This window comes from Streptomyces pallidus (ex Mingjun et al. 2026), from assembly GCF_051550185.1.
Classification (GTDB): Bacteria; Actinomycetota; Actinomycetes; order Streptomycetales; family Streptomycetaceae; genus Streptomyces.
This window is the reverse complement of record NZ_CP196181.1, coordinates 1,919,473-2,034,815: the sequence shown is the minus strand read 5'-3', so window position 1 is coordinate 2,034,815 and position 115,343 is coordinate 1,919,473. Positions and strand designations below refer to the sequence as shown.

The window sequence follows — 115,343 nt, the reverse complement described above, 5'->3', positions numbered from 1 at the left end:
CTCGCCGGAGACCCCAACAGCACGCTGAACATCGTGCTGTACGCCTCCCGCGCCGACTACGTGAACTACCACCCGATCCTGACCGGCTACAGCACCAACAACGGCGGCATCTACATCGAGAACGGCGCCACCTTCTACACCTACCAGCGGCGCGTCCCGCAGGACTCCTCGCTCACCCTGGAGGAGCTCTTCCGGCATGAGTACACGCACTACCTCAACGGCCGGTACGCCGTCCCCGGCTTCTTCGGAGAGGGCCCCTGGTACGAGGGCGACCGCACGACCGCCATGGACGAGGGGACCGCCGAGTTCTTCGACGGCGCGACCCGCGACAACGGCATCGCCGTGCGCAAGTCCCTGGTCAAGAGCATCATCAGCGACACCGCCGGCGGCGGCCCCCGCATGTCGGTGGAGCAGCTGCTGAACGCCACGTACGACGGCGACGGCTTCCGCTTCTACAGTTACGCCGGGACCTTCTTCGAGTTCCTGTGGACGGAGAAGCCCTCGCTGCTGCGCGAGATGTACACGCACCTGCGCAACAACGACGTCGCGGCGTACGACGCCTGGCGCCACCGCGCGGGCGCGGACACCTACCTCCAGCGCGACTACGACCGCTTCCTGGACGCGCAGATCGCCAAGGTGGACCAGCTGTTCGTGCCCAACACCAGCTACACGCCCAACGGGCAGCTGCGCGACTCCGCGCTCGCGAACGTGAAGTCGTCCTTCGCGGCGGCCACGTACAACACGCCGGACTGCGTGGAGAACGGGGACCCCGGAAAGCGCCGGTTCACCTGTACCGGGCGGATCACCGCGAACCTGAAGGACTGGCGCAGTGACGACCAGAACTTCAAGGACATGTCGGAGACGGTCGACTACTTCATCCTCGACCGGGCGGGCGCGGCCTCCAACAACCTCGCCGACATGAACTGCTCCTTCGGCCCGGTGGAGATCTGGGACAACCGGAAGGCCGGCACGTCGAGCTACAGCTGCGAGGGCCCGCTCCGCAGCTGACCCGGCACCGGCGGCCGGTCCCGGTTCCGACACCGTCGGGCGGGGGGCGGGACCGGCCGCCGGGCACCCGTGACCGGCCTCGGCGAGCCCTAGGCACTCCTTAAAGAATGTGACATATTACTGTCGTGCCCAAGAGACACCCCCTGGACGTCGTGATCATCGGCGCCGGCGTCGTCGGAGCCGCCTGCGCCTACTACGCGACCCGCTCCGGACTGCGCGTCGCTGTCGTCGACCGCGGCCCCGTCGCCGGCGGCACCACCGGCGCCGGTGAAGGCAACCTGCTCGTCTCCGACAAGGAGGCCGGCCCGGAACTCGACCTCGCCCTCCTGTCGGCGGGCCTGTGGCGCGAACTCGCCGGCGTGCTCCCGCAGGAGGTCGAGTACGAGCCCAAGGGCGGCCTCGTCGTCGCCCCCGACGCGGCCACGCTGGAGGCCCTGCGCGCCTTCGCCAAGGGCCAGCGCGCGGCAGGGGTCGACGTCGCGGAGGCCGGCCCGGACGACCTGCGGGAACTGGAGCCCCATCTGGCCCCCGGCCAGGCGGGCGGCTTCCACTACCCGCAGGACGCCCAGGTCCAACCCGCCCAGGCCGCGGCCCGGCTGCTCGTGGCCTCCGGGGCCGAGGTCCACCTCGGCGAGGAGGTCACCGCGATCCTGCGCGCGGCCGACGGCGCGGTCCGCGGGGTCCGCACGCCGGCCCGGGAACTGGCCGCACCCGCCGTGGTGAACGCCGCCGGCACCTGGGCCGGCCGCATCGCCGAACTCGCCGGAGTCACCCTGCCGGTGCTCCCGCGCCGCGGCTTCGTCCTGGTCACCGAGCCGCTGCCGCGGGTCGTCCGGCACAAGGTCTACGCCGCCGACTACATCGCCGACGTCGCCAGCGGCTCCGCGGCCCTCCAGTCCTCGGCCGTGGTCGAGGGCACCCCGGCGGGCCCGGTGCTGATCGGGGCCACCCGGGAGAGGGTGGGCTTCGACCGCTCCCTGTCGACCGAGGCCCTGCGCCGCCTCGCCACCCAGGCGGCCGCGCTCTTCCCGGTCCTGGCCGACGTCCGGATCCTGCGCACCTACCACGGCTTCCGGCCCTACCTCCCGGACCACCTCCCGGCGATCGGCCCGGACCCGAGGGTTCCCGGCCTGCTGCACGCCTGCGGCCACGAGGGTGCGGGCATCGGCCTGGCCCCGGCCACGGGCGCCCTGATCACCGCCGCCCTGACCGCCACCCCGCCACCCCTGGACCCGACCCCGTTCCACCCCGACCGCTTCCCGCCGGGGTGACTCCGGCCGCGGGCCGGCGGGGTCCGGCACATCCAGCCCGTCCGGCGTTCGAGGACCGGGGGTCCGGGGGCGGAGCCCCCGGGATACGGAGAAAGGGCGGGGCGGGGGGACGGCTCCGCGCAGCGGAGCGCACCACCACCCCGACACCCGGCCCCGGCACCACCCCCGACCGGACGTCAGCGACACCGAACGACCCACCCCCGAGGGAGAACCGACGATGAGCCACCCCACCGGCGCCCCGCGGCCCACGCGCCCGGACCGGAGGTCACCCCGCGGACTCGTCGGCGGCTCCCCCCGGGCCACGTACGTGCTCCGCTTCGACGGCCGCGACCTCACCGCCCAGGCGGGCCAGAGCATCGCCGCCGTCCTGTGGACCGCCGGCGTCCTCGCCTGGCGGACGACCCGTCACGGCGGCGCCCCCCGCGGGGCGTTCTGCGGAATCGGCAGCTGCTACGACTGCCTCGTCACCGTCAACGGCCGCCCGAACCAGCGCGCCTGCCTGGTCCCCGCCCGTCCGGGGGACGTCGTCACCACCCAGGAAGGGACCGGCCGTGCCGACCTCGCCGTCTGACAACGCGGCTTCGCCCGCCGCTGACCCGGCCCCCGTCGACCTGGCCGTCGTCGGCGCCGGCCCGGCCGGTCTCGCCGCGGCCGTCGCCGCAGCAGACCTCGGCCTCCGCGTCACCCTGCTCGACGCGGGAGAGCGCACCGGCGGCCAGTTCTACCGCCACCCCGCCCCCGGCCTCGGCGCCGCCCGCCCCGAGGCGCTCCACCACGGCTGGGCCGCGTTCGCCGCCCGCGACGCCGCCCTGCGCGCCCATGCGGCAGCGGGCCGCATCACCCACCTGGCCGCCCACCACGTCTGGACCGTGGTCCCGCACGACCCGGCCACTCCACCTCCCACCCCCACTCCCGCCGTCTGGATCCTGCACGCCGTGGCCGGTCCCGAGGAGCTCCCCGCCACGGTCCACGCCCGCGCGGTCCTGCTCGCCACGGGTGCGTACGAGCGCCAGCTCCCCTTCCCCGGATGGACCCTGCCCGGGGTCGTCGGGGCCGGCGGCGCCCAGGCCATGCTGAAGTCCGGGCTGGTCCTGCCGGGCCGGCGGGTCGTCGTCGCCGGGAGCGGCCCGCTGCTGCTGGCGGTGGCCGGCTCCCTCGCGGCCGCCGGGGCCCGGGTCCCGGCCGTGGTGGAGGCCGCCGCCTACACCGCGTACGCACCCCACCTCCCGGCCCTGCTGCGCAACCCCGGCAAGCTCGCCGAAGGCGCCACGTACGGCAGCGCCCTGCTGCACCGGCACATCCGGCTGCTCACCCGGCACGCGGTGACCGAGGCGCACGGCACCGACCGGGTCGAGGCCGTCACCGTGGCCCGGCTGGACCGGGACTGGCGGCCCCTGCCGGGCACCGCCCGCCGGATCCCCTGCGACGCGGTCGCGGTGGGCCACGGGCTCGTGCCCCAGCTGGAGCTTGCCACCGGCCTCGGCTGCGCCACGCGCCGTTCCGCCGACGGCACCGTCGCCCTGGAACTGGACGCGCTGCAGCGCACCTCCGTCCCCGGTATCTGGGCCGCCGGCGAGACCGGTGGCATCGGCGGCGCCCAACTCGCCCTGGCCGAGGGGGAGATCGCAGCCCACGCGGTCGCGGGCCGGCCCGTCCCCGCCGCGCTGGCCCGCCGCCGCGCCCGGCTGCGCGCGTTCGCCGACGCGATGGGCCGTGCCCACCGCCCGGGCGCCGACTGGACCGGCTGGCTGCGCGACGACACCGACGTGTGCCGGTGCGAGGAGGTGCCGGCGGGCCGGATCCGGGAGGCGGTCGCCGGCCTCGGAGCCCGGGACGCCCGTACCGCCAAGCTGCTCACCCGGGCCGGGATGGGCTGGTGCCAGGGCCGCATGTGCGGTCCGGCGGTCGCGGCCCTGGCCGGTTCGGCGGTGCCTCGGCCTCACGGGGCCGGCGCCGCAGGGGCGCCGTGCACCGGCGGCGAACCGGAGGCGGACCGGCGCCCGCTGTCCTGCCCGGTGCCACTGCGCCACCTGGCGGACCTGCCGCCCGCCGAACCCGCGCCCACGGAACCACCGCTCACCGGCCGCTGATCCGCGGCCCGTCCGCCGTCCCGCCCCGAACGGGGTGTCCGGGCCCTTGTGGCCACATTGCACCCCCTAGTAAAATGTCACACACCACACGAGGGAGCTCTCACATGACCGACGCGCAGAACCCCGCGCAGTCCCCCGCACCCGGCCCGTCCCGCCCCGACACCCGCACCCGCCCCTGGCACGGCATCATGGTCGCCACCGCGCTGCCGCTGCGCGAGGACCTCTCCGTCGACCACGACGCGTACGCCGAGCACGTCGCCTGGCTCATCGCCAACGGCTGCGACGGCGTGGTCCCCAACGGCTCCCTCGGCGAGTACCAGACCCTCACCGACGAGGAGCGGGCCCGCGTCGTGCGCACCGCCGTCGAGGCGGCCGGCGACGGCGCCCGCGTCATGCCCGGTGTCGCCGCCTACGGCAGCGCCGAGTCCCGACGCTGGGCCGACCAGGCCGCCGAGGCCGGCGCCGGCTCCGTCCTGCTCCTGCCGCCCAACGCCTTCCGGGCCGACGAGGCGGCCGTCCGCGCCCACTACGCCGAGGTCGCCGCGGTCGGCCTGCCCGTGGTCGCGTACAACAACCCGATCGACACCAAGGTCGACCTGACCCCGGCCCTCCTCGCCCGGCTGCACGCGGACGGCAGCATCGTCGCCGTCAAGGAGTTCAGCGGCGACGTCCGCCGCGCCTACGAGATCGCCGAGCTCGCCCCGGGCCTGGACCTGCTCATCGGCGCCGACGACGTCCTGCTCGAACTGGCCCTCGCCGGCGCCGTCGGATGGATCGCCGGCTACCCGAACGCCCTGCCGCGCTCCTGCGCCACCCTGTACCGGGCCGCCGTATCCGGCGACCTGGCCACCGCCCTGCCGCTGTACAAGTCCCTGCACTCGCTCCTGCGCTGGGACTCCAAGACCGAGTTCGTCCAGGCCATCAAGCTCTCCATGGACCTGGCCGGACGCCCCGGCGGCCCCACCCGCCCGCCCCGCCTCCCGCTCGCCGGCGAGACCGAGGCGGCCGTCCGCGCCGCCACCGAGAAGGCCCTCGCCGAGGGACTCAACTAGCCGATCGGGGGGACCCCATGCGCACGCGCCACATCTACCACGCGGTGGACTCGCACACCGAAGGCATGCCGACCCGGGTCATCACCGGGGGCGTCGGGGTGGTCCCCGGCGCCACGATGGCCGAGAAGCGGCTCCACTTCATCGAGCACCTGGACCACGTCCGCACCCTGCTCATGTACGAGCCGCGCGGGCACTCCGCGATGAGCGGCGCGATCCTGCAGCCCCCCACCCGCCCCGACGCCGACTTCGGCGTGCTGTACGTCGAGGTGTCGGGCCTGCTGCCGATGTGCGGGCACGGCACCATCGGGGTCGCCACCGTCCTCGTCGAGACGGGCATGGTGGCGGCCGTCGAGCCGGTCACCACCGTCCGCCTCGACACCCCGGCGGGGCTCGTCAGCGTCGACGTCCGCGTCGAGGACGGGGCGGCCACCGCCGTCACCCTCACCAACGTCCCCTCCTTCTGCGTCGGACTCGACCTGAAGGCGGAGGTCCCCGGCCACGGCACGGTCACCTACGACCTCGCCTACGGCGGCAACTTCTACGCCTTCGTCGAACTCGACTCCCTCGGGCTCCCCTTCGACCGGGCCCGCAAGGACGACCTGCTCGCCGCCGGGCTCGCCGTCATGGACGCGATCAACGCCTCCGGCGACCGGCCCGTCCACCCCGAGAACCCGTCCATCGCCGGCGTCAAGCACGTCTACCTCGCCGCCCCAGGCTCCGACGCCCGCCGCTCCCGGCACGCCATGGCCATCCACCCGGGCTGGTTCGACCGCTCGCCCTGCGGTACGGGCACCAGCGCGCGCATGGCCCAGCTGCACGCCCGCGGCCTCCTCGACCTCGACACCGACTTCGTCAACGAGTCCTTCATCGGCACCGAGTTCACCGGCCGGCTCGTCGGCCGGACCACCGTCGGCGGCCACGAGGCGGTCGTCCCCACCGTCACCGGGCGGGCCTGGATCACCGGCACCGCCCAGTACTTCCTCGACCCCACCGACCCCTTCCCCGGAGGGTTCCTCCTGTGACTCCCGCACCCTCCGCCCCCCGGCCCCCGCGGCCCCCGTCGGCCCCGCAGCCCCGGCGGGCCGTCCGCACGGTCGACTACCACACCGCCGGGGAGCCGTTCCGGATCGTCGACACCACCGAGCCGGGGTTCCCGGCCGCGCTGCCCGGGGACACCGTCGCCGAGCGGTGCGCCACGGCGATCGGGCCCGGCGGCTCCGGGACGGCCCCGCGTCCGGGCGAGCTGGACGACGTACGGCGCCTGCTGGTGCAGGAGCCGCGCGGGCACGCCGGGATGTACGGCGGCTTCGTCGTGCCCCCGGACGACGACGGGGCCCACTTCGGGGTGCTGTTCTGGCACAAGGACGGCTACTCCACCGCCTGCGGCCACGGCACCATGGCGCTCGGGGCCTGGGCCGTGGACAGCGGCCGGGTCCCCGCCCCCGAGCAGGGCGACGTGGAGGTGCGGATCGACGTCCCGTCGGGGCGGGTCACCGCCACCGTGCACCGGGACGGGGGCCGCACCACCGGGGTCACCTTCCGCAACGTCCCCGCCCGGGTCACGGCCCGCAAGGTGCCCGTCGCCACCACCCTCGGCCTCGCCGAGGCGGACCTCGCGCACGCCGGCGCCTGCTACGCCTCCGTCCGCGCCCGCGACCTCGGCCTGGACGTCACCCGGGCCTCCCTGCCCGACCTGGTGCGCGCCGGGCGGGAGATCCGGGCCGCCCTCGCCACCCACCCCGGGACCTGGCACCCCGGCGGGCCGCTGCTCTCCGGCGTCTACGGGGTGGTCCTCCACGAGGAGCTGCCCGACACCCCGTTCGGCCCGCACCAGCGCAACGCGACCGTCTTCGCCGACGGGCAGGTCGACCGCTCGCCCTGCGGCTCCGGCACCTCGGCGCGGCTCGCGCTGCTGGCGCAGGACGGTCGGCTCGGGCCGGGCGAGGACCTGCTCCACGAGTCGGTCGTCGGCACGGTGTTCACGGGCCGCGCCGTCCCGGACGCGGGCCCGGGGCCGGGCGCGGGCCCGGCCGGTGCCGGAGACGGCCTGGTCACGGAGGTCACCGGAACCGCGTACCGCACCGGCGAGCACACCTTCACCCTCGACCCGTACGACGCCCTCGGCCCGGGGTTCCTCCTGTGATCCGCCAGTTCGGGGCCGCCGACATGGCCGGGCTGCTCACGCCGGCCGCGGCCGCCGACGCCCTGGCCGAGACGCTGCGCCGCGGCCTGGACCCGGAGACCTGCCCGCAGCGCGGCTCGCTGCGGGCACCGGGCGGCGAACTGCTGCTGATGCCGGCCGCGGCGGGGGCGTACGCGGGGGTGAAGATAGCCGGGGTGGCGCCCGGCAACCCGGCGCTCGGCCTGCCCCGCATCACCGGCTCGTACCTGCTGCTGGACGGTGCCACCCTGCACCCGGTCGCCCTCCTCGACGGCGCCGCCCTCACGGCCCTGCGCACCCCCGCGGTCTCGGCGCTGGCGCTGCGGTACCTGGCCCCGGAGGGGCGGCCGCTGCGGCTGGTGCTCTTCGGCAGCGGGCCGCAGGCGTACGGGCACCTCGAAGCGGTGGCCGGAGTACGTGAGCTGGCGGGGGCGGTGGTCGTCGCCCGCGATCCGGCCGGGGCCCGGAGGCTGGCGTCGCACGCGCAGGCCCTGGGCGTCCCGGCCCGTACGGGGACGGCGGCGGACGTGGCCGAGGCCGACCTGGTGGTCTGCTGCACGACGGCCCGCACCCCGCTGTTCGACGGGCGGCTGGTGCCGGCGGACGCGGTGGTCGTCGCGGTCGGCTCGCACGAGCCGGACGCCCGCGAGACGGACACGGCGCTGGTGCGGCGGTCGGCCGTGTACGTCGAGGCGCGGACGGCGGCCCTGCGCGAGGCCGGGGACCTGCTGGTGCCGGAGGCGGAGGGGGCCATCGGTCCCGGTCATATCAACGGCACCCTGGCCGACCTGGTCGCGGGCCGTATAACGCCCGGCGGGCGGCCGGGTTGTCCACAGCTCTTCAAGAGCGTGGGCATGGCCTGGGAGGATCTTGCCGTGGCGGTGGCGCTGTACGCCGCCGCCGGGGAGAACAGCGAAACGTGACATTGTACGCTGTTCCCCTGCACGTCGGTCGTGTGCGGCGCCTCGGAGGAAAAGCAATGGGTGACCTGAAGCAGCACAGTCTCATCAAGGCCCAGGAGCGGCTCCGCGACCAGGTCGGCCATGCCCTCCGAGCAGCCCTGATAGCGGGCGAACTGCGCCCCGGCAGCGTCTACTCGGCCCCCGGCCTGGCCGCCGAGCTCGGCGTCTCGGCCACCCCGGTCCGCGAGGCCATGCTCGACCTGGCCCGCGAGGGCCTGGTCGAACCCGTCCGCAACAAGGGCTTCCGCATCACCGAGGTCAGCGAGCGCGACCTGGACCAGTACACCGAACTGCGCACGATGATCGAGGTCCCGACCGTCGCCAAGGTCACCCGGATGGCGACGAAGGAGCAACTGGAGGAGCTCCGCCCCATCGCCGAGGAGATCGTCACCAGCGCCCGCGAGCACAACCTCATCGGCTACCTGGAGGCGGACCGCCGCTTCCACCTCACCCTGCTGGGCCTCGCGGGCAACGAACGCCTCGTCGAGACGGTCGGCGACCTCCGCAAGCGCTCCCGCCTCTACGGCCTGACGGGCCTGGACGAGGCCGGCAAGCTGGTCTCCTCCGCCGAGGAACACCTCGAACTCCTGGACCTGATGCTGGCGGGCGACGCGGAAGGCGCAGCGGAATGCATGCGCCGCCACCTGGGCCACGTCCGCTCCCTCTGGGCCGAAGCCCGCAACGAACCGGTGGGCCGCCCGCCCACGACGGGCCTCGGCTCCGGCCTGTAGCCGGGTCCGGCAGCCGGGGGGACTACGGGCGTCGTCGCTTGAGTTCGGGGTGGTGCCGCAGGATCAGCACGTTCATGTCCGTGACGCGCGACCTGTCCCGGGCGACCCGGGCGTCGAAGCGATCGGCGACATGTCGGGCGCACTCGACGCATGAGTCCGGCGGGACGGGCCAGCGCGGGAACAGGTCCGTCGCCGTCATCGGACGGCTCCCGCGTCGAGGACGCGGTGCATGGTTCGCACCGTGCGGGCCAAGGCCCGTGCGCGGCTCCACCCGCCGATCGGATCGTCCTCCGGCACGTCGGAGTCCGACGGGCCGCAGGCGCGCGAGCGGGCCGCGGTGATGCGGCAGACACCGAGCAGCAGGCCGCTGTTCTGCTCGGTGTGAGCGTTCTCGTTCATTCCCTACGCTTTCCTGATCTCGATGGACCCACCGGGGTTCCGGCGGGAGCTGTTCATCCGTCCCGGAACGACGCCCCCGGCTCGACAGTCGCCGGTCGCAGGGAGCGCTCCGATAGCGGCGTGCCGCCGCAGCGGGGACACTCGCACGGGGGGTAGCGGCCGGGGTCGGAGAGGATGTCGAACCGGTCTCCTTCCAGGACTCGGGTGCCCGGCAACCACGTCCGGCCCGAATCCCGAGAGACCCGCATGCTCATCAGGACGCGGGGTTCGCCGCCCAGGGCCGTCCGCTCTGTATCAGGAGTGCCCGCCAAGTCGTTCAAGGCGGTCATCCTCGGTCGCTTCGCCATGTGCAGAAGGGTTGCGGTCAGGGCCCAGGGCCGGAAAGGTCCAGCGGATTACCCAACTTGGGTAACATCACGCACGGTTGAGACCCTGAAGCGGTCCGTAGTTCTCCCCCCGGAGCGTGCCCGATGTCCGAGCCACGTCGCATGAAGGAACTACCGGCGAGTCTGCTTACCGATCCCGAGATGATCGGTGCGTGCCGCGTGCGTGACTTCGCGAAGGTCTTCCGCCTGGTCAAGGCCCGGGCGGGTATCTATCCGTCGATGATCGCGCGGCAATGCGAGCTGACACCGAGCCGTGTGGGCGAGGTCATCGCGGGCCGGCGGCAGCTTCTCCACATGGACGTGATCGAGCGGATCGCCGACGGCTTGCGCATCCCAGGACACATGCTCGGGCTTGTCCGACGGGAGTGGGAGACCCCGGCCGCGCTTGCCGTGGCCGAGCGGGATCCGGCGGTATCCGCTCACCCGTCTGCCGAGTCCAGGCCGCTTGCTGCGTTACCCGGGGTGGAGGTGGACAGCATCCTCGCTCTGGCTGCTGGGACCAATCCGAGCCCGTCCACGCTCCAGGCGCTCCGGTCCTCGATCGAAGACTACTGGCGACGCGACGACGAGCACGGAGGCGAGACCCTGCGTCCCGCAGTGGTCGGCCAGTTGCGATACGTCGAGGGGCTGCTGAAGGACCAGCGGCCGACGCCGATACAGCAAGGCCTGTACGGCATCGCCGCAGAACTGGCACGGCTCACCGGATGGACGTACTTCGACGCCCGCCAGTACCACCAGGCGCGTGCCTACTTCTCGGAGGCCCTGCAACTGGCCCGGGAAATCGACGACCACCCGTTCATGGCCAACGTCCTCGCCTGCATGAGCTTGCAAGCGACCTACCAGGAGAAGCCGGCGGATGCCCTGGCGCTGGTGTCCGCCGCCCAGGACCAGGCCCGTGCCGCGAGCGGGACGACAGCCAGGGTGCGGTCCATGCTGGCGATGCGGGAAGCGTTCGCCCACGCCGCCTTGGGCGACAAGAGAGCGACGCACACGGCGATCTCCGAAGCACACAGCCAGTTCGAGCGCATCAGACCCGAAGACCCCGACCCGGCATGGGTGACGTATTTCGATGAGGCGAAGCTCATCGTGGACACCGGCATCGCGCATGGTCGTCTTGGTGAGGCCGCCATCGCCGAACCGTTGATCGCGGATGCGCTGGAGCGGGAGGACCAGGCGCATCAGCGGGGCCGTGCCTTTCACGCCTTCTGGCTCGCCCGTACGCAGCTCCAGCAGGGCAAGGTAGACCAGGCGTGCCACACGGCGACGGAGGCGCTGGTGCCCGCCGCCGCGGTGACCTCGGAGCGGGTGGCCGGGCACCTTCGCGAGTTCTACGAGCAGCTTGCGCCGCATCGCGAGGTGCCGACCGCGGTTGCCTTCGAGGCCCGTCTGCGCGAGGTGCTACCGGTCCCGGTCAGTGAATGCCTTCATCCATGAGGACGTAGAGGAGGCCGACGAGGGAGCCGCTGCTGACGATCTCGCGGCGGTCGATCATGCCGCGGATGTTCGCCAGCGGGATCCACTCGATCCGGTCCGACTCGTTCTTCTCGGTCGGCGGCCCCTCGTACGTCGCACCGTCGGCACGGAACAGGTGGTGCTGGGAGTCCGTGATGCCGTTCGCCGGTTCGGCGTAGACGAGCGGTTTCATCGGACCCGGCCGCCAGCCGGTCTCTTCGAGCACCTCGCGGGCGGCAGCCTCGCCGGGAGTCTCGTCCGCTTCGACCAGGCCCATCGGGAGCTCCCACGCCCAAGCGTCCGTGATGAAGCGGTGGCGCCACATCATCAGAACCTCTTGGCGGTCGTTGATCACGGCGGCCACGGCCAAGTGGCGGAGCTTGACGACGTGGTGTTCCCAGCGATGGCCGTCCGGCGTCTCGACGTCGGTGAGCCACAGGTCCACCCACTTGTTCTCGTAGATCGGACGTTCCCCGTGGATCTTCCACTGCATTGCTGCGGCCCCTCTCGATCGGCCTCCAGCATCGCAGAGTTGGGATCGGGGCGCGGGTGAGGGAGTCGCAGGGGTGTGCCCGAGGGGCGCGCGCCGATCGTCTGCGTTGGGTGGGGCGGCCTCGACTCCCCATCGCCGGACCGGATTTGGACACGGCTGGATAACGGCGGGGCTGATCTCTTGTCAGTGCAATTTCACATTACTATGTTACCGGTCACATCATAGAGCGGCCCTGCACTGGAGTGACCATGACCAAGCGCACCCAACTCGCCCTCGCCACCGCCCTCGTGGCGGCCCTCGCAGTCGGCGCCTCGGGCTGCTCCGACCCCAAGAAGGGCTCCGCCGCCCCCGGCGGCGCCAACCCCGCCGCCGCCAACGACGGCAAGGTCCTCGGCGGCACCCCGGTCAAGGGCGGCACGCTCACCGTCCTGTCCAACCAGGACTTCTCCCACCTCGACCCGGCCCGCAACTGGACCATGCCGGCCATGGACTTCGGCACCCGCCTGCTCTACCGCACCCTCGTCACCTTCAGGTCCGAGCCCGGCAAGGCCGGCAGCGAGCTCGTCCCCGACCTCGCCACGGACCTCGGCACCCCCTCCAACGGCGGCCGCACCTGGACCTTCACCCTCAAGGAGGGCCTGAAGTACGAGGACGGCACCCCCATCAAGGCCCAGGACGTCAAGTACAACGTCGAGCGCTCCTTCGCCCCCGACCTCACCGGCGGCCCCGACTACGCCGCCCAGTACCTCGCCGGCGCCGAGGGCTACAAGGGCCCGCTCCAGGGGCAGCACCTGGACTCCGTCAAGGCCCCCGACGACCGGACCGTCGTCTTCGAACTCAAGCGCCCGGTCGCCGAGTTCTCCGCGACGGCCACCCTCCCCACCTTCGCGCCCGTCCCGCAGTCCCAGGAGAAGGGCACCCAGTACGACGCCCGCCCGTTCTCCTCCGGCCCGTACAAGATCGAGTCGTACGACCGCGACAAGAAGCTCGTCCTCGTCCGCAACGAGCACTGGGACCCCGGGACCGACACCGTCCGCAAGGCCTACCCGGACCGGTTCGTCGTCGTCATGGGCCTCAAGGGCGGCCAGATCGACGACCGGATCATCGCCTCCGAGGGCGCCGACGCCTCCGCCGTGGAGTACTCCAACATGCGCCCGGAGAGCGCCCCCAAGGTGCTGCCCAAGCCGGAGGTCAAGTCCCGCCTGCTCGCCGAGTCCCAGGGCTGCACCACGATGCTGCACCTCAACAACTCCCGGGCCCCCTTCAACGACCCCAAGGTCCGCGAGGCCATGCACTACGCCCTCGACAAGGAGGCCGTCATCACCGCGGCCGGCGGCCCGGCCCTCAACGAGGTCGCCACCGCCTACCTGCCGCCCGCCCTCACCGGCGGCAAGCAGGCCGACACCCTGAAGACCGCCCCGGCCGGCGACCCCGCCAAGGCCAAGGAACTCCTCAAGGCCGCCGGCAAGGAGACCCTCAAGGTCTCCCTCGCCGTCTCCACCGGCGACAAGGGCCGCGCCGAAGCCATCCAGCAGGGGCTGGCCCGCGCCGGCGTCGAGGTCGTCATCGACACCGTCGACCCGGGCGCCTACTACGACGTCATCGGCGACCTGTCCACCACCCCGGACATGACCTTCACCGGCTGGTGCCCCGACTACCCGTCCGGCTCCACCTGGATCCCGTTCGTCTTCGACGGACGGACCATCAAGGAGAAGGGCAACCAGGGCAACTACAGCCAGTTCCGCGACGAGGCCGTGCAGAAGCGGATCGACGAGATCAACGCCATGTCCGACGCCAAGCAGGCCAACCAGGCCTGGATCGACCTCGACGCCGAGATCATGAAGAAGGCCCCCTCCATCCCGGTCCTGCTGGAGCGCAAGCCCCTCCTCGTCGGTACCAACATCGCCGGCGCCTACGGCCACCCCGTGTGGACCGGCACCATCGACTACGCGACCGTCGGCCTCAAGGACCCCTCGAAGGGCCAGGGCTGAGCGGGCCCCGGCCCCCGGCTCCCGGAACCGGCCAGGACCCAACGCCATGACCGCCCCCGCCCCCGCCCCCGGCACCGCCGTGCCGCCGCCCGCCCCCGCGACGGCCTCCGACCTTCCCCCGGGCAGCAGCCCCTGGCAGCTCGCCCGACGGGAACTGCGCCGCCGACCCGCCGTCCGCGTCAGCCTCTGCGTCGTCCTCCTCTTCGTCCTGATGGCCGCCACCGCGCCCTGGCTCAGCGCCCTGGGCGGCTGGTCCCCGGAGGAGTTCGACAAGTCCGCCGTCGACCCCTACCTGGGCGGTCAGCCGCTCGGCTCCCTCGGCGGGATCAGCCCCGAGCACTGGCTCGGCGTCGAACCCGTCACCGGCCGCGACCTGTTCGCCCGCGTCGTCACCGGCGCCCAGGTCTCCCTGCTCATCGCCTTCGCCGCGACCGCCATCGTCGTCGTCACCGGCACCGCCGCCGGGATCGCCGCCGGCTACTTCGGCGGCCGCACCGACACCGTCCTGTCCCGCCTGATGGACCTCACGATGTCCTTCCCGTCCCTCATCTTCATGATCGCGATGCTGTCGGTGGCCAAGGACGTCAACCGCATCGCCCTCATGACCGCCGTCATCGGCGTCTTCGGCTGGCCCGGCGTCGCCCGCGTCGTCCGCGGCCAGACCCTCTCCCTCAAACACCGCGAGTACGTCGACGCCGCCCGCGTCGGCGGCTCCGGCTCCTGGCGGATCCTCACCCGCGACGTCCTGCCCGGGGTCTCGGGTCCGGTCATCGCCTACACCACCCTGCTCATCCCCGGCATGATCAGCACCGAGGCCGCGCTCAGCTACCTCGGCGTGGGCGTCCGCCCGCCCACCCCGTCCTGGGGCCAGATGATCGCCGAGTCCGTCGCCTTCTACGAGACCGACCCGATGTACTTCATCATCCCGAGCGTCTTCCTCTTCCTCGCCGTCCTGGCGTTCACCCTGCTCGGGGACGCCCTGCGCGACATCCTCGACCCGCGGGGAGGCCGCAGTTGATCCTCTACCTCGCGCGCCGGCTGCTCGCCCTCGCGGGCGTGCTGCTCGCCATCGCCGCCGTCACGTTCCTCATCTTCTACGTGCTGCCCTCCGACCCGGCCGCGGCCGCCTGCGGCAAGACCTGCAGCCCGGAGCGCCTCGCCGACGTCCGCGCCTACCTGGGCCTGGACCAGCCGCTGTGGCGCCAGTTCGGTGACTTCCTCACCGGCATCTTCACCGGCCGCACCCTCGGCACCGGCCAGTACGCCGTCCGCTGCGACTTCCCCTGCCTGGGCTACTCGTACGAGAACTCCCTGCCCGTCTGGGACCTGCTGATGGACCGCCTCCCGGTCTCCGCCTCCCTCGCCCTCGGCGCCGCCGTGCTGTGGCTCCTGCTCGGCCTCGGCGCCGGCGTCACCGCCGCTCTGCGCAAGGACACCGCCACCGACAAGGCCCTCATGGTCGGCGCCGTCGCCGCCGCCTCCCTCCCCGTCTACTTCACCTCCGTGATGCTCATCTACGGGGTGATCCGCATCGCCGGGCTGCTGCCGTACCCCAGCTACCAGGCCCTCACCGACGACCCGCTCGGCTGGGCAGCCAACCTGCTGCTCCCCTGGACCGCCCTCGCCCTGCTGTACGCCGCCATGTACGCCCGCCAGAGCCGCGGATCCATGATCGAGGCGATGGCCGAGCCGTACATCCGCACCGCCCGCGCCAAGGGCATGCCCGAGCGCACCGTCGTCGTCAAGCACGGCCTGCGCTCCGGGATGACGCCCATCCTGACCATCTTCGGCATGGACCTCGGCGGCCTCCTCGCCGGCGCCGTCATCACCGAGTCCATCTTCGGACTCCCCGGAATCGGGCGGCTGTTCTACGGGGCCCTCGTCAGCTCCGACCAGCCCGTCGTCCTCGGAGTCACCCTGCTCGCCGCCTTCTTCATCGTCGTCGCCAATCTCGTCGTCGACCTCCTGTACGCCGTCGTCGACCCGAGGGTGAGGTACTGATGACCGCCCCCGCGGCCCCCGCCGCCCCCCAGGACCCCGCAGCCCCCGGCGCGCCGCTGCTGGAGGTCCGCGACCTGACCGTCACGTTCACCACCGCGCGCGGCCCCGTACGCGCCGTCGACTCGCTCGGCTTCACGGTCGCGGCCGGCCGGACCCTCGGCATCGTCGGCGAGTCCGGCTCCGGCAAGTCGGTCACCTCGCTCGCCGTCATGGGCCTGCACCGCGGCGCCGAGGTCACCGGCTCCGTCCGGCTCGCCGGCCGGGAGCTCACCGCGATGTCGGAGAAGGAGCTCTCCCGGCTGCGCGGCCGGAAGATGGCCATGATCTTCCAGGACCCGCTGTCCAGCCTCCATCCCTACTACACGGTCGGCGAGCAGATCTCCGAGCACGTCCGCGTCCACTTCGGGGCGGGCCGGGCCGCCGCCCGCCGGCGGGCCGTGGAGATGCTCGGCGAGGTCGGCATCCCGGAGCCGGCCCGCCGGGCCCGCGAGTACCCGCACCAGTTCTCCGGCGGCATGCGCCAGCGCGCGATGATCGCCATGGCGCTGGCCTGCGAGCCCGACCTGCTCATCGCGGACGAACCCACCACCGCCCTGGACGTCACCGTCCAGGCGCAGATCCTCGAACTCCTCGCCCGCCTCCAGCAGGAACGCGGCCTCGGCATCATCATGATCACCCACGACCTGGGCGTCGTCGCCCGCGTCGCCCACGAGGTGCTCGTCATGTACGGCGGCCGGGCCGCCGAACGGGCGGGCGTCGACGAGCTGTTCGCCGATCCCGCCCACCCCTACACCCGGGGCCTGCTCGACTCCATGCCGCGCCTCGGCGACAACGCGGACGGCGCCGACGACCAGCCGCTGCGGGCCATCCCGGGCTCCCCGCCCTCACTCCTCACGCCCGCCCCCGGCTGCGCCTTCGCCCCGCGCTGCTCGCAGGCCGCCGCGCCCTGCACCGGCGAGCGCCCGGCCCTCCGCGCGTACGGGGACCGGCCCGGCCGCTCGGTGGCCTGCCACTTCGCCGGATCCCCCACCCCCGAGGAGGCGGCCCGATGACCACTCCCACCCACACCCCCGCCGAGACCCCCGGGGCGCCGCGCACCCCCGTGGACACCGGGCCCGCGGCCCTGCTGTCCGTACGCGACCTGACCATGGCCTTCCCCGGCCGGCGGTCCGCGAGCGGGCGCCGGGGCGCACCCGTCCGGGCCGTCGACGGGGTCTCCTTCGACCTGGCTGCGGGCGAGACCCTCGGCCTGGTCGGCGAGTCGGGCTGCGGCAAGTCCACCACCGGCCGGATGCTGGTCCGGCTGCTGGAGCCCACCTCGGGCAGCGTCACCTTCGACGGCCGCGACATCACCCGGCTCTCGCAGCGGGCCCTGCGGCCGCTGCGCCGGCACGTCCAGATGGTCTTCCAGGACCCGCACTCCTCCCTCAACCCCCGCCAGACGGTGGCCCGGATCATCTCCGACCCGCTGCTGGTGCAGGGCTGGACGGCGGCCGACGCCCGGCGCCGGGCGGCCGAGCTGATGGACCTGGTCGGGCTGATCCCGGAGCACATCGACCGCTACCCGCACGAGTTCTCCGGCGGCCAGGCCCAGCGCATCGGGATCGCCCGGTCCCTGGCCACCAGCCCCCGGCTGGTCGTCGCCGACGAGCCCGTCTCGGCGCTCGACGTCTCCGTCCAGGCCCAGATCGTCAACCTGATGGAGCGGCTGCGGGCGGAGCTGGGGCTGGCGTACGTGTTCATCGCGCACGACCTGTCCGTGGTGAAGCGGGTCAGCGACCGGGTCGCCGTCATGTACCTGGGCCGGATCGTCGAGATCGGCGAGAAGCGCGCCCTGTACGAGAACCCCCAGCACCCGTACACGCGGGCGCTGCTGTCCGCCGTACCGCTGCCGGACCCGGCGGCCGAGCGGCGGCGGGAACGGATCGTGCTGCTCGGGGACCCGCCGAGCCCGGCCGCGCCGCCGCCGGGCTGCACCTTCCATCCGCGCTGTCCGAAGGCGCAGGAGGTGTGCCGCACCGAGCGGCCGCTGCTGCGGATCGCCGCCTCCCGCGAGGTGGCCTGCCACTTCCCGGGGGACTGACGGGGATCCCGGGAAGGGGAGGGCCCCGCGGCCGACACGATCGGCTGCGGGGCCCTTCGCCGTGCCCGGCGTCCGCGCCCGGCGCCGTGGTCCGGCGCCGGGCGCGGGGCTCAGCCGGCGAGTTCCCGGCGGAAGAACTCCAGCTCCAGCGCCATGAGCTTCTCCCGGGTGCCGTCCGGGGTCATGTGCGTGACCCCGGGCAGGGCCAGCAGTTGGTGGGGGCGGCCCGCGTCCGTCAGCGCCCGGGACAGGCGCAGGGTGTGCGAGGGGTGGACGTTGTCGTCGGCCAGGCCCGTCATCAGCAGCAGCGGCCGGGTCAGCTTGGGGGCGTCGGGGATCAGCGAGTCCCGCTCGTAGACTTCAGGGTGCTCCTGGGGCAGGCCGAGGTAGCGCTCGGTGTACGCGGTGTCGTAGTGGCGGAAGTCGGTGGGGGCGGCGCCGGCGGCGGCCGCGTGGAAGACGTCCGGGCGGCGGAGCACGGCGAGCGCGGCCAGGTAGCCGCCGTACGACCAGCCGCGCACCCCGACCCGGCCGAGGTCGAGGTCGCGGTGGCGGGCGCCGAGCGCCTGCAGGGCGGCGACCTGGTCCTCCAGGGTGACCTCGGAGAACCCGCGGTACATGGCGTGGGTGAACGCGGGGGAGACGTACGGGGTCCCGCGGTTGTCGACGGTCACCACCGCGAAGCCCTGGTCGGCCCACCACTGGCGGTGCTGCCAGCGGCGCGGCTCGGCGCTGACGTCCTGGAAGCCGGGGCCGCCGTACCCGTCCACGAGCACCGGAAGCCGCTGCCCGGGGACGTGGCCGCGGGGCAGCACCAGCGCGGTGGGCACCCCGTGCTCGGTGACCCGCTCCAGTACGGGGGCCACCCGCCAGGGCAGCGGCGCCGCGTGGTCGGCCGGGGTGAACTCGCGCCCGTCGGGGGTGCGCACGGTGCGGCGTACGCCCTCGCGGCCGGCGGCGGTCAGCAGCAGCGTCCCGGCGGAGGCGAGGACGGAGTGCACGGTGGGGACGTCGGGGTCGTCGGCGAGCACGTCGAAGCCGCCGGTGTCCGGGTCGATCAGCAGCACCTGCTGCTCGGCGGGGTCGCGCAGCCCGGCCTCGACCAGCAGCCGGCCTTGGTGGACGCCGGCGAAGCAGCGGACCTGGACCCCGTCGCCGGTGAGCCGGCGGCCGTCGAGGGCCAGGGTCCGGGCGGCCCCGTCGGCGGTGTCGGCGGCGGTGAGCATGCGCCCGTCGGGGAGCCGGGCCGGGGTGCCGGGCAGCAGCGGGTCGACCCACTGGGGGTGGGTGGTGCGCGACAGCTCCCGCGTGCGGCCGGTGGCGGGGTCGGCGCGGAGCAGCAGGACGCACCTCTGGAGCCGGTCCTGGACGGTCAGCAGGACCTCCTCGGACGACTCCCAGGAGGCGTCGGAGACGTACGGGAAGCGCTCGGCGTCCCAGTCGAGCCGGACCCGGTGGCCGCCCGGCCCGAGGACCCACAGTTGGACGTCCGCGTTGGGCCCGCCCGCCTCGGGGTACGCGAAGTCCTCGGGCGGCAGCTCGGGGTGCGCGGGGTCGGCGAAGTGGCGCCGCTGGAGGGCGGTCTCGTCGACGCGGGCGGCCAGCAGGGTGACCCCGTCGGGGGACCACCAGTGGCCCCGGGAGCGGCCGAGCTCCTCGGCGGCGGCGAACTCGGCGACGCCCCAGCGGGCCCCGTCGTCGGGGCTGACCCGCCCGCCGGGGGCGGTGTACAGGGCGTCGTCGGTGACGTAGGCGACGCGGGAGCCGTCGGTGTTGGGGCGGGGGTCGAAGACGGGCCCGGCGGCGGGCACCTCTCGGGGCTGCCGGGCGGCTCCGGCTGCGGCTCCGGCGGCTCCGGCGGCGGCCGGCTGCGCCTCGGCCTCGTAGGCGACGGTGAACAGCCGCCCGTGGAGGGCGAAGACGGCGCACCGCCCGTCGCCGGAGAGCGCGTACGAGCCGATCCCGGCGGCGGTGAGCCGGGTCCGCTCGCGCAGCCGCCGCTCGGCGACGGGGAGCGGTCCGGGTCCGGGGGCGAGTTCGCGCGGGTCGGCGAGCAGCGTTTCGGCGCCGGTGGCGGTGTCCAGGATCCAGAGTGAGTCGTGGGCGTCGGCGGGGCCGGAGGAGCGCAGGAACCAGAGGAGCCGGCCGTCGTCGCCGAAGGAGAAAGCGCGCGGGGCGCCGTACGTGAAGCGGGCCGTACGGGCGGAGAGCCTGAGGAAGTCGTCCATGGCCGGCAGTGTGCCATGTGAAATGGCACACTGCACACACCGTACGAGACGTACTCCATTGGAGTGGTGCGCCGGTGCCAGCAGGTTTAGCGTCGGGAGCGTGGACGCGAACGCTTCGCCGACCGGCAAGGGGACCGACGGCGCGGTCCGCGGGAACGGGAGCGGGCTCGCACTCTTCGTCATCGGCTCGTGCCAGCTCATGGTCGTTCTCGACATCACCATCGTGAACATCGCGCTGCCGCACATCCAGACCTCGCTCGGCTTCTCCACCGAGAGCCTGTCGTGGGTCGTGAGCGCCTACACCCTCGCCTTCGGCGGGCTGCTGCTCCTCGGCGGCCGCACGGGCGACATCCTCGGCCGCAAACGGGTCTTCGTCTTCGGCGTCCTGCTCTTCGGGCTGGCCTCGCTGCTCGGCGGACTCGCCCAGAACGAGGCCCAGTTGCTGGGCGCCCGGGCGCTCCAGGGGGTCGGCGGGGCCGTCGCCTCCCCGACCGCGCTCGCCCTGATCACCACCACCTTCCGCGAAGGCCCCTCCCGCAACCGGGCGTTCGGCGTGTTCGCCGGGGTCTCCGCGGCCGGCGGCGCGATCGGGCTGCTGGCCGGCGGCGTCCTCGTCGAATGGCTCGACTGGCGCTGGGTGTTCTTCGTCAACGTCCCCATCGCCCTGGTCGTCGGCACCCTCGCCACCAGGGTCCTGCACGAGTCCGCGCGCCATCCAGGGCACTTCGACCTGGCCGGCGCCCTGCTGTCCACCGTCGGCATGGTCTCGCTCGTCTACGGGTTCATCCGCGCGGCCCAGGACGGCTGGCGCGACCCGTTCACCCTGGCCTCCTTCGGCACGGCCGTGGTCCTGCTGACCCTGTTCGTCGTCAACGAACGCCGCTCGGTCCAGCCGATCACCCCGCTGCACATGTTCGCCGACCGCAACCGGGCCGGCACCTACGGGACCATGCTCTTCCTCGCCTGCGCGATCTTCGGCATGTTCTTCTTCCTGACCCTGTTCGTGCAGAACGTGCTGGGCTTCAGCCCGCTCCGGGCCGGGCTCGCCTTCCTGCCGGTGAGCGTGATCATCGCCATCGCCGCGGGCGTCACCTCGCGGCTGCTGCCCGCGTTCGGGCCGAAGCCCTTCATGGTGGGCGGCGCCCTGTCCTGCTCGGTCGGCCTGGGCTGGCTGACGCAGATCGACGTCCACTCCGGCTACTTCGGCAGCATCTTCGGCCCGATGCTGTTCTTCGGCCTCGGCATGGGCCTGCAGTTCGTGTCCCTGACCCTGATGGCGCTGTCGGACGTCGCCGAGCGCGAGTCCGGTGCGGCGTCCGGCCTGCTCAACACCACCCAGCAGGTCGGAGGGTCGCTCGGCCTGTCCGTCCTCGTCACCGTCTTCGGCACGGCCAGCCGCAACGACGCCCCCGCCCAGGTCGCGGACTTCATGGCCACCGCCACCCCGGCGCAGCAGGTCGCCTTCCGGCGCACCGGCCGGCTCCCGGACCCGTGGGGCGACGTGGTCCTCACCGCGGGAGTCAGCGCCGCCTTCGTGGTCGCGACCGCGTTCACCCTGGTGGGAGCGGCCATCGCGCTGTTCGCGATCCGGGTCCGCCCGGCCGACCTCGCACGTCTGAAGGGCCACCAGACGACGACGGCCGCCTGAACGCCCCGAGCGCGTCCGCATGCGGCCGCGGGCGGGGTTCGCCACACTGGCCCTGACGTGAACGCTGACCCCGCACCGGCCGCCCCCGACCGGCCGGCGCGCCGCGACCGGCGGCCCGCCCAGCTGCTCCGGCCCTCGGCATGGCTGCCCCCGCTCGCCGCATGGCTGCTCTCCAACGTCGTCACCTGGCTGGTCGCGGCGGCCTCCGTGGCCGGCGACGGGTCCGCCGTCTCCTACTGGTCCACGGGAAGCCGCCGCCGCTGGGACTCCGAGCACTACCTGTCCATCGCCAGGACCGGCTACGAGCTGTTCCGGTGCCGGGAACGCCACCCGGACTTCCCCGACGTCCTGTGCGGGAACGCCGCCTGGTTCCCCGGCTACCCCATGGCGGTCCGGGTGCTGTCCGCCACCGGGCTCTCCTACGAGACCGCCGCCGTGGTCGTCACCGAGGCGGCGCTGCTCGGGATCTTCGCCGTGCTGTGGTGGCTGATGGGCGCCCGCCCCACCTGGGCCACCGGCCTCACCCTCGCCGTCGGCGCGGTCTTCCCGGGCGGCGTCTACTTCCACGCGATGTTCCCGATCGCCCTCGGCACACTGGCGCTGCTCGTCTGCACCGCCGGGGTGAAGCGCGGCTCCTGGCCGCTGGCCGCCGCCGGCGGCTTCGTGGCCGCGGCCTGCCACCTGGTCGGCGCGGCCGCCGTCGTCGCCATGCTGCTGCTGAGCGCGTTCTTCGCCTGGCCCGGGGACACCCGGCCGGTGCGGTGCGCCAAGGCCGGGCTGGCGGCGGCCGTCGCCGCCTGCGGCGTGCTCTGGGCCAAGTGGCTGATGTGGCGGGCCACGGGCCGCTGGGACGCGTACGAGGCCATCCAGGCCTCCAGTTACGGGCAGGGCGGCCTGCGCCAGCCCTTCACCGAGATGCGGAAGTCCTACGACTTCCCGTTCGGCCGCTGGTACACCCCCGAGGGGCGGCTGCCGTGGCTGGTCGACCACGCCCTCGCCGCCCACCGGCCCCAGTTCTGGCTGAACGCGGCCCTCGTCCTGCTCGTGGCCGCCGCGGCCGTGCTCCGGCTCGTCCGGGACCGCCGGCTCGCGGTCGAGGAGTGGGCCGCCCTGGTCCTGACCGTGGTGATCTTCCTGGTTCCGTTCTTCGCGGGCGCCGAGATGTCCTGGTACCGCAACCACGCGCAGATGTTCGTCGGGCTGGTGCTCGTCAAGGAGCTGCCCCGGTGGCTCCAGGCGCTCCTGCTGGTGTGCTGCCTCGTCCAGTACGCCCTGCTGGGGGCGATGTTCTTCGCGGGGGTGCTGGTGTAGCCGGGCGGCGCCCCCGACGCTCAGCCGGCGCCCCCGACGCTCAGCCGGTGAGGTCCGCACGCAGGCGGGCCGCGTCCCCAGGGCGGCCGGCGCGCCGGCGAGGTCGTCCGGCAGGGCGATCAGGAACCGGATCAGGCAGAACTCCGCGAGCCGCCGCAGCAGGTGCGGCCCGGCCGGGGAGCCGGGCAGTATCGCGCGGGGCGGCCTGCGCGCGTACGGGGACAGGCTCCCCAGGGTCCTCGCTCACTCGGCCCATGAGCGCCGCGGACCGCGGCTACGCGGCCGTACTCCGGATCCGGCAGCGCGTCGGCCCGTGGGTGCGCAGGGTGATCCCGGCGCTGACCGGGACCTCGGTGTCCACGGCCTCGAACTCGTACGCCCGCAGCAGCATCGCCAGCGCGATCACCGACTCCAGCATCGAGAAGTGCTGCCCGATGCAGGCGCGGGGGCCGCCGCCGAACGGGAACCAGGCGTAGCGGGGCCGCTCGGCCTCCGCCTCCGGGCTGAACCGGTCCGGGTCGAAGCGCTCCGGGTCCGGCCAGTACCGCGGGTTGCGGTGGGTCACCCACGGGGCCAGGATCACGTTCGAACCCGCCGGGACGGCGTGTCCCCCGATCTCGGTGGCGTCGACGGCGCTGCGGCCGATGACCGGGGCCGCCGGGTAGAGCCGCATCGCCTCCTTCAGGACCTGGGTGAGGTACGGCAGCCGCTCCAGGTCGGCGGCCTCGGGCGTACGGTCGCCCAGGACGCGCAGGACCTCCTCGCGGGCCCGCGCCTGGTGCTCGGGGTGCCGGCCCAGCAGGTGCAGGGAGAAGGCGAGGGAGGTCGCGGTCGTCTCGTGCCCCGCCAGCAGGAAGATCAGCACCTGGTCGCGCAGCTCGGCGGCGTCGAACTCGCCGTCCTGCGTGCTGCCGGCGGCGGACAGCAGGCTCAGCAGGTCCTCGCCCGCCCCGGAACCCGTGCCCGTGCCGGAGCCGGTGCCGGTGCCCGCGGTGCGCCGCTCGGCGATGATCCGGTCGCAGACGGCGTACAGCTCGTCCATCGCGGCGGCGGCCCGCCGGTTGCCGGGCGTGGGCCAGTTCCGCGGGACGTTGGCGGGGGAGTAGCCGCGACGCAGCACGTACTCGGTGATGACCGGAAAACACCGGTCGACGACGTCGACGGTGGCGTCCACGTCGGTGCCGAAGAGGATGCGGGCGACCGCGCGCAGGGCGAGTTCCATCATCTCGTCGGAGACGTCGACGATCCCGCCGGGGGCCTGCTCCCACGCCGTGAGCGTGGCCTGCGTCTCCTCGGCGACGGCGCCGGCGTAGCCGTCCACGCGCCGCTTGGTGAACAGCGGCTGCACCAGCCGCCGCTGGCGCAGGTAGTCCTCGTCCTGGCTGGTCAGCAGGCCGTTGCCGAAGGACTCCCGGAGCTCCTGGTAGAAGGTGTTGTCCTTGCGGAAGTTGGCCGACTGCGAGGCCAGGACCTGCTGGGCGCCCTCGGCGGAGAACACGCAGTACAGCTCCGCCCGCAGCCCGGGCGGGCCCGCGGTGATGCGGACGACGTCGCCGTGCTGCGCCTGGGCGCGCAGGTAGGTGCCGAGCGAGTCCGATTTCAGGTCCAGCAGGGAGCCCAGCAGCGGGATCCCCTCCAGCGAGGGCACCTCCGCGCCGGGACCCCGGCCCGCCCGCGCCTGCGATTCCACTGCTGCCATAGCCGCCGCCCCTCGACACCGTCACCGACAGGCCGATTCTGCACGCTCCCGCCCGGGCAGGCGAGATCCGCCGGACCGTCGGGCCGAAACCGGCCAATCCCCAGTTCACCAGTTCGGGCCGGGTGCCGCAGGCGATGCCGTCGTCGTCGCGGTCGAGGTTGCGGCCGTAGCCCGGCCGCCCGCGCCGGACGGGGGTCGCGCCCGCGCCCTCGCCTCCGCGCAGCCCTCGTACACGACGACACCGCCGCCCGAGGAGCCGCCGGACCCGCCGGACCCGCCGGACCCGCCGGACCCGCCGCCGGAGGCGGGCTGCGAGGCCGTCGGCTTCGGGGCCGACGGGGGCGGGGTGGCGTCGTCCGGCCGGGCTCAGTCCCCCCAGTCCCAGGTGTCGAAGTACGTGGCGGTCCCGGTCCGGCGGGCCTCCATGGCGGCCTCCAGCCGTGCGAAGTCCCGGGGCGGCATCAGGGCCCGCCACCGGTCGGGCGGCAGCGCCCGTACGTCGTCGTGCTCGGCCGGGTCCAGGGTGATGCGCCCGATCTGCTCGGCGGTGAGCCGGCCCCCGTCGAAGACGAAGCCGATCGAGCTGAGCGGCCACCGCCTGCCCGGCAGGCCGAAGACCGTGGCCAGGAGCCGCGGCGGGCCGCCGTGGACGATGCCGGTCTCCTCCCGGCACTCGCGCAGCGCGGTCTCCCAGGGCCGTTCGCCCTCCTCCATGCAGCCGCCGGGCCACTGCCACGGGTGGTTGCGCGAGTACACCGCCCGCAGCTGCACCGGCCGCTCCTGTTCGTCGGTGAAGAACAGGCAGGCGAACGCGGACGCCTTGGGCAGGGTGGCGGCGAACTCCTCGGGCGGCAGCCAGCCGGAGGTCACGCGCGGGGTCACGCGCCGGGAAGGGTGATCGCCTGGACGGGACAGGCCCGGGCGGCCTCCTTCAGCATGGGGTCGCCGCCGCCGTCCTCGCGCCCGGGAATCACCATCCCGAAGCCGTCGTCGTCGCTGGTGAACACCGTGGGCGCACGCAGAGCGCACTGGCTGCTGCCGATGCACACGTCGGTGTCGATCGTGATCCTGTCGGACATGGCCGGCCCTTCTGAGATCCCGTTGCACGCGGTCGCATGCGTGCTGCCCATGATCGCCGCCACGGCCCCCGGGACCGGCGAGTCGCCCCGACAACCACCCCTTCGGACCAGCCCGGGAGACCCGCTCGGCGCCACAATGCGCGGGCGTCCGGAGGCGGCCGGAGCATACGATCGGCCGCGGGGGGTGGTGCGCGATGTGGCCGAGGCGCAGGCGGGGGAACAGGGCGGGGGCGGGCGCGGGGCCCGACACCGTGCGGTCGCCGGGACCGCCGGATCCGGAAGTCGACCCGTGGCAGGACCGGCTGAGCCGTTCGCCCGGAGTGCGCGCGGTCCGGCAGTGGTGGGCGCAGGCGGCCGAGCAGACCGACCGGATCGGCGAGGAGGCGTACTGCGAGCGCCTGGGCGAGCTGCTCTCCCGGCTGTCCCCCCGCGACTTCGCGGCGCTCGGCCTCGGCTGCAGCCGCCGGATCGACCGCTCCTGCCGGGAGCCGCAGACCTGCTCGCAGGACCCCGTGCCGCCGCCCGCGGGCGAGCGGCCGTCACTGCGCCAGGGCCCGGTGGCCGGGGCCTGCAGCGACTTCTGGGACTGCTACAGCCGGTTCGGGATCCGGGCCGCGTTCACCGCTGACGACCGACACCGCGCGGTGACGGTCCAGGGCCCGTGGTCCCGGGTGATGCTCTGGGTGGACGGGGTCCGGGTGGAGGCTCCGGGCTTCCTGGACCAGACCGGCTACTGGGTGGACGGCCGCTTCTACGTCACGGAGACGTCCGGCCCGGACGACCACCCCTTGCAGGGGCACGTCGGCATGGGCACGATCGCGATCCTCTCGCTGGTGATCCGCGACGTCACCACCGCCACCACGCACGTCGTGGACCCCGAACCGCACCAGGACTGGTCCGACCCGGTCGCCGAGCTCCGCGACGGCGAGTGGCGTTTCTACCCGACCCTCGGGGCCCGTGACGCCGGCCGGCCCGACCGCATCCTCACCGCCCTGCCGAAGGCCGGCTGACCCGTGGCGGAGGACGAGGACGTGATATCCCGGGAACGCGCCGTCGAGCTCGTCGGTTCCTTCCTGGAGGGGGAGCTGCCGACATGGCCGTGGAGCGGGCCGCCCCCGACTCCGGACCTCTACCACGTGGAGGAGCACGGCGTCGGCTGGCTCGTCTTCTGGCGCTCGGCGGAGCAGGCCCGCCGCGCCGCCGGGACCGGCAGGACCGGCAGCTTCGTCGGCGGCCACTACCTGGTGGACCGGTACGACGGGAGCATCCACCACGTCCCCGCCGTCTGGTGGGACGGCGGGGGCTGGGAGGACCAGTACCTCCGCCACCGGGGCACCCCGCGGCCCGATCCACTGGCCGCCGCGGTGCGCGCGCTCGTGCACTCCGCCGGGGCCGTGGCCGCGATGGGCCATCTGCGCAGGGAGGCCCCGCGGCTGGGCCTCCTGGAGGCGAAGGCCTATGTGGCGGCCGTCCGGGACGGCGCCGAACCGCCGGAGGAACTCGCGGACCTGACCCGCCGGGAGGATCCGTCGCCGCCCCCGCCCATCGAGACGGTGGCCGGCCCGGTCCGATAGCGGCCCCGGCTCCGTCAGCCGACCGTGCAGACGTACGACACGAGCCCCGCGGCCAGCAGCACTCCGAGGCCGGCGACTCCGCCGCGGCGCCATCCGGGCACCGTGCACATGGCGACGAGCGCCGGTCCGATGCCCAGCAGCGCCAGGACCACCGCGGACAGCTCCACGTACTCCTCCCGGGAGAACACGGCGAGCACCGCCAGGGAGAACGTCTGCAGGAACACGCTGGCGGGGACGGTCGCCGCCCGGGTCCCGACGCCCGGCGGCCGCAGCGCGAAGAAGGACACGGCCAGGGCCAGGACCAGCCAACTGGCGAAGCCGGCGAACGGATAGGGCGTCAGGCACAGCGCGGTGCTGTCCGCGCAGGACCGCTCGTGCGACTCGACGGCCCACTGCCACAGGCCCGTCGCCCACCATCCGGTGAAGGCGCCGGCGACCGCCGCACCCGCCACCGGGAGGCGCCGGCTCACGGCGAGACGTCCTCGGCCCGGAGCCGGCCGCCGGCGCTGGCGGGCTCGGGCGCGCGGCCGCCGCTCCGATCCTGCGGGGGCGGGACGGTCAGTGCGCGCAGGAACACCTGGCGCAGCATCTCCGAGGTGTCGAAGTCGTCTGCGGGGTCGGTGTGCATGTCACTTGCCCTTCGCGTCGTGGGTTCCCGGGCGGTCGGGGCCCAGGTGGGCGTCCAGTGCCGCCGTGATGATCCGGTCGAGCGGGTCGCCGCCCGGCGGGGCGTCCGGTGCCGGGGCGCCGAGGACGAGCTGCAGGCTGCCCCACGACCAGAGTTGGGCGATACCGTGCAGGTTCGACCACAGGGCCGCGGCCGTGACGGCGGGGGGCGGGGGCGCGGCCACCGCGCCGGGGAGGCTCGCGGTGCCCTGATCCGCGCCGCACCGGGCGACGAGGGCGACGATGCCCTCGAACATCGGGACCGTCGACTCCCGCAGCTGCCGCTCGCCCGACGCGTGCCGCTCGCTGTCGAGGAGGTCGTGCCGGAACATCAGCTCGAACATGCCGCGGCGCTCCAGCGCGTAGCCGATGTACACCCGCGCGGCAGCCCGCAGCTGGGCCCGCGCAGAGGGCGCCCCGGCGACCGCGGCGCCGACCCGGGCCGCGAGGTCCTCGAAGCCGCGCCGGGCGATCGCGGACAGCAGGGCGTGGTGCGTGGGGAAGTACCGGCGCGGCGCTCCGTGCGACACCCCCGCCCGGCGGGCGATCTCGCGCAGCCCCAGCGATGCGGAGCCCTCGGTCAGCACGAGTTCCACGCCGACGTCGATCAGTCGCTCCCGCAGGGAGCCCTCACGGTCCATAGACACTGTCTACCAGGGTGAGTAGACAGTGTCTACCCCATGGGTGCGGCGAGGTGGGCGACGTCCCCGGTGCCGGCCCTGGTATCCGCGTCAGGCGTTCTGGAGGGCGGTGACCAGGCCGGCCACCAGCTGCGCGCGCTCGGCCATCGCCCCGACCACCACGTACTCGTGGTCGGCGTGGGCTCCGCCGCCCACCGCGCCGAGCCCGTCGAGGGTGGGCACGCCCAGGGCGGCGGTGAAGTTGCCGTCGCTGCCGCCGCCGACCGCCCGGCCTTCGAGGCCCGGCAGCAACTCACGTGCCAGCGCGAAGAGTTCGGTCGAAGCCGACTCGGGCATCGGGGGCCGGCCGATGGACCCCTCCACGGTGATCTCCGCCCCGTCGAGGTGCGGGGTCAGCGCGGCGAAGGCCGATTCGAGGCGCTCCTTCTCGTCGTCCGACTCCACCCGCACGTCGACGGTGACGGTGGCCTCCGCGGGGACGACGTTGTCCAGGGTGCCCGCGGCGGCGACGGTCGGCGTGACCGTGGTGCCGATGCCGGGCCGGCCGAGCGCCGTGATGTCCAGCACCTGGTGCGCCGCCTCGACCAGGGCGTTGACCCCGGCGGCGGGTTCGAGGCCGGCGTGCGAGGCCCGGCCCGTGATGGAGACGTGGAAGGAGCCGCAGCCCTTGCGGCCCGTCTTCAGGCCGCCGCCGTCCGCGGCGCCCTCGACCACGAGCACCGCCCCGCAGGCCAGGGCCCGTTCCTCGATGAGCGCCCGCGAGGACCGGGAGCCGACCTCCTCGTCGGCGGTCACCAGGATCTCCACGCCCGACCGGTCGTCGAGGGCGGCCAGCCCGTGCACGGCCTGCACCAGGCCGCCGAGCATGTCGAAGACCCCGGGGCCGGTCGCGTGCCCGTCCTCGACGGCGAACGGGCGCCGCTCCAGGGTGCCGAGCGGGAACACCGTGTCGTGGTGGCCGAGGATCAGGACCTTGGGCTCGCCGCCGCCCGACCAGTGCACGTGCGGTCCGGCCTCGCTGTCGACGAGGACGGCGTGCCCGCCGAGGCGGTGCTCGATGACGCCGGCGACGGCCTTCGCCGAAGCGGTCAGGGCATCGGGGTCGCGCGACGGCGACTCGGTTTCGACGAGCGTCCTGAGGTCCTCGAGCATCGCTTCCACACTCACACGGCCTGTCTTCTGCATCGTCATGTGCGAAGCCTAATCCGCGCGCCCGTAGCGCGGCTCGAGCGCCGCAGCGGGCCGCAAAGGGCCGCACGGCCGTGCGACGGAGGGGCGGACCCGGTGGGAAGGGCCCGCCCCCGGTTTCCCCGGTCGAGCGCCGCCCGGCCCTCCGCCGCGAACTGCGCACCGTCGTCGGCGGGTTGGACCTGACGCATTCCCGGACCGCGACTCCCGCGACCCGTGCAGTATCCATAAAGATACGTGAGGAATACACCTGGGCAGCCGCGGTGAATACCCGTAACGTTTTTCCCGTCACCGACAGCTAAACGGGAGGTATTCCGATGATCTCGACCGTCAAGGCCAACGTCGTCACCGCCGTCGTGCACAACCGTGCCGTCGTCCACAACCGTGCGGTCGTCCACAACCGCGCCGTCGTGCACAACCGCTCGGTCGCCAAGTGACGGTGACCTTCTGAGGTCCTTCGACCACGGTCCCGGGTTCCACCCGGGACCGTGGCCCTTTGTATAAGGAGTCATTTCCATGGGGGCTGAAATGCCGGCGGACGACACCGCCTTGGAACTCGTGGACGCCGAGATATACGACCTCGAACCGGATCTGTGCTTCCTCGCCACCCCGAACGGCGGGCAGTTCTACATTTCCGCCCCGCCGGCCGAGTTCCGCGCGTGGTTGGCGCGCTGCGACGGAACCAGGACCCGCAGCGAACTCCTGGCGGGAATGGCCCCCGAATACGCCGAAGTGCTCGACGTCCTGCGGCACGACGGCTGTCTGCGCCCCGCCGAGGCCGCCCTGGACGCCGAGCGGGCGGCGCGCGTGGCGCGCACCACGGTCCTCGTCACCGGCGCTCCGGACCTCACCGCCCCCCTCGCCCACGCGTTGGGCGCCACCGGCTACGCACGCGTCGGGCCGGCCCCGGACGACCTGTCCGCCGTCGACGTCCGCGACACCGTGCTCGTCGCCGCCTTCTCGCACCCCGCCCACCGCGAACTGAGCCGCATCGACGAGCTGTGCGCCCGGCTCGGCCTGCGCTGGCTGCCGCTGCGCCACGAACGCGGCCGGGCCGTCCTCGGCCCCGCCGTCATCCCCGGTGTGACGGCGGACTTCGCCGACGTGCTGGACCGCCGCCTCTCCGCGGCGCACGACCCGAGGATCGTCGAGGCCGTGCGGGCCGCGCCGCAGCCGACCGGCCGCCGGCTTCGCGCCGGCGACGTCCGCTGGACCGCGGCGCAGCTGGCCACCTGCCTGGAGCGCTGGATCACCGGCGAGGCCACCGTCGGCGAGGTCGAGCTCGACCCCCGCCGGTTCGGCCGCGTCGAGCGCACCGTCCTGCCGGTCCCGACGCGCCCGCGGCCCGTGGTGCGCGGCGACGCCGAGGCCGACCTCCTCGTCGACGACCAGGTCGGCGTGGTGACCGGCGTCCAGGAGCTGGCGCCCCGCCCCGGCATGCCCGCGCAGCTGCGGGTGTGCGCCGTGGACGTCGCCGACATGCGGCGCGTCGCGGACTGGCCCAACGACCGGCAGGCGTTCGGCACGTCCTGGTCCGATTTCGACGCCGCCCGCCGCAGCGCCGTCGGCGAGGCGGTCGAACGCTACTGCGGCAGCCGACTGCCCGAGGACCGCCTCCGGTTCGGCAGCCACGCCCAGCTGCGCCGGGCCGGGGTGCCCGCACTCGACCCGCGACGGCTGCACCTGTACTCGCAGCGGCAGTACCGCAGCGAGGGCTTCCCCTTCGCGCCGCTGACCGTGGACGCGGAGTGCGCCTGGGTCGAGGGCCGCTCGTGGACGACCGGCGAGCCGGTGTGGGTGCCCGCCTTCCTGGTCGCCCACGGAGAACACGACCCGGTCGCCTACTCCGACCCTCTGGTGGCCGGCGTGGCCTGCGGGGTGACCGAGGAGCACGCCGTCACCTCGGGGCTCGAAGAGGTGATCGAGCGCGACACCACCATGCTCTGGTGGGCCAACGCCGCCCGCCTCCCCCGGCTGCCGGTCCCCGACCGCATCCGCGGGCTGGTCGCCGACAGCGCGGACGCCTACGACGTCACCCTCATCCACCTGGACAACGAGTTCGACGTCCCGGTGCTCGCCGCGGTCGTGCGCGACCGCGCGCACGGCTGGCTGGCCATCGGCTTCGCCACCCGTCCCGACCCGCAGGAAGCGGCGGAGAAGGCCCTCGCCGAAGGCTTCACCCTGCACCACACCTGCCACTTCCTCGACGACGACAAGGCACTGGCGGGCGGCCTGGCGGAGCTGCCCCACCTGGGCAACCTCAAGCCGTACCGCGCCGACCGGCGCTACCTCGACTCGTACCGCCCGGACTTCGCCGACGTCCGCGACCTGCTGTGCCAGCAGCAGCTCCACCTCGACCCGCGGGCCCAGGAGCGGGTCGCACCCTGGGTCCGGGACCTCCCCACCCGCGCCTGGGACGGACTGCCCGCCCTCCCGCAGCGGAGCCTCTCGGCGTACCGCGAACGGGTCGAGGCCCGCGGATTCGAAGTGATCAGCGTCGACCTGACGACCTGTGACGCCGAAGCGGCCGGGTTCAGCGCCGCCCACACGATCGTGCCCGGCCTCGTGTCGAACTTCCCCGCCGGGATGCCCATGTGGGGCGACGGCAGGATCGGCAGCGCCGGCGTCCGGCTCGGCTGGCGGTCGCACCCGCTGGCCGAGGAGGAGTTCAACGTCTTCCCACTGCCCCACGCGTGAGGGATAACCGATGGCTGTCACCGACACACTCGGCCTGCCGAACACCAAGGGCCGCAGGCCCCTGATCGTCGCCCAGGTCGTCGACGCCCTGGGCACCGGGCTCTTCCTCCCGTTCGCCGTCGTGTACTTCCACGCGGCCAAGGGCATCCCCCTGACCACGGTCGGCCTGATGCTGTCCACCGGCGCGCTGCTCTCGCTGCCCGCGGGACCGCTCGGGGGCCGGCTGATCGACCGGTTCGGGCCGCGGGGCGTGCTCGTCGCGAGCAACCTGATCCGCGTCCTGACCTTCACCGCCTACGTGTTCACCGACACCCCCTGGCAGCTGGTGCTGCTGGTCACGGCCACCCTGTGGGGCGACAGCCTGTTCCGGCCCGCGGTCTTCGCGCTGGTGGCGCAGGTGGCCGACGACGGGCACCGGGCGCGCTGGTACGCGATGGACCGCTCCCTGCGCAACGCCGGGATCGGCGCCGGCGGACTGGTGGGCAGCACCCTCGTCGGCTGGGGCGGCACCTCGGGCTACACCGCCGTGGTCGCGCTGAACGCCGTCTCGTTCCTCCTCGCGGCCGGGCTGGTCGCGACCTGGCGCCGGACCGCTGCGCCCCGCCCTGCCGGGGACGGAGCCGACCAGGCCCAGCCCCAGCCCCAGCCCCCGGCCCCGGCCGGGGAGGCTCCGCAGGAGCGCCGCGGCGGGTACCGGGAGGTGCTCGCCGACCGGGCGTTCCTCGGAGTCCTGGCCACCGTCGGGGTGTTCGCGCTGTGCGACCTCGCGCTGACCCTGCTGCTGAGCGCGTACGTGATCGAGGCGCGCGGGCTGCCGGCGTGGCAGCCCGGCATGCTGTTCGCGATCAACACCGTCATGGTGGTGCTGGCGCAGACCGCACTGGCCAAGGCGGTCGAACGGTACCGGCGGCCCGCGGTGCTCCAGGTGGCGGCCGTCCTGTGGATGGTGTCCTTCGGCCTGTTCGCCGCGGTGCCCGGCGACCACACCGGGCTGGCCTTCGGCGGGCTCGTGCTGGGCATGGTCGTCTTCACGGTCGCGGAGCTGCTCCAGGCCCCGACCAGCAGCGCACTGATCGTGGGGATGGCCGCGGAACACCTCCGCGGCCGGTACCTGGGGTCGGAGGAGCTGATGTGGAGCCTGGCCCGGGTGCTGGCGCCCACCGTGTTCACCTGGCTGCTGGCACGCGGGGCGGGCCTGCCCTGGCTCGCGCTGTGCCTGTGCTGCCTCGCCGCGATCGTGGTGCTCCGGCGACTGCACCGGGTGCTGCCCGCGCACGTCCAGCGCGAGACCGTCGATGCCTGAGCGCGGGTCCGAGGTCCGCAGCCCCGAAGCGTTCCGCGACGTCTACCACCGGGTCTACCGCGAGCCGCCGTACCACGAGGACGCGGCGGCCGCGGACGGCTTCGCCCGCCAGCTGGCCGGCCACGCGGCGCTGCCCGGCTTCTCCGTGACCACCGTCGCCGACGGCGGCGCGCTCACCGGGTTCGCCTACGGAGTCCACCGCGAGGAGGGGTGGTGGCACCCGCGCGCCACCGCGCCCGCGCCGCCGTGGCTGCGCCGTCCGCTGTTCTACGTCTACGAGCTCGCGGTCGTCCGGGAGTCGCGGGGCCGCGGGCACGGCCGCGAACTGCTGGACCTGCTGCTGGCCGACCGCACCGAGCCGTTCGCCGTCCTCGCCGCGTCGAGCAGGGCGTCGGCGCGCGACCTGTACCGGCGGTGGGGCTGGACGAAGGTCGGCGAACTGGGCGGTCCACCGGACGGTGTGGACCTCCTGGCCCTCCCTTTGGGACCGCTGCCGTAGCGAACGCCTCCGTTCGGCCCCGGCACCCCGCCGGGGCCGACGCCGTTCCCCCGGTGCCGCCCCCGCCGGCGCACGCCCGGCGCGAGCTGACAGAGGCGGCGGTCGTTTCGGCGGCGGGAGCGCCTCCCCGTGCAAGGGTGTCCGGTATGCCCGCGACTCCCGGGTCGTGCTCGTTCAGCGGCCCCACGGCCACGCTGTCGCCGCATCGTCTCAATTCACAGGGGGAATCGAATGAGTGTCGATGTGCTGGTCCACGATGACCTCACCCTGTCCCGATATGCGCTCACGGCATTACTGGAACGGTGTCCGGACATCCGGATCGTGGGTTCGGCGGACAACGTCTACGCCGCACTCGAGTTCGCCGAACTCAACCGGCCCGACGTCGTGCTCGTCAGTTTCGACGGCCGGGACGAGGAAACCGTCGACATCGCGGAGAAGATCGCCATCCTTCCGGGCGTCCGTACGCTGCTGGTCGCCACCGCCTGCGTCCGGCCGGTCGTCCGCAGGGCCTTCACCGGGGAGATCGACGGAATGGTGCGGCGCAGTGCCCCGCCCGAGCGCCTTTTCGAGGCCGTGCACCTGGTGCACCGGGGCGAGCGGGCCTTCGACACCGAGCTGGCGGTCGCGGCCGTGTCCAACGGGGACTGCCCGCTGACCCCCCGGCAGTTGTCCGTGCTGGAACACCTCGACCGCGGCGACACGGTGGAGGAGATCGCCGCACGGCTCTCCCTGTCCGAAGGGACGGTCCGCAACTACATTTCGACCATCGTCGTCAACACGGGTGCACGCACCCGCATCGATGCGCTGCGCATCGCCCGCAACCGGGAATGGATCTGATCCCCCGTGCGGAACGCCACCCTGACGGACGCACGGCGACGGATGCACGACACGTCCGTCGCGGCGCAGGCATCGACTTCCCCTGTCCGGCTGATATCGCAGAAGAACGGGTACAAGGACGGCTCGCATGTCCCTTTCCAGTAATCCCACGGGTGGTCGGCTGCCCCGCCAGGTGGCCGACGCCCACGTCGACGCCCTCGTCGCACTCGACCCGGTCGTCGGCACCTTCCTCGGCGTCGCCGGAAGCTCCGACCGGCTCCCCGACTTCTCCCCGCAGGGCCGGGAGGCGGTCGCCGGGCTGGCCCGTACGACCCTGCGGCAGCTCGCCGAGGCCGAGGCCGCTCCCGGCGCGGACGACACGGCCGAGCGCCGCTGCGCCCGGCTGCTGCGCGAGCGGCTCACCGCCGAACTCGCCGTGGACGAGGCGGGCGAGGGCCTGCGGGCGGTCGCCAACCTCGGGTCACCGCTGCACCAGGTCCGTGACGCCTTCACCCTCACGCCCATGGAGACGGACGAGGACTGGGCGGCGATCGCTCGACGGCTGCGCGCCGTGCCGGACGCCCTGGCGGGCTACCGGGCCTCGCTGGAGGCCGGCCTCGCCCGCGCGCTGCCCGCAGGGCCGCGGCAGGTCGCGGCCGTCGTCGGTCAGTTGACCGAATGGGTCGGCACGGACCGGAGCTTCTTCGCTGACCTCACCGATCCAGGTCCCGAACGGCTGCGGGGCGAGCTCACCAAGGCCGCCGCAGTGGCCACCGGCGCCCTCGCGGACCTGCGCGACTGGCTCCGTGACGGCTACGCCCCGGCCGTCGAGGGCGCACCGGACGTCGTCGGCCGGGAGCGCTACGTCCGTCTCGCCCGCCATCACAACGGCGCCGACCTCGACCTCGACGAGGCGTACGCGTACGGCTGGTCGGAGTTCCACCGGCTGCTCGCCGAGATGCGCACCGAGGCCGAAAGGGTCCTGCCGGGCGCCGGCACCCCCTGGGAGGCGCTGGCGTGGTGCGACCGGCACGGGGAGGCCGTCGAGGGGGTGGAGGAGACCCGGCAGTGGCTCCAGGCGCTGATGGACGACACCATCGACAGGCTGGACGGCACCCACTTCGAACTCGCCGAGCGGGTACGCCGGGTCGAGTCGCACATCGCCCCGCGGGGCAGTGCCGCCGCCCCCTACTACACGGAGCCGTCGCTGGACTTCTCCCGGCCCGGACGCACCTGGCTGCCCACGATGGGGCAGACCCGCTTCCCGGTCTACGACCTGGTCACCACCTGGTACCACGAGGGCGTGCCGGGCCACCACCTGCAACTGGCCCAGTGGGCGCACGTCGCCGACCGCCTCTCCCGCTACCAGACCACCGTGGCCTGCGTCGGCGCCAACGCCGAGGGCTGGGCGCTGTACGCCGAGCGCCTGATGGACGAGCTGGGCTTCCTGACCGACCCCGAGCGGCGGCTGGGCTACCTGGACGCGCAGATGATGCGGGCCGTCCGCGTCGTCGTCGACATCGGCGTGCACCTGGAGCTGGAGATCCCCGGGGACTCCCCGTTCCACCCGGGCGAGCGCTGGACGCCGGGGCTGGCCCAGGAGTTCCTGGGCCGGCACACCAGCCGTCCGGCCGACTACGTGGAGAGCGAGATCACCCGCTACCTGGGCATGCCGGGCCAGGCCATCGGCTACAAGCTCGGGGAGCGGGTCTGGCTCGCGGGCCGCGAGGCGGCCCGGGCCCGGCACGGCGCGGACTTCGACCTCAAGGCCTGGCACATGGCCGCGCTGTCGCAGGGCTCACTGGGCCTCGACGACCTGCTCGCCGAACTCTCGGCGCTCTGACGGAAAACACCCGCCGGCGCCGCCGCCCCCCGCACACAGGGGGACGGTGGCGCCGTTCGGCGTCAGATGTCGCGGAAGGTCTCGATCTGGGCGCCGACCGAGTTGAGGCGCTCGGCGAGGTCCTCGTAGCCGCGGTTGATGACGTACACGTTGCGCAGGACCGAGGTGCCCTCCGCGGCCATCATCGCGAGCAGGACGACCACCGCCGGGCGCAGGGCCGGCGGGCACATCATCTCGGCGGCACGCCAGCGGGTGGGGCCCTCGACCAGGACGCGGTGCGGGTCCAGCAGCTGGAGGCGGCCGCCGAGGCGGTTGAGGTCCGTGAGGTAGATCGCCCGGTTGTCGTACACCCAGTCGTGGATCAGGGTCTTGCCCTGGGCGGTGGCCGCGATGGCCGCGAAGAACGGGACGTTGTCGATGTTCAGCCCGGGGAACGGCATCGGGTGGATCTTGTCGATGGGCGCTTCCAGCTTCGACGGGCGGACCGTCAGGTCGACCAGGCGGGTACGGCCGTTGTCGGCGGTGTACTCCGGCGAGCGGTCGTGGTCGAGGCCCATCTCCTCCAGGACCGCGAGCTCGATCTCCATGAACTCGATCGGGACCCGGCGGATCGTCAGCTCCGACTCCGTGACGACGGCGGCGGCGACGAGGCTCATCGCCTCGACCGGGTCCTCGGACGGGGAGTAGTCGACGTCGACGTCGATGTTGGGGACGCCGTGGACCGTCAGGGTCGTGGTGCCGACGCCGTCGACCCGGACGCCGAGCGCCTCCAGGAAGAAGCACAGGTCCTGGACCATGTAGTTGGAGGAGGCGTTGCGGATGACCGTGACGCCGTCGTGCCGGGCGGCGGCGAGCAGCGCGTTCTCGGTGACGGTGTCCCCGCGCTCGGTCAGCACGATCGGGCGGTCGGGGCTGACGCCGGGCTCGACCTTGGCGTGGTAGATGCCCTCGGTCGCGGTGATGTCCAGGCCGAAGCGGCGCAGGGCGATCATGTGCGGCTCGATGGTGCGGGTGCCGAGGTCGCAGCCGCCGGCGTAGGGCAGGCGGAACTGGTCCATGCGGTGGAGCAGGGGGCCCAGGAACATGATGATGCTCCGGGTCCGGACGGCCGCCTCCGCGTCGATGGCGTCCATGTCGAGCTCGGCCGGCGGGACGAGTTCCAGGTCGACGCCGTCGTTGATCCAGCGGGCGCGGACACCGATGGAGCTCAGGACCTCCAGCAGGCGGTAGACCTCTTCGATGCGGGCGACCCGGCGCAGGACCGTGCGGCCCTTGTTGAGCAGGGAGGCGCACAGCAGGGCCACGCACGCGTTCTTGCTCGTCTTGACGTCGATGGCGCCGGACAGGCGGCGGCCGCCGACGACCCTCAGGTGCATCGGGCCGGAGTAACCCAGGGAGACGATCTCGCTGTCGAGCGCCTCGCCGATGCGGGCGATCATTTCAAGGCTGATGTTCTGGTTGCCGCGCTCGATGCGGTTCACGGCGCTCTGGCTGGTGCCCAGGGCCTCCGCGAGCTGACTCTGTGTCCAGCCCCGGTGCTGCCGGGCGTCACGGATGAGCTTGCCGATGCGTACGAGGTAGTCGTCTGCCATGGGTGCACCGTATCTCAGATATGAGATGAGCTATGCGTCGGGTGGGGTGTTCGGGTGTCACCGACCGTCAATTCCCCCGGATGCCGCGGCCGGACGGGTGGCGGCCCGTGCCGGCCGACGAACCCGACTGGCGGGGCGCAAAAGGCGTTATGTCTCTGATGCGGGCAAAGAGTGACATACGTGGCCGTTCAAGTTGTCGACGCGGGCCGAACCGGCGCCCGTGGGGCGGGAGTTGTCGCGACCGCCGGGACGGCCCGCGCCGGCTCACCCCGCGAGGAAGTCCGCCACCGTCGAGGCGAACGCGGCGGGTTCGTCGCGCCAGGGGAAGTGGCCTGCCCCGGGCCGGACGGCGAGCCGGGCGTCCTTGAAGAGGCCGGCGTACTCCGTCATCACCGGGACCGGACCCTGGAGGTCGAGCTCCCCGGCGAGGACGAGCACCGGAGCCTCGAACCGGGAGAGTGCGGCGCGCAGCGCGGCCGGGTCGTACGCGCCGTCGCCGCCGAACGCGGCGGCCGCCTCCTGGTTCTTCCGGCCCTCGCCGTCGGCGGCGAACCGCCGGGTCGCCTCGTCCCAGCGGCCGTGGAAGAAGGGCTCGACCTCCGTCCAGTCGCCGGCGGCGGCCCGGCCCGCGACGATGCGCTCCAGCGCCGCGAAGGCGGCCGGGAACCACGGCTCGTCCCGGCGGAGCCGCGCCGCGGCCAGCCGCTGCTCGCCGTCGACCGTGATGCCGGTGGCGGCGACGCTCGGGGTGATCAGGGCCAGTCGGCCGGTGTGCTGCGGGTACCGGGTCGCGTACAGCACGGCCAGGTTGGCGCCGGCGCTGTGTGCGAGCAGGTCCATCCGCTCCAGGCCCAGGTGGCGGCGCAGCGCCTCGACGTCCTCGACCTGCCGGTCGCAGCGGTAGCCGGCGGGGTCCTCGGGCGCGGCGGAGGTGCCGGTGCCGCGGGGGTCGAGCAGGACCAGGCGGCGGTGGGCGGACAGGCCGCCGAGGTCGCCGAGGTAGGCGGAGTCCTGCATCGGCCCGCCGGGCAGGCAGACCAGGTCGGGACCGTCGTCCGGGCCGGGCCCGGAGAGGACGCGGTAGCCGAGCAGGGTGTCGTCGTACGAGCTGAAGGCGGGCATGCGGGCGACGCTCGCAGCCCGCCCGGCCCCGGGCAACCGGATTTCCCTCCGGCCCGGCTCGGCGCTGCGGTCCGCGGTCGCCAGGGCCGGAGCCGGAGCCGGAGCCGGCGGCCGCGGTACCGGTCCCGGCCGGCATAACCGCGACGGCGAGGGCGACGGTTTCGCGCGCCGTCCATGGTGCCGGAGCGGGCCTGGAGCTGCCCGTCCGTCGGGCAGGGGTGAGGGGAGGGTGCCGCCGGCGCGAACTCCGACGGTGGCGGCCGCCCCACGGCTGCGGGCCGTGGGGCCGGCTGCGGCCGCGGCGGTTCCGGCCGCCTCTACGGCCCTCGCCCCGGCCCTGGTCCTGACGGGCTGCACGGGCGCCGACGCGGCCGGCGGCGCGAAGCCTTCGTCCACGTAGACCCGGAAGGCCGCGAGCGACGACCGGGGCACCGCGGGGGTCGAGGTCCGGGCGTTGGTGCGCGCGGCCGGCCTGGACCCGGCGCAGGGGAGGACGGCCGGCGCCCCGAACGGGGTGGAGAACCCGAGCCGGGTCGACCGGACGGCCGTCCCGGACACCCCGCGCGCCGAGCGGTCGGTGCAGGCGGTGCGGGCCGAAGCGGAACGCCGCGGCTGGCACCCGGAACCCTTGGGGGAGGGGAAGGTCGTCTACGAGAAGTCCGGCTGGATGCTGATGGCGGGAGCTCTGCCGCGGCGGACGTCGTCGTCCTCCGGGACGGGGGGAGCCTGCTGGCGGTGCTCGCCGACGACTGGGGGTGAGACCGGCCGGGGGCGGGGCCGGGCGGGCCCCTGCGCGCGCCGGCGGGGGCGGTCGGGCGCGTCCGGGTGCGGCATGCGCCACGCCGTGCATGACCAGGACGCGGCGATGCACTAGAGTTATCTCGACATCGAGATATCTGCCGAAGGCGTACCGCAGCCGCCCCTGCTGGTAAGGGCTACCTAACTTAGCCTTACCTTAGCGGATTGGCCACAGGGCGTGGCGGCAGGATTGCGGTTACACGCGCGAATCATGCATGAAGGAGACTGTCGTGTCGGCGAACAGCTTCGACGCCCGCAGCACGCTGCAGGTGGGCGACGAGTCGTACGAGATCTTCCGGCTGGACAAGGTCGAGGGCTCCGCCCGCCTCCCGTACAGCCTGAAGGTGCTGCTGGAGAACCTGCTCCGCACCGAGGACGGCGCGAACATCACCGCCGACCACATCCGTGCGCTCGGCAACTGGGACTCGCAGGCCCAGCCGAGCCAGGAGATCCAGTTCACGCCGGCGCGCGTGATCATGCAGGACTTCACCGGCGTTCCCTGTGTCGTGGACCTCGCCACCATGCGCGAGGCCGTGAAGGAGCTCGGCGGCGACCCGTCCAAGATCAACCCGCTGGCCCCGGCCGAGCTGGTCATCGACCACTCCGTCATCGCCGACAAGTTCGGCACGCCGGACGCGTTCACCCAGAACGTGGAGCTGGAGTACGGCCGCAACAAGGAGCGCTACCAGTTCCTGCGCTGGGGCCAGACCGCCTTCGACGAGTTCAAGGTCGTCCCCCCGGGCACCGGCATCGTCCACCAGGTGAACATCGAGCACCTGGCCCGCACGATCATGGTCCGGGGCGGCCAGGCGTACCCCGACACCCTCGTCGGCACCGACTCGCACACCACCATGGTCAACGGCCTCGGCGTGCTCGGCTGGGGCGTCGGCGGCATCGAGGCCGAGGCCGCGATGCTCGGCCAGCCGGTCTCCATGCTGATCCCGCGCGTCGTCGGCTTCAAGCTGACCGGCGAGCTGCCGACCGGCACCACCGCCACCGACCTGGTGCTGACCATCACCGAGATGCTGCGCAAGCACGGCGTCGTCGGCAAGTTCGTCGAGTTCTACGGCGAGGGCGTCGCCGCCACCTCGCTGGCGAACCGCGCCACCATCGGCAACATGTCGCCGGAGTTCGGCTCCACCGCCGCGATCTTCCCGATCGACGACGAGACCCTGAAGTACCTCAAGCTCACCGGCCGCTCCGAGCAGCAGGTCGCGCTCGTCGAGGCGTACGCCAAGGAGCAGGGCCTCTGGCTGGACCCGAAGGCCGAGCCGGACTTCTCGGAGAAGCTGGAGCTCGACCTCTCCACGGTCGTCCCGTCCATCGCCGGCCCGAAGCGCCCGCAGGACCGCATCGTCCTGGCCAACGCCGCCGAGCAGTTCGCCCAGGACGTCCGCAACTACGTCGACGAGGTCGACGAGGCGGGCAAGGAGTCCTTCCCGGCCTCCGACGCCCCGGCGAACCACCCGGACGGCGCCCCGTCGAAGCCCACCCTGGTCACCCTGGCCGACGGCTCCTCCTTCGAGATCGACCACGGCGCCGTCACCGTCGCCGCGATCACCTCCTGCACCAACACCTCGAACCCCTACGTCATGGTCGCCGCGGCGCTCGTGGCCAAGAAGGCGGTCGAGAAGGGCCTGACCCGCAAGCCGTGGGTCAAGACCACCCTGGCCCCGGGCTCGAAGGTCGTCACCGACTACTTCGACAAGGCCGGCCTCACGCCGTACCTGGACAAGATCGGCTTCAACCTGGTCGGCTACGGCTGCACCACCTGCATCGGCAACTCCGGTCCGCTGGACGAGGAGATCTCGAAGGCGATCAACGAGCACGACCTCGCGGTCACCTCGGTCCTCTCGGGCAACCGCAACTTCGAGGGCCGCATCAACCCCGACGTCAAGATGAACTACCTGGCCTCCCCGCCGCTGGTCGTCGCGTACGCCATCGCGGGCTCCATGAAGGTGGACATCACCAGGGACGCCATCGGCACCGACACCGAGGGCAACCCGGTCTTCCTCAAGGACATCTGGCCCTCCGAGGCCGAGGTCAACGACGTCGTGGCCAACGCCATCGGCGAGGACATGTTCAACAAGTCCTACCAGGACGTCTTCGCGGGCGACGCGCAGTGGCAGGCGCTGCCGATCCCGACCGGCAACACCTTCGAGTGGGACCCGCAGTCCACCTACGTCCGCAAGCCCCCCTACTTCGAGGGCATGACCATGGAGACCACCCCGGTCTCCGACATCGCCGGCGCCCGCGTGCTGGCGAAGCTGGGCGACTCGGTCACCACCGACCACATCTCCCCGGCCGGTGCGATCAAGGCCGACACCCCGGCCGGCAAGTACCTGACCGAGCACGGCGTCGAGCGCCGCGACTTCAACTCGTACGGTTCCCGCCGCGGCAACCACGAGGTCATGATCCGCGGTACGTTCGCCAACATCCGCCTGCGCAACCAGATCGCGCCGGGCACCGAGGGCGGCTTCACCCGCGACTTCACCGTCGAGGGCGGCCCGGTCTCCTTCATCTACGACGCCTCCCAGAACTACCAGGCCGCCGGCATCCCGCTGGTCATCCTGGCGGGCAAGGAGTACGGCTCCGGCTCCTCCCGCGACTGGGCCGCGAAGGGCACCGCGCTGCTCGGCGTCAAGGCCGTCATCGCCGAGTCCTACGAGCGCATCCACCGCTCGAACCTGATCGGCATGGGCGTCCTGCCGCTGCAGTTCCCGGAGGGCTCCTCGGCCGCCTCCCTGGGCCTGACCGGCGAGGAGACCTTCTCCTTCACCGGTGTGGAGGAGCTGAACGACGGCACCACCCCGCGCACCGTGAAGGTCACCACCGACTCCGGCGTGGAGTTCGACGCGGTCGTCCGCATCGACACCCCCGGTGAGGCGGACTACTACCGCAACGGCGGCATCATGCAGTACGTGCTCCGCAACCTGATCCGCGGCTGACCACAGCGCTAGATCCGGGCTCCACCGAAGGGCCGTATCCCCGTCACGGGGGTACGGCCCTTCGGCCGTCCGGGGGCAGGGCCAGGTTTCGGCGAGGTCTCAACTCGGAAAAGCTGGCAGACATGGCTGCGCATGATCTTGCTCACATGAACGGAAGTGGACTATACCTGTGCGCGTCCGGCCCACCGCGGTCGTGCGGCGCCGGACGGGGGGAGGGGCGGGCAGCTGCGGCGACGTCCGCGCGTACCACAACCGCCTTGATCTCCGGCCTCCTTCACACTTCGGACGAAGGCGAGGACTAGAGCATGGGATCCACTGGCGAGGGCCTGGGCCGCCGCGATCTGATCAAGCGCTCGGCCGCACTCGGACTGGTCTCGGTGCCGGCGATGGGCGTGCTGTCCGCCTGCGCCTCCGGCGGCGACGCCTCGGCGAACGGCCCCGACAAGGGGCCCGTCACCAAGGAGAACCCTTTCGGCGTAGCCAAGGGCGGCAAGCTCGACGTGGTCATCTTCAAGGGCGGCTTCGGCGACGACTACGCGAAGTCATGGGAGGCCGCCTTCGACAAGAAGTGGGGCACCACCAGCTCCCACCTGGGCACCCAGGAGATCGCCGCCAAGCTCCAGCCCCGTTTCAACGGCGGCAACCCGCCGGACGTCGTGGACGACGCCGGCGCCCAGCAGATCAAGATCGACGTACTGGCCAAGGGCGGCCAGCTCACCGACCTCACCCCGCTCCTCGACGCCGCCACCCTCGACGACCCGAACCGGAGGATCCGCGACGTCCTGATCCCCGGCACCGTCGAACAGGGCACCCAGGGAGGCAAGTTCGTCGCCCTCAACTACGTCTACACGGTCTTCGGGTTCTGGTACTCCGGCAAGCTCTTCAAGGAGAAGGGCTGGAGCGAGCCGAAGACCTGGGACCAGTTCCTCGACGTCTGCACCAAGGCCCGGGACGCCGGCATCGGCGGCCTCGCCCACCAGGGGAAGTACCCGTACTACATCAACGTCGTCATCATGGACCTGATCGCCAAGAAGGGCGGTCTGGAGGCCGTGAAGGCCATCGACAACCTCGACCCGGGCGCCTTCGCGGGCAGCCCCGCCGCCCTCGCCGCCGTCGAGGCGGTCTACGAGGTCGTCGAGAAGGGCCTGCTCATGGCGGGCACCAACGGACTGACCCACACGGAGTCCCAGACCGCCTGGAACCAGTACAAGGCGGCCTTCATCCCCTCCGGCTCCTGGCTGGAGAACGAGCAGCTCAAGCAGACCCCGGACGACTTCGACATGAAGTTCCTGCCGGTGCCCGTCCTCGCCGACAGCAAGCTGCCCTTCGAGGCCATCCGGGCCGGCGCGGGGGAGCCCTTCATCGTCCCCGAGAAGGCCGCCAACAAGGCCGGCGGCCTGGAGTTCCTGCGTTCGATGCTGTCACGCGAATGGTCCACCCTCTTCGCCCAGCAGGCCAACTCCCTCACCGTCGTCAAGGACGGCGTCGACCCGGCCGTCAAGCTGCGGCCGGGCACCCAGTCGGCCGTCGCGGCCGTCAAGGCGGCCGGGTCGAACACCTTCAACTACCTGTACCCCGACTGGTACAGCGAAATGGACACCGAGATCCAGAACGCGTCCAATGAACTGATGGCCAAGCGGATCCAGCCAAAGGAGTGGATCAAGCGGGCCCAGGCTGCGGTAGACAAGGCGGCCAAGGACCCGAACGCGAAGAACAACCGCCGCAGCTGACGTCAGGGACGGACGGACACCGATGAGCCACACAGTCAGGGGACGGGGAAGGGCCGGCTTCATCACCGGCTTCCTCGTCCTGCCGCTCGCGCTGTACCTGACCTTCGTGATCTGGCCGTACCTCCAGACCTTCGGCTACTCCTTCACCAACTGGTCCGGCCAGTCGCCCACGTTCGACTTCGTCGGCTGGGACAACTACACGGCCCTGCTGGAGGACGAGGTCTTCCGCGGCGCCCTCTGGCACAACCTGCTGCTCCTGGTGTTCGTCCCGGCCCTCACCATCCTGCTGGCCCTCTTCTTCGCCTTCATGGTGAACGCGGGAGGGCGCAGCGGGGCCGGCGGGGTCCGGGGCGTGCGCGGCTCGTCCGTCTACAAGATCGTCTACTTCTTCCCGCAGGTGCTCTCCCTCGCCATCCTCGCCGTCCTCTTCGGCGCGGTGTACCGCAGCGACCAGGGCGGCCTGCTCAACGGCTTCCTGGTCGGGCTCGGCCTGGTCGACCCGGCCCACCCCGTCGAATGGCTCAACGAGCCCGACCTGGTGCTGTGGTGCCTGCTGTCCGTGGTGGTCTGGCACGGGGTCGGCTTCTACCTCGTGCTCTTCTCGGCCGCCATGCAGTCCGTGCCCAGGGACGTCTACGAGGCCGCCCTGCTCGACGGCGCGGGGCGCGCCCAGACCTTCCTCAAGGTCACCCTGCCCCTGCTGTGGGACTCCGTGCAGACCTCCGCGGTCTACCTCGGCATCGCCGCCATGGACATGTTCGTGCTGGTCTCGACGATGACTTCCGGACAGTTCGGCGGCGGTCCCGACCACCACAGCGAGGTCATGGCCACGGTGCTGATGCGCAACTTCCTGTACTTCGGCAAGAGCGGCTACGCCTGCGCCATGGGCGTCGTCATGCTGCTGCTCACCCTGATCCTCTCCGTCGTCACGCTGCGCGCGACCCGCCGCGAGCGCATCGAGTTCTGAGCGGGAGACCACGATGACCACTGTGATCAAGGCGCCCGGAGAGCGCTCGGACGAGCGGGCCGGTGGTGCCGGCGCGGGCGGCGGCTCCGGCGGCGGCTCCGAGGGCACGGCGCTGAACGTCTTCTCGCACGGGTTCCTCGCCCTGTGGGCGGTACTGATCGTCCTGCCGCTGGTCTGGCTGGCGCTCGGGTCGTTCAAGACCGACTCCGAGATCGGCGGCTCGGCCCTGAGCTGGCCCTCCAACTGGCACCTCGACGCCTTCTCCCGAGCCTGGGGCAAGGGCATCGGCGACTACTTCGCCCACACGCTGATCGTCATGGCCTTCTCGGTGCCGCTGACCATGCTGCTCGGCTCGATGGCCGCGTACGTACTGGCCCGCTACCCCTTCCCGGGCAACCGGGTCGTCTACTACTTCTTCGTCAGCGGGGCCATGTTCCCCGTCTTCCTGGCGCTCGTCCCGCTGTTCTTCATGGTCAAACGGCTCGACATGCTCAACACCTACCAGGGCCTGATCCTGGTCTACGTCGCCTACTCGATGCCGTTCACGGTCTTCTTCATGCACTCCTTCTTCCGGACCCTGCCGACGGCCGTGCACGAGGCGGCGGTGATCGACGGGGCCTCCGACACCCGGATCTTCTTCCAGGTGATGCTGCCGATGGCCAAGCCGGGCCTCATCAGCGTCGGGATCTTCAACGTGCTGGGCCAGTGGAACCAGTACATCCTGCCGTCCGTGCTGATGCAGCCGCAGACCGGATCGGACCCGGAGCGCTACCTGCTCACCCAGGGCCTGATCCAGCTCCAGTACCAGATGGGCTACGAGACGGACCTGCCGGTGCTCTTCGCCGGTGTGACCATCGCCATGATCCCGATGCTGGTGGTGTACTTGTCCTTCCAGCGCCAGATCCAGGCCGGGCTGACTTCGGCCACGCTCAAGTAGGACGCGAGGTCGCCGCCGCACGATCTAGAGCGATGTCTCTCATACTTATGACCTATAAGGGCACATTCGTGCCGTGTCCGCCTCTTGACGTGTGGATGCCCAAGAGCTCGACTTAGGGTTCACAAGTTGGAGAGACGCCGGCGTCTCGGAGACTCCAGTCCGCGACGGCCGGCCGGGGGGCGACGGCCGGCCGTCGCTTATGGGCAGGAGTGGATGAGTCGTGCAGACTCCCGGATCGCAGTCTTCGCTGCACCGTGCGAATCTCGAGCGGGTCGTGCGGGCGGTGCGGCTCGCGGGTTCGCTGACCCAGGCGGAGATCGCCCGGTCCACCGGACTGTCGGCGGCCACGGTCTCCAACATCGTCCGCGAACTCAAGGACGGTGGGACCGTCGAGGTCACGGACACCTCGTCCGGCGGCCGCAGGGCGCGCAGCGTCTCCCTCAGCGGGGACGCCGGCATCGTGATCGGCGTGGACTTCGGCCACACCCACCTGCGGGTGGCGGTGGGCAACCTGGCCCACCAGGTGCTGGCCGAGGAGACGGCCCCGATGGACGTGGACGCCTCCTGGGCGGAAGGCTTCGACCGGGCGGAAGCGCTGGTCGGAGGGCTGATCGAGGGCATCGGGGTGGGTCTGGAGAAGGTCATCGGCGTGGGGCTCGGCGTCCCCGGCCCGATCGACGTGGAGTCCGGGACCCTCGGCTCCACCGCGATCCTGCCGGGCTGGGCCGGCATCAACCCGCGCCAGGAGCTCGCCCGGCGCCTCGGCGTGCCCGTGTACGTCGACAACGACGCCAATCTCGGCGCCCTCGGCGAGCTGGTGTGGGGGAGCGGCCGCGGGGTGAAGGACCTGGCGTACATCAAGGTCGCGAGCGGTGTCGGCGCCGGCCTGGTGATAAACGGCCAGATCTACCGCGGTCCCGGCGGCACGGCCGGCGAGATCGGGCACATCACGCTCGACGAGTCGGGCCCGGTCTGCCGCTGCGGCAACCGCGGCTGCCTGGAGACCTTCGCCGCGGCCCGCTACGTGCTCCCGCTGCTCCAGGGCACGCACGGGCCGGAACTCACCATGGAGCGGGTCGTCGAACTGGCCCGGGAGGGCGACCCCGGGTGCCGCCGGGTCATCGCCGACGTGGGCCGTCACGTGGGGAGCGGCGTCGCGAACCTCTGCAACGTCCTGAACCCGAGCCGGGTGGTGCTGGGCGGTTCCCTGGCCGATGCCGGGGAGCTGGTCCTCACCCCCATACGAGAGTCCGTCGGACGGTACGCGATCCCCAGTGCGGCACGCCAACTCTCCGTCCTCACCGGCTCGTTGGGAAGCCGTGCCGAAGTGCTGGGGGCACTGGCCCTGGTGCTCAGCGAGATGGGGGATTCAACCCTTCTGTCCGATTCGCCGTCACTGAAGCTCTTGCCTTCAGTTAGATAACGGATGGCACCGTTGTCATCTCGTTAAGGATTCACTCCTTGACGGCAAACTTGCGGCCGGGGTTGACTCCATCACACCTCGGCCGCACCGTTGCGGCCCTGTCAGGGAGGTTCAGGAAATGAACACGCGTATGCGTAGAGCCGCCGTAGTCGTCGCCGCGAGCGCCATGGCCGTGTCCCTCGCTGCCTGTGGCAGCGCCAAGGAGGCCGGCGAGAAGCCGAAGGAGTCCGGCACCTCGGCCGCCGCCGCGGGCGGTGCGATCAAGGTCGGTCTGCTCCTGCCCGAGAACCAGACCGCGCGCTACGAGAAGTTCGACAAGCCGCTCATCGAGAAGAAGGTCAAGGAGCTCACCGGCGGCAAGGGCGAGGTGGTCTACGCCAACGCCAAGCAGGACGCGACCACGCAGAACTCGCAGGTCGACACGATGATCACCAACAAGGTGAACGTCCTGATCGTCGACGCGGTCGACTCCAAGGCCATCGCCGGTGCGGTCAAGAAGGCCAAGGACGCCGGTATCCCGGTCGTCGCCTACGACCGACTCGCCGAGGGCCCGATCGACGCCTACACCTCCTTCGACAACGAAGAGGTCGGCAAGGTCCAGGGCAAGGCGCTGCTGGAGGCCCTGGGCGACAAGGCCAAGGACGGCGACATCGTGATGATGAACGGGTCGGTCACCGACCCGAACGCCGCCCTCTTCAAGAAGGGTGCCCACTCCGTCCTCGACGGCAAGGTGAACGTCGGCAAGGAGTACGACACCAAGGAGTGGAAGCCGGAGAACGCCAACACCAACATGGCGGGCGCGATCTCGGCGCTCGGCAAGGACAAGATCATCGGCGTCTACTCCGCCAACGACGGCATGGCCGGCGGCATCATCACGGCCCTCAAGGCGGCCGGCATGAACCCGCTGCCCCCCGTCACCGGCCAGGACGCGGAGCTCGCGGGTGTCCAGCGCATCGTCGCCGGTGAGCAGTTCATGAGCGTCTACAAGCCGTACGCCCCCGAGGCCGAGGCCGCCGCGAAGATGGCCGTCGCGCTCGCCAAGGGCGAGAAGCTCGACGGCGTGACCACCTCCACGGTCGACAGCCCCACCGCCAAGGGCGTCCCGTCGGTCCTGGTCCCGGTCGTCTCGCTCACCAAGAACAACATCAAGGACACTGTCATCAAGGACGGTGTCTACACGGCCGACGAGATCTGCACCGACAAGTACGCGGCCGCCTGCACCTCCCTCGGTCTGAAGTAAGGCCGCAGCGGCCTCCACGCAGGCCGTACGCAGCCCTCGCCGGCCCACCCGGGCCGGCCGTGGCCCCGCACGGACCCCCGGTCCTGCGAGGCCCCAGCGTCCTGCCGGCCGGTGGCCCGCCCAGCGGCCTCCGGCCACCAGGACCCCCGCGCCTGCCCGGCGCCCCGCCCACTCATCCCCGCCACCGGCGGGACGCCGGGCAGAAACGATTCCTCATCCCACCCCGCTCCTGCACTTACTGCACGACATCCCCGCCGGTCAGGCGGCGAAGGAGATGGTTCATGTGTCCGCTGCGCCCGTGCTGGCGTTGCGAGGGGTCTCGAAGCGGTTCGGCGCCGTCCAGGCGCTCACCGACGTAGACCTCGAGATCCACGCCGGCGAGGTGGTCGCCCTCGTCGGCGACAACGGCGCCGGCAAGTCCACGCTCGTCAAGACGATCGCCGGCGTGCACCCCATCGATGACGGCGTCATCGAGTGGGAGGGCAAGCCGGTCACGATCACCAAGCCCCACGACGCCCAGAACCTGGGCATCGCGACGGTCTACCAGGACCTCGCGCTGTGCGACAACATCGACGTCGTCGGCAACCTCTTCCTGGGGCGCGAGCTCAAGCGCCGCGGCGTACTCGACGAGGTGGAGATGGAGCGCCGCGCCCGCGAGCTCCTGACCACCCTGTCCATCCGGATCCCCAGCGTCCGGATCCCCATCGCCTCGCTCTCCGGCGGCCAGCGCCAGACGGTGGCGATCGCCCGTTCGATGCTCGGCGAGCCCCAGCTCGTCATCCTCGACGAGCCGACCGCCGCCCTCGGCGTCGAGCAGACCGCACAGGTGCTCGACCTGGTCGAGCGGCTGCGCGAGCGCGGTCACGCCGTCATCCTCATCAGCCACAACATGGCCGACGTGAAGGCCGTCGCCGACCGGGTGGCAGTCCTGCGGCTGGGCCGCAACAACGGTGTCTTCAAGGTCGCCGAAACCTCGCAGGAAGAGATCATCTCCGCCATCACGGGAGCCACGGACAACGCCGTGACCCGCCGGGCGGCGCGCACCGGGGAGGCTCGCAAGTGAGCACCGAACACCACACCCATGCGGAAGAGGTGGCCCAGCTGGCCAACCCGGCCGCCCCGGCGGACGCCATTCCCGCGGTGGACCCGCGCCTGCTCGTCCGCGAGCAGGGCCTGACCGGCTACCTCAGCGAGTTCGGCCGCCGGATGAAGGCCGGTGACCTCGGCTCCCTCCCGGTCGTGGTGGGCCTGATCGTCATCTGGGGCATCTTCCAGGGGTTGAACGCGAACTTCCTCTCCCCGGAGAACCTCACCAACATCGCGATCACGATGGTCGCCACGGGCATGATGGCCGTCGGCATCATCTTCGTGCTGCTGCTCGGCGAGATCGACCTCTCGGTCGGCTCGGTCAGCGGTGTCTCGGGCGCCCTCTTCGCCGTCCTCGCGGTCACCCACGGCGTCAACGAGTGGCTGGCGATCCTGGCCGCCGTCGCGGGTGGTGCCCTGATCGGCGCGATCCACGGTTTCTTCTTCGCCAAGATCGGCGCGCCGGCCTTCGCGGTCACCCTGTCGGGCCTGCTGTTCTGGTCCGGCGCCATGCTCCAGATCCTCGGCAGCAACGGCACGATCAACATCGACCCCGACGGTGTCGTGGGCCAGCTGACCACGTACTACTTCACGGACGTGGCCGCCGCCTACGGACTTGCCGCGGTCGCCACGGTCGGGTACTTCCTGGCCGCCTTCGCCGACAACAAGCGCCGGGCCGCCGCGGGCGTCCCGTCGCGCCCCACGAGCGAGCTGCTGCTGCGCACCGGCCTGCTCGCGGTGTTCACCTTCGGCCCCGCCGCGGTGTTCAACCAGTACAAGGGCCTCCCGCTCGCGGTGGTGCTCTTCGTGCTGGTCCTGGTCGGCACGGACTTCGTCCTGCGCCGCACCACCTTCGGCCGGAACGTCTTCGCCCTCGGCGGCAGCGTCGAGGCCTCCCGCCGCGCGGGCATCAACGTCGCCGGCATCCGCATCGCGGTGTTCTCCATCGCGGGCACCTTCGCCGCCGTCGGCGGGCTCTTCTGGTGCTCCAAGATCGCGGCGGCGAACCAGAGCGCCGGCGGCGGCGACCTGCTGATGAACGTCATCGCGGCGGCCGTCATCGGCGGCACCAGCCTCTTCGGCGGCCGGGGCCGGACCTGGAACGCCCTCCTCGGTGTCATGGTCATCACCTCGATCCAGTACGGTCTGGCTCTCGAGGGAATCGCCACTCCCGTCCAGTACATGATCACCGGTGCGGTGCTGCTGGCCACCGTGGTGATCGACTCGGTCACCCGCAAGACCCAGAAGACCGCCGGTCGCGCCTGACGGCGCCCCGGCGCGGTAAGACCGGTCACAGTGCCCGGTGCCACTCCTCGTGGCACCGGGCACCTGTGCGTACATCAGTTCGTCGGCGTGTGCAGGCAAATGTGCGGATATGTACCCGAATGTGATGTATCGCATCGGGCAGATGTGCACGGGTACGACGAAGCCGTGACCCGCATGCGGCAGCCCGATGACCACGGTCGCCGACGGAACATTAGACTCGACGAACCAGCTAGCAACTGCAAGGAGGCACGGGTGCTGCTGACCCGCATCAAGGGACCGCGCGATCTGGACCGGCTCAGCCAGGAGGAGCTGGTTCAGCTCTCTGCCGAGATCAGGTCCTTCCTCGTCGACGCCGTCTCCAAGACCGGCGGGCACCTCGGCCCCAACCTCGGTGTGGTCGAGCTGACGATCGCCCTGCACCGGGTCTTCGAGTCGCCGAAGGACCGGATCCTCTTCGACACGGGCCACCAGGCCTACGTCCACAAGCTGCTCACCGGCCGCCAGGACTTCGCCGGCCTGCGCACCAAGGGCGGCCTGTCCGGCTACCCCTCGCGCGCCGAGTCCGAGCACGACGTGATCGAGAACTCCCACGCCTCCACCGTGCTGGGCTGGGCCGACGGCCTCGCCAAGGCCAACGAGGTGCTCGGCCGGGCCGACCACCACGTGGCCGCGGTCATCGGCGACGGCGCCCTGACCGGCGGCATGGCCTGGGAGGCGCTGAACAACATCGCCGCCGCCAAGGACCGCCCGCTGGTCATCGTCGTCAACGACAACGAGCGCTCCTACGGCCCCACCATCGGCGGCCTCGCCAACCACCTGGCCACCCTGCGCACCACGGACGGCTACGAGCGCTTCCTGGCCCGCGGCAAGGAGATCCTGGAGCGGACGCCCGTCGTCGGCAAGCCGCTCTTCGAGACCCTGCACGGTGCCAAGAAGGGGCTGAAGGACTTCATCGCCCCGCAGGGCATGTTCGAGGACCTGGGCCTGAAGTACATCGGCCCCATCGACGGCCACGACATCGAGGCCCTGGAGTCCGCGCTCCAGCGCGCCAAGCGCTTCAGCGGCCCCGTCATCGTCCACTGCCTCACCCAGAAGGGCCGCGGCTACACCCCGGCCCTGGAGCACGAGGCGGACCGCTTCCACGCGGTCGGCGTCATCCACCCCGACACCGGCCTGCCGGTGAAGACCGCCGCCGCCAGCTGGACCTCCGTCTTCGCCGACGAGATGGTGAAGATCGGCCACGAGCGCCCGGACGTCGTCGGCATCACCGCCGCCATGCTCCACCCGGTCGGCCTCAACAAGTTCGCCGAGGCCTTCCCGGAGCGCATCTACGACGTCGGCATCGCCGAGCAGCACGGCGCGACCTCCGCGGCGGGCCTCGCCACCGGCGGCGTCCACCCGGTCTTCGCGGTGTACGCCACCTTCCTCAACCGCGCCTTCGACCAGGTCCTGATGGACGTCGCGCTGCACAAGTGCGGCGTCACCTTCGTCCTGGACCGGGCCGGCGTCACCGGCGACGACGGCGCCTCCCACAACGGCATGTGGGACATGTCCATCCTCCAGGTCGTCCCCGGTCTGCGGCTCGCCGCGCCGCGCGACGCCGAGCAGCTGCGCGCCCAGCTGCGGGAGGCCGTCGAGGTCAAGGACGCCCCGACCGTGGTGCGCTTCTCCAAGGGCGTCGTGGGCCCGGCCGTCCCGGCCGTCGGCCGCATCGGCGGCATGGACGTGCTGCGCGCCCCGGCCCCCGAGGTCACCCGGCCGGACGTGCTGATCGTCTCGGTCGGCGCGCTCGCCCCGATGTGCCTGGAGGTCGCCGACCTCCTCGACAAGCAGGGCATCAGCAGCACCGTCGTCGACCCGCGCTGGGTCAAGCCGGTCGACGAGGCCCTGGCCCCGCTGGCCGAGCAGCACCGCGTGGTCGTCACCGTCGAGGACAACGGCCGCGCCGGCGGTGTGGGCTCCGCGGTCTCGCAGGCACTGCGCGACGCGGGCGTCGACGTACCGCTGCGCGACTTCGGCATCCCGCAGCGCTTCCTCGACCACGCCCTGCGCAAGGAGATCCTGGCCGAGATCGGCCTGACCGCCCCGAACATCGCGCGGCAGGTCACCGGCCTCGTGGCCAAGCTCGACGGACGCCTCGACAGCGAGCCGGCCGCCGCCGTCGACTAGCGGCGTCCGTCCGGCGGCCGCGGTGCGGCCCGTCCGGAAAACACCCCGCGCAGGGTGCGTAGATCGATGCGCGGTTGCACGTCACGGGCCGGGAGATCACTCTTGGAGGGTGGGCCTCCCGGCCCGTTCGTGTGCGTCGACACCTGTTCGGAGGTGTGTCGGTGAGTACGGATATGAACAGTCCCTTCCGCACCAAGACGGTGGAGCAATCCATCCGCGACACGGAGGAGCCGGAACACGCCCTCAAGAAGTCGCTGTCGGCCTGGGACCTGACCGTCTTCGGTGTCGGTGTCATCATCGGCACGGGCATCTTCGTCCTGACGGGCATCGCGGCCCGCAACAACGCCGGCCCCGCCACCTCACTGTCCTTCGTGGCGGCGGGTGTCGTCTGCGCCCTCGCGGCCCTCTGCTACGCCGAGTTCGCGTCCACCGTGCCGGTGGCGGGCTCGGCGTACACGTTCTCGTACGCCTCGATCGGAGAGCTGCCCGCCTGGATCATCGGCTGGGACCTGGTGCTGGAGTTCGCGCTGGGCACCGCCGTGGTGGCGGTCGGATGGTCCGGCTACGTGCGGCACCTGATGGACACCAACCTCGGCTGGACGATGCCCCGCGCGCTGTCCGGGCCCGATGCGGGAGGTAGCTTCGACCTGCTGGCGTTCCTGCTGGTCCTCGTGCTGACGGCGATCCTGGTCATCGGGACGAAGCTGTCGGCCCGGATCACCGCGATCGTCGTCGCCATCAAGGTGACCGTGGTCATGCTGGTCATCATCGCGGGCCTGTTCTTCATCAAGTCCGACAACTACAAGCCCTTCGTCCCGCCGGCCCAGCCGCAGCCGGAGGGCGCGAGCGGGTGGAAGGCGCCGCTGGTCCAGGTGCTGTTCGGCTACGAGCCCACCAACTTCGGCGTCATGGGCATCTTCACGGCCGCCTCCCTCGTCTTCTTCGCCTTCATCGGCTTCGACGTCGTGGCCACCGCGGCCGAGGAGACCAAGAACCCGCAGCGCGACATGCCGCGCGGCATCCTGGGCTCGCTGCTCATCTGCACGGTCCTGTACGTCGCCGTGACCCTGGTGGTCACGGGCATGCAGAAGTACACGGAGATGTCGCCGACCGCACCGCTCGCCGAGGCCTTCAAATCCGTGAACCAGCCGTTCTTCGCCGGCGCCATCAGCCTGGGGGCGTCCGTCGGCCTGATCACGGTGTGCATGATCCTGCTGCTCGGTCAGACCCGCGTGTTCTTCGCGATGAGCCGTGACGGACTGCTCCCGCGCGTCTTCTCCGTCACCCACCCGAAGTACCGCACCCCGTACCGGGCGACCATCCTGCTCGGTGTGGTCATCGCCGTCGTCGCGGGCTTCACCAGCCTGGAGAACCTCGCGGAACTGGTGAACATCGGCACCCTGTTCGCCTTCGTGGTGGTCGCACTCGGCGTCATCATCCTGCGCAGGACCCGCCCCGACCTGCACCGGGCGTTCCGCACCCCGTGGGTGCCGTTCATCCCGATCCTGTCGATCGCGGCCTCGTTCTGGCTGATGCTCAACCTGCCGACCGAGACCTGGGCCCGGTTCGCCATCTGGATGGTCATCGGCTTCATCGTGTACTTCGCGTACAGCCGCCGCAACAGCCGCCTGGGCCAGGTCGGCGCGAACGCCAAGTACTGATCCGCCCCGGCACACCGCCACGAAGCAACGCCACGGCGCCGGGCCCGTACGGGGAGCCTCCCGTACGGGCCCGGCGCCCTGGTGCGGTGGGTGCCCGGGCTCAGCCCTTGGCGGTGGCGGGTGACTTCTTCGCCTCCGCCGGGATCTTCTGGTCGGTGCGCAGGGCCTCCCACAGCTGGCCGGCCTGCGGCTGCGCGACGATGACGCGGTTGGGGTCGATCTTGTCGTAGGCCACCGGGAGCATGATGGTCTCCATGGTGTCCGGGTCCACGCCCTTCATGCTCTGCGCGAAGTCGGCGAGCGCGGTGAGGGAGGCGAGTTCGGAGTCGGTGGTGAGCGACTTGGTGCCGGCGTCCGCGAGCTTGTAGAGCCGGGCCGGGTTGCCGAGGGCGTCCTGCTTCTTGATCTCCGAGAGCATCGCCATCATGAACTGCTGCTGGAGGCCGATGCGCCCGAGGTCGCTGCCGTCGCCGTAGCCGTAGCGGGTGCGGACGAACCGGAGGGAGTCGGTGCCGTTCAGCCGGTGCGTGCCGGCGTCCAGCTTCAGGCCGCCCTTCGCGCCGGTCATCGGCTTGTCCAGGGTGACGGTCACCCCGCCGAGCGCGTCGACCAGGCCCTTGAAGCCGGCGAAGTCGACCTCGACGAAGTGGTCCACGCGGATCCCGGAGAGCTGCTCGACGGTCTTGACCACGCAGGCCGGCCCGGCCAGCGTGTAGACGGAGTTGAACATGACCCGGTCGGCGGCCGGGACGGTCTTTCCGTCACCGCCCCTGCACTCGGGCCGGGATATGAGGGTGTCGCGGGGGATGCTCACGGCGGTGGCCCGGGACCGGCCCTCCGGCAGGTGGACCAGCATCGCGGTGTCCGAGCGGGCGCCGCTGACGTCGCCGTGGTCGAGTTCGCCGTTGGCGCCGTCGCGCGAGTCCGAGCCGAGGACCAGGATGTTCTGCGCGCCGGGGACGACCTTCTTCGGGCGGTTGTCGCCGATGGCCTGGTCCAGGTCGACGCTGTCGATGTTGCCGTTGAGGTGGCTGTACGCCCACCAGCCCGCGCCGCCGGCCGCGAGGACGAGCACCGCCACCACGAGCAGCACGATCCGCAGGACGCGCCGTCCGCCGCGCCGCGGCCTGCGCCGGGTGGAGGGAGGGGTGGCCGAGGGGCGGTCGGTCATGGAGGGGGTGCCCTTCTATTATCGATGGGGTGCATCATAAGACACCCTTTCGAGTGGCTGGTTCTTTCGGGTGAAGAGCTCTGTCCCTCGGGTGTGAACATATCGGGCAGAAGGGTGGAATGCGGCGTGTTCCGCGGCAAAGACGGTAGCCGAGCCGCCTCTTCGGCTCGCGGGGCGCAGGACACCCGTACCGGCGGACCGGGTGCACACCCGTCCACCCCGCCGGCCGGACCCTGGCTCTTCAAGGGCGGCGACGGCCGTCTGACGGCCTACGCCTGCACCCCGGGCGGCCTGCTGCGCTGGACGGAGGCGGCCGCCCCCTTCACCGGCTGGACCGGGCCCGACGCCTTCGAGGTCCCGGGCTGGCTGGGAGCCGCCGCCATGGCCCGGACCAGCGAGGGGTACGTCCACTTCGCCGCCCTGCGGGCCGCCGAGGACGGCTCGGGTCTGCCCGAGGTCATCGTCTCCACCCAGTTCCAGTCCGGCCGCGGCATGATCGACTGGCACAGCCTCGGCACCCCGGTCCTGCGCGGTGGCCCGGAGGGCGACCGGCTGACCGGCCCGCCGCGCATCGCCGTCAACCAGCGCTCCGGCTCCACCCACGTCATCGTCTCCCTGCGCCACTCGGGCATCCTGCGGCGCAGCCGCAACGCCGAGGGTGCGTGGGGCTCCTGGAAGCAGGTGTCCGCGCAGCCCTATCCGGGCGACGTGGTGCCGCTCATGCCGACCGGCGGAGTGCTGGAGGTGCTCGCCGTCGGCCCGTCCGGGCCCGACCGCTGGACCGGCGTCGGCCAGGGCCGTTTCGGCCTCGCCGACCGCATCCCGACGCCCGTCGTCCCCGGCACCCCGGTCGCCCAGGAGACGGGCGCGCGCCGGGCCACGTACTTCTGGCGCTATCCGGGCGACGGCTCGCTGGTCGCCTGGCGGGCCGCCCGCCAAGGCGTCCAGGGCGGTCTGATGGGTCTCGGCGGCGCGGGCGGCAGCGGCGCGCCCGGCGTCGTCCGGGCCGTCCTCGGCGGCTACGACTGCACCGTGCTCGCGCAGATCGGGGCCGAGGGCGACGTCGAGGTCACCGCGTACGTCACCGAGAACGAGGGCTACGGAACCTGGTGGGCGTCCATCGGCGGCCACGGCGCGTACGCCCCGCAGGTGGACGTGGACGCGGCCGGCCGGGTCGTGGTCGCCGCGTTCGACGAGAGCGGCGCGCCCATGTGCGCCCGGCAGGACACGGGCGTCCAGGGGCTGGCGTTCGGCCCCTGGGAGTTCCTCGCCTGACCCGGACGGCCCGAGGGCGGGACGGCGGGACGGCGGGACGTCAGGACGGCAGGACGGCCGGGTGGTCGCGGCCGTCCCGCCGGGTGGTGGCGCGGGCTCAGGCCCGGCCCGGCAGCGGGGCCCGCTGCACGACCTCCAGGGTCAGGCCGCCGTCCTCCGCGTAGTACGGGGTCGCCGCCAGCTCCAGCCCCTGCGTGCCCGGCGCGTCCGAGATCCGCACCGGCATCCGGGCCGTGGTGTCGAGGTCGGCCGCCCGGCGCGTGCCGAGGCGCACCTCCTGGGTCACGCCCTCGAAGCTGACCGACAGGTACAGGTCCCAGGTGCCCGGCGGCAGCGGCCAGCCGCTGGAGGTCTGCGCCAGGTTGACCCGCGCCGAGAACCGGCCCATCGCCCGGGGCTTGCCCTTGGCGTTGACCAGGGTGTCGTCCCGGCGGGCCGTCACCGCGTGGGTCTCCTGGGCGCCGCTGGTCCGCTCCCGCAGCACCACCCGGGTCGCGCGCTCCTTCGTCGACAGCTGTTCGAAGAAGGCGTACCCGTCCAGCAGCAGCATCGGGCCGTCCCAGCGGGCCTTCTGCAACTGGTGGGAGACCGTCATGTCACCGGTGATGTCGAAGAGCTCGTCGGGCAGCCCGACCTGCGGGTCCCGGAAGAACGGCAGGGTGGTGAACACCCGCCCGTTCTCCACCGTCTTGCGGACGACCGGCCGGTCCTTGTCCGCCTCGAAGGCGGCGATCTGCTGCGCCTCCGCGAACCGTCCCTGCGCCAGCAGCGCGAACCGTACGGCGACCATGCGCGGCAGCAGTGCCAGCGCCCCCGGGGCTGCCTGGGCGCGCAGCACCTCCGCCGCGGCCCACAGCGTCTGGTCCCGCTCCGCCGGGTCGGCGGTCGACAGCAGCGCCTGCGCGGTGGCCCGGCCCAGCTCCACCTCCAGGTGCCGGGCCTGGAGCCGGTCCCGGCGCGGCCCCTCCGGCAGCTGGGAGGCGACCAGGGCCAGCATCCGGGAGGCCAGCGCGACCTGGTCGGGCAGGGTCGCCCGCTGGGCGGGCGCGGGACCCTTGACCACGCAGGTCGCGTCGCCGACGACGGAGACGTTGTCCGCGCCCATGAACGCGCCCGCGGTGAACACCTGCTCGTCGCCGATCGGCATGTCGGTGGGGAAGACCAGGCCGCGCCGCTGCAGCAGGCTGGTGCGGAACAGCTTGTCCGGGGTCAGCGACCAGTACACGCGCGAGCTGTAGGCGTCGGTGTGGGCCTGGTTCTTGCGGAACATCGCCGTCGGGACCGTGTGCCGGCCCGAGCTCTCCAGCTTGCCGAGCACCACGTCGGCCTCGTTGGCGTCGGCCGCGGCCACCATCCGCTGCAGCGCGTCCGGTACCAGCCGGTCCGTGGCCTCCAGGAAGATGACGTACCGCCCGCGCACCTGGCTCAGCGCCCAGTTGCGGGCCGCGGCCGGGCTCAGCCCGTGCGAGACCTGGCCGATGCGGACGAACGAGGGGTACTGGTGCGCAGCCCGGGCCAGGACGGAGCCGCTCTCGTCCGTCGAGCCGTCGTCGACGCCGATGATCTCCAGTCGGTCCGTGCCGATGGTCTGGTCGAGGAGAGAGGCCAGGCAGGCTTCGAGCGCCCGGGCCTGGTTGCTGGCCCGGACCGCGACGGACACGTCCTTGATGTCGGCGGGGAGCGCGACGGCGGTGTTCATGCTGCGGGGTTCCTCGGGCTGTCGGACGGGAACGGGGACGCGGACGCGGGGTGGTCGGCGCGGTCGGGGCGGGGCCAGGGCATCTCACCGGTCAGCTCCGGCCACTGCCAGGGCCGGAAGGCGACGTCGGTGGTCTGCGCGGGGAAGGCGCCCGGGGCGAACTCCAGGGATCCCACGAAGACGTTCACGTGGGAGGTCAGCTGCTCCCCGGAAGGGGTGCCCACCGTGTACGTGAACCGGTCGTACCCGGTGAAGCCGGGCGCCGGTTCGTACGTCACCCAGCCGTCGTACGACAGCTGCGCGTCGCCGTGGCGCGGCGCGGTCACCGCCACCGCGGTGCTGCCCGCCGGGCACGCGGACAGCACGTTCACCGAACCGGTGCGGCCCGGCTCGGCGGTGAGGCGCAGGCCGCGGGCGGTGGCCCGGCGGACCGGCAGCGCCTCGGCGTCCAGTCTGGCGGTCCGGATGAGCTTGCGGCCGCTCGCGTCGGGGACGGCCACCAGCATCTGCGGCCGGATCCGCGGCGCCGTGGCCGTGTCGCGGACGCGCAGGTGCAGGATGCCGGTGCCGGTCTCGCCGGAGTCGGCGCGGACACGGAACCAGCCCTGCCGCGGGAAGTACTCCACGCCCTGCATGCCGACGATGTCGGCGGACTCGGTCAGCGGGGCCTGGAGCAGGTAGCCGCAGCCCCGCGGGGCGCCCTGGTCGGGGGCCACGGACAGGCCGAGCTGCACCGTCTCGCCGGGCGCGACGCCGCGGCGCGGGTCGACCGACGAGTACAGGGCGGCGTACACGGCGCCCCCGTCGGGGGTCTCGCCGAGGGCCCGGCCCCGGCACAGGAGGTTGTTCACGTACGCACTCCTCAGGCGCCGGGGAACGTGGAGACGCGGGACGTGGTGCGGTGCCGGAAGGTCTCCTCGTCCAGCCAGCCCATCTCGTCGTAGTCGAAGCGCACCCGGTCCAGGTCCCGGCCCCAGTGGGCCGGGATGACGCCCTGCTCCAGCATGCTGCGGGCGATGAACCGGGCGCACTCGATCGCGCCCTCGGCCCGCGTGTGCACGTTGTCCCCGTCCAGGATGTGCTTCTGCAGGGGTTCGCCGCGCCGCAGGTACACGAAGGCCGGCTTGGACGCCTCCGGCCCGAGCTCCTCCCACCACAGCAGGCTCTGCCCGTACAGGTCGACGACCGGTACGTGCTCGTCCTCGGCCAGCTGCCGGGCCGCGACCGGGTAGTCGCCGAGGAAGCGGGCGACGTTGCCGTGCCGGTCGATCCGCCGCCGCTCGTACGGCAGCAGGATCACCGGGTGGCCCTGCCGCTCCCGGGTGCCGTGCACGTACGCGGCCATCTGCTCCGTGAAGGTGGAGAACGGCTCGGTGTGCAGGCCCGGGTCCGGCTTGATGTCGTTCTGGCCGAAGCCGAACAGCAGGTAGTCGCCCGGCGCCATGTCCTCCAGGATCCACTGGAGCCGGCCGCGCTCGCGGAAGCTCTTGGAGCTGGCCCGTGCGCGGGCGCAGTTGACCACCTCCACCGCGTCGGTGAGGAACAGCGGCAGCGCCTGCGTCCAGCCCGCCATCGGCAGGAAGCTGTACGGGCGGCTGACCGCGCTGGAACCACCGGCCACGTAGATCCGCGGGCGGCGGCCCTGCTGCGGGACGGATGCGTACGACACGCCTAGACCCCCTGGTCCTCCGACGTCCGGATGAGGACGGACGCGAGCGCTGCCTCGAAGCCGGAGCGCTGCGCCGGGGACGACGTCGGGTCCTGCCGGCGGACGTCGATCACGTGGCCGGTCATCTCGGAGACCAGCACGTCCAGGGAGGTCAGGGCCACCGACTCGGAGGTCAGCAGCGAGTCCTGGGGCTCCCGGCCGAAGGCCTTGGTGCGCATCGGGGTCGCGGTGCGCTCCGGGTTCACGCAGTTGACGCGGATGCCGTCCTCGGCCCACTCGTCGGCGAGGGCTTGGGTCAGGTTGACCATGGCGGCCTTGGTCGAGGAGTACAGGCTGTACTCGGCGCGGCCGCGCGTGTAGCTGCTGGAGGTGAACAGCAGCAGCTGGCCCTCGGTCTCGCTGAGGTACTTGTAGGAGGCGCGGGCGATGTTCACCGGGGCCAGGTAGTTGACCTCGAGCGCCTCGCGGATGGTCTCGTTGTCGGTCTCGGCGAGGCGGCCGACGCGCAGCACGCCGGCGGTGTTGACGACGTAGTCGATCCGGCCGGTCTCGGCGTAGGCCCGGGCGAGGGCCTCCTCGACGTGGTCGAGGTTCTCCACGTGCGTACCGGTGGTGGAGCGGCCGAGCGCGAAGACGCGGGCGCCGAAGCCCTCGGCGATCCGGCTGATGTCGGCACCGATGCCGTACGAGCCGCCGAAGACCACCATCGTCTTGCCGGCCAGCTGCTCGCGGTAGGCGGCCTCGCCGGCCTGGGCGGGCGCGGCGTGGGAGGCGAGCTGGAACAGCTTGTCGGCGATGAAGACGTCGACCGGCTGGGTGACCTTCATGTTGTAGTCGTCGCCGGTGACCACGTGGACGGGGACGTCCGGCAGGTACTTCACGACCACCGAGCAGTCGTCGGTCGCCTGGAAGAAGGGGTCCGCGACCGCCCGCTCGTACGCGGCGCGGATCGTGGAGAGCCGGAAGCCCTGCGGGGTCTGGCCGCGGCGCAGCCGGGAGCGGTCGGGGACCTCGGTGATGAACTCGCCGTCGTCGCCGTGGGTCCGCGTCACGATGACGGTGTCGGAGGACGGGATGGCGACGTCGACGGCCTGGTAGCGCTCCAGGGACTCGACGCACTCGCGCACCACGCGCTGGGAGAGCAGCGGGCGCACCGCGTCGTGGAAGAGGAGGTTGCAGTCCTCGCCCTCGCCGAGCCGCTCCGTGGCCGCCCGGATGGCGGTCAGGGTGGTCTCGCTGCGGGTGGAGCCGCCGCCGAGGACCTCCGTCACCTTGCGCAGGCCGGCCTTCTCGACGATGCGGCGGGCGTCCTCCAGGTACGCGGGCGTCATGAGGAGGAAGACCTCGTCGACGTCGGGCGCGTTCTCGAAGATGTGGAGGGTGTGCTCCAGGATCGACTTTCCGGCGATCTTGAGCAGCTGCTTGGGGATCTCGAGCCCGATGCGCTGGCCGGTGCCCCCTGCGAGTACGACGGCGATGGTGCGGTGGGGGACAGGTCTGGAGGACACGGTCTCCTACTTCCTGAGCTGTGGTGCGGCGTGGCGGTGCGGACGCGGTGGGGGCGCGTGGGTGGGGGTGGTGCGGGGGTGCTGCCGAAGGGGTGGTGCTGCGGGGGTGGGTGCTGCGGGGCGGAGCCGGCTAGACCGGGTACGGCGCCTCCTCCGGCTCCGGGTACTCGATGGGGAAGTCCTGCAGTCCCCGCCGGTAGAGGTCGTTGGCGGCCGCGTTGAAGCGGACGATCGACGGCGGGTACTCCGGGCCGAGCAGGTAGTCCTTGAGCTGCTCGCGGTAGGGCGCCATGACGTCCCGGCCCGGGTTCAGCGTGGCGTCGAGGGCTTCGGCCAGGCCGTTGCAGTCGCCGTCGAGCAGGTACGAGGCGTAGGCGGTGCGCTGCTCGTTGCGGAACTCCTGGTCGGGCAGGCCCTCCAGGTTGAAGATCGCGTACGGCTTGCGGGTCGCCACGAAGTCGGAGACCACGCTCGACATGTCGCCGATCAGCAGGTCGGACTGGTTGAAGCAGTCGTACAGGGCCGGGATCCGCTCGGTCACCACGTGGTGCGCGGCGTCGGGGACGGCGCTCCAGTACAGGGAGCCGGCCTGGTTGCGGTAGCGGCGGATGCGCGCGGTCCGCTCCTCCTCGGTGAGGTCGGGGTACTTGGAGCGGACACCGCGCTCGGAGAGGTCCGCGATGCGCTGGTCGATGCGGGCGAGCTTCTTGGCCGCGGCCTTGGAGTCGGTGAGGTTGCGGCCGAAGCGCCGGGCGTTGTCCTCCTCCAGGAGGGCGATGACGCGGCGGTGCGCGGCAGCGGCCTCGGGGGAGCGGGAGCCGGTGAGGGGGTGCGGCTTGTAGATGATCCGGATCTCGCGCTCGTCGTCGAGCAGCGCCCGGATCAGCTTCTCGCCGGCCGGGATGACGGAGGTGTAGCAGGCGTCGTCGGTCCAGCCCTCCCAGGTGGGGGCGTAGACGACGGTGGGGACAGGGCCCGCGACCTTGCCGGTCCAGGGGCGCAGGGGCGCCAGCTGGGGGCGGCCGACCTCGACGATCTGGTGCGGGGTGACGGCGTGCTTGATGCGCTCGTAGCGGTCGCGGCCGGCCCGGCCGGCCACCCATATCTCGTCGAAGACCTTGCTGACGCGGTTGCTGCTGGCGAGCTTGTCGCTGTCGCCGTGGCCGATGAAGACGTGCTTGACCTCGGCGCGCTGGAGCATGTGCACGTTCTTGCCCGCATTGCCCGGGTAGAGGGCGACACGCAGCTCGTGCATCTCGATACGGGCGAGGTTGTCCGCTTTGGGAACGCAGATGACGGGCACGGGGGTCGCGTCGAGGTGGCGCAGGGTGGCCCGCTCGCGCAGCACGATGACGGGCCGCAGGTCGAGCGCCTCCAGGGCCTCCAGCCACATGTTCACCTGGTACATGAAGTCTTTGGAGATGGCGGCGAAGGTGAAGTACAGCGCGACCTGGGGGCGGTACTGGGCCAGCTGGTGGTTGAGCTCGTCGATGGCCTCGTCGGTGGTGGGCAGCTTGAGCGCGTTGCGCGCGTCGGGCACCAGCACCAGCAGTGAGAAGTAGGCGAGGAAGACCGTGCTGATCATGCCGTACGTGACCCAGCGCCAGTCGTCCGTCGCGATGGTGGCCAGGGATCCGGCGACCAGTGGGATGTCCAGGTGGAGGGTCTTGCGGACGTGCTTGTTCATGAGGAACGGGTGGGGCATGCGGCGGATGCCGAGGGCCTCCAGGTCCAGTCCGCGCGTGGTGAACGGCAGCTCGTTGCGCGCCTTGCGGACGTGCTTGAGCAGGGCGCCGTACGCGAGCTGGAGGATGAACAGCAGCAGCAGGCCGATGGTGGTCATCTGCGCCACGAACGACTCGATGTCGGCCACGGCCCCGCACAGGCCCAGCAGGAGGAACTGCCGGATCAGGAAGCGCATGGTCAGGCCGAAGCGCGAGTCGCGCAGCTTCTCCAGGGTCGGCGACTCGGTGTTGTGGAGCATCAGGTCGGCGACGTAGCTGAGGGCCGCGCAGCCGGCGAAGAGGGGGAGGGAGACGAACGCCACCGCGACCAGCATCCCGAGGAAGCTGAGGATGAGCCCAGAGGTGATCGCAACGCCGAGTGCGGCGCGCAGCCGCTTGGAGCGCATGGAGCGGTTCCTCCCCCGTGGAGGTATAAGAGTCGCGTGAAGTGTCGCAGTAGTATAAGCAGCCTCAAGGACGGCTCTAGAACGCGCCGTGAACCGCAGGCCAATGTTTTCGGGCCCCGTCACGGAAATGTGTGACGACCGTCCCTTTCGGCGGGCAGTCAGCCCGTGAAGCGGTACACCGTCAACTCGCGCCGGTCCTTCTCCTTCACGGAAAATCCGACGCACAAACCCGCCTGTGGACCCACCCGGCGCACCGCCATTCCCTCGGGCTCCCGGTAGGGCAGGTCAGGGGCCACGGTCACCTTGCGGCGGCCCTGCGCCTGGCCCGTGCGCACGTCGATCGCGGACACAAAGGTATTTCCGCCGGACTTCCGCGGATTGCGCCCGTTCTTCCCGGTATAGGGATTCCCGGTCAGCACGTACACGAAGTCCCCGTACAGCGCACAGCCCTGGAACCACTCTTCTTCCCTGACCTGTACACCCGCCTTGATCGTTTGGGTCGGGGTGAAGCGTCCGGCCAGGAAATCCGCCATCCCGTACACCGAGAACCGGTGCACGCCCTCCTCCTCGTGGCTCACCAGCACCCGCTGGCCGGCCAGGTCGAGCGCGGGGCAGACGGCCGTCGCGCCGGGAACCGGCTCGAAATGCCGTACGGAGTCGTCGGAGCCGTCCAGTACCGCACCGTCCTTGAACGGCACGCGGACCACCGTCCGGCCGTAGCCGTTCTCCGGATCGGCCCGGCCCTCCAGCCATATGTACGTACGCTGACCGGTCGGCTCGACGCCGAAGGAGATTCCGTGGCCGAAGCCGCGCAGGTACATGTGCCCGAGGGTGTTCCCCGCACGGTCGAGCCGTGTCAGACACAGGTCGCCGGCCGACTTGCGGTCGTCGTACGCCACGGCCTCCTGCTCGTCGTCGAGCCGGATCCCGTCCTGCACCAGCTGGAGCGTGTAGACCTGCCCGTTCGTGTCGTCGAACGCGAACGACTGCGGGCCCGTCGTGTTGAACAGCGGCGCCGGGGCCAGCAGCTCCGCACCGGTCCGCAGATCGAAGTCGCCCACCCGCGGTGGAGCGCCGGCGTCCTCCCGGTCCCCGTCCTCGTCCCCGGTACGGGGCCGCTGCGCCCAGGTCAGGCCGCCCGTGGCGAGCCCGGCCGCGGCCGCGCCGCCACCGAACAGCAGGGTCCGGCGGCTGAAGGGTCTCGTGCCGTCCGCCATGGACCGTATTCTGCCAGCCCGGACGGCCGGCCCCGGCCCGGCCCCGCAACCGCCGGACGCCCGCCCCCGGGTGGGGGACGGGCGTCCGCAGTGCTCACCCGCCGTCAGGCAGGCGCCGCCGGCGTCAGGCCGGGACGCTCGCCAGGCCCGGGGCGAGGAACTTCTTGCCGTTCACGCGCTCCGAGACGCCCTCGCGGTCCAGGTACGGCGTGATGCCGCCCAGGTGGAAGGGCCAGCCGGCGCCCGTGATGAGGCAGAGGTCGATGTCCTGGGCCTCGGCCACGACACCCTCCTCCAGCATCAGGCCGATCTCCTGCGCGACCGCGTCCAGGACGCGGTCGCGGACCTGCTCCTCGGTGAGGACCGAGTCGCCCTGCACCAGGAGCGCGGCGACCTCGGGGTCGAGCTCCGGCTTGAAGCCGTTCTCCGCGGTGTAGACGTAGAAGCCGCGCTTGCCCGCCTCGACCACGCGCTTGAGGTTCGGGGAGACCGTGAAGCGCTCCGGGAAGGCGCGGTTCAGGGTCTCGGAGACGTGCAGGCCGATCGCCGGGCCGACCAGCTCCAGCAGCACCAGCGGGGACATCGGCAGGCCGAGCGGCTCGATGGCCTTCTCCGCCGTGACGACCGGGGTGCCCTCGTCGATGACGTTCTGGATCTCGCCCATGAAGCGGGTCAGGATGCGGTTCACGACGAACGCCGGGGCGTCCTTGGTGAGGACCGCGGTCTTCTTCAGCTTCTTGGCGACGCCGAAGGCGGTGGCCAGCGAGGCGTCGTCGGTCTTCTCACCGCGGACGATCTCCAGCAGCGGGAGGATCGCGACCGGGTTGAAGAAGTGGAAGCCGACCACGCGCTCCGGGTGCCGCAGCTTGGACGCCATCTCCGACACCGACAGCGAGGAGGTGTTGGTGGCGAGGATCGCGTGCGCCGGGGCGACCGCCTCGACCTCCGCGAACACCTTCTGCTTGACGGACATCTCCTCGAACACGGCCTCGATGATGAAGTCCGCGTCCGCGAAGCCCTCGGCCTTGTCCAGGACACCGGTCACCAGCGCCTTGAGGCGGTTGGCCTTGTCCTGGTTGATGCGGCCCTTGCCGAGCAGCTTCTCGATCTCGGCGTGGACGTAGCCCACACCCTTGTCGACGCGCTCCTGGTCGATGTCGGTGAGGACCACCGGCACCTCCAGGCGGCGCAGGAACAGCAGCGCCAGCTGCGAGGCCATCAGACCCGCGCCCACGACGCCGACCTTGGTGACCGGGCGGGCCAGGGACTTGTCCGGGGCACCGGCCGGGCGCTTGGCGCGCTTCTGCACCAGGTTGAAGGCGTAGATCCCGGAGCGCAGCTCGCCGCCCATGATGAGGTCGGCCAGGGCCTGGTCCTCGGCGTCGAAGCCCTTCTGCAGGTCGCCGTCCTTGGACGCCTCGATGATGTCGAGCGCCCGGTACGCGGCCGGGGCCGCGCCGTGCACCTTGGAGTCGGCGAAGGCCCGGCCCTTGGCGACGGCCTGGTCCCAGGCCTCGCCGCGGTCCACCTCGGGGCGCTCGACCGAGACGTCGCCCTTGAGGACCTTGGCGGTCCACAGCAGGGACTGCTCCAGGAAGTCCGCGCCCTCGAACAGGGCGTCGGCGATGCCCAACTCGAAGACCTGCTTGCCCCGCAGCTGCTTGTTCTGGTTCAGCGAGTTCTCGATGATCACCGAGACCGCCTTCTCCGCGCCGATCAGGTTCGGCAGGATCGTGCAGCCGCCCCAGCCCGGGACCAGGCCCAGGAACACCTCGGGGAGGGAGAACGCCGGCAGCGCCTTGGAGACGGTGCGGTAGGTGCAGTGCAGACCGGCCTCGACGCCGCCGCCCATCGCCGCACCGTTGTAGTACGCGAAGGTCGGAACGGCCAGGCCCGCCAGACGCTTGAAGACGTCGTGGCCGCCCTTGCCGATGGCGAGCGCCTCGTCGTGGGCCTTCAGCAGCTCGACGCCCTTGAGGTCGGCGCCGACCGCGAAGATGAACGGCTTGCCGGTCAGGCCGATGCCGGTGATCGCGCCCTCGGCGGCCTCCTTCTCGACCTGGTCGATGGCGGCGTTCAGGTTCGCCAGCGACTGCGGGCCGAAGGTGGTCGGCTTGGTGTGGTCGAAGCCGTTGTCCAGCGTGATGAGCGCGAAGCGCCCGGCGCCGTACGGCAGGTCGAGGTGGCGGACGTGCGCCTGGGTGACGACCTCGCCCGGGAACAGCTCGGCCGCGCCCTTCAGGAGCTCAGCGGTGGTGCTCACTTGGAGTCTCCCTCGGTGTCGAAGTGCGGGTTCTCCCAGATGACCGTCGCGCCCATGCCGAAGCCGACGCACATGGTGGTCAGGCCGTAGCGGACGTGCGGCTGCTCCTCGAACTGGCGGGCCAGCTGCGTCATCAGGCGGACACCGGAGGACGCCAGCGGGTGGCCGAACGCGATGGCGCCGCCGTACTGGTTGACGCGGGCGTCGTCGTCGGCGATGCCGTAGTGCTCCAGGAAGGCGAGGACCTGGACCGCGAAGGCCTCGTTGACCTCGAAGAGGCCGATGTCCTCGATGGACAGGCCGGCCTGGGCCAGGGCCTTCTCGGTGGCCGGGATCGGGCCGTAGCCCATGACCTCCGGCTCCACGCCCGCGAAGGCGTAGGAGACGAGGCGCATCTTGACCGGGAGGTTGTTCTCGCGGGCGAAGTCCTCGGACGCGATGAGCGCGGCGGTGGCGCCGTCGTTGAGGCCGGCGGCGTTGCCCGCGGTGACCCGGCCGTGGGTACGGAACGGGGTCTTCAGGTTCGCCAGGTTCTCCAGCGTGGTGCCCGGGCGCATCGGCTCGTCGGAGGTGACCAGGCCCCAGCCCGTCTCACCGACCTCCGCGTTGGTGTTGCGCACCGAGATCGGGACCAGGTCCTGCTGGATCTTGCCGTCGGCGTACGCCTTGGCGGCCTTCTCCTGCGAGCGCACGGCGTACTGGTCGGCGCGGAGCTTGGTGATCGTCGGGTACCGGTCGTGCAGGTTCTCGGCGGTCATGCCCATGAACAGGGCGGACTCGTCGACCAGCTTCTCGGAGACGAAGCGCGGGTTCGGGTCGACGCCCTCGCCCATCGGGTGGCGGCCCATGTGCTCGACACCGCCGGCGATGGCGACGTCGTACGCCCCGAAGGCGACCGAGCCGGCGACCGAGGTGACGGCGGTGAGCGCACCGGCGCACATGCGGTCGATGGAGTAGCCCGGGACGGACTGCGGGAGGCCCGCGAGGATGCCGGCCGTGCGGCCGAGGGTGAGGCCCTGGTCGCCGATCTGCGTGGTGGCGGCGATGGCCACCTCGTCGATCTTCTTGGCGTCCAGGTCCGGGTTGCGGCGCAGCAGCTCCCGGATCGCCTTCACGACGAGGTCGTCGGCGCGGGTCTCGTGGTAGATGCCCTTCGGGCCCGCCTTGCCGAACGGGGTGCGGACGCCGTCGACGAAGACGACGTCCCTGACGGTACGAGGCACGTTGGCTCTCCTCCAGGTGCGGGTGTGCACTGCTGCGCGGGGGCATGCTCGGTACACGACCTGAGCGCCCGCTCACCCGGCCCATGCTACTTGTGGGTAACCAATGTGCACACCCCCTCCCCGAACAGCGGTGAAGGTCACACCGCCGCGCGGGCCCCGGCCCGGGCGGGGACCGCCGGAGCCGGGCCGTCCGACATCGTCGCGGCCATCGGCGCCGACGAGCCCACCACGTCCGACAGGAAGGCGCGCCGCGAGACCCCGACCTCCCGCAGGGCGGCCCCGTGATCGGCCGCCACCAGCAGCGCCGCGGCCGCCACCATGGCCCGCCAGCCCGTGGTCGCGGCCCTGCGGGCGGGCCGGGGGAGCCCGGCGAGGCCCTCGTGCAGGCGGCGGCAGTGGAACGGCACGTGCCGTTCCTCGTCGGCCAGGATCCGGGCCGCGACCTCGGAGGTCAGCGGGTCGGCCGAGCCGTCGCGCAGGGCCCGGTAGTACCGCAGGGCGACGACCTCCGCGACCATCAGCACCATCAGCTCGACCCGCAGCCCCAGCAGGCGCCGCACCCGGACGAACGCCGCGTCGCTCCAGTGCCCGTCGAGGGTCCCGGCCCCCGCCGCCGACAGCAGCAGGGCCAGCAGTCGGGCGTGGTTCTGCTCCTCGGCGACGAACAGCCGCGCCGCGGCCGCGTAGACGCGGTCCCCCGCGCTGTCCGCCTTCGAGACCAGGGCCGCGCCGTCACCGTCCTCGCCCACCTGGAACGTCTGGATGCTGCGGACCAGCGCAGGGGACAGCCGCGCGCCGCGCGCCCAGTCCGGGTCGCCGAGGGCGGCCCGGAGCTCCCCCTCGGCCTCGAAATGACGGACCCATGCGTCGTAGGCGCCGATCTCGCCCGTCGCGCCGACCGTGTGATCGTCCCGTGTCTCGTCCTCGTTTTTGATCATGTTCAAGAACCTAGCGAGTCTTGAGCGTGTTCAAAAGAGTCGGAACGTCCTGACTGTGTAACGGAACGTCATGGCCGGCGGCCGGGGAGAGCGGGCGGGACCGGCCGCGCACGCCAAGGAGCCCCCGACCGGGCGGTCGGGGGCTCCTTCGGGTGGTGCGCGTCAGGCGGTGGCGGCCAGGGCGGTGACCAGGGCCGGGGTCACCTGTTCGATCTGCCAGGGGCGGGCGCCGTAGCCGGCCAGGGCCTCGGCCACCGCGTCCTGGTCGAGCCGCCTGGGCGGCTCCCAGCACAGCCGCCGGACGGTGTCCGGGGTGATCAGGTTCTCCTGGGGCAGGACGAGCCGCTCGGCGAGCGCGGACACCGCCGATCGGGCGGCCGACAGGCGGGCGGCGGCGGCCGGGTCCTTGTCGGCCCACGCGCGCGGCGGCGGCGGGCCCGCGGGGCTGGCACCCGGCTGCGGCAGCGCGCTCTCCGGCAGGGCCTTGGCCCGGTCGACGGCGGCCATCCACTGCTCCAGCTGGCGCCGGCCCATGCGCTGCCCGTACCCGGGCAGGGCCGACAGCGCGTGCACGTTCCCCGGCAGGGCGAGCGCGGCCTCGACGATCGCGGCGTCGCTCAGCACCTTGCCCGGCGAGACGTCCCGCCGCTGTGCGATCCGGTCGCGGGATTCCCACAGTTCGCGGACGACGGCCATCTGTCGGCGCCGGCGCACCTTGTGCATGCCGGACGTGCGGCGCCAGGGGTCCTTGCGCGGCGGGGCGGGCGGGGCGGCGGCGATGGCGTCGAACTCCTGCCGGGCCCACTCCAGCTTGCCCTGCCGGTCCAGCTCCTTCTCCAGCGCGTCGCGCAGGTCCACCAGCAGCTCGACGTCGAGCGCGGCGTAGCGCAGCCAGGGCTCGGGGAGCGGGCGGGTCGACCAGTCGACGGCGGAGTGCCCCTTCTCCAGCGCGTAGCCGAGCACGCTCTCGACCATCGCGCCCAGTCCCACCCGGGGGAAGCCGGCGAGCCGGCCGGCGAGCTCGGTGTCGAACAGGGAGGTCGGGACCATGCCTATTTCGCGCAGGCACGGCAGGTCCTGGGTGGCGGCGTGCAGGATCCACTCGGTACCGGACAGGGCCTCGCCCAACGCGGCCAGATCGGGGCAGCCGACGGGGTCGATCAGCGCGGATCCCGCGCCCTCCCGGCGCAGCTGCACCAGGTAGGCGCGCTGGCCGTAGCGGTATCCGGAGGCGCGCTCGGCGTCGACCGCCACGGGGCCGGTGCCCGCGGCGAAGGCCGCGACCACCCGGGCGAGGGCGTCCTCGGCGGCGACCACCGGGGGGATCCCCTCGCGGGGTTCGAGCAAGGGAATCGGCGCCTTGTCGACGTCGTCCGGGGGGCCGCCCCCGGTGGTGGTGCGCAGGTCTGCTGCGGTCTCTTGGGCGTCGGTCACCGCTCAAGGGTATCCGTGGATGAGACGCGCCCGTCGCCGGAACGTTCCGTCGACGGGCGCGGTGGGGGAGTGCGGCGGTTTCCCCCGGGTTCTCCCGGAGGAAACCCCGGTGCCGGCGATTCGTGGGGGGAGCGGTCACCGGAGGGGCGGGCGGGGGCCGAGGGGGAGGGCGTGGGCTGGTGAGCGGCAGGGGAGGGAGAGGGCGGAGAGGGGGAGGGAGAGGGTGGGAAGGGGAAAGGGCAGGGGCGGCAGGGACGGTCGGGGCAGGGGGAGCGGGAGGGGTCAGTGGATGATGCCGGTCCGCAGGGCGACGGCGACCATTCCGGCCCGGTCGCCGGTGCCCAGCTTGCGTGCGATCCGGGCGAGGTGGGACTTGACGGTCAGGGCGGACAGGCCCATCGAGACGCCGATGGCCTTGTTGGACTGGCCCTCGGCGACGAGGCGCAGGACCTCGACCTCGCGGCCGGAGAGCTCGCGGTAGCCGCCCGGGTGGCTCGGGGCACCCGGGGGGCGGCGGTGCATGCGGGCGGCGGCGGCACCGATGGGGGCGGCGCCGGGGCGGGTGGGGAGCCCGATGTTGGTGCGGGTGCCGGTGACGACGTAGCCCTTGACCCCGCCCGCGAGGGCGTTGCGGACGGCGCCGATGTCGTCGGCGGCGGACAGGGCCAGGCCGTTCGGCCAGCCCGCCGCACGGGTCTCGGACAGCAGGGTCAGCCCCGAGCCGTCCGGCAGGTGCACGTCGGCGACGCAGATGTCGCGCGGGCTGCCGATGCGCGGGCGGGCCTCCGCGATGGACGACGCCTCGATGACATCACGTACTCCGAGGGCCCACAGGTGGCGGGTCACGGTGGAGCGGACGCGCGGGTCGGCCACGACGACCATGGCCGTCGGCTTGTTCGGGCGGTAGGCGACCAGGCTTGCGGGCTGCTCGAGAAGAACGGACACCTAGGCCTCCTGGGGGAGTGGCGGGACGGCCGGCTCGGGGAAGAAGCCGGTGCGAACCGTGCGGATGGTCACTGACTCCTCCTTCGGCACGTCACCCGCCCGGCTTTAGGGAATGATCACGATTTGGTGAGTAACAATTCGGGCAATTCGGACGCACGATCGATCATCGGGTGATCAGAAGCCCGCACGCTGCGCCGTGTTCCGGCCCTCCCCGGCAGCATTTCGACCAGCCGTTCCACGGACGGCGGCCGGCCGCCGGAGGGACCCTGCACTGCACCCCCCGGGGTGACCCGGGCCGCCGACGGGACGGCCCACCGCTACGGGTGGTGCGGACCGCGCCGCTGCGGCAGCGAGACCACCCCGGGCCCCGACTCCCCCGGGCCGAGCGGCGGCAGCCCCGCCACCTGGCACAGCAGTTCGCACCACGCCGCCAGATGGCCGGGCGTGTCCGGCACCCCGCCCACGCCCTCGCGCGGCGTCCACGAGGCCCGGATCTCGATCTGCGTGGCCGGCCGCCGCCCCGCCAGCCCGCCGAAGTAGTGCGAGCCGGCCATCGTCACGGTGCCGCTCGCCTCCCCGTACGACAGGCCGCGCGCCTCCAGCGCCCCGGTCAGCCAGGACCAGCACACCTCCGGCAGCAGCGGGTCCGCGGCCATCTCCGGCTCCAGCTCCGCCCGGACCAGCGTCACCAGCCGGAAGGTGCCGCGCCAGGCCTCGTGCCCGGCCGGGTCGTGCAGCAGGATCAGCCGGCCGTCGGCCAGGTCGTCCTCGCCCTCGACGACCGCGGCCTCCAGGGCGTGGGCGTACGGGGCCAGCCTCTGCGGCGGTCTCGCGGGGTCGATCTCGATCCCCGGCCGCAGCCGCGCCTTCCCCAGCCCCTCGACCGCCCGCCGGAACGGGAGCGGGACGGAGCTCTCCTTCCCGCTGTCCATACCATCGGCGCCATCTGAAAATCGTCCCTGAGCCGCAGCCATGCCCGGAAGACTAGGCGGAACGAGGGCCCGCGCGGCGCAGGGACACCCGCGCCGGGTGGGCCTCTTCGCCGTACGTGCGAAGATTTGCGGCGTGAGCGCCAACGACCGCCCGACGGGCCAGCCGAGTCAGACGTACGATTCCGCCTTCCTGAAGGCGTGCCGCCGGGAGCCGGTACCCCACACCCCGGTGTGGTTCATGCGTCAGGCCGGACGCTCCCTGCCGGAGTACCGCAAGGTGCGCGAGGGCACCGCGATGCTCGAGTCGTGCATGCGCCCCGACCTGGTCACCGAGATCACCTTGCAGCCGGTGCGCCGCCACAAGGTCGACGCGGCGATCTTCTTCTCCGACATCGTCGTGCCCCTCAAGGCCATCGGCGTCGACCTGGACATCAAGCCGGGCATCGGCCCGGTCGTCGCCCAGCCGATCCGGCGCCGCGAGGACCTCGCGCAGCTGCGCGACCTCACCCCGGACGACGTCTCGTACGTCACCGAGGCGATCGGCATGCTCACGGGTGAACTGGGCTCCACGCCGTTGATCGGTTTCGCCGGCGCGCCCTTCACCCTCGCGAGCTACCTCGTCGAGGGCGGCCCGTCCCGCAACCACGAGCACACCAAGGCCCTCATGTACGGGGACCCGCAGCTGTGGGCGGACCTCCTCGACCGCCTGGCCGAGATCACCTCCGCCTTCCTGAAGGTCCAGATCGAGGCCGGCGCCTCGGCGGTCCAGCTCTTCGACTCCTGGGTCGGCGCCCTCGCCCCGGCGGACTACCGCCGCTCGGTGATGCCCGCCTCGGCGAAGGTCTTCGACTCCGTCGCCTCCTACGGGATCCCGCGGATCCACTTCGGCGTGGGCACCGGCGAGCTGCTCGGCCTGATGGGCGAGGCCGGCGCGGACGTCGTCGGCGTCGACTGGCGCATCCCGCTGGACGAGGCGGCCCGCCGCGTCGGGCCGGGCAAGGCGCTGCAGGGCAACCTCGACCCCGCCGTGCTGTTCTCCACCACCGAGGCCGTCGAGGCCAAGACGGACGAGGTCCTGGCGGCCGCCGCCGGGCTGGAGGGCCATGTCTTCAACCTGGGTCACGGCGTCCTGCCGACCACCGACCCGGAGGCCCTGACCCGCCTGGTGGACTACGTCCACACGAAGACCCAGCGCTAACCGGCGCGAGCCCCAGCGCCAGTCGGCGCCGCGGGCTGCGCCGCTGCTGCCGCTGCGCGGAGCCGTTGCCCCACCCCGCCCCGTCCCGAACCTTGACCCCCGCGCCGCACACGCCGGCGGGGCCGGAATCGCCGCGCAGCGGCACGATCCGGCCGGCGCGGCGTGTGAGCCCACCGGGCGCGCAGCCCCGGAGGGGGTCCGGGGCGGAGCGGCGGCGGTAGCTGCGGTCGAGGGGCCGGAGCCGCAACCCCGGAGCGGGGGCCTACACCCCCGCGGCGCGCACGGCGGAGACGGCCTTGCGCGCGGCCACCAGGACGGGGTCCCAGACCGGGGAGAACGGCGGGGCGTAGCCCAGGTCCAGGGCGACGACCTGCTCCACCGTCATGCCAGCGGTGAGGGCGACCGCCGCGACGTCCACCCGCTTCGCGGATCCCGCACCGCCCACGATCTGCACCCCCAGGAGCCGACCCGTACGCCGCTCGGCCAGCATCTTGACCGTCATGTCGGCGGACGTCGGGTAGTAGCCCGCGGTGGTCGTGGAGCTGATGGTCGCCGTCACGAAGCGCAGGCCGGCTTCGAGCGCGTCCCGCTCCCGCAGCCCCGTCCGGGCGATCTCCAGGTCGCAGACCTTGCTCACCGCCGTGCCGACCACCCCCGGGAACGTGGCGTAGCCGCCGCCGACGCCGGAGCCGATCACCTGGCCGTGCTTGTTGGCGTGGGTGCCCAGCGGGATGTGCCGGTGGCGGCCGGCCACCAGGTCCAGCACCTCCACGCAGTCGCCGCCGGCCCAGACGTCGCCGTGGCCGCGGACCCGCATCGACAGGTCCGTCAGCAGACCGCCCGAGGTGCCGAGCGGCAGTCCGGCCGCCCGGGCGAGGGCGGTGCGCGGTTCGACGCCGATGCCGAGGACCACCACGTCCGCCGGGTACTCGTCGCCGGCCGCGGTGGCCACCGCGCGGGCCCGGCCCTCCTCGTCGGTGAGGACCTTCACGACCTCGGCGCCGGCGACCGTGGTGATGCCCATGCGGTTCATGGCGCCGTGCACGAGGCCGCCCATGTCCGGGTCGAGGGTGGCCATGGGCTGGGCGCCGCGGTGCAGGACGGTGACCTCGTAGCCCCGGTTGACCAGGGCTTCCGCCATTTCGACGCCGATGTAGCCCGCGCCGACGACCACGGCCCGGCGGCCCGGCGTGCGCTCCAGGGTGTCCAGCAGCCGCTGGCCGTCGTCCAGGGTCTGCACGCCGTGCACGCCGTGCGACCCGATCCCGGGCAGCCGGGGTCGGACCGGCCGGGCGCCGGTGGCCAGGACCAGCTTGTCGTAGCCCGTCCAGGACTCCTCCCCGGAATCGAGGCCGCGGGCCCGGACCCGGCTGCCGGCCAGGTCGAGTTCGACGACCTCGGTCCGGGTGCGCAGGTCGATGTGCCGGGCCCGGTGCTCCTCGGGGGTCCGGGCGATCAGGTCGTCGCGTTCGGCGACCTGGCCGCCGATCCAGTACGGGATCCCGCACGCGGAGTACGAGGTGAAGTGCCCCCGCTCGAAGGCGATGATCTCCAGCTCCGCCGGGCCCTTCAGCCGCCGGGCCTGTGACGCGGCGGACATCCCCGCCGCGTCGCCGCCGATCACCACCAGTCGTTCCGCTGCCATCGTCCGCACCGTCCCTCCACAGCCGTTCCTGGGGAACACGCTACGGGCGTACGGGTGTTCAGTCCGCCATGCGCGGCGATTCCGTCGGGTCCGGGGCCGCGTCCGGGTTCGCGTCCGGGGCCGGGGCCGGCGGGCGGGGTTGCGTCGGGACCGGGCGGGCGGTCGGCGCGAACCCCGTCTTCGGGGCCGGCGGGCGCAGTCGCCGGTACAGCCGGAACGCCAGCGCGCCCAGCGCGGCCGTCACCGCGAACGGCAGCACCACGGCCACCACCAGCACCACGTACCGCAGGACGGTCGTGAAGGCCTTCCAGCCGCCCGCCAGGGCGCCCGTGACGGAAGGCGGCGCGTCCTCCTTCTCCTGCGCCGGCTTGTCCGCCGGCTCGGCGACCTCCACCGTGATCGTGCCCATCGAGGTCTGGTCCCGCAGTGCGTTCTGCTGGGCGAGCAGCGCCTCCAGGTCCGACTGGCGCCTGGAGAGCTCGCCCTCCAGCATCACCACGTCGCCGAGTGCGGTGGCCTTCTCCATCATCTCCCGCACCCGTGCCACGCTCGCCTGCTGCGACTTGACCCGGCTGTCGACGTCCGCGACCTTCTCGGTCACGTCCTGCGCCTCCACCTTCCGGTGGAGCAGCTTGCCGCTGCCCTCCAACGCGCCGAGCACCGCGTCGAACCGGTCCGCGGGCACCCGCAGGGTCAGCGTGGACTTGATCCGTCCGTTCTCGCCGCGCTGGGTGGACTCGTTGCCCACGTACCCGCCCGCGCCTTCCGCCGCCGTACGGGCCGCCGCCAGCACCTTCGCCGCGTCCTGCGTCTCGATGCCGACGTTCGCGGTCCGGATGACCTGCGGGCGGACCGCGGCCGGTGCCTTCTGGCTCCCGGCCGCGCCTTCCGCCGGTGCCGGGGCGGCCGCGCCCGCGCCCGCCTTGCCCCGGGATGCCGGGCCCTGCGGGGCCACCGCCGCCTTGTCCGCCGAGGCCGTGCCGGGGCCGTCGGCGCCGCATCCGGTGAGTGTGAGTGCGAGTGCGCAGGTCAGGCCGAGGCCGGCCAGCGCAGCCGTGGCGCGCCCGGTGCGTGAACGGCCGCCGGCGCGCGGGCCGTCGGGGCGGGCCGGGCCGTCCGGGCCGGCCGGGTGGTTCCGAGTCTGCACTGCTGTCCCCCCAAGGGTTGCTGCCGCTGTGCGGTTTCGACGCCCACCGTCGCCCCACGGGTTTCGCTCCCGCGGTCCCGGGACGGTCCCGATGCGGTCACGGTCCGGCCTCGGTGATCGCCCGTTGATCGGTCTGAGACGATGTGTCCATGCACGAAGCGGACATGCGTACGGACCCGACGGCCCCCGGGGCCCGCCACGCCGTCGTCATCGGCGGCGGCATCGCCGGCCTCGCCGCGGCACACCGGCTGCTCGGCGCGGGCGTCGGCGTCACCCTGCTGGAAGCCGGGCCGCGCCTCGGCGGCAAGCTGTACGCCGGCGAGCTCGCCGGCGCCCCCGTCGACCTCGGCGCCGAGTCCGTCCTGGCCCGCCGCCCCGAGGCCCTGGAACTGGCCCGGGCCGTCGGCCTCGGCGGGGCGCTGCAGCCGCCGGCCACCACCACCGCCCACCTGTGGACCCGTGGCGCGCTGCGGCCCATGCCGCGCGGTCACGTCATGGGCGTCCCCGGCGACCTTGCGCCGCTGGCCGCGTCCGGGGTGCTGTCCGCGGAGGGCCTGGCCCGGATCGAGGCCGAACGCGACCTGCCGCCCGCCGAGATCGGCGACGACGTCGCCGTCGGCGCGTACGTGGCGGCCCGCCTCGGCCGGGAGGTCGTCGACCGGCTCGTCGAGCCCCTCCTCGGCGGGGTCTACGCCGGTGACGCCTACCGCCTCTCGATGCGCGCCGCCGTGCCCCAGCTCTTCGAGGCCGCCCGGGCGCACGCCTCGCTCGCCGAGGCCGTACGGGACGTCCAGCGCCGGGCCGCGGAGCAGCCGCTGCAGACCGGTCCCGTCTTCTCCGGCATCGCAGGCGGCATCGGGCGGCTCCCGCAGGCCGTGGCCGACGCCTGCCGGGCCGCCGGCGCCCGGATCAGCACCGACACCCCCGTGCGCGGGCTCCGCCGGACCCCCGGGGGCTGGCAGGTCGTCACCGACACCGGCACCGTGGCCGCCGACGCCGTCGTGCTGGCCGTCCCGGCGGAGCCGGCCGCCCGGCTGCTGGACGGGCTCGCCCCGGCCGCGGCCGCCGAGCTGCGCACCGTCGAGTACGCGTCGATGGCGCTGGTCACCCTGGCGTTCCGGCGCTCCGACCTGCCCGCCGCGGTCAGCGACGGCCGGGCCAGCGGGTTCCTCGTCCCGCCGGTCGACGGGCGGACCATCAAGGCGTCCACCTTCTCCAGCAGCAAGTGGTCCTGGGCCGGCGCCGACCCCGACCTCTTCCTGCTGCGCACCTCCGTCGGCCGCTACGGCGACGAGGCCGACCTGGGCCGCGAGGACTCCGAGCTGGTCGACGTCTCGCTGCGGGACCTCGGCGGGGCGGTCGGCCTCGCCGCCCGCCCGGTGGCCTCCGCGGTCACCCGCTGGGACGGCGGCCTCCCGCAGTACCCGGTCGGTCACCTCTCCCGGGTGGAGCGGATCCGCGCGGCCGTCGCGGCCCTGCCGGGCCTCGCGGTGTGCGGCGCCCTGTACGACGGCGTCGGCATCCCGGCGTGCATCGCGAGCGCGGGGAAGGCCGCCGACGTGGTGATCGCCACGTTGGGCACCCCTGGCGCCGACCACTGATCAGCACACGGGACAATGGACACATGACTGCACCAGAGAAGATTCCCAACGCGGGGAAGAAGGCGAAGGACCTCAACGAGGTCATTCGCTACACCCTGTGGTCCGTCTTCAAGCTCAAGGACGTCCTCCCCGAGGACCGCTCCGGGTACGCGGACGAGGTCCAGGAGCTCTTCGACCAGCTGGCCGCCAAGGACATCACCGTCCGCGGCACCTATGACGTCTCCGGTCTGCGCGCGGACGCCGACGTCATGATCTGGTGGCACGCGGAGACCGCGGACGAGCTGCAGACCGCGTACAACCTGTTCCGCCGCACCAAGCTGGGCCGTGCGCTGGAGCCGGTGTGGTCGAACATGGCCCTGCACCGCCCGGCCGAGTTCAACAAGTCGCACATCCCGGCCTTCCTGGCCGACGAGGTCGCCCGCGACTACGTCAGCGTGTACCCCTTCGTGCGCAGTTACGACTGGTACCTGCTGCCGGACGAGGACCGCCGCCGCATGCTCGCCGACCACGGCAAGATGGCCCGCGGTTTCCCGGACGTCCGGGCCAACACCGTCGCCTCGTTCTCGCTGGGCGACTACGAGTGGCTGCTGGCCTTCGAGGCCGACGAGCTCTACCGCATCGTGGACCTCATGCGCCACCTGCGTGCTTCCGAGGCCCGTATGCACGTCCGTGAAGAGGTTCCGTTCTTCACCGGGCGCCGCAAGTCCGTCGCCGATCTGGTGGCCGGGCTCGCCTGAGACCTCCCCAGGGGGGAACGGCCGGAGGACTGACCTCCTCCGGCGGATCGGGAGGCACCGCCCCCGAAACGACGCAGCCGGAGATCCCGCCCCGGAAGTTCAGACGACCGGCGGCAGCAGAGCCCTGGGTACCGCGGGTACCTTCCCGGGCCCTGCTGCCCGGTCGTCCAGCGACACCGGTGCGGGCTCCGGATGCGGCGCACACGTGACACGCCGCCCGGGGGTGGCCCCTGTCAGCAGGTACCGCTCCACGTGCCCGTCCACGCACGCATTGCGGCCGCCGACCACCCCGTGGGTGCCGGCCCCCGCCTCCGTGACCAGCGACGACCGCAGGCCGAGCCGCCGCTGGAGCTCCAGGGCCCCCGGGTACGGGGTCGCCCCGTCCCGCTCGGCCGCGACCACCAGCGTGCCGGGGAGCGCGGCCGGCTGCTCGCCGGGGACCGCCGCCGAGCGCGCGCCGACCGCCACCGGCTGCTGCCGCTCGCGGACCGGCCAGTACGCGCACGGCAGGTTCAGGAAGGCGTTCGCCCACGTCTCGAACGGCGCCCGGCGCGCCAGCCGCGTGTTGTCACGGTCCCAGACCGCCCAGTCCGCGGGCCAGGGCGCGTCGTTGCACATCACCGCCGTGTACACGGCCCGGGAGTTCTCCCGGGCGGCCGCCGACGCCGGGTCCGGCCGGGCCTGTTCGGTCAGCGGGCCCGGATCCCCGGCCAGGAACGCCGACAGCGCCGCCGCCCGCTCCGGCCACACCTCGTCGTAGTAGGCGGCCCGGAGGTACGCCGACTGCAGCTCGCCCGTCCCGACGACGCCGCCCGCCGGGGCGCGGGCGACCGCGTCCCGCACCCGCTCGTAGCTGGCCCGCACGGCCGCCGGGGTGGTGCCGAGCCCGTACACCGCGTGGTGGCGGGCCGCCCAGGTGAGGAAGTCCCGCCAGCGGCGCTCGAAGCCGGCCCCCTGGTCGAGGTTGTTGCGGTACCAGATGCGGCGCGGGTCGGGGTTCACGGCGGAGTCGAGGACCATCCGGCGGACGTGGCCCGGGTGGCGGGTGGCGTACACCGCGCCCAGGTAGGTGCCGTACGAGGCCCCCATGAAGGTCAGCTTCGGCTCGCCGAGCGCCGCCCGCAGCACGTGCAGGTCGCGGACGTTGTCGAGGGTCGAGTAGTACGCCAGCGCCGCCCCCGACCGCTGCGCGCAGCCGCGGGCGTAGGCCCGGGCGGCGGCGATGCGGGCGCGCTTGTCCGCCGGCGAGGGGTCGGCCGGGAGCGGGGTGGGGCCGGCATGGGCCGGGGCGGCCGGGTCCTCGCAGGACAGCGGGGCCGGGCCGGCGACGCCCCGCGGGGCGTAGCCGACGAGGTCGTAGGCGGCGCCGATGCGCTCCCATTCGGGCAGGTCGGCGACGAGGGGGAAGAACAGCCCGGAGGCGCCGGGGCCGCCGGGGTTGTAGACGAGGGCGCCCTGGCGGGCGGCGCCGCCGCGGCCGGTTGCGGGGACCCTGCTGACGGTGAGCGGGATCTGCGGGCCGTCGGGGCGGGCGTAGTCGAGGGGGACGCGGAGGGTCGCGCACCGCACGGGGGAGGGCAGTTCCTCCGCGGCCGGGCAGGGGCCGAAGGCCAGCCCGGCGCCGGCCGGCCGGCGGGCCAGCCGCCGGGCCGCGACCTCGGCCCCGGCGTCCGCGGCGGCGGCCCGGCGGGCGGCGTCCCCGCCGGCGGGGACGGTGGGGACGGGGGCGGCGTGGGCCGGGGGCGGGCTGCCCAGGGTGGTGAGGCAGAGCAGGGCAGCGGCGGCGGCGTGCCGGCGGCCGAGCAGGGTCCTCGTGGTGCTCGTGGCCCTGGCGGTCCCGGTGGTCCTCGTGGTCCCCATGGCGGCCTGCCCTTCATCTCCTCGGATCATCCGATGAGATGCGCCGGGCGGGTGGTTGTACAGGACCCCCGCCGGGTGTCGGCCGCCCGTCGCCCGGTTGAGGGAGCGTCAGGAGGTGCTGCTGCAGCTGGAACCGCTGGAGCAACTGGAGCCGCTGGAGCAACTCGAACTGCTGGAGCAACTCGACCCGCTGCCGCAGCTCGATCCGCCGGAGCAACTCGACCCGCTGCTGCCGCAACCCGAACCGGATCCGGACCCACCGGAGTCGCTGCCCGCGCACCAGACGACCGGCAGCACGTCCGGGGCGGAGGACCCGCAGCCGTCGTCCGAACCGAAGCGGCGGGGGCTGCCGGTCGCGCCGGAGCCGACGGGTCCCGCGCGGCGGGACCGGTGTTGGGCCGCGGCCAGCCGGGTGTCCCGGGCGGCCGGCGCCAGGAGGGACTTCAGGTACGGGTCCTGCAGGCCGCCCAGCCCGAACAGGGCGGTCCGCACCTGCGGGCTGCCGTCGCCCCCGTACAGCGCCCTCATCCCGGACAGGGCCTGCTGCCCGGCCGGGGTGATGCGCCGCTTGGCCCGTGACGCGCACACGGCGCCCACGGCGAGGCCGACGATCAGGGCCGGGTACAGGCCGAGGAAGGCCGGCGCCGCGGAGGCGGAGCCCACCGTGACCGCGAAGAGGAACATCGGCACCGACAGGAACAGCAGGACCCCGCACACGACCGCCTGGATCCGGCCCCAGCGCCGCCACGTGCGCCCCCAGCCGGGCGGGGCGAGCAGCCCGCGGTGCGCCAGGACGTCGCCGGTCTCCTGGACCGAGGGGTCGATCATGGCGGCGTACCGCACCTGGTACAGCCAACCGGACGGGGCCTGCGCGTACGCCCGGAGCACGGCCCGCTCGGCCGGGTCGGCGGCCCGGGCCCCGGACCGGACCTGGACGATGCCGGGCCCGCCCCCGGCCATCCGGCCGTCGCACAGGAGCGAGACGAGCGCGGTGTCCACGACCCCGCCCGGCCCGCCGGTGAGGAACGCGGCCTCGGACAGGTCGTGAAGCCGCGGCGCCGGGTCCGTCGTACGCGGCCGGCCGCGCCGCAGCCCGGAGACGAGCAGCAGCGAGGAGACGAGGACGGCGATGCAGAGGCCGAGGACGAAGGAGCTCACGCGGCCCTCCCCAGCAGGGTGCGGGCCCAGCGCACGATGCGCCGCGGCGGCCTCGCCCCGGCCCGCTCCTGCCACCAGGCCGTGAGTCGGCGCCGGGCGGCGGGGTCGGCGGGCAGGTCCCGGATCAGCAGGTCCTCGGCGAAGTCGAGGGCGTCCCGGCGGTAGCCGCCGGTCATGGGGCGGGTGCGGGCGTACGCGAGGAAGGCCGCGCGGAACGGTGCCCGCCCGCCCAGGATCCCGGGGAGCTCGGGGGCGATCTTCGCGACGACGTCGGCCCGCTTCGCGGCCAGGGCGCGCGCCTGCACCCGTACGCGCCGGAGGTCGAAGCCCTCGGGCACGGGCGTCCCGGCGACCAGCGCGGACAGCAGCGCGGCCTGCTCCAGCCCGACCCGCATCCGGGCGGCACCCGGGTCCGCCACCGCGGGGCCGCCCGCGCCCGCGACGGGCGGGGCCGGCTGCGCGGCGGTGTCGAGGGCAGCACGGATGACGTCCAGCTCCGCGGCGAGCTCCTCCTCCGCCGGGAAGTCGTCGTCGCGCTCCAGCAGCACCCCGGCCGGGGCCGTCCGCCGGCCCAGCTCCGCCAGGACGTCCAGCACGGCGGGCGGCACCGGGTGCGCGTGCGTGTCGTGCCACACCCCGTCCCGCTCGACGCCCCCGGCGACGTGCACGTACGCCAGCGCCTCCAGCGGGATCCCGTCCAGCACCGCGGCCGGGTCCTCGCCGCGGTTGATCCGGTTGGTGTGCAGGTTGGCGACGTCGATCAGCAGCCGGACCCCGGTCCGCTCGACGAGCTCCGTCAGGAACTGCGCCTCCGTGAGCTCCTCGCCGGGCCAGCGGACGAGCGCGGCGATGTTCTCCAGCGCGAGCGGCACCGGCAGGGCGTCCTGCGCGATCCGGACGTTCTCGCACAGCACGTCGAGGGCCTCCCGGGTCCGCTGCACCGGCAGCAGGTGGCCGGCCTCCAGCACCGGCGAGGACGTCCGCACGAACGCGATGTGCTCGGTGACCAGCGGCGCCCCCAGGGCCGCCGCCCGGTCGGCCAGCGCGGCCAGCTTCTGCGCGTCGGGCCGGTCGCCGCCGCCGAGGCCCAGCGAGACCCCGTGCGGCACGACCCGCACCCCGCGGTCGAGCAGCCGCAGCAACGGGTCGGGCAGGTGGCCGGGGCAGATGTTCTCGGCCACCACCTCGACCCAGTCCAGGCCGGGCAGTCGCTCGATCGCGTCGGCGATCTCGGGCCGCCAGCCGATGCCCACCCCCAGTCGTTCCATGGGCTTCATGTCCCCTTGCCCCCTCTCAGCGGTCCGCGTACGGGCCCGTGTGCCGGTGTCATGACCCCGCCGGAGCAGGGCCAACCACGGGAAGGGGACGTTCAGAGCAACATCTGAGGTTCCAGCCACCGCCCCACGATTCCCAACCCGGCAGGCGGGCGGGGGCCGCGGGTCAGTGGGGCGTCAGGCGGGAGCGGAGGGACGGGTGGTCGGCGATGACCGTGGCCGAGCCGGGGGCGATCTCCGTGAAGCCCGCGTCGCGGACCAGGGGGAGGCCGCTCGTGGTCAGGGCGGGCCAGGTGGTGCGGTCCGCCGTGCGGACCTGGAGGGGGAAGCCCGACCGCTGCCAGGCCGCCCGTTCCGCGGTGGTCAGTTCCCACCAGGCGAGCTGGGCGGCGTGGCCGGCCTGGGCCATGGCCTTGCCTGCGGACATCTCCAGGTCCGGGTTGAGCCACAGGACCGGGACCTCCGGGGTGGGCGGGGCGGGCGGGGCCGCGTCGTCCAGGTCGGTGCCGGACACCTGGAGCTTGGCCAGTTCCCTGGGCCAGCCGTCGAGCGGGATCGGCGGGAAGACCCGTACCTCCGCCGCTGCGCCGTGCACCGTGATGCCGGGCAGGGCGCCGGCCTTGCGCCACTCCGCGCCGCGCGCCCGCCGCACCACCTTCCGGATCCGCGCGTCCTGCCAGTCGCGCACCGCCGCGGCCCACTCGCCCTCGCCGTGCGCCCGCTCGTCCGACAACAGGACGAGCACCGCGCGGGCCGCCGTCTCCAACGCGTCCGTGCGGGCCGGGGGTTCGGCCTTCTCGATCCGTACGACCAGGGGGAGCACGAACTGCGGCGCGTCGTCGCGGGCGACGCGCCCCTGCCGGAACGGGCTGTCGGCGCCCACGGCGGGTACGTCTGAAGTGTGCTGCGTGTCCTGGCTGCTCATCCTGCCAAGGATGCCAGGTTCCGCCTCCGGGATGATGCCGAGGGGGTGCCGGCCGGGTGAGGATCGGGCTCATGAAGAGCGACCTTTTCTCGTCCGAGAATCTCGTCCGGCCCGCGGACGCCTCCGGTATGTCCCTGCAGAACGCCAAGTCGGTGAAGTACGCCGTCAACGGCGAGATGTTCGCCCGGCAGGGCTCGATGGTCGCCTTCCGCGGCGACCTCCGGTTCGAGCGCAAGGGCCAGGGCATAGGCGGCATGCTCAAGCGCGCCGTCACCGGCGAGGGCCTGCCGCTGATGTCCGTACGCGGCCAGGGCGAGGCCTGGTTCGCCCACCAGGCCGGCCACTGCTTCATCGTGGACTTCGAACCGGGTGACGCCCTGACCCTCAACGGGCGCAACGTCCTGTGCTTCGACTCCACCCTCGCCTACGAGATCAAGATGATGAAGGGCTCCGGCATGACCGGCGGCGGCCTCTTCAACAGCCTCTTCACCGGCACCGGCAAGCTCGCCGTGGTCTGCGACGGCCACCCGATCGTCATACCCGTCACCGCGCAGTCCCCGGTGTACGTGGACACGGACGCGGTGGTCGGCTGGAGCGCGCAGCTGGAGACCCACCTGCACCGCTCCCAGTCCATAGGCTCCATGCTGCGCGGCGGCTCCGGCGAGGCCGTCCAACTGAAGCTGTCGGGCGAGGGCTTCGTCATCGTCCGGCCCAGCGAGGTCACCGAGGCTACGGCGGCGGCCCACTGAAGCTGACCGGCGTCGGACGCCGCCACGGGCCCCGGCGGCCCTGGGTGCTGCGCGGCGTCTGCCTGGAGCTGCCGCCGGGGTCGTTGGCGCGCATCGAGGGCCGCAACGGCGGCGGCAAATCGACGCTGATGCGGATCATCGCCGGGATCGACGCCCCGACGGAGGGGCGGGTCACCGGCCGTCCGCGCCGCACGGCCTTCGTACCCGAACGCTTTCCGGCGGTCCTGCCGCTCACGGCGGGCTCCTACCTCACCCACATGGGTCGGGTGCACGGGCTGCCGCGGGCCGAGGCCGCGCGCCGGGCCGCGTACTGGCTGGAGCGGTTCGGGGCCGGCGGGCAAGCCCGCACCCCGCTCGCCGAACTGTCCAAGGGCAGCAGCCAGAAGGTCGCCGTCGCCCAGGCCCTGCTGGCCGAGCCCGGTCGGCTCGTCCTCGACGAGGCCTGGACCGGCCTCGACGCGCCCGCCCGCGTCGAGCTGGACCGGGCCGTGGCCGAGCGGACGTCCGCCGGCGGGGCGGTGGTCTTCGTCGACCACGACCCGGCGCGGCTCGCGGGCGCGCCCTGCGCCCGGCACCGGGTGGAGGGGACCGGACTCGTCCCCGTGCCGGTGGTCCCGGTGGTCCCGGTGGTCACGGCGGGGGAGGGCGCGTACGGGACGGCCGGAGCCCGGCCCCGGCCGCAGACACGGGTGCGGATCCGGGCGGCGGCCGGAGCGGCCGGTGCGGCGCCACCGCACGGGCTGGACACCGCCTCGCTCACGCCCGACGGGAACCTGCTGGTCACGGTGGCCGAGGACCGGTCCGACGCCGTGCTGCGCGCCCTGCTCACGGCGACGCCGCCGTGGCACGTCCGCAGCGTGGAGGAACTGTCATGACCGTCTTCGCCGGGCGTGCCCCGCTCCCCGGGCTGGTCCGCTACCAGAGCGCGCTGCTGCTGCGCTCGCAGCGGTGGCTCGGGCCGCTGCTGCTCTATGCCGCCTTCGTGGCCGCCGGGGTCCGGCCCGGGGAGCCGGTGCTCGACGCGCTGGGCTGGGCGGCGGCCGGGCTGGTGCCCGTCGCCGCCTGGCTGGTCCGGGTCTGCGTCACCGGCGAGCCCGATGCCGCGCGCGATTGCGCGGCCGCCGCTGCAGGTCCCGTACGGGTGCACGCGGCGGCCCTGCTGACCGCCCTGGGCGGGGCGTTGCTCGCCGGGGCGGCGGCCGCCGCGGCCGTGCTGCTGGTCGGCGGGCGCGCCGGGGTGCCGGCCGGGACGGCCGAGGCCGCCGCGGCCCTGGCGGTGTCGGCCTGCGCGCTGGCCGGTACGGCGGCAGGGACGCTGGGCAGTCGGCCGCTGGTGCGCCCGACGGGCTTCGCGGTCCTGGCCGGCGGCCTGGGTTCGCTGGCTGCCCTGGGCCTGCCGGGATCTCCGGCCCGCGTCGCGGTGACGGCCCTGGTCGTGGGGTCCCGTACGGGCACGGTGGCGTCGGGCGGGCTGGCGGCGGCCGCCGCGTCGGCGCTGCTGCTCGCGTGCGGGGCGGGGGCGGTGGCCTGCCTGGTCGCGCGGCGGCGCGGCTGAGCAGGCCCGGCCCGGCCGCTACTTCCCGATGAGCTCGGACACCTTCACGAAGCGGTAGCCGCGGGTGCGGAGCTCCGGGACGATCTTGCGGATGGCCTCCTCGGTGACCGGGGCGGCGCTGCGGGTGCAGTGCATGACCACCACCGAGCCCGGCTTCACCCCGGCGAGCACCTGCTGCGCCACCGCGTTCGGGTCCTTCGCGAAGGCGTCCCCGCTGACCACGTCCCACTGGACGGCGGTGACCTTGGCCGTGGACAGGGCCCGCAGCGCCTGGTCGTCGTAGCAGCCGCCGGGGAAGCGGAAGTAGGGGACGGTGTTGACGGCGCCCGCCGTGCGGAAGGCGGCGAAGGCCCGGTCCACGTCGGCCCGGGCGGCCGCGGCGTCGAGGGCGGGCAGCCCGTAGCAGGGGGACTTGAAGGCGTGGTGGCTGTAGGAGTGGTTGGCGATCTCGAAGTTCGGGTCGGTGCCGATCGCCTTCGCCTGGTCGGGGTACTCCTCGGCCCAGCGGCCCGTCATGAAGATCGTGGACGGCACCTTCAGGGTCCGCAGCGTGGAGATCAGCTGGGGGTTGTCGAAGTGCTCGCCGCCGGCGGCGCGCGGGCCCTGGTCCGAGGTCATGTCGGCGTCGAAGGTCAGGGCGACGGTCTTCTCGGTCTGCTGCTTCGCCCGTTCGAAGACCGGGGTGAGGCCGTTCGGGCCGAGCGGGAGCATCGGAGCCTTGCCGGGGCCGGCGCCGGGTGCGGCGGACGGGGCGGACTCGGGGGTGTGGGGGGAGGACGCCGCCGGCGCGGGGGCGGCGGGGGTGCCCAGACGGGCCTGCCCGCCCTGGCCGGAGGGGGTGCCACCGCCTCCGCACCCGGCGAGGGCGGTGCAGAGCGCGGCACCGAGGGCGGCCGTGGCCACCGCATTGCGCACAGAAAGGGTCACGCAGGCAAAATATATGACGATCTGATCGGCAGATGTTCGCGGCACGGTGACGGGCAGGCCAATCCCCCGTCCGGCGCGGGGAGCGGCCTCGGCGGGGGCCCCGTCGGCGGTGACGGGGAGGGCGGGGCCGGGCGGGTCGGGTCGGGGGTCCGGGCCCGGGTCGGGCCCGGACCGGTCAGTGCCAGGGGCCGGTCACGGCGAAGGTGGTGCCGGGGGTGTAGGCGTTGACGTACATGGTGCGTCCGTCCGGGGAGAAGGTCACCCCGGCGAACTCGCCGTACTCCGGGGCACCGGGCCGGCCGATGTCGTCGGCGTTGCGGGCCACCGGGTAGACCTCGCCGACCGGGGTGACCCCGAACACGTACTGGGCGCCGCCGCCGTCCTCGCACACCATCAGGCCGCCGTCGGGGGCCAGGCAGATGTTGTCGGGGGAGTCGCCGGGAAGCCGTACGTCGGTGGCCGGCCCGAAGACGACGTCCAGCCGGACCGTGCCCCGCCGCGGGTCGTGGAACCACACCTGGCCGTGGTGGTCGGCCGCGGACCCCTCGCTGCTGCGGGCGAAGCTGGAGACGAAGTGGACACCGCCGTCGCCCCAGTAGCAGCCCTCCAGCTTCTGGGCGTGGGTGATGCCGCCCGGCCCGAAGTCCTGGAAGCGGATCGGGGTGTCGGCCGCCGAGGGGTCGGGTACGGGGACCCACTCCGCCGGGAACTCGGTGCCGGGCTCGGTGACCACGGACAGGTCCGGCACGCCCGGCACGCGCAACGCCTCCAGGCGCCCGCCGGCCCGCAGGGAGCCGGGGCCGCCGAGGGGCTGCGCCGGCAGGAAGCGGAAGAAGAGCCCGAACGGTTCGACGAAGGCGTCCTCCGTCTCGAAGACGGTGCCGCGGTGCGGGTCCACGGCGACGGCCTCGTGCGCGAAGCGGCCCAGGGCGGTCAGGGGGACGGCGCCGGAGCGGTGCGGGTCGGCGGGGTCGACCTCGAACACGTAGCCGTGGTCCCGGGTGTAGCCGGAGGTGCCCGCCCGGTCCTCGGTCTCCTCGCAGCTCAACCAGGTGTTCCAGGGGGTGCGGCCGCCCGCGCAGTTGACGGCGGTGCCGGCGAGGGCGACGCGCTCTGTCGTGACGGCGCCGGCCGGGTCGAGGTCGAGGAGGGTGCAGCCGCCGAGGGCGGCGGGGTCGTAGGTCAGACCGTCGACGGCCGGGACGCGCACGGAGGCGGTGGTCCGGTTCTCGTGGTTGCGGACGAGCCGGACCCCGCCGGCGGCGCCGGCTGCGAAGGCGGCCATGCCGTCGCAGTTGGCGGGCACGGTGCCCTCGCCGGAGCGCAGCGGGTCGCCGGCGCGGGACAGCACGCGGTACGTGAACCCGGCGGGCAGGTCGAGCAGGCCGTGGGGGTCGGGCAGGAGGGGCCCGTACCCGGCCCGTGCCCGGGCGGCGGCGCGCGGATCGGCGGCGTGGAGCACGCCGATGCTCCCGGCGAGGGTGATGCCGGCGGCGGCGAGCAGACTGCGGCGGGAGAGGGACATGGCGGTTCCCCGGGGCGAGGGCGGCAGTTGACCGGCCCGTGGTACCACGCCCGCCACCCCACTGCCGGGCACCCCGCCGCCCCCTCACCCCACCGGCCGCCCGCACCCCCGCCCCGCGCCCGGGACTCCGGCGCCGCATCGAATATCCGGGCCGGTCCGCCGGAACCGGCCCGGGCCCTGCCGTCCGACGGGGTCCCGGCGTGGGCCGGCGGGATGCAGGTGCCGCGCCGGGTAGGCGCGGACGTGGGCAGGGCGCGTACGGAACCAGGGCGCGCCCCGGCTCGGACGTCCCGCGCAGCCGTGCCGGGCGCTCGTAGCGGGACCCGGCACCGCCCCGGCGGGACCGAGGCGTCGCACCGGGCGGGGGCCGGGGCCGTGGTGGGGCGTCAGGCGAGGCTGGCGCTCAGGGTGATGGTCGTGCCGGTCAGCGCCTGGCTCACCGGGCAGTTCTTCTTGGCGTCCTCGGCTGCGGCCTGGAAGCCCGCCTCGTCCAGCCCGGGAACGACGCCCTCCACCGTCAGGTGGATGCCGGTGATGCCCTCGCCCGGCTGGAAGGTGACGTCGGCCTTGGTCTCCAGGCGCTCCGGCGGCGTGCCCGCGCCGGCGAGGCCGTGGGACAGGGCCATCGAGAAGCAGCTGGAGTGCGCGGCCGCGATCAGCTCTTCCGGGCTGGTCTTGCCGTTCGCCGCCTCCGCGCGCGAGGGCCAGGAGACGTCGTACGACCCGATGCCCGAGGAGTCGAGGGTGACGACACCCTTGCCCTCCAGCAGGTTGCCTTCCCAGACGGTGTGTGCGTGACGGGTGGTGGCCATGATCGCGGTATCCCTTCGCAGGAGAATGAGGAACAACCGGTCCGCCCGTGAGGAAAGCGGCCCGGTGCCCCCAAACCTACTGGGCCACCAGGGGTTTCGCGTCGCGCGCCAGGGCCGTGAGCCGGGATATGGCGCGGAAGTACTTCTTGCGGTAGCCGCCGTTCAGCATCTCGTCACTGAACAGCTTGTCGAACGGCACGCCCGAGGCGAGCACCGGTATCTCACGGTCGTACAGCCGGTCCGCGAGCACGACGAGCCGCAGCGCGGTCGACTGGTCCGGCACCGGGACCACGTCGGTGAGGCAGACCGCGGTCATGCCGTCGGTGAGGGCGCCGTACCGGCTCGGGTGCACCTTGGCCAGGTGGTCGAGCAGGCCGGGGAAGTCGTCGAGGCTCGCGCCCTCGGTGGCGTACGCGGCCTTCGCCACCTGCTCGTCCGAGAACGGCGCCGGCGCCTCCGGCAGCCCGCGGTGGCGGTAGTCCTGGCCGTCGATGCGCAGCGGCCGGAAGTGGGCGGAGAGGCCCTGGATCTCGCGCAGGAAGTCCGCGGCCGCGAACCGGCCCTCGCCGAGCTTTCCGGGCAGAGTGTTGGAGGTGGCGGCGAGCGCCACGCCCCGTTCGACGAGCCGGCTGAGCAGCGAGGAGACGAGCACGGTGTCGCCCGGGTCGTCGAGCTCGAACTCGTCGATGCACAGCAGCCGGTGCCCGCCCAGGGTGTCCACGGTCTGCTGGAAGCCGAGGGCGCCGACCAGGTTGGTCAGCTCCACGAAGGTGCCGAAGGCCTTCAGTGCGGGCTCGGCCGGGGTGGCGTGCCACAGGGAGGCCAGCAGGTGGGTCTTGCCGACGCCGTAGCCGCCGTCGAGGTACACCCCGCGGGGCGCGGCGGGGGCCGCGGCCTTCGGGGTGCGGGAGAACCAGCGGCGCTTGCCGGAGCCGGTGGCGTGCGCTCCGCCCAGCCCGGCGGCGAAGCCGCTGAGGACGGTGACCGCCTCGGCCTGGCTCGGCTGGGTGGGGTCCGGCACGTAGGTGTCGAAGCGCACGGAGTCGAAGCGCGGCGGGGGCACCATCTCGGCCACCAGCCGTTCGGCGGGCACCCGGGGCTCGCGGGCGCACAGGGACTGCGGGCCCGCGTCGGCTATCGGGGATCGCCCGTGGGTGGAACCGGAGGCGGAGAGTGATGTTGGCACAGCTCCTCACTGTACGCGGCGTGGCACACTGCACCGATGCGACGCCTGTTCCCTGTGACCGATCAGACACCCGGCCCCGCTGACCGCCCCGCGACCCGCCCCGCGGCCGGCCCCACGGACGGCTCCGCCCCCCTCCCCGCGCACTGCGAGGACCGGGAGTGGTCGCTGGACGAGCTGGCGGAGGCCTACGCGTACCCCGAGATCGGGCCGGACGGCCACTGGCTGCGCGCCAACATGGTGTCGACCCTGGACGGGGCCGCCCAGCACGACGGCCGCTCGCAGCCGATCTCCGGCGAGACCGACATGCGGATCTTCGGCACCCTGCGGGCGCTGGCCGACGTGGTGATCGCCGGCGCGGAAACGGTTCGCCAGGAGGGCTACCGCCCGGCCCGCGCGCGGGAGGCCTTCGCCGCGCGCCGTGCGGCAGCCGGGCAGGGGCCCGCGCCCGCCATCGCCGTGGTCACGGCCGGGGCGGACCTGGACTACTCGCTGCCGCTGTTCACCTCCCCGCTGGTGCCGACGCTGCTCGTCACCGGTGCCGGCGCGCCCTCCGACAAGGTGGCGGCCGCGGCCAAGGCCGGGGTCGAGGTCGTCGTCGCCGGGGACGGGGCCGCCGTGGATCCGGCCCGTGCGGTACGGGAGCTCGCGGACCGCGGGCTGCGCCGCCAGCTCACCGAGGGCGGGCCCCGGCTGCTGGGCCAGTTCGTGGCCGCGGACGTGCTCGACGAGCTGTGCCTGACGATCTCCCCGATGCTCACGGCCGGTGACGCCCAGCGCATCGCCGGAGGGCCCGCGGTGGCCGTGCCGCACCGGCTCGCGCCGGCCTCCGTGCTGGAGGAGGCCGGGTTCCTCTTCACGAGCTACCGTCGGATCTGACAAAAGCGGAATTCCTCGTTCCGCTCTGCGTCCGCTGGGCACATATATCTGCGCACGCCCCGTGCGAGAGCGGGGCAGGATGGTTTCCGCAGGGCGCGGCCGCCCGGTCGCGGCCCATGGAGGAGAGGGCGTCCGTGTTCACGAGCGTTTTGATGATCGAGCAGCCGTTGACCGCCGTCGACGCGGACTTCGTCACCACCCTGCACGGGGACGACCCGGTCTCCTTCATCGTGCTCATGCAGCCCAGGGGCGACCAGGACCGGCTGCTGCGCGCCATCGACGACGTCGCCCTCGGCGAGCTGCCCGAGGCGATCCACGAGGCCGACATCCCCGAGGGGGAGGCCGCGCTCGGCCCCGCCGAGCAGGCCCTCGCCCACTCGCTGGAGGTCCTGCGGAGAAAGGGGGCCCGGGCCGACGGGCAGATCGTGCAGCACCACCCGCTCGACAGGCTGCGCGAGGTCGTCGAGGGTTCGAACGCCGACGAGGTGATCGTTCTGACCGCCCCGCACTTCGTCGAGGAGTTCTTCCACCGGGACTGGGCCTCCCGCGCCCGCCACAAGGTCGGGGTTCCCGTGCTCAAGCTCTTCGCCCACAACGAATAGGCTGGCGTCCGACACACCCGTCGAGCCCGTCGGGCCGGCCCGTACCGCGGGCCGTCCGGCAGACCCGCTCGGCACGCACGGACAAACAGCCCGTACAGCCCGTACCGCCCGACCCGCACCTTGGGGAGCCCCGATATGACGCCGCCGCCCGGCCTGCCGAACGCCATGGAACGCCCGCACTTCATCGGCATCGGCGGCGCCGGGATGTCCGGCATCGCGAAGATCCTCGCCCAGCGCGGCGCCCGGGTCGCCGGCAGCGACGCCCGCGACTCCGACACCGCCGGGGCGCTGCGCGCCCACGGTGCGACGGTGCACATCGGGCACGCCGCCGGCCACCTCGCCGACGACGCCACCTGCGTGGTCGTCTCCAGCGCGATCCGCGCCGACAACCCCGAGCTGGCCCGCGCCGCCGAGCTCGGCGTGCCCGTCGTGCACCGCTCCGACGCCCTCGCCGCCCTGATGGACGGCCTCCGGCCGATCGCCGTCGCCGGCACCCACGGCAAGACCACCACCACCTCGATGCTGGCGGTCTCGCTGTCGGCCCTCGGTCTGGACCCCTCGTACGCCATCGGCGGCGACCTCGACGCCCCGGGCTCCAACGCCCACCACGGCACCGGCGACATCTTCGTGGCCGAGGCGGACGAGAGCGACCGCAGCTTCCACAAGTACGCGCCGCAGGTCGCGATCATCCTGAACGCGGAGCTCGACCACCACGCGAACTACGCGTCGATGGACGAGATCTACGAGTCCTTCGAGACCTTCGTCGGCAAGATCGTGCCCGGCGGCACCCTGGTCGTCGCCCACGGCCAGGCCGGCGCGGCCGAGATCGCCGCCCGCGTCAGCGGCAACCCCCAGCTGACGATCACCACCTACGGTGAGGACGAGGGCTCCGACGTCTGGATCCGGAAGATCACCCCCCGCGGCCTGACCAGCGAGGTCTCGGTCGTGATCGACGGCCGCGAGATCGTCTTCACCGTCTCCGTGCCCGGCCGCCACTACGCGCACAACGCCGTCGCCGCCCTCGCCGCCGGCGTGGCCCTCGGCATCCCGGCCGAGGACCTGGCCGCCGCGCTCGGCAAGTACACCGGCGTCAAGCGCCGCCTCCAGCTCAAGGGCGAGGCCGCCGGCGTGCAGGTCATCGACTCCTACGCGCACCACCCCACCGAGATGACCGCCGACCTGGAGGCCATCCGCGGCGCGGCCGGCGACTCCCGGATCCTGGTCGTCTTCCAGCCGCACCTGTTCTCGCGCACGCAGGAGCTGGGCAAGGAGATGGGCCAGTCCCTCGCCCTCGCCGACTCCGCCGTGGTCCTGGACATCTACCCGGCCCGTGAGGACCCGATCCCGGGCGTCACCAGCGAGATCATCATCGCGGCCGCGCGCGCCGCGGGTGCCGACGTCACCGCCGAGCACGACAAGGCCGCCGTCGCCGAGGTCATCGCGGGAATGGCGAAGCCGGGTGATCTCGTTCTGACGATGGGCGCGGGAGACGTCACGGACCTCGGTCCGGCGATCCTGGCCCGCCTGTCCGGCTGACGGGCCGGACACGAGGGACAGGGCACGAAGGGAGCGGAAGAGTCATGGCGTACGAGGTCGAGAAGACGGACGAGCAGTGGCAGGCGGAGCTGACGCCGTCCGAGTACCAGGTCCTGCGGCTGGCGGGGACCGAGCCGGCGTTCCGCGGTGAGTACACGGACACCAAGACGCCCGGCGTCTACAGCTGCCGGGCCTGCGGCGCCGAGCTCTTCCGCTCCGACGAGAAGTTCGAGTCGCACTGCGGCTGGCCGTCCTTCTACGACCCGAAGGACACGGACGCGGTCGAGCTGCGCGCGGACACCTCGCACGGCATGGTCCGTACGGAGGTCCTCTGCGCCCGCTGCGGCTCCCACCTCGGCCACGTGTTCGAAGGTGAGGGCTATCCGACCCCCACGGACCAGCGCTACTGCATCAACTCGATCTCGCTGCGCCTCACCCCCGACGAGGGGTGATCCAGGGCGAGGGCTGACGTCCGCCCCCGCCGGGGTCGGATGGGGCCGTTGGCGGGGCGCGGGCGACCGCGTGGGCGCGGTGACGGAAGGCCACGGCAGTACCGTCGCCTTCCGCCATCAGGGTGAGCACCGCCGTCTGGCGGCCCGTGATCCGCGGCGCGCCCCCCGCCCCGCCGTACCGCGGGTCGCGGCCACCGACCGCTCACAGGACCGCGCCACCGCCGTGCCCGGGCGGCCGCCCGCAGCGGCCAGGGGGCGGCGGGCCGGGTCGCGTTCGGCGGCGACCTCGCCGACCGCCCGGTCGCACAGGGGCGTTCGCGTGCGAGAGCCGCGCAGCGCGCCCGAGCGGACCCGTGCCAGCAGGCCGGCGAAGGGGCGCAAAGCCTTGACCGCCGCCCCGTACCGGCCAACGGGCCGGTACGGAACGGCGGTTCGTCATGGAGGGTGAAGTGCTGGCCGCAGTCGGCTCGTAGACTGGTGAGTACCGGGGGGAGGCACGGGGCCCGGGCCGTGCGGCACACGCCGTGCCACGCCGCGCCACGACGCACCAAGAGGTGGACGAGCCATCCTGTACGTGATCATTGTCTGCGACGTGCTCTTCTGGGTGCTCCTGGCGGCCGGCCTCGCCGCCCGCTACGCCAAGGGATGGAGACGCTTCGGCGGCGCGCTCCTGCTGTGCGTCCCGCTGATCGACGTCGTGCTGCTCGCGGCCACCGTCCTCAGCCTGCGGGACGGGGCCGGGGTGAGCATCTGGCACGGGCTCTCGGCCGCCTACCTGGGCTTCACCGTGGCCTTCGGGCACGACACCCTGCGCTGGGCCGACGCCAGGTTCGCCCGCCGCTTCGGGGACGCCGCCGAGGAGCCGGAGCCGCGGCCCGTCCTGTACGGCCGGGCCCGCGTCCGGCAGGAGTGGCGCTCCTGGCTCCGCTTCCTGCTGGCGTACACCGTCGGCTGTGCCCTGCTGCTCGGCATGGTGTGGCTCGTCGGCGGCCTGGAACGCGGAGCCCTCCTCCTCGCCTGGCTGAACCCGCTCACCAAGATCCTGCTCTACAGCCTCCTCTGGCCGGTCATCGTGACGCTCCGCCCCGGCCGCGCCCCGGCCTGACGCTCACCCACGACCCCCGTCCTGCCCGCAGCCCTCGTCCACCGCCACGAAGCGCAGCTCGGAGGTGTACGCGTTGCCCCCGTCGTCGGTCGGTCACGTCTCCTCGGACGGACACGGGGCTGTCGAAGTCCACGCAGAACGGCCGGGTTTCGGCCGGCAGGACCGTGACCACGAACCGAGGCAGCCCGTCGGCGGGTCGGCCATGCATCCGCCGCGGTCGGGCTGCGGGGTGGCCGCGTGCCGGCCGCGGCTACGCGCCGCCCGGCAGGGTCGTCAGGTAGTGGTCCAGGGCGTGGCGCGGGGTCCAGCCCTGGGTGCGGGCGCGGGTGAGGTCCAGGACCACGGAGTGGGCCAGCTGGTCCACCGCGTAGCGGCTCAGCAGCGGTTCGCCGCCGCGGGCCAGGGCCTCCGCGGCGCGGGCGGCCGTACGGGCCAGGCCCGGCGGGAGGTGGCGGATGCGGGCCGTGATGCCGTGGGCGCGCAGCACCCGGAGCACCGTGGCGTCGCGGGCGTACGGGTCCGCGTCGGCCACGTTGTACGCGCCCGGCGTCCAGCCGGCCGCCGCCAGCGCCGCGTCGGCCAGGTTCTCCACCGCCGTCAGGCTGAGCAGGACGTCCGGGCCCGGCAGGAACAGGGTCCCCGCCCGCACCCGGGACACGATGCGGGGGAGCAGCGTCGTGTCCCCCGGGCCGTACACCGCCCGCGGCCTCAGCACCACCGCCCCCGCGGCGAGGGCCAGCGCCTCGCCCTCCGCCTTGGTCCGTCCGTAGGCGTTCAGCTGGCCGGTGCGCGGATGGCCCTCGCCGACCAGGCTGCGGTCCGGGCGGGGGTCGTACACGCTCGCGCTGCTCACCCACACCACCGGCCTGCCGCCCGCGGCCCGCAGCAGCCGCTCGGTGCCGCCCACGTTGACCGCGTGCATCTGCGCCTCGGCCGGTGAGCCGGGGGCCGGGTCGCCGACCGCTGCCGCGCAGTGCACGACGAGGTCCGTCCCGGCCAGGTCCGGCAGTTCGCCCGCGGCGTCCCAGAAGCGGTGCTCCCCGACCGGTCCGGGCCGCCGGCCCACGCACACCACCTGCGCCCCGCGGGCGGCGGCCGCCCGGGCCACGTGCCCGCCGCAGAAGCCGCTCGCCCCCGTGACCGCGATCCGGATCACGCGCCCGCCCCCTTCACGGTGAGGACCCGCCAGCCGGGCAGGGCCGCCCGCCGGTCCACCCGGGCCCGGACGACCTGCGGCCGGTACGGGGCCAGCGCCGCCAGTACGTCGGCCAGCTGGGCCCGGGCCAGCCGGGCGCCGGGGCAGGCGTGCGGGCCTGCACCGAACACCAGGTGGGCGTCGGCCGGAGCGGCCGGATCCAGGGGGTCGGGGTCGCGCCGGTGCGCCGTGGCGGCATGCCGGGCGACCAGCAGCAGCCGGTCGCCGCCGCGGACCGGGCAGCCGCCGACGCTGCCGTCCGAGGCGGCCACCCGCGGCAGCACCGGCGAGGCGGCGGTCACCCGCAGCAACTCGTCCACCAGCCGCGGCTGCAGCGCGGGGTCGGCGGCCTGCTCCCACAGCCCGGCGTCGGCACACCAGCCCACGGCCCGGGGCAGCGCGGCAACCGTGGTGTTGACGGCAGCCACGGCCACCATCGCCGCCAGCGCGCCCTCCGCCGCGGGTGCGCCCGCGCTCGCGGTCCCGCCTCCGCCCAGCAGGTCGCGCAGGGTGCGGGCCGTGCGGGCGGCTGCTGCCGAAGCGTCGGGGCGGCGGACGCCCGGGAGGTGGTCGCGGACCGAGGCCGCCGCGGCGTCGGCGGCCGCGAGGGCCACCGCCACCGGTTCCGCGTCCGTGCCCAGCAGGTCGCGGACCACGGTCCCGGACAGCTCCCGGGCCAGGGCCACCAGGTCCACTTCGCCTCCCGCGGCGAGGGGCGCGAGCCGTTGTTCCAGCAACGGGCGCCACCTCGCGCGCAGTTGCTCCACCCCGGTCGCGCCGAGCCCGTCGGCGAGGGAGCGCCGGTCCGCCCGGTGGGCGCTGCCCTCCTGGTCGAACAGCACGCCGCCGCCGGGGGAGCCGGACCCCGCCAGCGCCTCGCGCGCCGCGCCGCCGGTGGTGCCGGTGGCCGTACGGTCGAGCGGGAGCCGGGTCAGGACCTCCCGGTACGCGGCCGGGTCGTGGACCAGCACGGTCCGGCCGAGTCGGCGCACCCCGCGCCCGCCCCGCGTCGCGGCGAGCAGCCCGAACAGCAGCGGGTGGCTCCGCAGGTACACCCGCCGGTCCCGCCGCCGCGCCCGCCGGGCCGCCGCCGACACGCCCCCGGCGTCCGTGCCGGTACGAGCCCCTGCCGCGCCCGGGGGCACCGGATCCGTGCCCGCCGTTCCGGGCCGCAGTTGCGTCGGGGCGCTGGGTGCCGACGGGTTCGGGGCCGTCACCGGGCACCCCGTCGCGGGTCCGGGCGCGGCCGGAGGCGGTGTGCCGCGTACGGCTTCGGGGCCCGGGGACGCCGCCGCGGGCGGCGCGGCCGCCGCTGCCACGGTCGGCGTCGGGCGGGCCGCCGGGGCGGTCATCGGCCGGCCCCGAGGCGGGTGGCGGCCAGGGCTGCGGTCGCCGCGCGGTCCGGTTTGCGGGACCGGCCGGCGAGCGGGACGTCCGCGAACACGACCGCGTCGGGGCGGGCGGAGCCCATCCGCCGCAGCGGGTCGGCCAGCGCGGCCCGCAGCTGCGGTTCGGCGACGCCGCGCCGCGGCTGGACGACGGCCACGAGCCGCTCGTCGCCCGCCGCCTCCGCGGCCGCGCCGGCCGGGACGCCGACGAGCACGGCCAGCTCCACGCCCGGCACGTGCAGCGAGGGCTCGTACAGACCCGGGTAGATGTTCTCGGCGCGGCGCAGCACCATGTCCTTCGTCCTTCCTTCCAGCACGATGCGTCCCGTCCCGTCCAGTCGGGCGCGGTCGCCCGTCCGCACCCAGGGGTCGGGCTCCTCGCCCAGGTAGCGGTGTCGGGCCGCCGGCCCGGACAGGAGCAGCTGCCCGTCCTCGTCGGTCTTCGCCGCCACGCCCCGCAGGGGGGCGCCGACCAGGTCGCCGGGGCCCTCGTACGCGGCCTTCTCCCGCGCTTCGACGGCGGCCGCCGGGAACAGCTCGGTCAGCGCGTACACCCCCCAGGCCCGGGCGGCGCCCGCCTCCCGTACGCGGCCCAGCAGTTCGGCGCCGGCCGGGGCCGATCCGGTCCACACGCGTCCGTGGAACCGGGCTCCCGCGGCCAGGGCGTCGCGTAGTTGGGGTGGCGTCAGGTAGGTGTCGGCCGGCTCCAGGCGGTGCAGCTGGCGGGCCAGGACCCGCGGGGAGCGGGCGGGGAGGGCCACGGGGGCGCCGCGGGTGAGCGCGGGTACGAGCACGAAGAACGTGCCCCCGAGCACCGGCCGGTCCTCCCCGCCGCCCCCGAGCCCTCCGGGCCCTCCGAGCCCCCCGGCCCCCGCCGACTCCCCGGCCTGCGTGAACAGGGCGCTCACCGTCTCCATGCCGGCGGCCAGGCTCGCCCGCGTGTGCACCACGGCCCGCGGCTGCGAGGTGGTCCCCGAGGTGAAGACGATCACCGCGTCGGCGTCGGCGTCGGCGGTCCCCGCGGCCCCCGCCCCGGCTCCCGGCCGCGGCGCCCCCCGGTCCAGCGCCGGGGCGCACCCCGGCAGTCGCGGCCCGACGGTGGCCACCGGCCCGCCGAGCCCGGCCAGGTCGGGCAGGGCGAGCCGGGCCCTGCGGGCCAGCGGCCGGGCCCATCCGGCGACGGCCTGCGCGGCCGCGTCGGCCAGCACCAGCGAGGGCCGGGCCAGCGCCAGCCGGGCCCGCAGCACGTCGGGTCCGGCCCCGGGGTCGAGGACGGCCCCGCGCAGCCCGAGCCGCCACAGGGCCAGCAGCACGGCCAGGGCGCGCGGGCCGGGCCGGACGGCGACGCCGACGGTGTCCCCGGCGCGCAGCCCCCGCGCGTGCAGGGCGGCGGCGTACGCGTCGGCCAGGTCGGCGAGTTCGCCGCACGTGGCCCGGACCCGGGGTGCGCCCGTGCGGGAGGCGGTCAGGACGGCGGGCCGCTCGGGGCGGCTGCGCAGCGCGTGGTCGAGTCGGTCGAGCATCAGCGGGGGTCGTCCGTTCCGTGCGGGCCGCTGCCCTGGTCGAGGTACCAGCGGGCGGTGCCGAGGATCCCGTACGCCCGCAGCCGGCGGGTGGAGTTCTCCACGACCATGGACCGGCAGCGGCTGATCCGGTCGGTGTGGCGGCGTACGGCGTTCAGGAAGAGCCGGTCGGTGGGCGAGGGCCGGCGCGGCATGCCGCCGACCGCCAGGTACAGCTCGGCGGTGATGGCCATGTTGTTCCCGGCGTGCATGCGGTACGGGGCCCGGAACTCGCCGCGCCGCACGTGCTGCGGCCGCAGCCGTCCGAACAGCGCCGCGAGGGACACCAGGGCGGTGAACCCGGCCCGGCCCAGCGGGCCGTGCTCGTCGCGCCGGGCGGTGATCCGCCCGCACACCAGGCCCGGCCGGGCCGTCAGCGCCGCCCGCGCGGCCCCGGCCCAGCCGGGCCGGGGGAGGCAGTCGGCGTCGGTCCGGGCCAGGAGGGTGGCGCCCTGCCCGATCGCGTACCGGAAACCGGTGTCCACGGCGGACCCGACGCCCTTCTCCGGCTCCACCAGGACCCGTACCGGGAACGGCGCGCCCGCCGCGAACTCCCGGGCGATGTCCCCGGTCCGGTCGGTGGAGGCGTTGTCGACGACCAGCAGCGTGAAGTCCCGGTCCCGCTGTGCGGCGAGCGCGGCGAGGGTGTCGGGCAGCCGGGCCTCCTCCTGGTGGGCGGGCAGCACCACCCACAGCGCGTGCCCGCCGCTCACGACTTCTCCCAGACCATCGTCATGATGCTGATGCCGCCGCCCAGCCCCACGCACAGCACCCGCTCGCCCGGGGCGAGTTCCGCGAACACCCGGTCCAGCTGTACGCCGATGCTGGCGCTCGCGATGTTCCCGAGCTCGGGCACCGTCACCACCAGCTTGCCGTCCGGCACCCCGGTCAGCTCCGTGAACCGCTCCAGGTAGGGCACGGTGACCTGGTGCACCAGCACCTTGGCGACCCCGTCCCAGTCCAGGCCGGTGCGGTGCAGCGTCCGGTCGATGACGGCCGTGCCCACCTTCTCGAACACGCCCCGCAGTTCGTGCCCGTCGCCGCGGAAGTAGGTGTACGCGTCCCCGCGCGGGTGCCGCGACCCGCCGCCAGGGATGCCCCCGACCTCCCAGTGCTCCGAGTGGGTCTCGGTGTCCACGTCGAGGATCCCGCCGCGCTCCACGGCCTCCACGACCACGGCCGCGCCCGCGTCGCCGAAGGTGTAGCCGGCGAATCCGTCGCGGAGTTCGGCGGGGCTGCCCGGCGCGTACTGCACGGCCCGGCTCGGGGTCTCGCCGGTGACGACGAGGGCCCGCCGGGCCCGGCCGGCCAGGACCATCGCCCGGGCGAGGTCGATGCCGTTGATGAAGCTGTTGCAGGCGTTGGTGACGTCCAGGGCGTGGGCCCGCGTCCCCAGCTCCGCCTGCACGATGTGCGCGGTGGCCGGCTCGACCACGTCGCGGGACGCGGACGCGAACAGCAGCAGGTCGATGTCGGGCCCGGTGAGCCCGGCGGCGTCCAGGGCCCGGCGGGCCGCGCCCGCGGCGAGGGTGGACGCGTACACGCCGGGGCCGGCGATCCGGCGGGAGCGGATCCCGGTGGCCTGCGTGAGCAGCCTGGGCGGCAGCGCGAGGCCGCTGCGCCGCGCCACCTCCCGCTGGAGGGAGTCCGAGGTCAGGACCTCCTCGGGCAGCACGCTGCCGACGGCGGTGATGCCGGCGGCCCGGGGCTGCGGTTCGTACGACTGAAGGAACATGTCCTCACGATGGCAAGGCGCGCGCGGCCCGGGCCTGAGTACGCATGCTCAGATCGCACGCGCGTGCGCACGTTCCCCGGTGAGTACGACGACCCGCTGATCACACCCAACGGGGCGACAGGCGGGGCCCGTTTACATAGGGTGAGGGCAGACCACGGGGGAGGGGCCGCATGGCAGCACGCAGCTTACCGACGCTGGCGCAGTACCGGACCGACGGTGTGACCCGCCACCTGTGCGCGGGCGCCCACCTCGACGAGGACTTCGCCCGCGACGTCGACACCGAGCTCACCGAGGACCGGCTGAAAGCCATCGGCCTCACCCTCGGCATCGACCTGATCGCGCTCGCCCGCCACGCCCGCGCCGCGGTCCGCCGGATCGACTGCCGAGACCGGTACCTGACCTGGATCTGCGCCGTGTGCGTGTGGGCGGCCGTGCCGACCCTGCTGTACGCGGCGGTCGACGGCCCGGCCGGGCTCGGCTACGCCGCCGGCGCGGCGATCGTCCTCGGGTACGCGGCCGCCTGGGGGCTGGTCCACCGCACCGAGAGCGGGGCCCGCGGCGCGGCGCTCGCCGTCGAGCACGGCTCCGAACGGGCCGCCGACCTCGCGCCGGCCGTCGAACCGGAGGCGGAGCAGCGGCTCCTCGAACAGAGGAAGGCCAACGTCGTCCCGTACACGGCGAGCGCCGAACGCACCAATCCCTTCGTCGGCAGCGGCTCGAAGCTGAAGGAGATGGTGTGGCAGCCCATCGACGTCAGCCGGCCCGCCGATGACCCTGCGGGCGGCAAGCTGACCATCAAGCCGTTCGACGCGATCGACCTGCACACCTTCGTCGCCCGCGAGATGGAGAACATCGCCGGCCTCAAGGGACTGCGGGCCCGCAACCGGCTGTACGTGATCGGCAACCACGTCCCGTACGTCGGCCCCGAACTGCTCCCGGACCGGCTGCGCATGCCCCGCTCCCAGATCCCCAAGCAGCTCGTCCAGGCAGGCCTGGTCCAGTCCGGCGCGGGCATGCGCACCTACCTGAGCCTGGAGCGCGCCGGCGAGGGCGGCCGGGCCATCGTCTCCATGCACCTGCGGGCCCGGCTCCAGCACCCGAGCCTCACCTGGGAGGTGTCGGCGTACGGGATCCCCCCGCTGCAGGCCCGCTTCGACCGGGTGAACCAGCTGCCGGTGGACGGGTTCGAACGCTGGTGGAGCCTGGTCTCGTACACGACCGGCGCCACCCTTTCCCTGCTGCTCGGTGCGCCCCGGAGGGCCTCGCGCCGTTCCGCGGACCGGCGCCGGCGGGCCCGGGGTCTGGAGAAGTGGCGCCGCGAGATCGACAAGCGGCACCTGCTGTACGACTACGGGGCCGTCGACAGCATCCGCGAACGGGTCTCCGACTGGAAGCAGTTGGGCTTCTCCGAGCGCACCGACTCGCAGGACTTCCTGCAGCGGCTCCAACAGGGCGTGCTGATAGCGACGGAGCGGTTCCTGAAGGACCACAACGTCGACACCAGCTCCTACGACCAGGCGCAGCAGGTCATCAACACCCACACCTACAACTTCCAGGGCGACATCCACGGCCCCGGCAACTACGGCCCCGGCGGCACCATCAACGGCCACGGGGCGGGGGCCGGCGCCCACCCGTCCGGCGCCGCCCAGGGCCCGTCGCACCCCTGAAGCGGCCCCCGACACCCACCCACAGCGCGAGGAGGACCACATGGGCGGCAACTACACCTTCAACGGCAACATCAACGGCCCCGCCAACTTCGGGGACAACGGCGTCATCAACGTCGGGCGGCAGGACGGCGCCGCCGAGACCCTCCGGCTGGCGACCCAGCTCGCCCAGTGGCTCCGCGACCAGGGCGCCGCCCCGGCCCGGATCGAGGCGGCGGAGGTCCTGCGCGGCGAACTGGACCGCGCCGCGCAGGAACGCCGTCCCGCCGAGCCGGGGCTGATCCGCCGCTCCCTGGAGACCATCACCCTGGGCCTGGGTGCGGGCAGCGGCGGCCTCGCCCTGGCCCAGGAGATCGGCCGCCTCGTCGCCGGCGGCTGAACCCGCCCCGCCCCGCCCCGCCCCGGCCGGGGGCGGGGCGGCTACTTCGCGCGGACGACGGCGCGGGCGCCGCCGAAGTCCAGTTCCAGGCCCGAGCGCAGCGGGACCGTCTGGCCCGGGTCGATGCGCTGGGTGGTGCCGTCCGCCCGGGTGCCGGTCCACGCGTCGGCCGACCGGTTGGCCAGCCCGAACCGGCCCGGCTTCTGCGGGTGCTCGGTCAGCTGCGCCACCAGCGTCGTGTCGCCGTAGTCGTGCCGGACCGGCTCGGGGGCCAGGTGGTGCGCCTGCACCCGCGAGGACCGGTGCAGCAGGATGTGGTGCTCGGTGCGCGGCGGGGGAGTGGTCAGCACCAGCCGGGGCGGCAGTACCAGGGTGTTCCCGCAGCCCCAGCAGGCCCCCGGGGTTGCCGACCGGGGCTCGGTCATGTTCTGCCGCCCGCAGTGCGCGCACTCCACCACCGCGTCGTACACGGCCCGCAGGGTGTCCCGCCACTGGCCCTCGCGCACCCGGGAGGCCGGGTCGTGCAGGCCCGTGGTGAAGTTCTTGGTGAACAGGTCCCGCAGCGAGTCCGGGGCCGCCGCCCAGGTGGCCAGCACGGTCTGCTGCTCGGCCGGGTCGGGTGCGTTGGAGCGGTCCTGCGGGTCGAAGACGAACAGCGGCTGCTTCCCGTACAGCTTGCGCTCGGCGGCCTCGTCCAGGCAGTGGATCGCCAGCTCGCGCCGCCCCTTGAGCGGGTGGTGGTTCATCAGCAGCATGAACAGCAGCACCGACAGCGAGTGCAGGTCGCTCTGCGTGCCGGGGGTGGCCCCCGGGTCGCCGCGCACCAGTTCGGGCGCCATGAACTCCATGGTCCCCGAGATGCCGGTGCTGTCGCCCTCCACCACCGCGTTGTCGTTGTCGCAGACCAGCACGTCGCCGGTGGCCGGGTCGAAGAAGATGTTGCCCCAGGAGATGTCCCGGTACGCGATCCCCCGGGAGTGCAGCGCCTGGTACGCCTCGACCGTGTACAGGCAGGCCTTCAACAGGGCCCGCGTCGAGGTGCGCAGCTGCCGCCGGAACAGCAGCGGCAGGCCCTTGAACCGGTCCGGCCGGATGTCCATCAGGTAGCCGAAGCCGCCGCGCCCGTCGGCCACGAAGTCCAGGGGCCACAGGAAGCGGTCGTCGTCGAAGCCGCGGCCCACCAGCTGGCGGACGATGGCCTCCTGCGCGGGCGTCGCGCAGGCCGGGTAGTACCACTTGAGGGCCTGGTCCCCGGCCGGGGTCCGGACCCGGTAGACCTCGCCCTGGCCTCCTGCGCCGAGCAGGTCGAAGACGTCCACGGCGAGGCCGCCGTCGGTCGTCAGCCGGGTACCGCTGTCGAGCATGCCGCTCATGTTCCACTCCCGTGCGGGTCTGTCGTCGTGTCGAGCCCGGTCGCCGCGGGGCCGGCGTCCGCGACGCCGCCGTAGCCGCCGTAGCCGGCGGGGCCGTGGTCCGCGGGACCGGGACCGGGGCCGGGGCCGGTCAGGGCTTGGGCCGTGCCCGCGGTCGCGTCCGCCGCCCCGGCGGGCACCGCGGGGGGCGTCGCGGGCGGCGGGGGCGGCGGCGCCGGTTCCGGTACGCTGCCGGCCGCCGCGGCCGTGTTCCAGGCGGCGACCAGCGTGGTGTCGTCGCCCGAGTGCTGCGAGGCCTTGCCCAGCCATGCGGGCAGCACGGCCCGGACGGTGGCCGCGCCCTCCGCCGACAGCCGGTCGTCCAGCCCGGCCATGAACTGGAGGAACCCCCGGTCCGAGGCGAAGCTCTTGGACAGCCCGTCGGTGGAGACCGCAATCAGCCGGGGCGTCCGGGAGGGGGCCGTGACCGGCGCCCAGTGGGTCCGGACCCGCAGCCAGGCCTCCGGGGTGCACAGCGATTCCGTCTCGTCGCCCAGGTCGGCCTCCACGGGGGCCAGCGGCACGCTCACCCGTCCGTCGTCCCCCACCACGGTCAGCTCGCCGTCGCCGAGCTGCCAGGCCGCGAACACGCGGGGCGTGAGCACGGCGCCGACGAGCGTGCTGCCGTACAGCAGCAGCTTGTCCTCGTCGGTCAGGCCCGGCTCCTCGTGGGAGCTGGTCCGCGCCCAGTTGCCGAGCACCCGCTCCCGCCAGGCGCTGACCAGTTGGCGGGGGAAGGTGTGCTCGGCGTAGTGCATCAGCCAGGCCAGGCTCGGCGGCCGCTCGTCGCCCCGCGGCCGGGCGAGCTCCCCGAACTGCCGGGCCTGCTCGACGAAGAGGTCCACCGCGAACCGGGAGCCCAGGTGGCTGCGGGCGTGCACCGCCGACCCGTGGCCGTCGGCGACCGCCAGGATCAGCGGCTCCTCGGCGGTCCCGCGTCCCAGCGCGTCGCAGTAGTCCTGGTTGCGGGTCTTGTTGACGCCCTGCACGCTCTGCCGCAGCGTCTCCCACGGCGCCGCCGTCACGGACGGGACGGGCCGTGACACGGACGACGGCGCAGACGGCGGCTCGGGCGACGGCTCGGACGGTGCCTCGGGCGACGGCTCGGGCGGTGGCTCGGGTGACACGGGGCCGCTCACCACACGTCGTCATCGTCGTCGTCGAGCACCGGCGGGGCGTACGGCGGCTGCTTGACCATGCCGTCGCCGCCCGCCACCGGCTGGGAGGCCGCCTTGACCGCCGCCGTCGACGCCCAGCGGATCGCCGCCGCCAGCTGCTTGGGGCTGTTCGCGTCGAGCGGCTGGAGCTCCGGATTGCCGAGGAACTCCTGCAGGACGGTGCGGTCCGCGTCCGCGCCGATCGCGATGGCCACCCGGACGGCCTTGCGCCCCCACGGGGTCGCGTCCACCGCCCGCAGGCCGGCCTTCCAGTCGTCCGTCGGCACCCCGTCGGACACGAGGGCGAGGACCGGCTTGAGCGCGCGCTGCGGCATCGGCGGGGTGTCCAGTTCCCGGGCGACCAGCTGGAGCGCCTCGCCCAGGTTGGTCATGCCGTCGACCTGGACGTCCTGCCAGGTGAAGTTCTCCACCGGCACCGGGTCCTGGTGGTGCCAGCGTGCGGTGGTGGAGAACGTCATGGTCCGCAGCAGCAGCTGGGCCGCCGGATTGTCCTGCGCCACCGAGCGCATTTCCGGAACGGCCTCTCTGATCGCGTAGTTGAGCTGGCCGATCTTCTCGCCCTGCATCGAGTACGAGCAGTCGAGCAGCCAGATGAAGTGGACCGGCCGGTTCGCCATCGGCCCGCCGGGGATGTCACTCACTGCTGATCTCCTTCAACTCCCAAAGCCATTGCGGTACGTACTGCACGAGCGCCGCCAGTGCGACGGCCGCCGTCAACGCGACCGCCACCACGAGCAGGGCCAGCATCAGCCGCCGGCCGCGCGTGATCTGCGGTGTCACCATGGGGTGTTGCTCCTCTCCGCGACCCTAACCAGTCGCCCCGGCCCTCGTCACAGGCTTGATCGATCCGGTGTGCCGCGGCCGGCGGAACCACGCGGCCGGGGCAGCCGCGGGATGCGCTGCCGACCCGGCGGCCGCCCTGCACCGGCCTGGCCGTCGTTACCGCCGCCCCGGGCGGACGGGCCGCCGACCCGCAGCCCCGTCCGCGCCAGCAGCCACAGCACCGGCTCCGCCGCCCGCAGTCGCTCCGACTCCAGGGCCCCCGCACCGGTGGCCGCGCGGGCGCTGACCGCCCAGAAGCGAGCCGCCGCGAAGTCGTGGCCCAGCGACCGCACCAGGTCGCCCAGGCCGATGTCCTCCAGCCAGGCGTCCACCGGCCCGTCCCCGGGCCGCGGCAGCGAGTCCAGCCGGTCCAGCACGTCCCGCTTGGTCACCACCGCCGCCACGCCCAGGCGCCGGCGCCGGCCGCCCAGGCCCTGGAGCTCCCCGGTGAACCCCGCGTACGTCTCCACCGGGCCCAGGTCGGCGGGCCGGGCGGCCACCGCGAGCTGGCCGTCGCCCGCGCGCAGGGAGCGGCGCACCACGGGCGAGGCCAGCACGTCCGTGACCAGCAGCACCCCGTCGGCGTGCGCCAGGTACTGCTGGCGGCGGGTGGTGTCCGCGTCCCGCAGGGACTCGCCCATCGGGTCGTACACGTACAGCAGCCGCTGCCGCCGCAGCCGCCCGCGCCCCTTGCCCACCAGCAGCATCAGCGCGCGCGGCTGCCCGCCCTGGGTCTTCAGCGCCCAGCCGGTGGTGTCCACCTGCCGGCCGAGGGTGGTGCCGTCGCGCCGGTCGGTGGGGGAGGCGTAGTCGACGGTCAGCCGGGACCGGTGCGACCAGGCCGTCAGCCCGTCCAGCACGGCCGCCAGCAGCATCGTCTTCCCCGCGGAGGTGCCCCCGACCAACGGCAGGTGCACCACCCGCGTCGTGCCGACGGCCTGCGGCAGCCCCTGGTCGCAGTGCGGGCAGCGCGCGGCCAGCCCGCTCCGCCCGGCCAGCGCGGTCGTGGGCAGCGCCCGCCCGCAGCGGCAGACGTGCCGCACCACCCCGTACCGGCCGGCCCGCAGCTCGCGGTGGGCGGCGCCACAGCCCGGGCACACGTACACGGCCAGCGGGAACGGCCGGTAGCAGCCGGGGTACGGGCACTTCATCCGGATGCCGCGGACCAGCTTCCACAGCCGGTCCGCGCCCCGCCCGGCCAGCACCCCGGCCAGGACGACCGCCGTCACCAGCACCAGCTGCGCGGCGAACGCGACCGCGATGCCGGCCAGCAGCACCCAGGACAGCAGCGCGGACAGCACCGCGGCCAGCGCCATCCCGGGCGCGATCAGCCGCAGCACCAGGCGGCCGATCCAGTGCTCGGCCTCCTCCCCGGTGTAGCCGCTGCACCCGCGCAGCAGCCTGCCCCGCACCATCTCGTCCAGCCAGTGCCGGGTCAGCAGGTACCACACCAGCTCGGCGGCGGCCCGCGCGGCCCCGGCCGCGTCGGTCCACATCTGCAGCGCCCAGTAGGCCAGGTGCGCGGGCTCCGCCCCGGGGTGCGGGGCGGAGATCCGCGGGTCCGGGGCGCCGGGGGTGCGGGGCCCGAACGCGGACGCGGCGGCCTGTACCGCCAGGCCGAGGAACCGCCAGAGCGCGTACCCGAGGCAGACCAGCACCCCGATGGCCCCGGAGGCGTACAGGAGGATCTGCAGGCCCAGTTCGGGGCTCACGGCCGCCCGCCCTTCCCGTCGGCGTCCCGGCCGGCCGTCAGGTCGGGGTCCTGGGGGTCCCGGTGGGGGTCCCGGTCGGCGGCAGCGGGCGTCCCGGCCGGGCGGCCGGGGTCGACGGGCCCGCCGCTGCCGCCGCGGGGCGGCGGATCGGCGGGGGCACCGCCCCGGCCGCCGCCCTTGGCCGCGCGGCGGCCCGTGCCGCGGCCGGCCCCCCGGCCCGCGCCGGTGAAGCGGTCCCGCAGCCGCCCGAAGGCGCCCGGCCGCTGCCAGCCGCGGAACTCCTGCGCCCAGCGCCCGCCCAGGCGGCCCAGCTCCTCCTCCAGGGCCGCGAGCCCGTCCGGCGGCAGACCCCGCACCACCGGCCGCAGCACCCCGTCCAGGAGGTCCGTACGGGCCTCCTGCCACACCGCACCCGCCTGCGGCTGCGAGGACCAGGTCGCGAAGCACTCGGCCGCGTAGTGCGGGTCGAGGCGGAGCCGGTCCACGACCCGCGGGTCGCGCGCGGCCCGCCGGTACGCGGCCAGCAGTACCGCGTCGTCGCTCTCGATCAGGGCCCGCAGCTCGCTGTCGGGCCGGCCCTCGGCGGCCAGCAGCCGCCCGGCCACCGCCCCGTAGGCGTGGTCCCGGGCGGCCGGCGACGGTTTCAGCGTCCCCAGGTCCAGGGCCTGGCGCACCCAGCCCGGGCCGGCCGCGCCCGCGCGCAGGTTCCGGGCCAGCTCCAGCATCAGCAGCGACGGCCGCAGCGCGGGCGGGAGTTCGGCCGTGAAGTGTCGCAGCAGCTCCGGGGCCAGCTCCTCCGCCGCCCGGTCCTCGGCCGGGGCGTCCACCGCGGCCCGCGCGAGGAGCTCCCAGGTGCCGGACTCCCGGTGGGGGCCGGGGCCCGTCGCCGTGAGCAGCAGCCAGGCCTCGTGCGCACCCGGCGCCCCCTCGGGCCACACCAGTCGCATCGCGGTCCGCAGCACCAGCGGCTCCGCCTCCAGCGGGACCCCGGCCGCCTGCACCAGCTCGGCCAGCGCCCGCACCCGGTCCCCGCCCGGCTCCGCCCCCCGCTCACACATCCGCAGGTGCGGCAGGGCGTCGGCCGTCGCCAGCTGCAGCGGGGTCCGGGCGAACACCCGGGCCGCCGCGGCGGGATCGCCCGCCGCGAGGCGGTCCAGCCGGTCCAGGACGAGGGCCCGCAGCCCGGGCAGCCCGTCCAGCGCGTCCCGCACCGGTGCGCCGTACGTCCCCTCCGGGTCGGCGAGCAGCGCCCGCGCCAGGTGCCGGGCCACCTCCGGCAGTACGTCGGCGGTGTCGATGCCGAGCTCGCCGCCGACCCGCAGCAGGTCCACCCGGTCCGCCGGCCCGCGCTGAGGGTCGGCCAGCGCCGCCCGCAGCTCCGGCTCCAGCTCCGCGCCGAGCTGCAACCGGGCCGGCCCGCCCAGCAGCCCGGCCGAGGGGGCGGGGCCGCCGGAGCGCACCGCCCGGGCGAGGGCGAGCGCCGCGAGGGGTTCCGTCACCGCCACGGGGGCCCACCCGGCCAGCGCCGCCAGGAGCCGTCCGCACGCGGCGGCCTCGGCGGCCGCAGCCTCAGCGTCCCCGCCGCCCGCGTCCCCGCCGCCCGCGTCCCCGCCGCCCGCGTCCCCGCCGCCCGCGTCCCCGCCGCCCGCGTCCCCGCCGTCCGCGCCACCGCCTCCGCCGCCGTCCCCGGCCCGGTCCCTGCTCCTGTCCGCCGGCTCGCCCAGGGCAGCGGCCAGTGCCTGGAGCCGCCCGCCGTCCAGCGCCTCCCGGTGCTCCGCCGCCCAGTCGGCGGCCGCCGCCCGGCCCGCCGGGTCCAGGCGGATCCCCGCCGTCAGGGCGAGCGCTGCCAGCGGCCCGGCCGCGTACGGCTCCGCGGACAGCCGCCTGACCTCCGCGAACAGCTCCTGGCGCGCCGCCCGCCAGACCCGTGCCGCGGTCTGCGCCCAGGCGTCGGGGGCAGGGGCGGGGCCCGCCGCCCGGGCGGCGTCGTACACCCGGTAGCGGTGCTCCTGTCCGGCCAGGCCGAGCCCGTCGTCCGGGAGCACGCCGACGATCTGCTGCCGGGCGAGCTGCGGCCGCCGGGTGTACGTGGTGAAGGTCAGCCACTGGCCCCGCTGGTGCGGCAGCACGCTGCACGCCAGCATGATCCAGCGGGCCGCGGCCTCGCTGTCCGGCTCCACCACGACGATCTGCGGGGCCGCGGGATCCTCGCCGAGCCGCCGCACGTCTGCGAAGAACCCGGCGAGCCAGCGCCCGCGGGCGGTCACGAACTCCGCCAGCGCCCGCCGGTCCAGCGGCCCCGGCGCGGGCACCGAAGCCAGGGGCGGCAGGGGCGTCCCGGCCGGCGGGCTCTCGTCGGCCCACTGCGGGGAGCCCCAGGACGTGATCGGCAGCGGCCCCCCGGCCGGCCGGTCCGGCCCGGCGGGCTGCGGCAGGTGCACGGCGTGGGCGTGGAAGTTGCCCCAACGGCCGCTGTAGTCCGCGCCGGTGTACACGGAGCGGGCCAGCAGCCGGCTGCCGTCGGCGAGCACGTTCAGGCTCAACGCCTGCGGGAAGGCGCGCAGCTGCTCCGGGCCGGGGCGCGGCGGGGCGTCCCGGGGCGGCTCGTACCCGATCAGCTGCTCGGCCTCGCGCAGCAGCGACGCCGGCACGCCCGGGCTGACCGCGGTGAACCGGAAGCCCGAGCCGTCCGGGCCGGGCGGGGCCGAGGTGTAGTGCAGTTGCGCGAGGTTCACGCCTCTCCTCCCGATCCGGTACGCCGGATGCCGGCGCCCGCACCACTGGCGGCCGGGGTGCGCCGCAGCAGCCCGTCCAGCCCCAGCAGCCACAGCAGCGGGTCTTCGACGCGCAGCGGCTGCGGACCGGACTTGGGGGCGTCGGACGGGGACCCCGCGGGCGGCGGGGAGCCCAGCGCCGAGATCCCGAACAGCGACAGCTGCGCGAAGTCCCGCTCCAGCTGCCGGAACAGCGCCCCCGAGTCCCAGCTGTCGAGCAGGGCGCGCATCTCCTCGTGCACGGCCAGCCGGTCCTCGTCGTCCACCGCACCTCCCGAGTGGTCGGCGTTGCGCCGCAGCGGGGAGTGCGGGCCCACCAGCGAGAACAGGGAGTCCGTCTTGGTGACGGCGACGGCCACAGGGGTGGTGACCCGGCCCCGGCTGCTACCCCGGCCGTGGGCGCGCAGCTGCGCCGCGAGGTCGGCCGCGATCTGCTGCGGCGGGGTCTCCACGGTCGGCAGCGGCAGCCCGGAGTCCACGGGCAGCTGGTCCCGTACGGCCCGCATCTGCAGCGGGTCGACGAGCAGGACGATCCCGTCGGCGGCGGCCAGGTAGTGGGTGTAGCGGTCCATGGCCTCGGCGCTCCCGAGGTCCTCGCCGGCCGCGTCGAAGAAGACGAGCGCGGTGTGCCGGCTGCCGTCGCCGAGGAGGCGGCGGCGCAGCGGCAGGCTGAGCCGGTACAGCAGCGGGTCGTTGAAGCCCAGTGCCGCCGGCCTGGTCGCCTCGGGCAGCCGCAGCCGGTCGTACAGGTCCTCGGCCATCTCCCGGTCGCGGCGCTGGGTCTCGCCGCCCATCGCCGTGATGGAGGCGCCGTACGCGCGGCCGACCCGGTTGCGGAGCTCGTTGATCAGTACGGAGACGTACGTGCTCTTCCCGGAGGCCTTCGGGCCGAGCAGGGCGATGATCCGGGTGTCCTGGTCGCAGTAGTCGCTGGGGAAGTCGCTGTGGCAGCGCAGGCAGACCCGGACCGGGGTGGACACCCCGCAGTGGGGGCAGTCCGCGCGGGAGGCGCCGCCGACGCCGAGACGGCCGGCGAGGCCGCGCGGGCCGGGGAAGACGGGGCCGCGCAGGGTGAGCGCGGGCGGCACGCTCGGACCCATGAACTCGGCCCACACGGTGTCGAGTTCGGCGGTGCAGGGTTTGCCCCCGCGCACCCCGGTCGCGGACATCTGGCAGCGGAACGGCAGCCGGGCGGCGGAGGAGCGGTCGAAGCAGTAGGGGCAGACGACGGAGGTCATGTCAGCGGACCACCAGGGAGGTGAGGGAGGGCTCGTCGAGCCGGACGGAGGCGGCACGGCCGCCGAGGAGGAAACCGCGTACGGCATACGGGCCGGCGGCGGGCGGGTGGGGGGCGATCTCGCGCTCCACGGTCCCGGCGGCGGCGAGCTCGCTGCCGGTGACGCGGCACAGTTCGGTGCCCTCGGCGGCCCGGTGGGGGCGGGCGGTGCCCCCTGCGGCGCCGGCCACGAGGACGAAGTCGGGCAGGCCGGCCCCGGGGTCGCCGCCGGGGGCGAGCAGGGTGACGCGGAGTACCGAGGGCCCGCGGCGCAGCATCCGCCGCTGCCCGGGCAGCACCTGGTAGGCGATGGCGACGTCGGCGGGCAGCAGCACCTGACCGGCGTCGCCGAAGGGGGCGGCCACCGTCGCGAGGGAGCTGCGGGGGGCGGCGTACGCGGTGATCCGGACCGCGCCGGGCCCGACCGGCAGCTCCAGTCCCTCGCGCAGGAAAACCGCCCGCACGACGGGGTGTTCGGAGGGTTCGCCGGAACGGCCGCCGGCCGCGGGGGCGGTCGCGACGACGACCCGGCCCGCGTCCTCGGGCCAGTCGAAGGTGATGCGGGCGCGGCCGGCGGTGGTCCGGTGGGCGGCGAGCCCGACCACGGGCTGCGGGGCCTCGACGGCGGTGCTCGGCCCGGCCAGGGCGCGTTCGCCGAGCACGGCCACGGCGCTGACGGTGGCCAGCGTGCCGGGCGGCGGGTCCGCGGCCCCGGACGCGTCCACCCAGGGAAGTGCCGGCGGCAGCGCGTCGGCGGCGA

Annotated in this window: 97 protein-coding genes and 1 pseudogene (2 of these 98 only partly in view); 48 read left to right on the top strand and 50 right to left on the bottom strand. The window is 73.7% G+C overall.

The features are described 5' to 3' along the window. The 9 genes from ACSHWO_RS08760 to ACSHWO_RS08720 form a co-directional block, all read left to right on the top strand. Positions 1-1,008, top strand: the end of a protein-coding gene (locus tag ACSHWO_RS08760; RefSeq protein ID WP_438310951.1) for a collagenase. It extends 1,419 nt beyond the left edge of the window; the window shows 1,008 of its 2,427 coding nt (coding positions 1,420-2,427); its start codon lies off the left edge, out of view; the stop codon is at positions 1,006-1,008. Between the two features lie 125 nt (positions 1,009-1,133). Further along, positions 1,134-2,279 (top strand): NAD(P)/FAD-dependent oxidoreductase, encoded by a 1,146-nt coding sequence (locus ACSHWO_RS08755; protein ID WP_438310949.1) that lies wholly within the window; start codon positions 1,134-1,136, stop codon positions 2,277-2,279. A 217-nt stretch (positions 2,280-2,496) separates the two neighbouring features. Beyond that, positions 2,497-2,850, top strand: coding sequence for a (2Fe-2S)-binding protein (locus tag ACSHWO_RS08750; RefSeq protein ID WP_438310947.1), 354 nt, complete (start codon positions 2,497-2,499; stop codon positions 2,848-2,850). After that, positions 2,831-4,369 (top strand): NAD(P)/FAD-dependent oxidoreductase, encoded by a 1,539-nt coding sequence (locus ACSHWO_RS08745; RefSeq protein WP_438310945.1) that lies wholly within the window; start codon positions 2,831-2,833, stop codon positions 4,367-4,369. Before ACSHWO_RS08750 ends, ACSHWO_RS08745 begins: the two co-directional genes overlap by 20 nt. A 188-nt stretch (positions 4,370-4,557) precedes the next feature. Then, complete coding sequence (locus tag ACSHWO_RS08740; RefSeq protein ID WP_385805509.1) at positions 4,558-5,421, top strand: dihydrodipicolinate synthase family protein; 864 nt, start codon at positions 4,558-4,560, stop codon at positions 5,419-5,421. Positions 5,422-5,438: 17 nt separating this feature from the next. Next, on the top strand, positions 5,439-6,443 hold the full coding sequence (locus ACSHWO_RS08735; protein WP_361089470.1) for a proline racemase family protein: 1,005 nt from the start codon (positions 5,439-5,441) through the stop codon (positions 6,441-6,443). Positions 6,444-6,547: 104 nt separating this feature from the next. After that, complete coding sequence (locus ACSHWO_RS08730) at positions 6,548-7,564, top strand: proline racemase family protein (RefSeq protein WP_438319021.1); 1,017 nt, start codon at positions 6,548-6,550, stop codon at positions 7,562-7,564. Positions 7,565-7,587: 23 nt separating this feature from the next. After that, positions 7,588-8,505 (top strand): ornithine cyclodeaminase family protein, encoded by a 918-nt coding sequence (locus ACSHWO_RS08725; protein WP_438319018.1) that lies wholly within the window; start codon positions 7,588-7,590, stop codon positions 8,503-8,505. 56 nt (positions 8,506-8,561) lie between these two features. Next, positions 8,562-9,275, top strand: coding sequence for a GntR family transcriptional regulator (locus ACSHWO_RS08720; protein ID WP_438310943.1), 714 nt, complete (start codon positions 8,562-8,564; stop codon positions 9,273-9,275). A 22-nt stretch (positions 9,276-9,297) separates the two neighbouring features. Here the strand turns inward: ACSHWO_RS08720 and ACSHWO_RS08715 are convergent, their stop codons facing one another. Beyond that, positions 9,298-9,474 carry a hypothetical protein gene (locus ACSHWO_RS08715; protein ID WP_438310941.1) on the bottom strand — a complete coding sequence of 59 codons (177 nt, stop codon included), beginning with the start codon at positions 9,472-9,474 and terminating at the stop codon, positions 9,298-9,300. Further along, positions 9,471-9,674 (bottom strand): hypothetical protein, encoded by a 204-nt coding sequence (locus ACSHWO_RS08710; RefSeq protein WP_438310939.1) that lies wholly within the window; start codon positions 9,672-9,674, stop codon positions 9,471-9,473. The genes ACSHWO_RS08715 and ACSHWO_RS08710 overlap by 4 nt, the downstream gene beginning before the upstream one ends. A gap of 470 nt (positions 9,675-10,144) precedes the next feature. Here ACSHWO_RS08710 and ACSHWO_RS08705 point away from each other — a divergent pair, with 470 nt between their 5' ends. Then, a complete protein-coding gene (locus tag ACSHWO_RS08705) occupies positions 10,145-11,494 on the top strand; it encodes a hypothetical protein (protein ID WP_438310938.1) in 1,350 nt (449 codons plus the stop codon). Here the strand turns inward: ACSHWO_RS08705 and ACSHWO_RS08700 are convergent. Beyond that, positions 11,472-12,005, bottom strand: a complete 534-nt coding sequence (locus ACSHWO_RS08700) for an NUDIX hydrolase (protein WP_438310935.1) — start codon at positions 12,003-12,005, stop codon at positions 11,472-11,474. The two genes, ACSHWO_RS08705 and ACSHWO_RS08700, sit on opposite strands and share 23 nt — an antisense overlap. A 248-nt stretch (positions 12,006-12,253) precedes the next feature. Here ACSHWO_RS08700 and ACSHWO_RS08695 point away from each other — a divergent pair, with 248 nt between their 5' ends. Genes ACSHWO_RS08695 through ACSHWO_RS08675 form a run of 5 tightly spaced genes read left to right on the top strand, consistent with a single transcriptional unit; the run spans position 12,254 to position 18,080 of the window. Next, entirely contained in the window at positions 12,254-13,996 is a 1,743-nt protein-coding gene (locus ACSHWO_RS08695) for an ABC transporter substrate-binding protein (RefSeq protein ID WP_438310932.1), read from the top strand. A gap of 46 nt (positions 13,997-14,042) precedes the next feature. Next, positions 14,043-15,014 carry an ABC transporter permease gene (locus ACSHWO_RS08690; RefSeq protein WP_385805401.1) on the top strand — a complete coding sequence of 324 codons (972 nt, stop codon included), beginning with the start codon at positions 14,043-14,045 and terminating at the stop codon, positions 15,012-15,014. Continuing rightward, positions 15,011-15,997: an ABC transporter permease gene (locus ACSHWO_RS08685; RefSeq protein WP_385805400.1), complete on the top strand. Its 987-nt coding sequence runs from the start codon at positions 15,011-15,013 to the stop codon at positions 15,995-15,997. Before ACSHWO_RS08690 ends, ACSHWO_RS08685 begins: the two co-directional genes overlap by 4 nt. Then, complete coding sequence (locus ACSHWO_RS08680) at positions 15,997-17,049, top strand: ABC transporter ATP-binding protein (RefSeq protein ID WP_438310928.1); 1,053 nt, start codon at positions 15,997-15,999, stop codon at positions 17,047-17,049. The genes ACSHWO_RS08685 and ACSHWO_RS08680 overlap by 1 nt, the downstream gene beginning before the upstream one ends. Beyond that, entirely contained in the window at positions 17,046-18,080 is a 1,035-nt protein-coding gene (locus ACSHWO_RS08675; RefSeq protein ID WP_385805398.1) for an ABC transporter ATP-binding protein, read from the top strand. The genes ACSHWO_RS08680 and ACSHWO_RS08675 overlap by 4 nt, the downstream gene beginning before the upstream one ends. Positions 18,081-18,190: 110 nt before the next feature. Here ACSHWO_RS08675 and ACSHWO_RS08670 read toward each other — a convergent pair whose 3' ends face one another. Beyond that, positions 18,191-20,308, bottom strand: a complete 2,118-nt coding sequence (locus ACSHWO_RS08670) for a prolyl oligopeptidase family serine peptidase (protein ID WP_438310926.1) — start codon at positions 20,306-20,308, stop codon at positions 18,191-18,193. A gap of 100 nt (positions 20,309-20,408) precedes the next feature. On the opposite strand from ACSHWO_RS08670, the gene ACSHWO_RS08665 reads away from it, so the two are divergent. Continuing rightward, positions 20,409-21,956 (top strand): MFS transporter, encoded by a 1,548-nt coding sequence (locus ACSHWO_RS08665; RefSeq protein WP_361089495.1) that lies wholly within the window; start codon positions 20,409-20,411, stop codon positions 21,954-21,956. Between the two features lie 57 nt (positions 21,957-22,013). Beyond that, positions 22,014-23,267, top strand: coding sequence for a hypothetical protein (locus ACSHWO_RS08660; RefSeq protein WP_438310923.1), 1,254 nt, complete (start codon positions 22,014-22,016; stop codon positions 23,265-23,267). Positions 23,268-23,541: 274 nt separating this feature from the next. Here the strand turns inward: ACSHWO_RS08660 and ACSHWO_RS08655 are convergent, their stop codons facing one another. The 4 genes and pseudogenes from ACSHWO_RS08655 to ACSHWO_RS08640 form a co-directional block, all read right to left on the bottom strand. Then, positions 23,542-24,966 carry a cytochrome P450 gene (locus ACSHWO_RS08655; protein WP_438310920.1) on the bottom strand — a complete coding sequence of 475 codons (1,425 nt, stop codon included), beginning with the start codon at positions 24,964-24,966 and terminating at the stop codon, positions 23,542-23,544. 139 nt (positions 24,967-25,105) lie between these two features. Next, a pseudogene (locus ACSHWO_RS08650) lies at positions 25,106-25,441 on the bottom strand (hypothetical protein); the annotation flags it as partial. Further along, entirely contained in the window at positions 25,333-25,848 is a 516-nt protein-coding gene (locus tag ACSHWO_RS08645) for an NUDIX domain-containing protein (protein ID WP_404239688.1), read from the bottom strand. The gene ACSHWO_RS08645 and the pseudogene ACSHWO_RS08650, both read right to left, overlap by 109 nt. Further along, positions 25,845-26,045, bottom strand: a complete 201-nt coding sequence (locus ACSHWO_RS08640) for a ferredoxin (protein ID WP_361089503.1) — start codon at positions 26,043-26,045, stop codon at positions 25,845-25,847. The genes ACSHWO_RS08645 and ACSHWO_RS08640 overlap by 4 nt, the downstream gene beginning before the upstream one ends. Before the next feature lie 251 nt (positions 26,046-26,296). Between ACSHWO_RS08640 and ACSHWO_RS08635 the strand changes: the two genes are divergently transcribed. Further along, on the top strand, positions 26,297-27,055 hold the full coding sequence (locus ACSHWO_RS08635) for a hypothetical protein (RefSeq protein ID WP_438310918.1): 759 nt from the start codon (positions 26,297-26,299) through the stop codon (positions 27,053-27,055). A 3-nt stretch (positions 27,056-27,058) separates the two neighbouring features. Then, entirely contained in the window at positions 27,059-27,619 is a 561-nt protein-coding gene (locus tag ACSHWO_RS08630) for a YrhB domain-containing protein (RefSeq protein WP_438310916.1), read from the top strand. 14 nt (positions 27,620-27,633) lie between these two features. Here the strand turns inward: ACSHWO_RS08630 and ACSHWO_RS08625 are convergent, their stop codons facing one another. The 4 genes from ACSHWO_RS08625 to ACSHWO_RS08610 all read right to left on the bottom strand — a co-directional run bounded on the left by ACSHWO_RS08625 (position 27,634) and on the right by ACSHWO_RS08610 (position 30,117). Next, the gene (locus tag ACSHWO_RS08625) at positions 27,634-28,089 is read right to left on the bottom strand and encodes a hypothetical protein (protein WP_438310914.1); all 456 of its coding nucleotides are present in this window, start codon (positions 28,087-28,089) and stop codon (positions 27,634-27,636) included. After that, positions 28,086-28,247, bottom strand: coding sequence for a hypothetical protein (locus tag ACSHWO_RS08620; RefSeq protein WP_385805388.1), 162 nt, complete (start codon positions 28,245-28,247; stop codon positions 28,086-28,088). Before ACSHWO_RS08620 ends, ACSHWO_RS08625 begins: the two co-directional genes overlap by 4 nt. A gap of 1 nt (position 28,248) precedes the next feature. After that, positions 28,249-28,926, bottom strand: coding sequence for a TetR/AcrR family transcriptional regulator (locus ACSHWO_RS08615; RefSeq protein ID WP_438310912.1), 678 nt, complete (start codon positions 28,924-28,926; stop codon positions 28,249-28,251). A 90-nt stretch (positions 28,927-29,016) separates the two neighbouring features. Further along, a complete protein-coding gene (locus ACSHWO_RS08610) occupies positions 29,017-30,117 on the bottom strand; it encodes a M20 family metallopeptidase (RefSeq protein ID WP_438310910.1) in 1,101 nt (366 codons plus the stop codon). Between the two features lie 513 nt (positions 30,118-30,630). On the opposite strand from ACSHWO_RS08610, the gene ACSHWO_RS08605 reads away from it, so the two are divergent. The 5 genes from ACSHWO_RS08605 (at position 30,631) to ACSHWO_RS08585 (ending at position 37,272) form a co-directional block, all read left to right on the top strand. Then, positions 30,631-32,811, top strand: a complete 2,181-nt coding sequence (locus ACSHWO_RS08605; protein ID WP_385805386.1) for a YcaO-like family protein — start codon at positions 30,631-30,633, stop codon at positions 32,809-32,811. Positions 32,812-32,821: 10 nt separating this feature from the next. Continuing rightward, a complete protein-coding gene (locus ACSHWO_RS08600) occupies positions 32,822-34,114 on the top strand; it encodes an MDR family MFS transporter (RefSeq protein WP_438310907.1) in 1,293 nt (430 codons plus the stop codon). After that, positions 34,107-34,613: a GNAT family N-acetyltransferase gene (locus ACSHWO_RS08595; RefSeq protein ID WP_361089521.1), complete on the top strand. Its 507-nt coding sequence runs from the start codon at positions 34,107-34,109 to the stop codon at positions 34,611-34,613. Before ACSHWO_RS08600 ends, ACSHWO_RS08595 begins: the two co-directional genes overlap by 8 nt. A 231-nt stretch (positions 34,614-34,844) precedes the next feature. Beyond that, positions 34,845-35,450 (top strand): LuxR C-terminal-related transcriptional regulator, encoded by a 606-nt coding sequence (locus ACSHWO_RS08590; protein ID WP_438310904.1) that lies wholly within the window; start codon positions 34,845-34,847, stop codon positions 35,448-35,450. Between the two features lie 127 nt (positions 35,451-35,577). Next, a complete protein-coding gene (locus tag ACSHWO_RS08585) occupies positions 35,578-37,272 on the top strand; it encodes a DUF885 domain-containing protein (protein WP_385805383.1) in 1,695 nt (564 codons plus the stop codon). 62 nt (positions 37,273-37,334) lie between these two features. On the opposite strand, the gene ACSHWO_RS08580 is transcribed toward ACSHWO_RS08585, so the two are convergent. After that, a complete protein-coding gene (locus ACSHWO_RS08580; RefSeq protein WP_361089531.1) occupies positions 37,335-38,864 on the bottom strand; it encodes a helix-turn-helix domain-containing protein in 1,530 nt (509 codons plus the stop codon). Between the two features lie 264 nt (positions 38,865-39,128). Beyond that, the gene (locus ACSHWO_RS08575) at positions 39,129-39,986 is read right to left on the bottom strand and encodes an alpha/beta fold hydrolase (protein WP_438310902.1); all 858 of its coding nucleotides are present in this window, start codon (positions 39,984-39,986) and stop codon (positions 39,129-39,131) included. A 1,028-nt stretch (positions 39,987-41,014) separates the two neighbouring features. Between ACSHWO_RS08575 and acnA the strand changes: the two genes are divergently transcribed. From acnA to ACSHWO_RS08525, 10 genes are all read left to right on the top strand, one after another. Next, positions 41,015-43,732 (top strand): aconitate hydratase AcnA, encoded by a 2,718-nt coding sequence (gene acnA, locus ACSHWO_RS08570; RefSeq protein ID WP_438310900.1) that lies wholly within the window; start codon positions 41,015-41,017, stop codon positions 43,730-43,732. Between the two features lie 305 nt (positions 43,733-44,037). Beyond that, positions 44,038-45,462 carry an N-acetylglucosamine/diacetylchitobiose ABC transporter substrate-binding protein gene (ngcE, locus tag ACSHWO_RS08565; RefSeq protein ID WP_438310898.1) on the top strand — a complete coding sequence of 475 codons (1,425 nt, stop codon included), beginning with the start codon at positions 44,038-44,040 and terminating at the stop codon, positions 45,460-45,462. A 22-nt stretch (positions 45,463-45,484) separates the two neighbouring features. Further along, positions 45,485-46,429, top strand: a complete 945-nt coding sequence (locus ACSHWO_RS08560; protein WP_438310896.1) for a carbohydrate ABC transporter permease — start codon at positions 45,485-45,487, stop codon at positions 46,427-46,429. Positions 46,430-46,442: 13 nt separating this feature from the next. Further along, on the top strand, positions 46,443-47,366 hold the full coding sequence (locus ACSHWO_RS08555) for a carbohydrate ABC transporter permease (RefSeq protein ID WP_361089543.1): 924 nt from the start codon (positions 46,443-46,445) through the stop codon (positions 47,364-47,366). A 220-nt stretch (positions 47,367-47,586) separates the two neighbouring features. Next, positions 47,587-48,789 carry an ROK family transcriptional regulator gene (locus ACSHWO_RS08550; RefSeq protein ID WP_361089545.1) on the top strand — a complete coding sequence of 401 codons (1,203 nt, stop codon included), beginning with the start codon at positions 47,587-47,589 and terminating at the stop codon, positions 48,787-48,789. A gap of 118 nt (positions 48,790-48,907) precedes the next feature. Next, entirely contained in the window at positions 48,908-50,029 is a 1,122-nt protein-coding gene (locus ACSHWO_RS08545) for a substrate-binding domain-containing protein (protein ID WP_361089547.1), read from the top strand. A 274-nt stretch (positions 50,030-50,303) separates the two neighbouring features. Next, positions 50,304-51,092 (top strand): ATP-binding cassette domain-containing protein, encoded by a 789-nt coding sequence (locus ACSHWO_RS08540; protein ID WP_361089549.1) that lies wholly within the window; start codon positions 50,304-50,306, stop codon positions 51,090-51,092. After that, a complete protein-coding gene (locus ACSHWO_RS08535) occupies positions 51,089-52,381 on the top strand; it encodes a sugar ABC transporter permease (protein ID WP_385805377.1) in 1,293 nt (430 codons plus the stop codon). The genes ACSHWO_RS08540 and ACSHWO_RS08535 overlap by 4 nt, the downstream gene beginning before the upstream one ends. 252 nt (positions 52,382-52,633) lie before the next feature. Then, positions 52,634-54,550 (top strand): 1-deoxy-D-xylulose-5-phosphate synthase, encoded by a 1,917-nt coding sequence (dxs, locus tag ACSHWO_RS08530; RefSeq protein ID WP_385805376.1) that lies wholly within the window; start codon positions 52,634-52,636, stop codon positions 54,548-54,550. Positions 54,551-54,723: 173 nt separating this feature from the next. Continuing rightward, positions 54,724-56,211 (top strand): amino acid permease, encoded by a 1,488-nt coding sequence (locus ACSHWO_RS08525; protein WP_385805375.1) that lies wholly within the window; start codon positions 54,724-54,726, stop codon positions 56,209-56,211. 100 nt (positions 56,212-56,311) lie between these two features. On the opposite strand, the gene ACSHWO_RS08520 is transcribed toward ACSHWO_RS08525, so the two are convergent. Next, a complete protein-coding gene (locus ACSHWO_RS08520; RefSeq protein ID WP_385805374.1) occupies positions 56,312-57,382 on the bottom strand; it encodes an LCP family protein in 1,071 nt (356 codons plus the stop codon). A gap of 126 nt (positions 57,383-57,508) precedes the next feature. Here ACSHWO_RS08520 and ACSHWO_RS08515 point away from each other — a divergent pair, with 126 nt between their 5' ends. Then, positions 57,509-58,657 carry a hypothetical protein gene (locus ACSHWO_RS08515; RefSeq protein WP_438310890.1) on the top strand — a complete coding sequence of 383 codons (1,149 nt, stop codon included), beginning with the start codon at positions 57,509-57,511 and terminating at the stop codon, positions 58,655-58,657. Positions 58,658-58,754: 97 nt separating this feature from the next. On the opposite strand, the gene ACSHWO_RS08510 is transcribed toward ACSHWO_RS08515, so the two are convergent. The 12 genes from ACSHWO_RS08510 to ACSHWO_RS08455 all read right to left on the bottom strand — a co-directional run bounded on the left by ACSHWO_RS08510 (position 58,755) and on the right by ACSHWO_RS08455 (position 74,658). Further along, positions 58,755-60,356, bottom strand: coding sequence for a glycosyltransferase family 2 protein (locus ACSHWO_RS08510; protein ID WP_438310887.1), 1,602 nt, complete (start codon positions 60,354-60,356; stop codon positions 58,755-58,757). Then, a complete protein-coding gene (locus tag ACSHWO_RS08505; protein WP_361089560.1) occupies positions 60,353-61,207 on the bottom strand; it encodes an Ig-like domain-containing protein in 855 nt (284 codons plus the stop codon). The genes ACSHWO_RS08510 and ACSHWO_RS08505 overlap by 4 nt, the downstream gene beginning before the upstream one ends. Before the next feature lie 11 nt (positions 61,208-61,218). Continuing rightward, complete coding sequence (locus ACSHWO_RS08500; protein ID WP_361089562.1) at positions 61,219-62,025, bottom strand: rhamnogalacturonan acetylesterase; 807 nt, start codon at positions 62,023-62,025, stop codon at positions 61,219-61,221. A gap of 2 nt (positions 62,026-62,027) precedes the next feature. Next, complete coding sequence (locus tag ACSHWO_RS08495; RefSeq protein WP_361089563.1) at positions 62,028-63,533, bottom strand: bifunctional cytidylyltransferase/SDR family oxidoreductase; 1,506 nt, start codon at positions 63,531-63,533, stop codon at positions 62,028-62,030. Between the two features lie 130 nt (positions 63,534-63,663). Further along, positions 63,664-65,664, bottom strand: a complete 2,001-nt coding sequence (locus tag ACSHWO_RS08490) for a hypothetical protein (RefSeq protein ID WP_438310883.1) — start codon at positions 65,662-65,664, stop codon at positions 63,664-63,666. Between the two features lie 158 nt (positions 65,665-65,822). Further along, a complete protein-coding gene (locus ACSHWO_RS08485) occupies positions 65,823-66,881 on the bottom strand; it encodes a phage baseplate protein (RefSeq protein ID WP_438310881.1) in 1,059 nt (352 codons plus the stop codon). A gap of 124 nt (positions 66,882-67,005) precedes the next feature. Further along, positions 67,006-69,144 (bottom strand): 3-hydroxyacyl-CoA dehydrogenase NAD-binding domain-containing protein, encoded by a 2,139-nt coding sequence (locus ACSHWO_RS08480; RefSeq protein ID WP_385805370.1) that lies wholly within the window; start codon positions 69,142-69,144, stop codon positions 67,006-67,008. Continuing rightward, the gene (locus ACSHWO_RS08475; RefSeq protein WP_361089571.1) at positions 69,141-70,367 is read right to left on the bottom strand and encodes a thiolase family protein; all 1,227 of its coding nucleotides are present in this window, start codon (positions 70,365-70,367) and stop codon (positions 69,141-69,143) included. The genes ACSHWO_RS08480 and ACSHWO_RS08475 overlap by 4 nt, the downstream gene beginning before the upstream one ends. A gap of 137 nt (positions 70,368-70,504) precedes the next feature. Then, complete coding sequence (locus ACSHWO_RS08470; RefSeq protein WP_438310878.1) at positions 70,505-71,305, bottom strand: hypothetical protein; 801 nt, start codon at positions 71,303-71,305, stop codon at positions 70,505-70,507. Between the two features lie 162 nt (positions 71,306-71,467). Continuing rightward, positions 71,468-72,739 (bottom strand): ribonuclease D, encoded by a 1,272-nt coding sequence (locus tag ACSHWO_RS08465; RefSeq protein ID WP_361089575.1) that lies wholly within the window; start codon positions 72,737-72,739, stop codon positions 71,468-71,470. A gap of 282 nt (positions 72,740-73,021) precedes the next feature. Beyond that, the gene (locus ACSHWO_RS08460; RefSeq protein ID WP_179175361.1) at positions 73,022-73,684 is read right to left on the bottom strand and encodes a response regulator transcription factor; all 663 of its coding nucleotides are present in this window, start codon (positions 73,682-73,684) and stop codon (positions 73,022-73,024) included. 317 nt (positions 73,685-74,001) lie between these two features. After that, positions 74,002-74,658 (bottom strand): DUF3000 domain-containing protein, encoded by a 657-nt coding sequence (locus tag ACSHWO_RS08455; protein ID WP_438310875.1) that lies wholly within the window; start codon positions 74,656-74,658, stop codon positions 74,002-74,004. A 91-nt stretch (positions 74,659-74,749) separates the two neighbouring features. Between ACSHWO_RS08455 and hemE the strand changes: the two genes are divergently transcribed. After that, positions 74,750-75,814, top strand: a complete 1,065-nt coding sequence (gene hemE / locus ACSHWO_RS08450; RefSeq protein ID WP_361089580.1) for a uroporphyrinogen decarboxylase — start codon at positions 74,750-74,752, stop codon at positions 75,812-75,814. Positions 75,815-76,076: 262 nt separating this feature from the next. Here the strand turns inward: hemE and ACSHWO_RS08445 are convergent, their stop codons facing one another. Both ACSHWO_RS08445 and ACSHWO_RS08440 read right to left on the bottom strand, forming a co-directional pair. Next, positions 76,077-77,459, bottom strand: a complete 1,383-nt coding sequence (locus ACSHWO_RS08445; RefSeq protein ID WP_438310872.1) for an FAD-dependent oxidoreductase — start codon at positions 77,457-77,459, stop codon at positions 76,077-76,079. Positions 77,460-77,517: 58 nt separating this feature from the next. Then, positions 77,518-78,606, bottom strand: coding sequence for a DUF4349 domain-containing protein (locus tag ACSHWO_RS08440; RefSeq protein WP_438310870.1), 1,089 nt, complete (start codon positions 78,604-78,606; stop codon positions 77,518-77,520). A 149-nt stretch (positions 78,607-78,755) separates the two neighbouring features. Here ACSHWO_RS08440 and hemG point away from each other — a divergent pair, with 149 nt between their 5' ends. Further along, positions 78,756-80,207: a protoporphyrinogen oxidase gene (hemG, locus tag ACSHWO_RS08435; RefSeq protein WP_438310868.1), complete on the top strand. Its 1,452-nt coding sequence runs from the start codon at positions 78,756-78,758 to the stop codon at positions 80,205-80,207. 23 nt (positions 80,208-80,230) lie between these two features. Then, positions 80,231-80,944: a hydrogen peroxide-dependent heme synthase gene (gene hemQ, locus ACSHWO_RS08430; RefSeq protein WP_361089588.1), complete on the top strand. Its 714-nt coding sequence runs from the start codon at positions 80,231-80,233 to the stop codon at positions 80,942-80,944. Positions 80,945-81,043: 99 nt separating this feature from the next. Here the strand turns inward: hemQ and ACSHWO_RS08425 are convergent, their stop codons facing one another. The 4 genes from ACSHWO_RS08425 to ACSHWO_RS08410 all read right to left on the bottom strand — a co-directional run bounded on the left by ACSHWO_RS08425 (position 81,044) and on the right by ACSHWO_RS08410 (position 86,161). Then, positions 81,044-82,804 (bottom strand): alpha/beta hydrolase, encoded by a 1,761-nt coding sequence (locus ACSHWO_RS08425; protein WP_438310866.1) that lies wholly within the window; start codon positions 82,802-82,804, stop codon positions 81,044-81,046. A gap of 108 nt (positions 82,805-82,912) precedes the next feature. Continuing rightward, positions 82,913-83,962: a TIGR04222 domain-containing membrane protein gene (locus tag ACSHWO_RS08420; RefSeq protein ID WP_438310864.1), complete on the bottom strand. Its 1,050-nt coding sequence runs from the start codon at positions 83,960-83,962 to the stop codon at positions 82,913-82,915. Further along, positions 83,959-85,230 (bottom strand): DUF692 domain-containing protein, encoded by a 1,272-nt coding sequence (locus tag ACSHWO_RS08415; protein ID WP_438310862.1) that lies wholly within the window; start codon positions 85,228-85,230, stop codon positions 83,959-83,961. The genes ACSHWO_RS08420 and ACSHWO_RS08415 overlap by 4 nt, the downstream gene beginning before the upstream one ends. Before the next feature lie 172 nt (positions 85,231-85,402). Further along, positions 85,403-86,161, bottom strand: a complete 759-nt coding sequence (locus ACSHWO_RS08410) for an aminoacyl-tRNA hydrolase (RefSeq protein ID WP_385805361.1) — start codon at positions 86,159-86,161, stop codon at positions 85,403-85,405. 71 nt (positions 86,162-86,232) lie between these two features. Here ACSHWO_RS08410 and ACSHWO_RS08405 point away from each other — a divergent pair, with 71 nt between their 5' ends. From ACSHWO_RS08405 to ACSHWO_RS08395, 3 genes are read left to right on the top strand one after another with little or no spacing between them, the layout of a single operon-like run. Continuing rightward, positions 86,233-86,910, top strand: a complete 678-nt coding sequence (locus tag ACSHWO_RS08405; RefSeq protein ID WP_385805360.1) for an AIM24 family protein — start codon at positions 86,233-86,235, stop codon at positions 86,908-86,910. Continuing rightward, the gene (locus tag ACSHWO_RS08400; protein ID WP_438319015.1) at positions 86,907-87,785 is read left to right on the top strand and encodes an ABC transporter ATP-binding protein; all 879 of its coding nucleotides are present in this window, start codon (positions 86,907-86,909) and stop codon (positions 87,783-87,785) included. The genes ACSHWO_RS08405 and ACSHWO_RS08400 overlap by 4 nt, the downstream gene beginning before the upstream one ends. After that, positions 87,782-88,465 carry an ABC transporter gene (locus ACSHWO_RS08395; protein ID WP_438310860.1) on the top strand — a complete coding sequence of 228 codons (684 nt, stop codon included), beginning with the start codon at positions 87,782-87,784 and terminating at the stop codon, positions 88,463-88,465. Before ACSHWO_RS08400 ends, ACSHWO_RS08395 begins: the two co-directional genes overlap by 4 nt. An 18-nt stretch (positions 88,466-88,483) precedes the next feature. Here ACSHWO_RS08395 and ACSHWO_RS08390 read toward each other — a convergent pair whose 3' ends face one another. The 4 genes from ACSHWO_RS08390 to zapE all read right to left on the bottom strand — a co-directional run bounded on the left by ACSHWO_RS08390 (position 88,484) and on the right by zapE (position 92,915). Next, on the bottom strand, positions 88,484-89,392 hold the full coding sequence (locus ACSHWO_RS08390; RefSeq protein WP_438310858.1) for a polysaccharide deacetylase family protein: 909 nt from the start codon (positions 89,390-89,392) through the stop codon (positions 88,484-88,486). A 175-nt stretch (positions 89,393-89,567) separates the two neighbouring features. Next, positions 89,568-90,917 (bottom strand): alkaline phosphatase PhoX, encoded by a 1,350-nt coding sequence (locus ACSHWO_RS08385; protein WP_438310856.1) that lies wholly within the window; start codon positions 90,915-90,917, stop codon positions 89,568-89,570. Between the two features lie 386 nt (positions 90,918-91,303). Continuing rightward, complete coding sequence (locus tag ACSHWO_RS08380; protein WP_361089607.1) at positions 91,304-91,729, bottom strand: OsmC family protein; 426 nt, start codon at positions 91,727-91,729, stop codon at positions 91,304-91,306. A gap of 76 nt (positions 91,730-91,805) precedes the next feature. Then, entirely contained in the window at positions 91,806-92,915 is a 1,110-nt protein-coding gene (gene zapE, locus ACSHWO_RS08375; protein WP_385805357.1) for a cell division protein ZapE, read from the bottom strand. Between the two features lie 36 nt (positions 92,916-92,951). Here zapE and ACSHWO_RS08370 point away from each other — a divergent pair, with 36 nt between their 5' ends. From ACSHWO_RS08370 to ACSHWO_RS08350, 5 genes are all read left to right on the top strand, one after another. Beyond that, the gene (locus ACSHWO_RS08370; RefSeq protein ID WP_438310853.1) at positions 92,952-93,791 is read left to right on the top strand and encodes a pyrimidine reductase family protein; all 840 of its coding nucleotides are present in this window, start codon (positions 92,952-92,954) and stop codon (positions 93,789-93,791) included. A 134-nt stretch (positions 93,792-93,925) separates the two neighbouring features. Then, positions 93,926-94,393 (top strand): indole-3-glycerol phosphate synthase, encoded by a 468-nt coding sequence (locus ACSHWO_RS08365; protein WP_361089613.1) that lies wholly within the window; start codon positions 93,926-93,928, stop codon positions 94,391-94,393. A gap of 135 nt (positions 94,394-94,528) precedes the next feature. Further along, positions 94,529-95,929: a UDP-N-acetylmuramate--L-alanine ligase gene (gene murC / locus ACSHWO_RS08360; RefSeq protein ID WP_438310851.1), complete on the top strand. Its 1,401-nt coding sequence runs from the start codon at positions 94,529-94,531 to the stop codon at positions 95,927-95,929. 44 nt (positions 95,930-95,973) lie between these two features. Further along, entirely contained in the window at positions 95,974-96,381 is a 408-nt protein-coding gene (gene msrB / locus ACSHWO_RS08355; RefSeq protein ID WP_361089617.1) for a peptide-methionine (R)-S-oxide reductase MsrB, read from the top strand. A gap of 574 nt (positions 96,382-96,955) precedes the next feature. Continuing rightward, on the top strand, positions 96,956-97,486 hold the full coding sequence (locus tag ACSHWO_RS08350; RefSeq protein WP_438310849.1) for a hypothetical protein: 531 nt from the start codon (positions 96,956-96,958) through the stop codon (positions 97,484-97,486). Positions 97,487-97,736: 250 nt separating this feature from the next. Here ACSHWO_RS08350 and ACSHWO_RS08345 read toward each other — a convergent pair whose 3' ends face one another. The 5 genes from ACSHWO_RS08345 to ACSHWO_RS08325 form a co-directional block, all read right to left on the bottom strand. Continuing rightward, positions 97,737-98,642, bottom strand: a complete 906-nt coding sequence (locus ACSHWO_RS08345; protein WP_438310847.1) for an NAD-dependent epimerase/dehydratase family protein — start codon at positions 98,640-98,642, stop codon at positions 97,737-97,739. Then, positions 98,639-99,736, bottom strand: a complete 1,098-nt coding sequence (locus ACSHWO_RS08340; RefSeq protein ID WP_438310845.1) for a cytochrome P450 — start codon at positions 99,734-99,736, stop codon at positions 98,639-98,641. The genes ACSHWO_RS08345 and ACSHWO_RS08340 overlap by 4 nt, the downstream gene beginning before the upstream one ends. A 293-nt stretch (positions 99,737-100,029) precedes the next feature. Further along, positions 100,030-101,592, bottom strand: coding sequence for an AMP-binding protein (locus tag ACSHWO_RS08335; protein WP_438310842.1), 1,563 nt, complete (start codon positions 101,590-101,592; stop codon positions 100,030-100,032). Next, positions 101,592-102,344 (bottom strand): glycosyltransferase family 2 protein, encoded by a 753-nt coding sequence (locus ACSHWO_RS08330; RefSeq protein WP_385805351.1) that lies wholly within the window; start codon positions 102,342-102,344, stop codon positions 101,592-101,594. Before ACSHWO_RS08330 ends, ACSHWO_RS08335 begins: the two co-directional genes overlap by 1 nt. Further along, complete coding sequence (locus ACSHWO_RS08325; RefSeq protein ID WP_438310840.1) at positions 102,341-103,366, bottom strand: 3-oxoacyl-ACP synthase III family protein; 1,026 nt, start codon at positions 103,364-103,366, stop codon at positions 102,341-102,343. Before ACSHWO_RS08325 ends, ACSHWO_RS08330 begins: the two co-directional genes overlap by 4 nt. A gap of 170 nt (positions 103,367-103,536) precedes the next feature. Here ACSHWO_RS08325 and ACSHWO_RS08320 point away from each other — a divergent pair, with 170 nt between their 5' ends. Then, on the top strand, positions 103,537-105,033 hold the full coding sequence (locus ACSHWO_RS08320; RefSeq protein WP_438310838.1) for a hypothetical protein: 1,497 nt from the start codon (positions 103,537-103,539) through the stop codon (positions 105,031-105,033). 40 nt (positions 105,034-105,073) lie between these two features. After that, on the top strand, positions 105,074-105,409 hold the full coding sequence (locus tag ACSHWO_RS08315; RefSeq protein ID WP_361089634.1) for a hypothetical protein: 336 nt from the start codon (positions 105,074-105,076) through the stop codon (positions 105,407-105,409). Between the two features lie 41 nt (positions 105,410-105,450). Here the strand turns inward: ACSHWO_RS08315 and ACSHWO_RS08310 are convergent, their stop codons facing one another. From ACSHWO_RS08310 to ACSHWO_RS08275, 8 genes are all read right to left on the bottom strand, one after another. Further along, positions 105,451-106,782, bottom strand: coding sequence for a protein kinase domain-containing protein (locus ACSHWO_RS08310; RefSeq protein WP_385805349.1), 1,332 nt, complete (start codon positions 106,780-106,782; stop codon positions 105,451-105,453). Next, the gene (locus ACSHWO_RS08305; RefSeq protein ID WP_438310835.1) at positions 106,779-107,846 is read right to left on the bottom strand and encodes a PP2C family serine/threonine-protein phosphatase; all 1,068 of its coding nucleotides are present in this window, start codon (positions 107,844-107,846) and stop codon (positions 106,779-106,781) included. The genes ACSHWO_RS08310 and ACSHWO_RS08305 overlap by 4 nt, the downstream gene beginning before the upstream one ends. A gap of 110 nt (positions 107,847-107,956) precedes the next feature. After that, entirely contained in the window at positions 107,957-108,616 is a 660-nt protein-coding gene (locus ACSHWO_RS08300) for a vWA domain-containing protein (RefSeq protein WP_361089786.1), read from the bottom strand. 16 nt (positions 108,617-108,632) lie between these two features. Further along, on the bottom strand, positions 108,633-108,782 hold the full coding sequence (locus tag ACSHWO_RS08295; protein WP_385805347.1) for a hypothetical protein: 150 nt from the start codon (positions 108,780-108,782) through the stop codon (positions 108,633-108,635). 47 nt (positions 108,783-108,829) lie between these two features. Next, positions 108,830-110,533, bottom strand: a complete 1,704-nt coding sequence (locus ACSHWO_RS08290; protein WP_438310833.1) for a TRAFAC clade GTPase domain-containing protein — start codon at positions 110,531-110,533, stop codon at positions 108,830-108,832. Continuing rightward, positions 110,530-113,268: a GTPase-associated protein 1-related protein gene (locus tag ACSHWO_RS08285; protein ID WP_438310831.1), complete on the bottom strand. Its 2,739-nt coding sequence runs from the start codon at positions 113,266-113,268 to the stop codon at positions 110,530-110,532. The genes ACSHWO_RS08290 and ACSHWO_RS08285 overlap by 4 nt, the downstream gene beginning before the upstream one ends. After that, entirely contained in the window at positions 113,265-114,545 is a 1,281-nt protein-coding gene (locus ACSHWO_RS08280; protein ID WP_438310829.1) for a TRAFAC clade GTPase domain-containing protein, read from the bottom strand. Before ACSHWO_RS08280 ends, ACSHWO_RS08285 begins: the two co-directional genes overlap by 4 nt. A 1-nt stretch (position 114,546) precedes the next feature. Next, on the bottom strand, positions 114,547-115,343 hold the 3' portion of the coding sequence (locus ACSHWO_RS08275) for a hypothetical protein (RefSeq protein WP_438310827.1). It continues 1,786 nt past the right edge of the window; 797 of the gene's 2,583 nt are visible here — the last part of the coding sequence; its start codon lies beyond the right edge, outside the window; its stop codon occupies positions 114,547-114,549.

Excerpts from the sequence above, each read along its gene's own strand:
- ACSHWO_RS08300 (WP_361089786.1), bottom strand. The coding sequence starts at position 108,616 with ATGGCGAACCGGCCGGTCCACTTCATCTGGCTGCTCGACTGCTCGTAC.
- ACSHWO_RS08575 (WP_438310902.1), bottom strand. The coding sequence starts at position 39,986 with ATGCCCGCCTTCAGCTCGTACGACGACACCCTGCTCGGCTACCGCGTC.
- ACSHWO_RS08315 (WP_361089634.1), top strand. The coding sequence starts at position 105,074 with ATGGGCGGCAACTACACCTTCAACGGCAACATCAACGGCCCCGCCAAC.
- ACSHWO_RS08525 (WP_385805375.1), top strand. The coding sequence starts at position 54,724 with ATGAACAGTCCCTTCCGCACCAAGACGGTGGAGCAATCCATCCGCGAC.
- ACSHWO_RS08670 (WP_438310926.1), bottom strand. The coding sequence starts at position 20,308 with ATGGACGACTTCCTCAGGCTCTCCGCCCGTACGGCCCGCTTCACGTAC.
- ACSHWO_RS08470 (WP_438310878.1), bottom strand. The coding sequence starts at position 71,305 with ATGATCAAAAACGAGGACGAGACACGGGACGATCACACGGTCGGCGCG.
- hemG (WP_438310868.1), top strand. The coding sequence starts at position 78,756 with ATGCACGAAGCGGACATGCGTACGGACCCGACGGCCCCCGGGGCCCGC.
- ACSHWO_RS08455 (WP_438310875.1), bottom strand. The coding sequence starts at position 74,658 with ATGGCTGCGGCTCAGGGACGATTTTCAGATGGCGCCGATGGTATGGAC.
- ACSHWO_RS08655 (WP_438310920.1), bottom strand. The coding sequence starts at position 24,966 with ATGGCAGCAGTGGAATCGCAGGCGCGGGCGGGCCGGGGTCCCGGCGCG.
- ACSHWO_RS08585 (WP_385805383.1), top strand. The coding sequence starts at position 35,578 with ATGTCCCTTTCCAGTAATCCCACGGGTGGTCGGCTGCCCCGCCAGGTG.
- hemQ (WP_361089588.1), top strand. The coding sequence starts at position 80,231 with ATGACTGCACCAGAGAAGATTCCCAACGCGGGGAAGAAGGCGAAGGAC.
- ACSHWO_RS08280 (WP_438310829.1), bottom strand. The coding sequence starts at position 114,545 with ATGACCTCCGTCGTCTGCCCCTACTGCTTCGACCGCTCCTCCGCCGCC.
- ACSHWO_RS08705 (WP_438310938.1), top strand. The coding sequence starts at position 10,145 with ATGTCCGAGCCACGTCGCATGAAGGAACTACCGGCGAGTCTGCTTACC.
- murC (WP_438310851.1), top strand. The coding sequence starts at position 94,529 with ATGACGCCGCCGCCCGGCCTGCCGAACGCCATGGAACGCCCGCACTTC.
- ACSHWO_RS08520 (WP_385805374.1), bottom strand. The coding sequence starts at position 57,382 with ATGACCGACCGCCCCTCGGCCACCCCTCCCTCCACCCGGCGCAGGCCG.
- ACSHWO_RS08590 (WP_438310904.1), top strand. The coding sequence starts at position 34,845 with ATGAGTGTCGATGTGCTGGTCCACGATGACCTCACCCTGTCCCGATAT.
- ACSHWO_RS08540 (WP_361089549.1), top strand. The coding sequence starts at position 50,304 with ATGGTTCATGTGTCCGCTGCGCCCGTGCTGGCGTTGCGAGGGGTCTCG.
- ACSHWO_RS08410 (WP_385805361.1), bottom strand. The coding sequence starts at position 86,161 with ATGAGCAGCCAGGACACGCAGCACACTTCAGACGTACCCGCCGTGGGC.
- ACSHWO_RS08545 (WP_361089547.1), top strand. The coding sequence starts at position 48,908 with ATGAACACGCGTATGCGTAGAGCCGCCGTAGTCGTCGCCGCGAGCGCC.
- ACSHWO_RS08560 (WP_438310896.1), top strand. The coding sequence starts at position 45,485 with ATGAGCCACACAGTCAGGGGACGGGGAAGGGCCGGCTTCATCACCGGC.
- ACSHWO_RS08720 (WP_438310943.1), top strand. The coding sequence starts at position 8,562 with ATGGGTGACCTGAAGCAGCACAGTCTCATCAAGGCCCAGGAGCGGCTC.
- ACSHWO_RS08695 (WP_438310932.1), top strand. The coding sequence starts at position 12,254 with ATGACCAAGCGCACCCAACTCGCCCTCGCCACCGCCCTCGTGGCGGCC.
- ACSHWO_RS08310 (WP_385805349.1), bottom strand. The coding sequence starts at position 106,782 with ATGAGCGGCATGCTCGACAGCGGTACCCGGCTGACGACCGACGGCGGC.
- ACSHWO_RS08580 (WP_361089531.1), bottom strand. The coding sequence starts at position 38,864 with ATGGCAGACGACTACCTCGTACGCATCGGCAAGCTCATCCGTGACGCC.
- ACSHWO_RS08735 (WP_361089470.1), top strand. The coding sequence starts at position 5,439 with ATGCGCACGCGCCACATCTACCACGCGGTGGACTCGCACACCGAAGGC.
- ACSHWO_RS08725 (WP_438319018.1), top strand. The coding sequence starts at position 7,588 with ATGGCCGGGCTGCTCACGCCGGCCGCGGCCGCCGACGCCCTGGCCGAG.
- ACSHWO_RS08335 (WP_438310842.1), bottom strand. The coding sequence starts at position 101,592 with ATGCTCGACCGACTCGACCACGCGCTGCGCAGCCGCCCCGAGCGGCCC.
- ACSHWO_RS08700 (WP_438310935.1), bottom strand. The coding sequence starts at position 12,005 with ATGCAGTGGAAGATCCACGGGGAACGTCCGATCTACGAGAACAAGTGG.
- ngcE (WP_438310898.1), top strand. The coding sequence starts at position 44,038 with ATGGGATCCACTGGCGAGGGCCTGGGCCGCCGCGATCTGATCAAGCGC.
- ACSHWO_RS08385 (WP_438310856.1), bottom strand. The coding sequence starts at position 90,917 with ATGTCCCTCTCCCGCCGCAGTCTGCTCGCCGCCGCCGGCATCACCCTC.
- ACSHWO_RS08395 (WP_438310860.1), top strand. The coding sequence starts at position 87,782 with ATGACCGTCTTCGCCGGGCGTGCCCCGCTCCCCGGGCTGGTCCGCTAC.
- ACSHWO_RS08600 (WP_438310907.1), top strand. The coding sequence starts at position 32,822 with ATGGCTGTCACCGACACACTCGGCCTGCCGAACACCAAGGGCCGCAGG.
- ACSHWO_RS08380 (WP_361089607.1), bottom strand. The coding sequence starts at position 91,729 with ATGGCCACCACCCGTCACGCACACACCGTCTGGGAAGGCAACCTGCTG.
- ACSHWO_RS08415 (WP_438310862.1), bottom strand. The coding sequence starts at position 85,230 with ATGGAACGACTGGGGGTGGGCATCGGCTGGCGGCCCGAGATCGCCGAC.
- ACSHWO_RS08490 (WP_438310883.1), bottom strand. The coding sequence starts at position 65,664 with ATGCGCTCCAAGCGGCTGCGCGCCGCACTCGGCGTTGCGATCACCTCT.
- ACSHWO_RS08485 (WP_438310881.1), bottom strand. The coding sequence starts at position 66,881 with ATGGCGGACGGCACGAGACCCTTCAGCCGCCGGACCCTGCTGTTCGGT.
- ACSHWO_RS08425 (WP_438310866.1), bottom strand. The coding sequence starts at position 82,804 with ATGGGGACCACGAGGACCACCGGGACCGCCAGGGCCACGAGCACCACG.
- ACSHWO_RS08370 (WP_438310853.1), top strand. The coding sequence starts at position 92,952 with ATGCGACGCCTGTTCCCTGTGACCGATCAGACACCCGGCCCCGCTGAC.
- ACSHWO_RS08640 (WP_361089503.1), bottom strand. The coding sequence starts at position 26,045 with ATGTCCGACAGGATCACGATCGACACCGACGTGTGCATCGGCAGCAGC.
- ACSHWO_RS08320 (WP_438310838.1), top strand. The coding sequence starts at position 103,537 with ATGGCAGCACGCAGCTTACCGACGCTGGCGCAGTACCGGACCGACGGT.
- ACSHWO_RS08605 (WP_385805386.1), top strand. The coding sequence starts at position 30,631 with ATGGGGGCTGAAATGCCGGCGGACGACACCGCCTTGGAACTCGTGGAC.
- ACSHWO_RS08710 (WP_438310939.1), bottom strand. The coding sequence starts at position 9,674 with ATGAACGAGAACGCTCACACCGAGCAGAACAGCGGCCTGCTGCTCGGT.
- msrB (WP_361089617.1), top strand. The coding sequence starts at position 95,974 with ATGGCGTACGAGGTCGAGAAGACGGACGAGCAGTGGCAGGCGGAGCTG.
- ACSHWO_RS08405 (WP_385805360.1), top strand. The coding sequence starts at position 86,233 with ATGAAGAGCGACCTTTTCTCGTCCGAGAATCTCGTCCGGCCCGCGGAC.
- ACSHWO_RS08750 (WP_438310947.1), top strand. The coding sequence starts at position 2,497 with ATGAGCCACCCCACCGGCGCCCCGCGGCCCACGCGCCCGGACCGGAGG.
- ACSHWO_RS08715 (WP_438310941.1), bottom strand. The coding sequence starts at position 9,474 with ATGACGGCGACGGACCTGTTCCCGCGCTGGCCCGTCCCGCCGGACTCA.
- ACSHWO_RS08620 (WP_385805388.1), bottom strand. The coding sequence starts at position 28,247 with ATGCACACCGACCCCGCAGACGACTTCGACACCTCGGAGATGCTGCGC.
- ACSHWO_RS08325 (WP_438310840.1), bottom strand. The coding sequence starts at position 103,366 with ATGTTCCTTCAGTCGTACGAACCGCAGCCCCGGGCCGCCGGCATCACC.
- ACSHWO_RS08510 (WP_438310887.1), bottom strand. The coding sequence starts at position 60,356 with ATGAACACCGCCGTCGCGCTCCCCGCCGACATCAAGGACGTGTCCGTC.
- ACSHWO_RS08555 (WP_361089543.1), top strand. The coding sequence starts at position 46,443 with ATGACCACTGTGATCAAGGCGCCCGGAGAGCGCTCGGACGAGCGGGCC.
- ACSHWO_RS08615 (WP_438310912.1), bottom strand. The coding sequence starts at position 28,926 with ATGGACCGTGAGGGCTCCCTGCGGGAGCGACTGATCGACGTCGGCGTG.
- ACSHWO_RS08690 (WP_385805401.1), top strand. The coding sequence starts at position 14,043 with ATGACCGCCCCCGCCCCCGCCCCCGGCACCGCCGTGCCGCCGCCCGCC.
- ACSHWO_RS08595 (WP_361089521.1), top strand. The coding sequence starts at position 34,107 with ATGCCTGAGCGCGGGTCCGAGGTCCGCAGCCCCGAAGCGTTCCGCGAC.
- ACSHWO_RS08675 (WP_385805398.1), top strand. The coding sequence starts at position 17,046 with ATGACCACTCCCACCCACACCCCCGCCGAGACCCCCGGGGCGCCGCGC.
- ACSHWO_RS08610 (WP_438310910.1), bottom strand. The coding sequence starts at position 30,117 with ATGACGATGCAGAAGACAGGCCGTGTGAGTGTGGAAGCGATGCTCGAG.
- ACSHWO_RS08740 (WP_385805509.1), top strand. The coding sequence starts at position 4,558 with ATGGTCGCCACCGCGCTGCCGCTGCGCGAGGACCTCTCCGTCGACCAC.
- ACSHWO_RS08445 (WP_438310872.1), bottom strand. The coding sequence starts at position 77,459 with ATGGCAGCGGAACGACTGGTGGTGATCGGCGGCGACGCGGCGGGGATG.
- ACSHWO_RS08295 (WP_385805347.1), bottom strand. The coding sequence starts at position 108,782 with ATGGTGACACCGCAGATCACGCGCGGCCGGCGGCTGATGCTGGCCCTG.
- ACSHWO_RS08680 (WP_438310928.1), top strand. The coding sequence starts at position 15,997 with ATGACCGCCCCCGCGGCCCCCGCCGCCCCCCAGGACCCCGCAGCCCCC.